General features: G+C 61.7%; 110 protein-coding genes, 2 tRNA genes and 2 pseudogenes (2 of these 114 running past the window's edge). 62 read left to right on the forward strand and 52 right to left on the reverse strand.

What is annotated here, in order from left to right; all coding sequences use genetic code 11:
* From FHS54_RS00875 to FHS54_RS00905, 7 genes are all read right to left on the reverse strand, one after another.
* Positions 1-533 carry the start of a UDP-N-acetylmuramoyl-L-alanyl-D-glutamate--2,6-diaminopimelate ligase gene (locus FHS54_RS00875; RefSeq protein WP_167301905.1) on the reverse strand. The gene continues 910 nt to the left of window position 1, outside the view, so only the first 533 of its 1,443 coding nucleotides appear in the window; its start codon is at positions 531-533; the stop codon falls past the left edge of the window.
* A complete protein-coding gene (locus FHS54_RS00880) occupies positions 533-2,239 on the reverse strand; it encodes a peptidoglycan D,D-transpeptidase FtsI family protein (RefSeq protein ID WP_167301906.1) in 1,707 nt (568 codons plus the stop codon). Before FHS54_RS00880 ends, FHS54_RS00875 begins: the two co-directional genes overlap by 1 nt.
* Positions 2,239-2,889, reverse strand: coding sequence for a colicin transporter (locus tag FHS54_RS00885; protein WP_167301907.1), 651 nt, complete (start codon positions 2,887-2,889; stop codon positions 2,239-2,241). Before FHS54_RS00885 ends, FHS54_RS00880 begins: the two co-directional genes overlap by 1 nt.
* A complete protein-coding gene (gene rsmH / locus FHS54_RS00890; RefSeq protein ID WP_425057288.1) occupies positions 2,886-3,845 on the reverse strand; it encodes a 16S rRNA (cytosine(1402)-N(4))-methyltransferase RsmH in 960 nt (319 codons plus the stop codon). The genes FHS54_RS00885 and rsmH overlap by 4 nt, the downstream gene beginning before the upstream one ends.
* Positions 3,842-4,339, reverse strand: coding sequence for a division/cell wall cluster transcriptional repressor MraZ (locus tag FHS54_RS00895; RefSeq protein ID WP_167301908.1), 498 nt, complete (start codon positions 4,337-4,339; stop codon positions 3,842-3,844). Before FHS54_RS00895 ends, rsmH begins: the two co-directional genes overlap by 4 nt.
* A gap of 448 nt (positions 4,340-4,787) precedes the next feature.
* Entirely contained in the window at positions 4,788-5,093 is a 306-nt protein-coding gene (locus FHS54_RS00900; RefSeq protein WP_167301909.1) for a hypothetical protein, read from the reverse strand.
* Positions 5,094-5,134: 41 nt separating this feature from the next.
* Positions 5,135-6,130 (reverse strand): cysteine synthase A, encoded by a 996-nt coding sequence (locus tag FHS54_RS00905; RefSeq protein WP_167302639.1) that lies wholly within the window; start codon positions 6,128-6,130, stop codon positions 5,135-5,137.
* Positions 6,131-6,152: 22 nt separating this feature from the next.
* Between FHS54_RS00905 and FHS54_RS00910 the strand changes: the two genes are divergently transcribed.
* The 3 genes from FHS54_RS00910 to FHS54_RS00920 all read left to right on the forward strand — a co-directional run bounded on the left by FHS54_RS00910 (position 6,153) and on the right by FHS54_RS00920 (position 7,765).
* Positions 6,153-6,290: a hypothetical protein gene (locus FHS54_RS00910; protein ID WP_167301910.1), complete on the forward strand. Its 138-nt coding sequence runs from the start codon at positions 6,153-6,155 to the stop codon at positions 6,288-6,290.
* Between the two features lie 47 nt (positions 6,291-6,337).
* Entirely contained in the window at positions 6,338-7,270 is a 933-nt protein-coding gene (locus FHS54_RS00915; protein ID WP_208404712.1) for a cell wall hydrolase, read from the forward strand.
* Positions 7,271-7,636: 366 nt separating this feature from the next.
* On the forward strand, positions 7,637-7,765 hold the full coding sequence (locus FHS54_RS00920) for an entericidin A/B family lipoprotein (RefSeq protein WP_167301911.1): 129 nt from the start codon (positions 7,637-7,639) through the stop codon (positions 7,763-7,765).
* A 55-nt stretch (positions 7,766-7,820) separates the two neighbouring features.
* On the opposite strand, the gene tatC is transcribed toward FHS54_RS00920, so the two are convergent.
* The 9 genes from tatC to FHS54_RS00965 all read right to left on the reverse strand — a co-directional run bounded on the left by tatC (position 7,821) and on the right by FHS54_RS00965 (position 15,036).
* Positions 7,821-8,606: a twin-arginine translocase subunit TatC gene (gene tatC / locus FHS54_RS00925; RefSeq protein WP_167301912.1), complete on the reverse strand. Its 786-nt coding sequence runs from the start codon at positions 8,604-8,606 to the stop codon at positions 7,821-7,823.
* Positions 8,603-9,019 carry a Sec-independent protein translocase protein TatB gene (gene tatB, locus FHS54_RS00930; protein ID WP_167301913.1) on the reverse strand — a complete coding sequence of 139 codons (417 nt, stop codon included), beginning with the start codon at positions 9,017-9,019 and terminating at the stop codon, positions 8,603-8,605. Before tatB ends, tatC begins: the two co-directional genes overlap by 4 nt.
* Positions 9,020-9,048: 29 nt before the next feature.
* On the reverse strand, positions 9,049-9,288 hold the full coding sequence (locus FHS54_RS00935) for a twin-arginine translocase TatA/TatE family subunit (protein WP_167301914.1): 240 nt from the start codon (positions 9,286-9,288) through the stop codon (positions 9,049-9,051).
* 28 nt (positions 9,289-9,316) lie between these two features.
* On the reverse strand, positions 9,317-9,910 hold the full coding sequence (gene scpB, locus FHS54_RS00940) for an SMC-Scp complex subunit ScpB (RefSeq protein WP_167301915.1): 594 nt from the start codon (positions 9,908-9,910) through the stop codon (positions 9,317-9,319).
* Positions 9,907-10,683 (reverse strand): segregation and condensation protein A, encoded by a 777-nt coding sequence (locus FHS54_RS00945; protein ID WP_341785934.1) that lies wholly within the window; start codon positions 10,681-10,683, stop codon positions 9,907-9,909. The genes scpB and FHS54_RS00945 overlap by 4 nt, the downstream gene beginning before the upstream one ends.
* A 29-nt stretch (positions 10,684-10,712) precedes the next feature.
* Positions 10,713-11,726 (reverse strand): beta-N-acetylhexosaminidase, encoded by a 1,014-nt coding sequence (nagZ, locus tag FHS54_RS00950; RefSeq protein WP_167301916.1) that lies wholly within the window; start codon positions 11,724-11,726, stop codon positions 10,713-10,715.
* A 122-nt stretch (positions 11,727-11,848) separates the two neighbouring features.
* Positions 11,849-12,565 carry an SPOR domain-containing protein gene (locus FHS54_RS00955; protein WP_167301917.1) on the reverse strand — a complete coding sequence of 239 codons (717 nt, stop codon included), beginning with the start codon at positions 12,563-12,565 and terminating at the stop codon, positions 11,849-11,851.
* A gap of 22 nt (positions 12,566-12,587) precedes the next feature.
* Complete coding sequence (gene argS / locus FHS54_RS00960) at positions 12,588-14,315, reverse strand: arginine--tRNA ligase (protein ID WP_167301918.1); 1,728 nt, start codon at positions 14,313-14,315, stop codon at positions 12,588-12,590.
* 112 nt (positions 14,316-14,427) lie between these two features.
* Positions 14,428-15,036, reverse strand: a complete 609-nt coding sequence (locus FHS54_RS00965; RefSeq protein WP_167302642.1) for a hypothetical protein — start codon at positions 15,034-15,036, stop codon at positions 14,428-14,430.
* A 194-nt stretch (positions 15,037-15,230) separates the two neighbouring features.
* Here FHS54_RS00965 and ispH point away from each other — a divergent pair, with 194 nt between their 5' ends.
* From ispH to rnhA, 3 genes are read left to right on the forward strand one after another with little or no spacing between them, the layout of a single operon-like run.
* A complete protein-coding gene (gene ispH, locus FHS54_RS00970; protein WP_167301919.1) occupies positions 15,231-16,193 on the forward strand; it encodes a 4-hydroxy-3-methylbut-2-enyl diphosphate reductase in 963 nt (320 codons plus the stop codon).
* 3 nt (positions 16,194-16,196) lie between these two features.
* Positions 16,197-17,174: a homoserine kinase gene (gene thrB / locus FHS54_RS00975; protein ID WP_167301920.1), complete on the forward strand. Its 978-nt coding sequence runs from the start codon at positions 16,197-16,199 to the stop codon at positions 17,172-17,174.
* Positions 17,175-17,185: 11 nt separating this feature from the next.
* Positions 17,186-17,668: a ribonuclease HI gene (gene rnhA / locus FHS54_RS00980; protein ID WP_167301921.1), complete on the forward strand. Its 483-nt coding sequence runs from the start codon at positions 17,186-17,188 to the stop codon at positions 17,666-17,668.
* Between the two features lie 4 nt (positions 17,669-17,672).
* Here the strand turns inward: rnhA and FHS54_RS00985 are convergent, their stop codons facing one another.
* Together FHS54_RS00985 and FHS54_RS00990 are read right to left on the reverse strand one after the other, a co-directional pair.
* Positions 17,673-18,776: an NAD(P)/FAD-dependent oxidoreductase gene (locus tag FHS54_RS00985; RefSeq protein WP_167301922.1), complete on the reverse strand. Its 1,104-nt coding sequence runs from the start codon at positions 18,774-18,776 to the stop codon at positions 17,673-17,675.
* Positions 18,773-19,738 carry an alpha/beta fold hydrolase gene (locus FHS54_RS00990; RefSeq protein WP_208404713.1) on the reverse strand — a complete coding sequence of 322 codons (966 nt, stop codon included), beginning with the start codon at positions 19,736-19,738 and terminating at the stop codon, positions 18,773-18,775. Before FHS54_RS00990 ends, FHS54_RS00985 begins: the two co-directional genes overlap by 4 nt.
* Before the next feature lie 42 nt (positions 19,739-19,780).
* On the opposite strand from FHS54_RS00990, the gene FHS54_RS00995 reads away from it, so the two are divergent.
* From FHS54_RS00995 to FHS54_RS01025, 7 genes are read left to right on the forward strand one after another with little or no spacing between them, the layout of a single operon-like run.
* Positions 19,781-20,254 (forward strand): A24 family peptidase, encoded by a 474-nt coding sequence (locus FHS54_RS00995; protein WP_167301924.1) that lies wholly within the window; start codon positions 19,781-19,783, stop codon positions 20,252-20,254.
* 50 nt (positions 20,255-20,304) lie between these two features.
* On the forward strand, positions 20,305-21,312 hold the full coding sequence (gene cpaB / locus FHS54_RS01000) for a Flp pilus assembly protein CpaB (RefSeq protein WP_167301925.1): 1,008 nt from the start codon (positions 20,305-20,307) through the stop codon (positions 21,310-21,312).
* Between the two features lies 1 nt (position 21,313).
* Positions 21,314-22,825, forward strand: a complete 1,512-nt coding sequence (locus FHS54_RS01005) for a type II and III secretion system protein family protein (protein WP_167301926.1) — start codon at positions 21,314-21,316, stop codon at positions 22,823-22,825.
* A gap of 23 nt (positions 22,826-22,848) precedes the next feature.
* Complete coding sequence (locus FHS54_RS01010) at positions 22,849-23,505, forward strand: CpaD family pilus assembly protein (RefSeq protein ID WP_243855546.1); 657 nt, start codon at positions 22,849-22,851, stop codon at positions 23,503-23,505.
* Between the two features lies 1 nt (position 23,506).
* On the forward strand, positions 23,507-24,790 hold the full coding sequence (locus FHS54_RS01015) for a pilus assembly protein CpaE (protein ID WP_167301927.1): 1,284 nt from the start codon (positions 23,507-23,509) through the stop codon (positions 24,788-24,790).
* A 33-nt stretch (positions 24,791-24,823) separates the two neighbouring features.
* Positions 24,824-25,822 carry a type II secretion system F family protein gene (locus FHS54_RS01020; protein ID WP_167301928.1) on the forward strand — a complete coding sequence of 333 codons (999 nt, stop codon included), beginning with the start codon at positions 24,824-24,826 and terminating at the stop codon, positions 25,820-25,822.
* A gap of 16 nt (positions 25,823-25,838) precedes the next feature.
* Complete coding sequence (locus FHS54_RS01025; RefSeq protein ID WP_167301929.1) at positions 25,839-26,831, forward strand: type II secretion system F family protein; 993 nt, start codon at positions 25,839-25,841, stop codon at positions 26,829-26,831.
* Positions 26,832-26,897: 66 nt separating this feature from the next.
* Here the strand turns inward: FHS54_RS01025 and FHS54_RS01030 are convergent, their stop codons facing one another.
* From FHS54_RS01030 to FHS54_RS01050, 5 genes are all read right to left on the reverse strand, one after another.
* A complete protein-coding gene (locus FHS54_RS01030; RefSeq protein WP_167301930.1) occupies positions 26,898-27,590 on the reverse strand; it encodes an aspartate/glutamate racemase family protein in 693 nt (230 codons plus the stop codon).
* 57 nt (positions 27,591-27,647) lie between these two features.
* Positions 27,648-28,319 (reverse strand): NAD(P)(+) transhydrogenase (Re/Si-specific) subunit beta, encoded by a 672-nt coding sequence (locus FHS54_RS01035; RefSeq protein ID WP_167301931.1) that lies wholly within the window; start codon positions 28,317-28,319, stop codon positions 27,648-27,650.
* Entirely contained in the window at positions 28,316-28,585 is a 270-nt protein-coding gene (locus FHS54_RS01040) for an NADP transhydrogenase subunit alpha (protein ID WP_167301932.1), read from the reverse strand. The genes FHS54_RS01035 and FHS54_RS01040 overlap by 4 nt, the downstream gene beginning before the upstream one ends.
* Before the next feature lie 72 nt (positions 28,586-28,657).
* Positions 28,658-29,776 carry an NAD(P) transhydrogenase subunit alpha gene (locus tag FHS54_RS01045; RefSeq protein ID WP_167301933.1) on the reverse strand — a complete coding sequence of 373 codons (1,119 nt, stop codon included), beginning with the start codon at positions 29,774-29,776 and terminating at the stop codon, positions 28,658-28,660.
* 25 nt (positions 29,777-29,801) lie between these two features.
* A complete protein-coding gene (locus FHS54_RS01050) occupies positions 29,802-29,927 on the reverse strand; it encodes an aa3-type cytochrome c oxidase subunit IV (RefSeq protein ID WP_167301934.1) in 126 nt (41 codons plus the stop codon).
* 149 nt (positions 29,928-30,076) lie between these two features.
* Here FHS54_RS01050 and FHS54_RS01055 point away from each other — a divergent pair, with 149 nt between their 5' ends.
* Together FHS54_RS01055 and FHS54_RS01060 are read left to right on the forward strand one after the other, a co-directional pair.
* Positions 30,077-31,525 carry a sigma-54-dependent transcriptional regulator gene (locus tag FHS54_RS01055; protein ID WP_167301935.1) on the forward strand — a complete coding sequence of 483 codons (1,449 nt, stop codon included), beginning with the start codon at positions 30,077-30,079 and terminating at the stop codon, positions 31,523-31,525.
* Between the two features lie 102 nt (positions 31,526-31,627).
* Positions 31,628-32,263, forward strand: coding sequence for a hypothetical protein (locus FHS54_RS01060; protein ID WP_167301936.1), 636 nt, complete (start codon positions 31,628-31,630; stop codon positions 32,261-32,263).
* Positions 32,264-32,282: 19 nt separating this feature from the next.
* Here the strand turns inward: FHS54_RS01060 and folP are convergent, their stop codons facing one another.
* Both folP and FHS54_RS01070 read right to left on the reverse strand, forming a co-directional pair.
* The gene (gene folP, locus FHS54_RS01065; RefSeq protein ID WP_167301937.1) at positions 32,283-33,404 is read right to left on the reverse strand and encodes a dihydropteroate synthase; all 1,122 of its coding nucleotides are present in this window, start codon (positions 33,402-33,404) and stop codon (positions 32,283-32,285) included.
* Positions 33,405-33,469: 65 nt separating this feature from the next.
* On the reverse strand, positions 33,470-34,594 hold the full coding sequence (locus FHS54_RS01070) for a site-specific DNA-methyltransferase (protein WP_167301938.1): 1,125 nt from the start codon (positions 34,592-34,594) through the stop codon (positions 33,470-33,472).
* Between the two features lie 287 nt (positions 34,595-34,881).
* Here FHS54_RS01070 and FHS54_RS01075 point away from each other — a divergent pair, with 287 nt between their 5' ends.
* Entirely contained in the window at positions 34,882-35,226 is a 345-nt protein-coding gene (locus tag FHS54_RS01075) for an ArsR/SmtB family transcription factor (RefSeq protein WP_167301939.1), read from the forward strand.
* On the opposite strand, the gene FHS54_RS01080 is transcribed toward FHS54_RS01075, so the two are convergent.
* Positions 35,223-35,696 carry a hypothetical protein gene (locus FHS54_RS01080; RefSeq protein WP_167301940.1) on the reverse strand — a complete coding sequence of 158 codons (474 nt, stop codon included), beginning with the start codon at positions 35,694-35,696 and terminating at the stop codon, positions 35,223-35,225. The genes FHS54_RS01075 and FHS54_RS01080 overlap by 4 nt on opposite strands.
* A 92-nt stretch (positions 35,697-35,788) precedes the next feature.
* On the opposite strand from FHS54_RS01080, the gene betI reads away from it, so the two are divergent.
* From betI to ahpF, 3 genes are all read left to right on the forward strand, one after another.
* Positions 35,789-36,448, forward strand: coding sequence for a transcriptional regulator BetI (gene betI, locus FHS54_RS01085; protein ID WP_341785916.1), 660 nt, complete (start codon positions 35,789-35,791; stop codon positions 36,446-36,448).
* 119 nt (positions 36,449-36,567) lie between these two features.
* Positions 36,568-37,131: an alkyl hydroperoxide reductase subunit C gene (gene ahpC / locus FHS54_RS01090; RefSeq protein WP_167301942.1), complete on the forward strand. Its 564-nt coding sequence runs from the start codon at positions 36,568-36,570 to the stop codon at positions 37,129-37,131.
* 231 nt (positions 37,132-37,362) lie between these two features.
* A complete protein-coding gene (ahpF, locus tag FHS54_RS01095; protein WP_167301943.1) occupies positions 37,363-38,943 on the forward strand; it encodes an alkyl hydroperoxide reductase subunit F in 1,581 nt (526 codons plus the stop codon).
* 175 nt (positions 38,944-39,118) lie between these two features.
* Here ahpF and FHS54_RS01100 read toward each other — a convergent pair whose 3' ends face one another.
* The 9 genes from FHS54_RS01100 to FHS54_RS01140 form a co-directional block, all read right to left on the reverse strand.
* A complete protein-coding gene (locus FHS54_RS01100) occupies positions 39,119-39,928 on the reverse strand; it encodes a L,D-transpeptidase family protein (protein ID WP_243855547.1) in 810 nt (269 codons plus the stop codon).
* Between the two features lie 78 nt (positions 39,929-40,006).
* The gene (locus FHS54_RS01105; protein WP_167301944.1) at positions 40,007-40,606 is read right to left on the reverse strand and encodes a ribonuclease HII; all 600 of its coding nucleotides are present in this window, start codon (positions 40,604-40,606) and stop codon (positions 40,007-40,009) included.
* Positions 40,599-41,360 carry a bifunctional hydroxymethylpyrimidine kinase/phosphomethylpyrimidine kinase gene (thiD, locus tag FHS54_RS01110; protein WP_167301945.1) on the reverse strand — a complete coding sequence of 254 codons (762 nt, stop codon included), beginning with the start codon at positions 41,358-41,360 and terminating at the stop codon, positions 40,599-40,601. Before thiD ends, FHS54_RS01105 begins: the two co-directional genes overlap by 8 nt.
* A complete protein-coding gene (locus FHS54_RS01115) occupies positions 41,357-41,581 on the reverse strand; it encodes a DUF1272 domain-containing protein (protein WP_167301946.1) in 225 nt (74 codons plus the stop codon). Before FHS54_RS01115 ends, thiD begins: the two co-directional genes overlap by 4 nt.
* Positions 41,581-42,921: a phosphoglucosamine mutase gene (gene glmM / locus FHS54_RS01120; RefSeq protein ID WP_167301947.1), complete on the reverse strand. Its 1,341-nt coding sequence runs from the start codon at positions 42,919-42,921 to the stop codon at positions 41,581-41,583. The genes FHS54_RS01115 and glmM overlap by 1 nt, the downstream gene beginning before the upstream one ends.
* Before the next feature lie 236 nt (positions 42,922-43,157).
* Positions 43,158-43,340, reverse strand: coding sequence for a CsbD family protein (locus tag FHS54_RS01125; protein WP_167301948.1), 183 nt, complete (start codon positions 43,338-43,340; stop codon positions 43,158-43,160).
* Positions 43,341-43,484: 144 nt separating this feature from the next.
* A complete protein-coding gene (rpsI, locus tag FHS54_RS01130; RefSeq protein ID WP_167301949.1) occupies positions 43,485-44,024 on the reverse strand; it encodes a 30S ribosomal protein S9 in 540 nt (179 codons plus the stop codon).
* Positions 44,024-44,503, reverse strand: a complete 480-nt coding sequence (gene rplM / locus FHS54_RS01135; protein WP_167301950.1) for a 50S ribosomal protein L13 — start codon at positions 44,501-44,503, stop codon at positions 44,024-44,026. Before rplM ends, rpsI begins: the two co-directional genes overlap by 1 nt.
* Before the next feature lie 135 nt (positions 44,504-44,638).
* Positions 44,639-45,694 carry a COX15/CtaA family protein gene (locus tag FHS54_RS01140; RefSeq protein ID WP_167301951.1) on the reverse strand — a complete coding sequence of 352 codons (1,056 nt, stop codon included), beginning with the start codon at positions 45,692-45,694 and terminating at the stop codon, positions 44,639-44,641.
* A gap of 143 nt (positions 45,695-45,837) precedes the next feature.
* Here FHS54_RS01140 and FHS54_RS01145 point away from each other — a divergent pair, with 143 nt between their 5' ends.
* Complete coding sequence (locus FHS54_RS01145; protein ID WP_167301952.1) at positions 45,838-47,874, forward strand: hybrid sensor histidine kinase/response regulator; 2,037 nt, start codon at positions 45,838-45,840, stop codon at positions 47,872-47,874.
* Between the two features lie 10 nt (positions 47,875-47,884).
* Here FHS54_RS01145 and FHS54_RS01150 read toward each other — a convergent pair whose 3' ends face one another.
* Entirely contained in the window at positions 47,885-48,520 is a 636-nt protein-coding gene (locus FHS54_RS01150) for a 2-dehydro-3-deoxy-6-phosphogalactonate aldolase (protein ID WP_167301953.1), read from the reverse strand.
* A gap of 2 nt (positions 48,521-48,522) precedes the next feature.
* Positions 48,523-49,419, reverse strand: coding sequence for a 2-dehydro-3-deoxygalactonokinase (locus FHS54_RS01155; protein WP_167301954.1), 897 nt, complete (start codon positions 49,417-49,419; stop codon positions 48,523-48,525).
* A 134-nt stretch (positions 49,420-49,553) separates the two neighbouring features.
* On the opposite strand from FHS54_RS01155, the gene FHS54_RS01160 reads away from it, so the two are divergent.
* From FHS54_RS01160 to FHS54_RS01170, 3 genes are all read left to right on the forward strand, one after another.
* Positions 49,554-51,356 (forward strand): IlvD/Edd family dehydratase, encoded by a 1,803-nt coding sequence (locus FHS54_RS01160; RefSeq protein ID WP_167301955.1) that lies wholly within the window; start codon positions 49,554-49,556, stop codon positions 51,354-51,356.
* 65 nt (positions 51,357-51,421) lie between these two features.
* Positions 51,422-52,351, forward strand: a complete 930-nt coding sequence (locus FHS54_RS01165) for a Gfo/Idh/MocA family oxidoreductase (protein ID WP_167301956.1) — start codon at positions 51,422-51,424, stop codon at positions 52,349-52,351.
* 12 nt (positions 52,352-52,363) lie between these two features.
* Positions 52,364-53,101 carry a FadR/GntR family transcriptional regulator gene (locus tag FHS54_RS01170; protein ID WP_167301957.1) on the forward strand — a complete coding sequence of 246 codons (738 nt, stop codon included), beginning with the start codon at positions 52,364-52,366 and terminating at the stop codon, positions 53,099-53,101.
* Positions 53,102-53,322: 221 nt separating this feature from the next.
* On the opposite strand, the gene FHS54_RS01175 is transcribed toward FHS54_RS01170, so the two are convergent.
* Entirely contained in the window at positions 53,323-54,180 is an 858-nt protein-coding gene (locus FHS54_RS01175; protein ID WP_167301958.1) for an SMP-30/gluconolactonase/LRE family protein, read from the reverse strand.
* Positions 54,181-54,373: 193 nt separating this feature from the next.
* On the opposite strand from FHS54_RS01175, the gene FHS54_RS01180 reads away from it, so the two are divergent.
* The gene (locus tag FHS54_RS01180) at positions 54,374-55,678 is read left to right on the forward strand and encodes a sugar MFS transporter (RefSeq protein WP_167301959.1); all 1,305 of its coding nucleotides are present in this window, start codon (positions 54,374-54,376) and stop codon (positions 55,676-55,678) included.
* A gap of 77 nt (positions 55,679-55,755) precedes the next feature.
* Here the strand turns inward: FHS54_RS01180 and FHS54_RS01185 are convergent, their stop codons facing one another.
* Entirely contained in the window at positions 55,756-56,649 is an 894-nt protein-coding gene (locus FHS54_RS01185) for an N-formylglutamate amidohydrolase (RefSeq protein ID WP_425057289.1), read from the reverse strand.
* A gap of 146 nt (positions 56,650-56,795) precedes the next feature.
* Between FHS54_RS01185 and cpdR the strand changes: the two genes are divergently transcribed.
* Positions 56,796-57,173, forward strand: a complete 378-nt coding sequence (gene cpdR, locus FHS54_RS01190; RefSeq protein ID WP_167301961.1) for a cell cycle two-component system response regulator CpdR — start codon at positions 56,796-56,798, stop codon at positions 57,171-57,173.
* Positions 57,174-57,177: 4 nt separating this feature from the next.
* Here cpdR and FHS54_RS01195 read toward each other — a convergent pair whose 3' ends face one another.
* On the reverse strand, positions 57,178-58,512 hold the full coding sequence (locus FHS54_RS01195; RefSeq protein WP_167301962.1) for a dicarboxylate/amino acid:cation symporter: 1,335 nt from the start codon (positions 58,510-58,512) through the stop codon (positions 57,178-57,180).
* 126 nt (positions 58,513-58,638) lie between these two features.
* Between FHS54_RS01195 and FHS54_RS01200 the strand changes: the two genes are divergently transcribed.
* Together FHS54_RS01200 and FHS54_RS01205 are read left to right on the forward strand one after the other, a co-directional pair.
* Positions 58,639-58,713: transfer RNA gene (locus FHS54_RS01200), tRNA-Val, on the forward strand.
* 103 nt (positions 58,714-58,816) lie between these two features.
* A complete protein-coding gene (locus FHS54_RS01205; RefSeq protein WP_167301963.1) occupies positions 58,817-59,032 on the forward strand; it encodes a hypothetical protein in 216 nt (71 codons plus the stop codon).
* Between the two features lie 52 nt (positions 59,033-59,084).
* On the opposite strand, the pseudogene FHS54_RS01210 reads toward FHS54_RS01205, so the two are convergent.
* The 5 genes and pseudogenes from FHS54_RS01210 to FHS54_RS01230 form a co-directional block, all read right to left on the reverse strand.
* Positions 59,085-59,850 (reverse strand): annotated as a pseudogene (locus tag FHS54_RS01210) (integrase core domain-containing protein).
* 157 nt (positions 59,851-60,007) lie between these two features.
* Positions 60,008-61,135: a glycosyltransferase gene (locus FHS54_RS01215; RefSeq protein WP_167301964.1), complete on the reverse strand. Its 1,128-nt coding sequence runs from the start codon at positions 61,133-61,135 to the stop codon at positions 60,008-60,010.
* Between the two features lie 74 nt (positions 61,136-61,209).
* Positions 61,210-62,673, reverse strand: coding sequence for a glycosyltransferase family protein (locus FHS54_RS01220; RefSeq protein ID WP_167301965.1), 1,464 nt, complete (start codon positions 62,671-62,673; stop codon positions 61,210-61,212).
* Complete coding sequence (locus FHS54_RS01225; protein ID WP_167301966.1) at positions 62,670-64,220, reverse strand: hypothetical protein; 1,551 nt, start codon at positions 64,218-64,220, stop codon at positions 62,670-62,672. The genes FHS54_RS01220 and FHS54_RS01225 overlap by 4 nt, the downstream gene beginning before the upstream one ends.
* A 137-nt stretch (positions 64,221-64,357) precedes the next feature.
* Positions 64,358-65,484: pseudogene (locus FHS54_RS01230) on the reverse strand (IS3 family transposase).
* A gap of 607 nt (positions 65,485-66,091) precedes the next feature.
* On the opposite strand from FHS54_RS01230, the gene FHS54_RS01235 reads away from it, so the two are divergent.
* The 6 genes from FHS54_RS01235 to FHS54_RS01260 all read left to right on the forward strand — a co-directional run bounded on the left by FHS54_RS01235 (position 66,092) and on the right by FHS54_RS01260 (position 70,131).
* Positions 66,092-66,165 (forward strand) — tRNA-Gly (locus FHS54_RS01235).
* A 105-nt stretch (positions 66,166-66,270) separates the two neighbouring features.
* Entirely contained in the window at positions 66,271-67,170 is a 900-nt protein-coding gene (locus FHS54_RS01240) for a UTP--glucose-1-phosphate uridylyltransferase (protein WP_167301967.1), read from the forward strand.
* 180 nt (positions 67,171-67,350) lie between these two features.
* On the forward strand, positions 67,351-67,719 hold the full coding sequence (tnpA, locus tag FHS54_RS01245) for an IS66-like element accessory protein TnpA (RefSeq protein WP_167301968.1): 369 nt from the start codon (positions 67,351-67,353) through the stop codon (positions 67,717-67,719).
* Between the two features lie 17 nt (positions 67,720-67,736).
* Positions 67,737-68,057 carry an IS66 family insertion sequence element accessory protein TnpB gene (gene tnpB, locus FHS54_RS16505; RefSeq protein ID WP_341785936.1) on the forward strand — a complete coding sequence of 107 codons (321 nt, stop codon included), beginning with the start codon at positions 67,737-67,739 and terminating at the stop codon, positions 68,055-68,057.
* A gap of 59 nt (positions 68,058-68,116) precedes the next feature.
* Positions 68,117-69,769 carry an IS66 family transposase gene (gene tnpC, locus FHS54_RS01255; protein WP_167301969.1) on the forward strand — a complete coding sequence of 551 codons (1,653 nt, stop codon included), beginning with the start codon at positions 68,117-68,119 and terminating at the stop codon, positions 69,767-69,769.
* Entirely contained in the window at positions 69,766-70,131 is a 366-nt protein-coding gene (locus tag FHS54_RS01260; RefSeq protein ID WP_167301970.1) for a DUF3024 domain-containing protein, read from the forward strand. Before tnpC ends, FHS54_RS01260 begins: the two co-directional genes overlap by 4 nt.
* A 156-nt stretch (positions 70,132-70,287) precedes the next feature.
* On the opposite strand, the gene FHS54_RS01265 is transcribed toward FHS54_RS01260, so the two are convergent.
* From FHS54_RS01265 to FHS54_RS01280, 4 genes are all read right to left on the reverse strand, one after another.
* Positions 70,288-70,500 carry a hypothetical protein gene (locus FHS54_RS01265; RefSeq protein WP_167301971.1) on the reverse strand — a complete coding sequence of 71 codons (213 nt, stop codon included), beginning with the start codon at positions 70,498-70,500 and terminating at the stop codon, positions 70,288-70,290.
* A gap of 424 nt (positions 70,501-70,924) precedes the next feature.
* The gene (locus FHS54_RS01270; protein WP_208404714.1) at positions 70,925-72,523 is read right to left on the reverse strand and encodes an FMN-binding glutamate synthase family protein; all 1,599 of its coding nucleotides are present in this window, start codon (positions 72,521-72,523) and stop codon (positions 70,925-70,927) included.
* A 74-nt stretch (positions 72,524-72,597) separates the two neighbouring features.
* Positions 72,598-73,544 (reverse strand): IS630 family transposase gene (locus tag FHS54_RS01275; protein WP_167301973.1). Its coding sequence is split into 2 segments (ribosomal slippage): positions 72,598-73,208 and positions 73,208-73,544, totalling 948 coding nucleotides; the frame shifts between segments, so codons are not numbered across the junction.
* Between the two features lie 418 nt (positions 73,545-73,962).
* A complete protein-coding gene (locus FHS54_RS01280; protein WP_167301974.1) occupies positions 73,963-74,442 on the reverse strand; it encodes a PRC-barrel domain containing protein in 480 nt (159 codons plus the stop codon).
* 134 nt (positions 74,443-74,576) lie between these two features.
* Between FHS54_RS01280 and FHS54_RS01285 the strand changes: the two genes are divergently transcribed.
* On the forward strand, positions 74,577-75,848 hold the full coding sequence (locus FHS54_RS01285) for an O-acetylhomoserine aminocarboxypropyltransferase/cysteine synthase family protein (protein WP_167301975.1): 1,272 nt from the start codon (positions 74,577-74,579) through the stop codon (positions 75,846-75,848).
* A gap of 40 nt (positions 75,849-75,888) precedes the next feature.
* On the opposite strand, the gene FHS54_RS01290 is transcribed toward FHS54_RS01285, so the two are convergent.
* Positions 75,889-76,452: a hypothetical protein gene (locus FHS54_RS01290; RefSeq protein ID WP_167301976.1), complete on the reverse strand. Its 564-nt coding sequence runs from the start codon at positions 76,450-76,452 to the stop codon at positions 75,889-75,891.
* Between the two features lie 780 nt (positions 76,453-77,232).
* Here FHS54_RS01290 and FHS54_RS01295 point away from each other — a divergent pair.
* From FHS54_RS01295 to FHS54_RS01395, 21 genes are all read left to right on the forward strand, one after another.
* Complete coding sequence (locus tag FHS54_RS01295; protein WP_167301977.1) at positions 77,233-77,406, forward strand: DUF465 domain-containing protein; 174 nt, start codon at positions 77,233-77,235, stop codon at positions 77,404-77,406.
* Positions 77,407-77,741: 335 nt separating this feature from the next.
* Positions 77,742-78,503: a helix-turn-helix transcriptional regulator gene (locus FHS54_RS01300; RefSeq protein WP_167301978.1), complete on the forward strand. Its 762-nt coding sequence runs from the start codon at positions 77,742-77,744 to the stop codon at positions 78,501-78,503.
* A gap of 16 nt (positions 78,504-78,519) precedes the next feature.
* A complete protein-coding gene (locus tag FHS54_RS01305; RefSeq protein ID WP_208404715.1) occupies positions 78,520-79,263 on the forward strand; it encodes a LuxR family transcriptional regulator in 744 nt (247 codons plus the stop codon).
* Positions 79,264-79,335: 72 nt separating this feature from the next.
* Entirely contained in the window at positions 79,336-79,941 is a 606-nt protein-coding gene (locus FHS54_RS01310; protein ID WP_167301980.1) for an acyl-homoserine-lactone synthase, read from the forward strand.
* A gap of 10 nt (positions 79,942-79,951) precedes the next feature.
* Entirely contained in the window at positions 79,952-80,896 is a 945-nt protein-coding gene (locus FHS54_RS01315; RefSeq protein WP_167301981.1) for a phytanoyl-CoA dioxygenase family protein, read from the forward strand.
* A gap of 50 nt (positions 80,897-80,946) precedes the next feature.
* On the forward strand, positions 80,947-81,288 hold the full coding sequence (locus tag FHS54_RS01320; protein WP_167301982.1) for a hypothetical protein: 342 nt from the start codon (positions 80,947-80,949) through the stop codon (positions 81,286-81,288).
* Positions 81,285-81,953, forward strand: a complete 669-nt coding sequence (locus FHS54_RS01325) for a lytic transglycosylase domain-containing protein (RefSeq protein ID WP_167301983.1) — start codon at positions 81,285-81,287, stop codon at positions 81,951-81,953. The genes FHS54_RS01320 and FHS54_RS01325 overlap by 4 nt, the downstream gene beginning before the upstream one ends.
* Positions 81,950-82,288 carry a TrbC/VirB2 family protein gene (locus FHS54_RS01330; protein WP_167301984.1) on the forward strand — a complete coding sequence of 113 codons (339 nt, stop codon included), beginning with the start codon at positions 81,950-81,952 and terminating at the stop codon, positions 82,286-82,288. Before FHS54_RS01325 ends, FHS54_RS01330 begins: the two co-directional genes overlap by 4 nt.
* On the forward strand, positions 82,285-82,635 hold the full coding sequence (locus FHS54_RS01335; protein ID WP_167301985.1) for a VirB3 family type IV secretion system protein: 351 nt from the start codon (positions 82,285-82,287) through the stop codon (positions 82,633-82,635). The genes FHS54_RS01330 and FHS54_RS01335 overlap by 4 nt, the downstream gene beginning before the upstream one ends.
* Positions 82,622-85,039: a VirB4 family type IV secretion/conjugal transfer ATPase gene (locus FHS54_RS01340; RefSeq protein ID WP_167301986.1), complete on the forward strand. Its 2,418-nt coding sequence runs from the start codon at positions 82,622-82,624 to the stop codon at positions 85,037-85,039. The genes FHS54_RS01335 and FHS54_RS01340 overlap by 14 nt, the downstream gene beginning before the upstream one ends.
* A gap of 3 nt (positions 85,040-85,042) precedes the next feature.
* Positions 85,043-85,759, forward strand: coding sequence for a TrbJ/VirB5 family protein (locus FHS54_RS01345; protein WP_167301987.1), 717 nt, complete (start codon positions 85,043-85,045; stop codon positions 85,757-85,759).
* Positions 85,759-85,962: an EexN family lipoprotein gene (locus FHS54_RS01350; protein ID WP_167301988.1), complete on the forward strand. Its 204-nt coding sequence runs from the start codon at positions 85,759-85,761 to the stop codon at positions 85,960-85,962. Before FHS54_RS01345 ends, FHS54_RS01350 begins: the two co-directional genes overlap by 1 nt.
* 17 nt (positions 85,963-85,979) lie before the next feature.
* Positions 85,980-86,924 carry a TrbL/VirB6 family protein gene (locus tag FHS54_RS01355; protein WP_167301989.1) on the forward strand — a complete coding sequence of 315 codons (945 nt, stop codon included), beginning with the start codon at positions 85,980-85,982 and terminating at the stop codon, positions 86,922-86,924.
* 334 nt (positions 86,925-87,258) lie between these two features.
* Positions 87,259-87,957, forward strand: a complete 699-nt coding sequence (locus FHS54_RS01360; protein ID WP_167302646.1) for a VirB8 family type IV secretion system protein — start codon at positions 87,259-87,261, stop codon at positions 87,955-87,957.
* A complete protein-coding gene (gene virB9 / locus FHS54_RS01365) occupies positions 87,954-88,811 on the forward strand; it encodes a P-type conjugative transfer protein VirB9 (protein WP_167301990.1) in 858 nt (285 codons plus the stop codon). Before FHS54_RS01360 ends, virB9 begins: the two co-directional genes overlap by 4 nt.
* A 3-nt stretch (positions 88,812-88,814) precedes the next feature.
* Positions 88,815-90,038: a type IV secretion system protein VirB10 gene (gene virB10, locus FHS54_RS01370; RefSeq protein ID WP_167301991.1), complete on the forward strand. Its 1,224-nt coding sequence runs from the start codon at positions 88,815-88,817 to the stop codon at positions 90,036-90,038.
* A 3-nt stretch (positions 90,039-90,041) separates the two neighbouring features.
* Positions 90,042-91,046, forward strand: a complete 1,005-nt coding sequence (gene virB11 / locus FHS54_RS01375; RefSeq protein ID WP_167301992.1) for a P-type DNA transfer ATPase VirB11 — start codon at positions 90,042-90,044, stop codon at positions 91,044-91,046.
* Positions 91,030-92,991 (forward strand): type IV secretory system conjugative DNA transfer family protein, encoded by a 1,962-nt coding sequence (locus FHS54_RS01380; protein ID WP_167301993.1) that lies wholly within the window; start codon positions 91,030-91,032, stop codon positions 92,989-92,991. Before virB11 ends, FHS54_RS01380 begins: the two co-directional genes overlap by 17 nt.
* Complete coding sequence (locus FHS54_RS01385) at positions 92,981-93,844, forward strand: LPD7 domain-containing protein (protein WP_167301994.1); 864 nt, start codon at positions 92,981-92,983, stop codon at positions 93,842-93,844. The genes FHS54_RS01380 and FHS54_RS01385 overlap by 11 nt, the downstream gene beginning before the upstream one ends.
* A gap of 45 nt (positions 93,845-93,889) precedes the next feature.
* Positions 93,890-94,582, forward strand: a complete 693-nt coding sequence (locus FHS54_RS01390; RefSeq protein ID WP_167301995.1) for a HEPN domain-containing protein — start codon at positions 93,890-93,892, stop codon at positions 94,580-94,582.
* Positions 94,583-94,585: 3 nt separating this feature from the next.
* On the forward strand, positions 94,586-95,419 hold the full coding sequence (locus FHS54_RS01395; protein ID WP_341785917.1) for a protein NO VEIN domain-containing protein: 834 nt from the start codon (positions 94,586-94,588) through the stop codon (positions 95,417-95,419).
* A gap of 36 nt (positions 95,420-95,455) precedes the next feature.
* Here FHS54_RS01395 and FHS54_RS01400 read toward each other — a convergent pair whose 3' ends face one another.
* The gene (locus tag FHS54_RS01400) at positions 95,456-96,439 is read right to left on the reverse strand and encodes a helix-turn-helix transcriptional regulator (protein ID WP_167301996.1); all 984 of its coding nucleotides are present in this window, start codon (positions 96,437-96,439) and stop codon (positions 95,456-95,458) included.
* A 149-nt stretch (positions 96,440-96,588) separates the two neighbouring features.
* Between FHS54_RS01400 and FHS54_RS01405 the strand changes: the two genes are divergently transcribed.
* From FHS54_RS01405 to FHS54_RS01435, 7 genes are all read left to right on the forward strand, one after another.
* Positions 96,589-99,861, forward strand: coding sequence for a TM0106 family RecB-like putative nuclease (locus FHS54_RS01405; protein ID WP_208404716.1), 3,273 nt, complete (start codon positions 96,589-96,591; stop codon positions 99,859-99,861).
* Entirely contained in the window at positions 99,858-101,111 is a 1,254-nt protein-coding gene (locus FHS54_RS01410; protein ID WP_167301997.1) for a metallophosphoesterase family protein, read from the forward strand. The genes FHS54_RS01405 and FHS54_RS01410 overlap by 4 nt, the downstream gene beginning before the upstream one ends.
* Positions 101,098-104,583, forward strand: a complete 3,486-nt coding sequence (locus FHS54_RS01415) for a YhaN family protein (RefSeq protein WP_167301998.1) — start codon at positions 101,098-101,100, stop codon at positions 104,581-104,583. Before FHS54_RS01410 ends, FHS54_RS01415 begins: the two co-directional genes overlap by 14 nt.
* Before the next feature lie 93 nt (positions 104,584-104,676).
* Positions 104,677-107,964 (forward strand): helicase-related protein, encoded by a 3,288-nt coding sequence (locus FHS54_RS01420; protein WP_167301999.1) that lies wholly within the window; start codon positions 104,677-104,679, stop codon positions 107,962-107,964.
* Entirely contained in the window at positions 107,961-108,626 is a 666-nt protein-coding gene (locus tag FHS54_RS01425) for a DUF4391 domain-containing protein (protein ID WP_167302000.1), read from the forward strand. Before FHS54_RS01420 ends, FHS54_RS01425 begins: the two co-directional genes overlap by 4 nt.
* 27 nt (positions 108,627-108,653) lie before the next feature.
* On the forward strand, positions 108,654-110,597 hold the full coding sequence (locus FHS54_RS01430; protein ID WP_167302001.1) for a site-specific DNA-methyltransferase: 1,944 nt from the start codon (positions 108,654-108,656) through the stop codon (positions 110,595-110,597).
* Between the two features lie 3 nt (positions 110,598-110,600).
* A complete protein-coding gene (locus FHS54_RS01435; RefSeq protein WP_208404717.1) occupies positions 110,601-113,708 on the forward strand; it encodes a type III restriction-modification system endonuclease in 3,108 nt (1,035 codons plus the stop codon).
* A 189-nt stretch (positions 113,709-113,897) separates the two neighbouring features.
* Here FHS54_RS01435 and FHS54_RS01440 read toward each other — a convergent pair whose 3' ends face one another.
* Positions 113,898-113,961 carry the 3' portion of a hypothetical protein gene (locus FHS54_RS01440; RefSeq protein WP_020820475.1) on the reverse strand. It continues 140 nt past the right edge of the window, so 64 of the gene's 204 nt are visible here — the last part of the coding sequence; its start codon lies off the right edge, out of view; the stop codon is at positions 113,898-113,900.

Below are 113,961 nucleotides of genomic sequence, written 5' to 3' on the forward strand. Positions count from 1 at the left end.
CTGGACGCTTCGAAGGCCGCGTGGGTGATGCCCTCGCGCTTCAGGCCCGACATGTTGGACAGAAATGTGACGATGTCCGGCGTGGTGAGACCGGTCGATACCTGATCGACGGAGGTAGTGACGCCCAACGTGCCGATGGACGCGGAATGATGGCCCAGCATCCGCCACAGCTGGCGGGCCAGTTCCACTGTCGAAGTCTTGCCGTTCGTGCCGGTGACGGCGGCGGTCACATCGGGGAAAGGCGCGAAATAACGGGCGGCGAGCAGGGCGAACAGGCGGCGGGGATTGTCATGGGCGATATGCACCGCACCCTCGACCGTCGCCTCCGGTCGCGCCACGACTGCGATGGCTCCGGCGCGGACGGCTTCGGGAATGAAATCCTCACCATTGACGCGCAGGCCCTGAAAGGCACCGAACACCGTGCCGGGCGCAACTTTCCGGTTGTCGATCGCAAAGCCCGACACTGCCGATTCCAGCGGCGCGCCGGGGGTCAGCCGTGCATCCAGCCCATCGATCAGCGAAGCCAGTCGCATCAATGATCCTCCTTGCCGAGCAAGGGCATGAGGTCGGAAATATCGACGTCGCGGCGTTCGTCGGGCAGGACGCCCAGCATCGGCCCGACCCGCTCCACCACCCGCTTCACCACCGGCGCGGCGGTCCAGGCGGCAGTGCGCAGGCCGAACGTCTGGGCGTTGCCCTTGGGCTCGTCCATCATGGTCAGCACGACGTAGCGGGGATTGTCCATGGGAAATGCGGACGCAAAAGTCGTCACCAGTGAACTCTTATTATATCGGCCTTCTTCAGGCTTCTCAGCGGAACCCGTCTTGCCGCCCACCCGGAATCCCTTGGCGTCGGCGCTGCGACCTGTACCCGCCGCGACGATCATCCGCAACAGCTGCCGCATGCGTGCGCTGGTGGCGGCGGAAAAGACGCGATGCCCCTCCGGCACTTCATTCGCGTGCAGTTTGCGCAGCGTCGCCGGACGCCAGATGCCGCCGTTGACCAGCGCGGCATAAGCCGAAGCGAGATGCAAAGGCGTCACGGCGATGCCATGGCCATAGGACACGGTCATGGTGGTGATGCGGCCCCAATTGGTCGGCCACAGGCTCTTGGCGCGTTCTTTCAGCTCAATCGGCGCGCGCTGATCGAACTGAAGGTTGCGAAACAGCTGCTGCATGGATTCAGCGCCCATTTCGTCCGCGATCCGGGCCGTGCCGATATTCGAGCTGTGCACCAGGATTTCCGGCACGTTGAGCCAGCGACCGAGCGCATGATCGTCCTTGATACGAAAACCCGCCACCGCCAGCGGCGCGGTGGCGTCGTAACGCTTGCCCATCGACGTGACGACGCCGCGATCCATGGCCGCGCCGATAGACAGCGGCTTGAAGGTCGATCCAAGTTCGTAACGCGCCTGGACCATATGGTTGCAGAGCGGCGACTGGCTACATGTCTTGCCCGCGTAATTCGCCAGCTTGTTGGGGTCGAACACCGGGATGGACGCCATGGCGATCACTTCGCCCGTATTGGCGTCCAGGATGACGCCGCCCGCGCCCTTGGCATTTTGCGCCACCATCTGCGCATAAAGCTCGCTTTCCAGCGCGCCCTGCACCCGACTGTCGATGGAAATGGCGAAGGGTTGGCCACGCAGCGCGGGGTCGGTCAGCCGGTCGTTGAACGCGGATTCGACGCCCATGCCGCCGACGCCTTCCCGATTCGGAGCAAAGCCCAGCACATGGGCGGCCAGGCTGCGCTGCGGGTAGAGGCGTTCCTTCTCGCGCGGAAACTCTATGCCGATTTCGCCCAGCGCGTTCACTGCCGCCACTTCTTCAGGCAGCGCGCGGCGGCGCAGATAGGCCCAACCCTTGCCGGTCAAAGCCTTGTAAAAAGACGCTTCCGGTTCGTCGGGGAAGATTTCGTGCAGCTTGCGCGCCAGCTCAGCCGGTTCGCCGATCAGCTTGGACGGGCGCACGGCGACCGAATAGGCATCCATGGTCCGCGCAAGGGGCACGCCATTGCGATCAACAATATCGGCGCGCGCGGGCAGCAGGCCCGACCCACCAACGCCATCCCTGCCATTCCCTGAAAAAATGCCGACCCAGGTCAGCCGCAGGATCAGCACAGCCGTGATGCACAAGAACAGGATCAACAGCAGCATCAGCCGGTTGTGCGCGACGGCGGTCAGGTCGATCCGCTGCTTGCCTGCCCGCGCACCACCCGGCTGGACGATGATCGTCGCCATCAGCGCGCCCTCTTCTTACGCTCGCGCGCGGCCTTGTCGCTGATCTCGCTGATGGTGCTGTCGTCCAGCAGCTTGGCGTCCAGCATCGCCATGCGTTCGGCGCGGCGGGCCAGCGGATTGGGTTTTGACACGTCGGCGTCCGCCTTGGCTTTGTCCGGCGCTCCACTGGCGGCGGGCTTGGCGATCTTGTCGACATTGTCCGCGGCATGCGCTTCCCGAATGACGGCAATGTCGCTGCGAATCTGGGTCGCGGCAGGGCTTGCGGGCGCGGCTTGCGGGGCGGACGGCAGGTCGGCGGGCGTCTGCACCATCGCCACCATCACCGGCGGCGCGACATAGTCGGGTCCGTTGGGCTGGACCCCGTCCAAATGCGCCAGCGCCCGCTCACCGGCCAGATATTGCTGGGCGGTCGGAGTTGCATACAGGAAGTCTTCCTGGTTCCACCGTTCCAGCTGCCGCATGTTCGCGCGCGCGCTGAATTCGGTTTCCAGATAGCGGATGTCGGATCGGGCGCGGGCGATCTGCGCCTGGACCCGCATCAGTTCGTTCCGTTCGGTCGCGACCTTCAGCGACACCAGATATGCGCCCAGCGCCCCCAGTGCGACCAACAGGATCCAGATCAGGCTCTGCAACCTTTTGACTGCGATCATGACCGGGCGCTCCGCGATGAAGCGGGCACGGGCGCGGAGGTCCGCACGGCGCTGCGCAGCGTGGCGGAGCGGGCACGGGGGTTGCGGGCGAGTTCCGCATCCCCCGGCCGCACCGCCTTTGCAGGCTTGAGGAAGGTGGGGGCCTCCCCAGCCTGCTTTTCAGGAAGGTGGCGCGAACCACTTCCTTCTCCACCGCTACGCTTGCGGAGGAATTGCTTGACGATCCGGTCTTCCAGACTGTGAAAAGTGACGACGGCGATGCGACCGCCTTCCTCCAACAGCGCTTCGGCTGCTTCCAGTCCGCGCTCCAACTGGTCCAGTTCGCCATTCACATGGATGCGGATCGCCTGGAATGTGCGGGTGGCGGGATCTTTCTTGTCATGCGGCTTATGCCCCAGCGCGCGACGGACGACGCTGGCAAGCTGAGCCGTGCGTTCGAGCGGTCGCGCATCGACGATGGCGCGGGCGACCCGGCGCGACCGAGGCTCCTCGCCATAGCGGTAGAGGACGTCGGCAATGTCCTGCTCCGGGGCGGTGTTGAGGAAATCCGCCGCGCTCATGCCCGACTGGCTCATCGTCATGGCGAGCGGACCATCAGACTGAAAGGAAAAGCCGCGCTCTGCCCGGTCGAGTTGCATCGACGACACGCCGATATCAAGCGTGACGCCCGCAACCGATGCGACGCCGCGCTCCGCCAGCAGCTGGTCCATGCTCGCAAATTCGCCCTCGATCAGCGTGATGCCATGGGCATCGGCCAGCGCCTGCCCTTCGCGAATCGCGTCGGGGTCACGGTCAAAGGCAAAGACTTTCGCGCCCCGCGCCGCCATGGCGCTGGAATAGCCGCCCGCGCCGAACGTCCCGTCGACATGCACTTCGCCGGGGTTGATGGCGAGCGCGTCCAGCACTTCATCGAGCAGGACGGGGATGTGGCGATCAGGATCGGCAGCGATGGTCACTTGCCCCCTCCCGCATCGCGCTGGTCGAGCCAGCGGCGCACCTTGTTGCGGATCAGTTCGGGCCGGTCCTTGCTGTCGACCAGCGTTTCGGGCCTCCACAGCTGCATGTAGCGGCCCACGCCGTAGAAGAAGATGGCGTCGGTGATGCCATATTCATCCTTGATATCGGGATGCATGGCAAAGCGACCACCTTCGTCGAAATTCACCTCCTCAATCGTGCCTAGGCGGCGTTCCAGTTCCAGGTCGGCATTATAATCGCGACCCTGCGCGCGCGCTTCGCGGGCCAGTTCCTCGACTTCGTTGAACAGGTGGCGACGGTGCGATTCTCCAAAGCCGGTGGCGCAGGGGTTGTCACCATGGACCGAGAGATACAGCCGATTTTCGTTGCCGCTGGACAGCTTGACCTGTCGGCGCATCTCCAGGGGCAGCACGAAGCGGCCTTTGCCGTCCGCGACGCTGAATGCGTTACCCGTAAAGAGAGTGATTTCCGACACGTTTGGACTGCCTGCCCTTCTGTTCATAAGGGCGCAGGCCGTCAGCTTCCGAACCGCATCGCAGCAGCCCGGCCCGCAGGACTAGCAAAGCCTGAAAACCCCTATGGCATTCAAATACCAAGGGGAGGCACACAAGAAAAGGGAAATTTAGGGTAAAACTGGGAAATCCTGTTTTGTTCTGGTTTTAAGGTGAATTTTGCCCGTTCCCTCCAAGAGATTGGATTGCGCACAACCCCCTCCAGTCCTGCGGGCGCGCGCTGAGAGCTTCATTCCCAAGCGGCCCATAATATCCCATGCGTTGAGCGTTAAGGCGCAACCTGTGCGCGTGCGCGTGCGCGGGCCAGCCCCGAGACTGGTGCGGGCCATCCATAGTTCGACGAGAGGGAGCCAGGATCCGTTAGGTGGTCGCATAAGGGTGGGCCCCGTCCTTGACCGTTGATGCCAATGCTCAAGGCTCCGGCGGCTGCAGGTCCTGATCCATCGGTTTTTTCAGATTGGGGTCGGGCTGAAGGTCGGGCACGACGGGGGCCTGTTCCGGCGCGGGCTGCACGCCTAGCTCGGCCAACGGTTCCTTGGGCGCGACCGCGTTCAATTCCAGTGTCGGGACGGTAGGCGGCGGCAGAGCGGAATCATCGATGCGCGCCTTGTCGATCACGATATTGGCCAGGCCAACCAGCAGCACCACGCCCGCAAGCCCGGTGAGGCCGATCTGGACACGCTGCAACCCTTCCTGACGGCGGGGTGTTTCAGCCATTTGTTGCTCTTTTTCTTCGCCGCCGCGACCTGTGTCGGCTGTCAGCGATTGTGCGCGAGCCAGGGGAACACCGTCAACCCCTTCGCTTCGAGCCATTCACGATTGTACAAAGTGGACAAATAGCGGAAACCCGTGTCGCACAGGATGGTGACGATCCGCTTGCCCGGGCCAAGCTCCTTCGCCAGCGCTACCGCGCCCGCGACGTTGATGCCCGACGAAAGGCCAAGGCACAGCCCCTCTTCCGCCAGCAGCCTGCTGACCCATAGCAGCCCTTCCTCATCGGAAATCCTGAACTGCGTGTCGATCGGCGCGCCTTCCAAATTGGCGGTGATGCGCCCCTGGCCGATGCCTTCGGCGACGGACGATCCTTCCGCCTTCAATTCGCCATGGGCGTAATAATTATAGAGCGCCGCGCCATAGGGATCGGTCAGCGCGATGGTGATATTTTCATCATGCGCCTTTAGCCCCAGCCCCACGCCCGCAATGGTGCCACCCGTCCCCGCCGCGCAGGTGAAGCCGTCGACCTGCCCGTCCAGCTGCGTCCAGATTTCCTCGGCAGTGCCGACGATATGCGCCTTGCGATTGGCGATATTGTCGAACTGGTTGGCCCAGACGGCATTTTCCGTCTCCTCCGCGATGCGGCGGGATGTGTGGACGAAATGGCCGGGGTTGGAATAGGCGGCGGCGGGTACGGTGACCAGTTCCGCCCCCAGCGCGCGCAGCGTGTCCATCTTCTCCCGGCTTTGCGTTTCCGGCATGACGATGATGGTCTTATACCCCTTGGCATTGGCGACCAGCGCCAAGCCGATGCCGGTATTGCCCGCCGTCCCTTCGACAATCGTGCCGCCGGGCTGCAACAGCCCTCTATCCTCAGCATCGTTGACGATGAACAGCGCAGCGCGATCCTTCACCGAAGCGCCGGGGTTGGCAAATTCGCATTTGGCGAAAATGTCGCAGCCCGTTTCCTTTGAAGGCCCGGCAAGGCGCACCATAGGCGTGTTGCCAATCAGGGCGAGGCTATCTTTTTGAACCAGCATCGCGATGGCATAGCGGAGTGACATGACCCTTGCCAAGCAAGGGAATGATGATCCGGTAAAAGAGCGGCTTGGCGGGCAGGCGGTAATATTTGGCAGCGGCACTGTCCCGGCGCGGGACAAGCCTGAATTTGAACAGGAAATGGCAAGTTTTTTGCTCTAAGCCTGCGTGAAAGATCGGTTTTTCGCCATTTTCAGGAACGTTACGGCTTGGCACGGGTGCACGCAGGGACAAGGCATGGGGCGATCGCCGCGCTGGCGTTGCTGGCGCTTGCCGCGCCGCGCCTGATCACCGCTGCGCCCCTGGACCTGCTGGACGATGCCGCCGCGCGGGAAAATCTGGCCGAGGAAGCGGGCGCGAACTTTCCAGGCTCCGCCTTTTTCTTCGCTCAGGGCATGTTCGACCGCCTGCCTGCGCCCCGGCCAGGCGCTAGCACTGCTGTGCTGGCTCTCGACGCGTCTCCTGCCGCACCCGCAGCGACGTTTCGCGGCGTGACCGCGCTCGACAGCTATCGCGCGCTCAACTGCCTGACATCGGCCATCTATTATGAAGCAGGCAATGAGCCGCAGGAGGGCCAGCGGGCCGTCGCCCAGGTGGTGCTGAACCGTGTGCGCAGCCCGCTTTGGCCCAACAGTGTGTGCGCGGTGGTCTATCAAGGATCGGAAAGGACGGACCTTCGCTGCCAATTCACCTTTAGCTGTGACGGGTCGATGGCCCGCGCAAGCAACCGGCAAAGCTGGGCACGGGCACGGCGCGTCGCGCAGGACGCTCTTTCGGGCAAGGCCTATGCGCCGGTGGGGCTTGCGACCTTTTATCATACGCTGGCGGTCAGGCCTTCCTGGGCACCATCGCTGCACCCGGTGGCGATCGTCGGCGCGCACATCTTTTACCGCATGCCGGGTTTCAAAGGCACTCCGGCTTCATTTCGTATCCCCTATGCCGGGCGCGAATATCAGTCCGGCCCTTCCTTCCGGCCCTCCCCGCCTGCCCCGATCATCACTGCGCCCGGATACAATCTGGCCAGGGTGAATGACGCGGTGCAACCGGCCCTGCCCATTGGTCCTGATGCAATGGATGAAGCGGGACTGCCGCAATCGACCATACGCGCCGAATATCGCAATACGGGCCGCCCGCGCATCTGAAGGACCCCAGCCGCGGCAGGCGAAAAAGATGGATTTTTTCGCCTGGGAAATTTCGGCAAAGGGCCAACATATTGATATATATCCCTAATAAAAATCGGGAAAGCCTGACATAGCGCGGAACCAAATTCGCAGATGGGGGGTTCTACATTCCGGATAGCAAATCTTTTGCCCCCCGCTCTTGCTATCCAAAAAATATGAGCCCGGAACGTTTCTCCCCCCCCCCGACGCGTTCCGGGCTCAGTTGTTTTGGGGCATTTTCTCTCTCTTCGAAGATGTTTGCGGATGCGGAACGTATTCCAACTCCACGGGTTTTGTTTCCGCTGCCGAATTGGCGTGTCCAGTCGGCCGAGTTTTAAGGAGACGAACATGACCAAGAAGATCCTTGCCGCCCTGCTGCTTTCCGGTTCGCTGATGGTAGCGGCGTGCAACACGGTCGAAGGCGCAGGCAAAGACGTGCAGAGCGCTGGCCAGGCCGTAGAAGACGCGGCTGATTAAGCAAAGCTGACGCTATATTGCGGGTTACGAAGGGCTCGCCTCGTGCGAGCCCTTTTTACATCGGCGCGTCGGATGTGTCGGCCACGTCAACCTGAACCGCTTTGCGGCGATCCGTGAACCAGATCGCGACGATCGTGATTTCGTAAAGCAGCAGCAACGGGATTGCGAGCATCAGCTGCGACACCACGTCGGGCGGTGTCAGCACGGCCGCCAGCACGAACGCGGCCACGATCATATAGCGCCGCAGCCCGATCAGCTGGGCCCGTGTCACGAAACCGGCCCGGTTGAGCAGCATCAGCAGCACGGGCATCAGGAAACTGATGCCGAACGCCAGGATGAATTGCATCACCAGCGTCAGATAGGCATCGGTGCTGGGCAGGGCCTCCACCTGAAGGCCGCCGCTGTCCCCCTGAAATTGCAGGAAGAAATGAAAGGCGGTCGGCATCACCACATAATAGGCCAGGCTGGCACCCATCAGGAACAGCACGGGCGTCATGATCAGAAATGGCAGCAGGGCCTTCTTTTCCTTGGCATAAAGACCCGGCGCCACAAACGCCCAAAGCTGGTTGGCGATGATGGGAAAAGACAAGCAGAATGCGCCGAAAATCGCGACCTTCACCTGCACGAAGAAGGCTTCGTACAGTTTTGTGTAGACCAGCCGCCCGCCGCCATCGCCAAAGGCTTCCTTCAACGGGTGAACGAGGAAGGCGAATAGCTGTTCGGAAAAATAGAAGCATACAGCGCCCGTCAGGAACAGCGCCCATACGCATTTCAAAAGCCGTCCACGCAGCTCGATCAAATGGTCGAGCAGCGGTGCCTTGCTGTCGTCAAGGTCTTTCATGCGGCGGAGTCGCCCTTGTTCGTATCGGGTTGAGCCACAAGATAGGGCGGACCATCAGCGGCCGGAGCAGGCGTAGCGGGTGCCGACTGGGCAACGAAAGGGGGCTGCGATGACAGTGGGGCCACGCCGTTGGAAGCGGCAGAGGTCGGCTCCGCGTCAGGCGCGGGTAGCGTGTCCGCCGGATGTTCTTCCATGATCCGACGGTTCTGGTCGGCCCACTTCTTTTCCAGCTCCTCCATCTCCACCTCGCGCACCATCGCATCAACGCCGGTGCGAAAATGGCGGGCCATGCCGCGCGCCTTCCCCAGAACCTGTCCCACCTTATAAAGAGCGCGAGGCAAATCCTTGGGGCCGATCACGATCACCGCGATGATCACGATCAGCAGAAGTTCGGTCGAACCGATATCGAACATGCGCGTCTACCGCCCGGCTGATGGACAGATCAGACCTTGGTCTTTTCTTCCGTGGCAGTGGGCGTGTCCTGTTCAGGCACGCGATGTCCTTCAATCCGGGTTGCCGGCTTCGCTGGCGCGACGTCGTCATCGTCGTCTGCCATGCCCTTTTTGAAGCTCTTGATGCCCTTTGCGACGTCGCCCATCAGGCCGGAAATCCGACCGCCGCCGAACAGCAGCATGACCACCAAGAGGACGATGACCCAATGCATCAGCGAAAAGGAACCCATTTGAACATACTCCTGAAACCCAGCCAGTCTAGGCGTCTTCATCGTCATTTTCCAGACCGGATTGAGCGCCCAGCCCCTCCAGTACAAGATCGACCGGATCGAGCAATCCAGCGGCGCGCAGATCGTCCAGTCCGGGAAGGTCACGGCGGCTGCTAAGCCCGAAATGTGACAGAAATTCTACCGTCGTCGCATAGATTAGCGGTCGTCCGGGCACTTCCCGCCGACCGGCGGGCCGGACCCAGCCAGCCTCCATCAGCACATCCAGCGTACCCTTTGCCACCTGAACCCCGCGAATGGCCTCTATCTCTGCCCGGCTGACGGGTTCATGATAAGCGATGATCGCCAGCGTCTCCAGCGCGGCGCGCGACAGCTTACGGCTTTCGTCCTTTTCCCGGCGCAGAATATGGGCGAGATCGGCGGCGGTCTGGAAATGCCATCGTTCGCCCCGCTCCACCAGATTGATGCCGCGTCCGGCATAATGGCCGCTCAGCGCCGCAAGTGTCGCGGACAGGTCGCCCCCATCGCCGACATGCTGGCGCAACTCCGTCAGGGACAATGGATGTTCGGCGACGAACAGCGCAGCCTCCACCGCGCGCAGGAGGTCATCGGGTTCATGCATCATGGCAAGGGCGCTCCACTGTGTTCGGGCAGCGCCGCCCGCAGGAAGATCGGTTCGAATATCCCTTCCTGCTGGATTTCCAGCCGCCCCTGCCGCGCCAATTCCAGCGCGGCAACGAAGCTGCTGGCGAGCGCGGATTTCGCCATGGCTTCATCCTGACCGGCGGGAAGAAAGGATTGCAGCGCCGTCCAGTCGATGGCCGCGCCCAATAGCGTGCCGACACGCTGGATCGCTTCATCCAGAGTCATGACCGGGCGCGCCACGACCATATGGACGACCGGCTGGGTCCGGGCGCGGATCTGCCCATAGCATTGCAGCAGGTCGAAAAGGCTGGCTGTCCACTTTGCCCGGCGGACGAGCCGCAATCCTTCGGGGCGGGGCCGCACGAACACATCGCGGCCCACACGATCCCGCGCCATCAGCCGCGCGCTGGCTTCGCGCATCGCCTGCAACCGCTGAAGGCGCAACTGGAGGCGCAGGGCCAGTTCTTCGGGTGCGGGTTCGGGCTGCGCTTCACGCGGCAGCAGCAGCGACGACTTGAGATAAGCGAGCCAGGCGGCCATCACCAGATAGTCCGCCGCCAGTTCCAGTTTCAGCTTCCGCGCGCCTTCGATATGGGCGAGATATTGTTCGACGAGAGCGAGGATCGAGATTTCGCGCAGGTCCACCTTCTGCGACCGGGCCAGCGCGAGCAGAAGGTCGAGAGGGCCTTCCCAACTGTCGAAGCTGACCGTCAGCACATCGGCGCGCGGCACTGGCGAGGGAAGCTCCCCCACCGCTGGGGAAATATCTGCCCCCGAAACGCTCACGCCGCCGCCATCGCCAGCAAGCTGTCGCGAGTGGCGAGCAGCTCTTCTAGTGGCGGATTATCCCTGTCCAGACTGGCCGATGCCATGGCGCGGTCGAGGCGGGCCTTTGATTCCATGCCGATGTCCGGCAGCAGACCGGCTATCCCCACCATGTCATCCATCCGTCCCCAGCAGTTAAGCGCCAGGTCGCACCCCGCCGCCACGGCTGCGGCGGCGAGTTCAGGGATGCTGCCGCTCAACGCCTTCATATCCAGATCGTCCGACATCAGCAGGCCGTCAAAACCGATCTTCCCGCGTATGATGGTGTCTATGACGGTCGCCGAAAGGCTGGCGGGCAGGTCAGGGTCCCAGGCGGTGTAGACGACATGGGCGGTCATGCCGATGTGTGCGTTCTTCAGCGTCTGGAACGGGGCAAGGTCGGTCAGCAGCGCATCTTCGTCGGCGGTGACGACCGGCAGGTCCAGATGGCTGTCGACCAGCGCCCGCCCATGCCCCGGCATATGTTTGACGATGCCGACGACGCCGCCCTTTGCCAGTCCTTCGATAACGGCGCGGCCCAGGGCGGCGACGCGCATCGGTTCAGCGCCGAATGTGCGGTCGCCCATGATGTCGCTGGCCCCTTCCTGCCGCACATCAAGCAGCGGGAGCGCATCTACGGTGATCCCAACTTCCGTCAGAGTGAGGGCGATGGCGTGCGCATTGGCGCGGGCGGCGGCGATGGCGCTGGACGGTGCGACATCATAAAGGCGGTCGAACAGCCCGGCGGGCGGGAAACTGGGCCAGACGGGCGCTTGCATCCGCGCGACGCGCCCGCCCTCCTGATCGATCATGATGAGCAGGTCATCGCGGCCATGCAGGGCGCGCAGATCATCGGTCAGGGCGCGAAGCTGCTGACGATCGGCGATATTGCGACGAAAGAGGATGTAGCCTGCGGGCTGCACGTCGGAAAAGAAGGCGCGCTCGTCAGGGGTAAGTGTCTCGCCTGACAGGCCGAAGATGACGGGTTTCATGACGGCGATGGTAGCGGCTGGAATGGCTGCTGTCGAAGGGGTTTGTTGGGGCGGGAAGGACGATAGCGATCTTGCCGAAACAAGCTATCGCCAGATCCCGGCCCTGCCCCATCAGACAATCGTCAGTTGACGACGATACAGCTTTCCCCTGCGACCTTGAGCTTGCCGCACAGCGTGTTGGCCTGCGCCCCGGCAGATGCACGGAGGCGATAGAGGGTGCTGCCGCCGACCTGGGTCGGTTCGACCGACATGGTGAGCGGCGCCAGATAAGCGAAGCGCTTTGACAGCCGCGCCCAGGCGTCGCGCGCGCCCGACTGGCTGCCATAAGCACCCAGCTGAATCACCGCACCGCCTGCGCCGCGTGTCGGCTGAGTTGCAGCGGGCCGAGCGTTGGTTTCATCCGCCACGCGCGCGGTGACGCTTTGCGAAGGCTTGCCCGGAACGGCGCTGCGCGCGTCACCGGCAGGAGCAGTGGCCCTGATCGGCGCTTCGGGAACCCGGCTGGGGTCGATGCGGCCATCACGGGCCACGCCCTGGCTGGCGGCAAAGCTGGCGTCCCCTTCGCCCTCGAACTTCTTGGCGTCGGCTTCCTGCGCTGGAACCTTATAGTCACCGGCAGGCGCGGCGATCCGCTTGCCCTCACCGCCCGCGTCGCCCCGATTCTGCATCAACCACACGCCCGCGACGACGACACCGATCAGCAGCAGGCCGCACAGGATGAAGCCCAGCAACTGTAGCGGCGACAGCCCATCCTCATCTTCATCCTCCATGGCAGGCTCGAGCCAGGGCAGACGCTCGTCATCGTCGAGATCGAGCCTCCCCCGCGCATAGTCGCCCATCTTACCCTTGCCTCCGCTTGGCCTACTGCATTTCCGTCAAAGCGGCCACGCCCATCAGGGCCAAGCCATTACGGATGATCTGCCCGATTCCGCGGCTCAAGAAAAGACGCGCGGATGTGGTAGCGGGATCGCCCATCTGGATAACCCGCGCGTCGGGATTGTCGTTGCCGACATTCCACCAGCCGTGGAATTCCGAAGCCAAGTCATTGAGATAAAAGGCGATACGGTGGGGTTCACGCGCCGACGCCGCGCCTTCCACCACGCGAGGGAACTGCGCCGCAAGCTTCACCAGCCCCAACTCCTGCGTCCCAAGGCGGGACAGGTCGGGTGCGGGAAGATCAAGGCCCGCCTCATCCGCCTTGCGGCCGAGCGATGAAATGCGGGCATGGGCATATTGGACGTAGAAGACCGGATTGTCCTTCGACGCTTCCACCACCTTGGCGAAATCGAAGTCCATCTGCGCATCGGCCTTGCGCGTCAGCATGGTGAAGCGGACCACATCCTTGCCCACTTCGCGCACGACATCGGCCAGCGTGACGAAATTGCCCGCGCGCTTGGACATCTTCACCGGCTCGCCATCGCGCAGCAGGCGGACCATCTGGATGAGCTTGACGTCGAAGCGCGCCTTGCCTTCCGTCAGCGCGGCGACGGCGGCCTGGATACGCTTCACCGTCCCGGCATGGTCGGCGCCCCAGATGTCGATCAGCTGGTCGGCGGTCTGCGCCTTCTGGAAATGATAGGCCATGTCCGCGCCGAAATAGGTCCAGCTGCCGTTCGACTTCTTGATCGGGCGGTCCTGATCGTCGCCGAACCGGGTCGAGCGGAACAGGGGAAGCTCGACCGGCTCCCAATCTTCGGGGGTGTCGCCCTTGGGTGCTTCAAGCACGCCATCATAGACGAAGTCATGGTCGCGCAGCCATTTTTCGGCGGCTTCGGGCTTTCCGGCGGCCTGCAATTCAGCCTCGGACGAAAAGACATCGTGACGGATGCCCAGCAGTCCAAGGTCGCTGCGGATCATGTCCATCATCGCGGCGACGGCGCGCGTGCGGAACAGGACGAGCCATTCATCCTCCGGCGCGGCCACATATTTATTGCCAAAGTCGGCGGCGAGCGCCTGGCCCACCGGGACCAGATAATCGCCGGGATAAAGACCCTCGGGGATCGCGCCGACGTCTTCGCCCAGCGCCTCACGGTAACGGACATGGGCCGAACGGGCGAGCACATCGACCTGGCCGCCCGCATCGTTGATATAATATTCGCGGATCACCTTATGCCCGACATATTCAAGCAAGGTGGCGAGCGCATCGCCCACCACCGCGCCACGGCAATGGCCCATATGCATGGGTCCAGTCGGGTTGGCCGAAACATATTCGACGTTGACGGTGACGCCGTCGCCTATCTGCGAACGGCCATAGTCAGCGCCTTCGGCATGAATGGCGGCCAGTTCCGCCCGCCAGGTGGGGTCGGTCAGCGTCAGGTTGATGAAGCCGGGTCCCGCGATGGTGGCGCTTTCCACCTCTTCCAGCAGCTGCAGGCCAGCGACGATCTTTTCCGCCAGCGTCCGGGGATTGGTGCCTGCGGGCTTTGCCAGCACCATCGCCGCGTTGGTGGCCAGATCGCCATGGCTTGGGTCGCGGGGCGGCTCCACCGTCACCGGCTTGCGGTTGAGCCCGGCGGGCAATGTGCCGTCAGCTTCCAGCGCGTCGAGCACGGCGTTCAGATGGGCGGTGAAACGGATATAGAGGGACAAGGGACGAACTTTCTCACAACGCCCGTTCGTCCTGAAGCCTGTCGAAGGCTGCTCTTCTCTTCACAAGTAGAGGGCTTCGACACGCTCAGCCCGAACGGGTGAATGGCTGGCTTTAACGGGTCGCGTTATATCGGAGTTGGTCCTGGTTCAGGTTGAAACCCACGAGCAATTCAAAACTGGTGCGTTGCAGCGCCGCGCGGACGTCGGGCTGGGAAAACGGGTCGATCGCCGCATCTTCATCGCCCGCCTTGCGCTTCTGCGTGATTTTGCGCTGGATGTCCTCAGGCAAGGTAGCGGCCGCGCGGTCCACATGGGAACCGGCCTTGGCCGTCGTGCTGGCGCGATACTGGCCAGCGGGGAAATCCAGCACCACCTGACCAACGCGCTTGGCCACAACGGCGTTGCCGCCACGGACCACGGCGGAAAAATAGGGCAGCGTGACCTGACGAGCGACACTGGCGTCGCTGCGGCGGGCGTTTACGGTGAACGTCGCCTCGCTGTAAAATTGCGCGCCTTCCGAACAGGTCGACCGCAGATCGGTAATGTTCGCCACTACGTCGATTGCCGCCGCGTCGGTGCGTCCAGCCGGATTGAACAGCGTGATGTCGCCGGTCTGGGCAGGAATCGCCGCCGCCGGGCAGGCCGAACGCACCGCCACGATGCCGCCAGTGGAATCAATCTCTCCCCGTTGCGAACAGGCTCCAAGAGCCAGGGCCAGCATTCCGGTCAGCGCAATTCGAGAAAAGGTCACGAGATAATCCTTGGGGAAAAGGCGTGGGGCTTCTTATCCGCAGCCCGCCCGGTGCGCAACCGAAAGGAATACGCAGCCCAAAGTGCGCGACCGAAAGAAGTGCACAGCCCCTTGCTGCCCCTCCCCCCCTTTCTTCCAGCGCGACATTGGCCTAAGCGGCAGACATGACCGCCCCTTCGAAGTCCGGCCGCCCGCACCTGAAGCTGCTCATCGCCGCGCCGCGCGGCTTTTGCGCAGGCGTCGACCGCGCCATCGTCATCGTCGAACGGGCGATCGAAAAATATGGCGCGCCCGTCTATGTCCGGCATGAAATCGTCCACAATAAATATGTCGTCGACAATCTGCGGGCAAAGGGTGCGATCTTTGTCGAAGAACTGGACCAGGTGCCCGACGGCGTGCCGGTGGTCTTTTCTGCCCACGGCGTGCCAAAGGCGGTTCCGGCCAAGGCGGAAGAGCGCGGCCTCGATTATCTGGACGCCACATGCCCATTGGTCAGCAAAGTGCATCGCCAGGCGGAGCGGCAGGTGGAAGCAGGCCGCCACATCCTGTTCATCGGGCATCGGGGCCACCCGGAGGTGATCGGAACCTTCGGCCAGGTGGACGCCGGCCACATGACGCTGATCGAAACGGTCGAGGATGCCGAGCGCTTCACCCCCGCCGATCCCGACAATCTGGCGTTCCTGACGCAGACGACGCTTTCGGTGGACGATACGGCGGCAATCGTCGCGACCCTGCAACGTCGATTCCCCGCCGTTCACGCGCCCAAGGGCGAAGATATTTGCTACGCAACGTCCAATCGCCAATCGGCGGTCAAGGCAATCGCGTCAGCCTGCGAAGCGGTCTATGTGATCGGCGCGCCCAACAGTTCCAACTCTGTCCGGCTGGTCGAAGTCGCCGAGCGGGAGGGCACGCCAGCGCGCCTGATCCAGCGCGCCGACGAAATCGATTTCGACTGGCTGCGCGATGTCAGGACATTGGGGCTGACCGCAGGCGCGTCGGCCCCGGAAATACTGGTGCGCGAGGTGATCGACCAGTTGCGCACACAATTTGAGGTGGATGAGGAAGAAGTGGAAACCGCGCGCGAAAATATCGCCTTCAAGCTGCCGCGCGGACTGGAGCCTGCCTAGACCATGGCCGTTTATACGCATGTTCCGGCAGAGGATATCGACGCCTTCCTCACCCGCTATGACGCCGGTCGGCTGGTATCGGCCAAGGGCATCGCCGAAGGGGTGGAAAACAGCAATTATCTGCTGGAAACCACTGGTGCCGATGGCCACGGTCATCGCTACATATTGACGCTTTACGAAAAGCGCGTGGATGAGGCCGATCTGCCCTTCTTCATGGACCTGCTCGACCATCTGGGGGAGCGGGGCTGCCTGGTGCCGCGCTTTATCGCCGACCGCGACGGCAAGCGCCTGCAGCAGCTGAGTGGTCGCCCGGCCTGCCTAATCGAGTTTCTGACCGGCATTTCCGTGACTGAGCCGACCGCCGGGCAAGCGCGCGCGGCAGGCGCGGCGCTAGGACAGTTGCACAAGGCTGCGGAAGGTTTTGCGGGCGAACGCCGCAACGCGCTGGACCTGCCGGGCTGGCACGACCTGGCCGACAAGTGCGGTGAGCATTTCGACGATATCGCGCCCGGCCTTCATCGGCGCGTCGCTGATGAGCTCGCCTTCCTCGACGCCCACTGGCCGACCGACCTTCCCCGCGCGGTCATTCATGCCGACCTTTTCCCGGACAATGTGCTGATGCTGGGCGATGAGGTCACGGGCCTGATCGACTTCTATTTCAGCTGCACCGACATCCGCGCCTATGATCTGGCGGTGACGCACAGCGCCTGGTGTTTCAGCAATGACGGCGCGACATGGTTCGGCGATCGGTCGCGCGCGATGATCGCGGGCTATGAAGCGGCGCACGGACTGTCGGCTGCCGAGCGGACAGCCTTTCCCATTCTGTGCCGGGGCGCGGCGCTGCGTTTCCTGCTGACCCGCGCCTATGACTGGATCAACACGCCGCCCGACGCGCTGGTGACGCGCAAGGACCCGCTCGCCTATCTGCGGCGTCTGGACTTCTACGCGAAGGCGACTCCGGCGGAATTGCTGGACATATGATGGCGGACGAGATGCCCGCCCCCCCACCTTCGCAAGAGAGCGCGGCGAGCACCCCTTCCAAAGTCGAAATCTTCACCGACGGTGCGTGCAAGGGCAACCCTGGCCCCGGCGGCTGGGGCGCGGTGTTGCGCTCTGGCTCCACCGAGAAGGAAATTTCCGGCGGCGAAGGTCAGACCACCAATAACCGCATGGAAATGATGGCGGTGATCGAGGCGCTGAACGCGCTCAAGCGGCCGTGCACCGTGACGGTCTATACCGACAGCAAATATGTGCTGGACGGCATCACGAAATGGGTTTTCGGCTGGCAAAAAAATGGCTGGCGCACCGCCGACCGCAAGCCGGTCAAGAATGGCGATCTATGGCAGGCGCTGGTCGCCGCACAGGCGCGTCACAAGGTTGCGTGGCAGTGGGTTAAGGGCCATGCCGGACACCCGGAAAATGAACGGGCCGATCAACTCGCTTGCGCCGCTGCCGAACATTTCCGCGCCGCCTGAAATTTCAGCGCAGCCGGGCCGGATCATACAGGGCCGGGTCCAGAGCAGCGATGGATGAAGGCTGCGAATCGCCCGTCACCAGGCTGGCTGCCAGCAACGCTGCGGCAGGCGCGGTCTGGATGCCGAAGCCGCCCTGTCCCGCGAACCAGAAGAAATTCGGGCGGGCGGGGTCGAAGCCATAGACCGGCGCGCGGTCGGGCGCGAAGCTGCGTAGCCCGGCCCATCTGCGCTCGACCGCTTCGATCGGCCAGTCCACCACCTGCTGGAAACGGGCAATCGCCTGCGCCACCGCCAGTTCTTCGGGCGCGGCGTCGCAGGGCGGCGACGGTTCTTCGTCATGCGGGGTCAGCCAGATGCGGTCCCGCCCTTCTGGTCGGAAGTAGAATTGCGATTGCAGGTCCATGACCAGAGGCAATGCTGGCGACGGAAGCGACGGCACGCGCAGTTGCACCACCGTGCGTCGAAGCGGCGTGATGCCGATGGGCGCGACGCCACTCAATTGCGCGACATGGTCGGCCCAGGCCCCCGCCGCGTTGACCAGCAGGCCGCAATGGACATCGCCCTGCCCGGTGCTGATCCGCCAACCTGCCCCGTCGCTGACAGCGCTTTCAAGGCGGCATGCCGTGCGTAGTTCACCGCCCAATCCACGAAAGCGGTGCAGATAGGCCTGATGCAACGCCGCGACATCGATGTCGCACACGTCCGGTTCCAGCACGCCGATGGTCCATTCAGGCCGCAGTCCGGGCACCAGAGCGGCGGGATCGACCCGGCGCAAGACGACGCGGTCGACAAATTCGTCCTCCAACTGGTCGCGCGCACGCGTGCCGGACGCGCGACCGATATGGAGGGTCTGGCGCGGTGACAGGAAGGACCCGTCGGCGAAATCCGGGTCGGGAAAGCGCAGCATCGGTCCCGAGGCCGTCGTCAGCGGCTGGACGAGGCGACCGCCATAGGTCTCCTCCCAAAACGCCACTGAACGGCCAGTGGCGTGGTAGCCCGCGCTCGGCTCCTGCTCCAGGATCAGGACGGAGCCGTGTTCCGCCAGCTGCGCGCCCAGGCTAGCCCCGGCAATGCCGCCGCCGGCAATGACGATGTCGAATCGGCTCATGCGGGAGCGGCCTCGTCAAAAAAGGCGTCGATCCGTTGTAGCGCGTCCATTCGCACATGATCGCGCTCCCGCAATATCTCATGCGCCGCGTCGCGCCCATAGACATGCAGGCGCGCGCCCGGAATGCGCCGGGCTACGCGCTGGATCGCCGGCGTGGAAACCAGGCGGTCGTGGCGCGCGGCAAGGATCAGCAACGGCACGGCGATCCGGTCGAGCGCATCGCCCCGCTCCAGCGACCGGGTCGATTCCAGTGCCTGCGCAACCCACCGCCAGCTGGGCGGTCCCAGCGCGATGTCGCGGCTATGATCGCGCCACCACAGTTCATCGGCATAGCGATCGGGGTCATGGGTCAGCCGCTTTTGCCGGGCGGCGCGTTGCCAGCTGGATTCTTCCTTCTGGGTCCAGGCCTGCCGCGCCTCAAAGCCCAGCGCGCACATCGTCCTGGCGATGAATCGCGCCAGCCAGGGCGGTAACAGGCCCGCATGAACGCCCATCATCGGTGCCACAGTGACGGCGGCGTCAGGCGCTGGCATCCCTTCGGCCAGCGCGCGCAGCAGCAAATGGCCGCCCATGCTATGCGCGACGACCACGGCGGGACCATCGCCTTCGGCGCGCCAGTCCGTGGCGAAGCTGCGAAGATCGCCGATCCATTGGCCGAAATCTTTGATATGGCCGCAAAGTGGGTCGCCGGTCAGCCGACCCGATCCGCCCTGCCCACGCCAATCGAAGGCCGTGACCGCCCACCCCTGTTCCGCCCAATGGTGGATCACTTCGAGATATTTCTCGATCATGTCGCCGCGTCCGCCCAGCACGAGCATCCGTCCGCGCTCCCCGTCCCCCAAACGATAGCGCCGCAACGGCCAGCCGTCGGGCGCGTGCCAGAAATCCAGCCGCCCGTTCATCGGCCAGGCGCGACGGTCAAAGGCCGGGGGAGCGAATAGGGGCGAATCCATGGAGCGCATGGTTACGGTTTGGTAAGCCATCCGGTCTAGAAGATTAGAGTCATGACGGGGGAATATTTCAAGCTGGCGCTGCTGTGCGCCCTGGCGCTGCTGCTGATCGCTGCATCCATAACGGATCTGCGCTCGCGGATTATCTCCAATAGGCTGAACCTTTTCATCGCGGTGATGGCACCTCTGTGGTGGCTTGCCAATGACCTGCCGCTCTGGCCCGGCATGACCGTGCAGCTCATCCTGGCGCTGTCGGTATTCGCGATCTTCGCTGTCCTGTTCGCCTTTGGGTGCATGGGCGGGGGTGACGTAAAGATGCTGGGGGCGCTCGCACTCTGGTTCCCGTGGCAGCCCCTGTTGTCGATGCTGATGGTCATGGCGATCCTGGGCGGCGTGGTCACGATCGTCACGGTCGTCCACCATCGCGTAACCCGGCGGCTGGGCCAACCACAAATACCTTATGGCGTCGCAATATCTGTGGCGGCTTTGTGGCTGATTGGCGAACGATATCTTAACCAATTTGCGTAATCATGACGGTTCAGGCGGAACTCGCCTGATTGAGGGAGATGAATTTCATCATGGACGCCAAGAAAATCGTTCTGCTGGTCGGAGCGCTTATCATAGCGGTCACGACGGCCCTTCTAGCGCGCAACATGCTGAGTTCGTCGGGTGCGCCCCAGGCGGGTGCATCAGCGATGCCCGTGGAAGCAAACCAGCCCCATGTGCTGGTCGCCACCAGGGCGCTGCCGGTAGGCTCGATCCTGAATGCGGAAAGCTTCCGCTTTCAGCCCTGGCCCAAGGATTTGGTCGAACAGGCCTATTATATCCGTGGGGAAGCTGATCCGGCCAAGCTGATCGGCAGCGTCATTCGCACCGCCATTTCCGCAGGCCAGCCGATGACACTGGGTTCGGTGATCAAGCCGGGCGAGCGCGGCTTTCTGGCCGCGGCTCTTGGGCCGGGCATGCGCGCCGTGACGGTGCCGGTGTCCGCGCAGAATTCCGTCGCCGGATTTGTCTTCCCAGGCGATCGCATCGACCTGGTGCTGACGCAGAGCGTCAGCGGCGGGGGCGAAGGCGATCCGCTCAAGGTTTCCGAAACGATCCTGCGCAACCTGCGCGTGCTGGCCACCGATCAGCGCATGGACGCCATGGGCGACGACGGCAAGCCGGTCGTCCAGACCTATTCCAACGTCACGCTGGAAGTAACGCCCAAGATCGCCGAAAAGATCGCGGTTGCGCAGACCATCGGTTCGCTGTCGCTGTCGCTGCGTTCGCTGGCGGATAATCCGTCGGAGTTGGACGCCGCCATAGCCGGTGCCGACGTCGACTTGCCCGACGGTGCCAGCCAGCAAGCCGAAAAGACGATCATCGCCAAATTGGCGGCGCGTCCCATCGACCGGGGCGGCACCTTTTCCACCGGCGCCGACGTGTCGCGCTATCAGCGCAGCAACGTCCCCGCCAAGCCGTTGCAAGGGTCAGCCGTACCCGCCGGGGGATCGGGGACCGGCACAGTCGCCCTGAACGGCCCTGTCATCCGCATCGCTCGCGGCACCAATGTGACCGAAGTTCCGGTCGGGGGGAAGTAAGATGAAGCGTTTCCACCTTCACGCGGGCAAGGCGGCGGTCAAACCGCTCGTCGGCCCCGCCATCGCGCTGGGCCTGGCGGTCGCCATGGCCGCCACGCCGACCGCCGCACTCAACGCCGCTCCCGCTGCGATGCAGGACAATGCGATCCTGATGTCGGTGGGTGGCAGCCGGGTAGTCAACCTGTCGGCGAAAATGTCCGACGTGGTGATCGCCGACCCCGAAGTCGTGGACGTCCATGTCCGCGCCCAGAACCAGCTTTACCTGATCGCCAAGAAGCCGGGTGAAACAACCGTCTTCGTGACGGCGACCAATGGCAAGGTGCTGTTTTCCGGCACGGTGCGGGTGGGCAACAACCTGACCAGCATCGACGACATGCTGGACTTGGCCATGCCCAATGCGAACATCGCGGTGAACAAGATGAACGGCATGGTCCTGTTGACCGGCACGATCGCCGCGCCTGAAGACGCGGCAGAAGCCGAGCGCCTGACACAGGCCTTCGTCGGCAAGGATGTGACCGTGGTCAGTCGCCTGCGCACCGCCACGCCGCTGCAGGTCAACCTGCAGGTGAAGATCGCCGAAGTCAGCCGCGATGTCGGCCACAAGATCGGCACGAACTTCGCTTCGCGCGATCCCGGCATCGGCAAGTTCGTAGGTAATATCGGCGGCGGTACGCGCAATGCGGTCACCTTCGACGCAGGCGGGGGGGGGACGTTTATCAACCCTGTCGACGGTAGCTACACCCTAGGCGGCGTCGCCAGCATCCTGGGCATGGACGTTGCCGCAGTGCTCGACCTGGCCGAATCAGCGGGCCTGTCCACAACGCTGGCTCAGCCAAACCTGACCTCGCTTTCGGGCGAAACCGCGAGCTTCCTGGCCGGTGGCGAATTCCCTTACACCGTCACCAACGGCACACAAGGCAACAGCCTGGAATGGAAGCAATATGGCGTGCAGCTTGCCTTCACGCCGACGGTTCTGGCGGACGGCCGCATTTCCCTGCGCGTGCGCCCGACAGTGTCGAGCCTCGACTTCTCGGTCGACCTCAATGTTCCGGCCTTGAAGACGCGCACCGCGGAAACGACGGTAGAACTCGGCTCCGGTCAGGCCTTCATGATCGCAGGCTTGCTCAGCAACGACACGGGCAATTCGGTCAACAAGGTTCCGGGCCTGGGCAACATCCCCATCCTGGGTAGCCTGTTCAAGTCGCGCTCGTTTCAGCGTAACGAGACGGAACTGGTCATCGTCGTCACGCCTTACCTCGTAAAGCCGATCAACGCGTCCGACGTGCGCCTGCCGACCGATGGCTTCCGCAACGCCAACCAGGGACAGGGCCTGTTCCTTCAGCAGGGTCACGACGGCGTCAGCGGCGCCCGCGCGCCCATGCCCAGCCGTGGCCCCGCCGAGCAGATCCCACCGCCCGGCCCGCAAGCGTCATCGTCGATGCCCGCCGTGGCCGCGCGAAACGACGGTAAGCGGCAGGCCAAGTCGAACGCCGCTCCCGGCTTCAGCTTCTGATCCGAAGGACGAAGGACATGATCATGATGTCATCCACTATCTCTGCGTCCCGGACGATGCTGCGCATCAGCGCGCTTGCGCTGCTGGCCCTGCCGCTCGCCGCCTGCCAGCATGACAATCGCGGCCTCGAATCGGTTCACCAGCCGGTCGTCAGCCACACCGCCTTTACCTATGACGTGCAGGCGGGTCCCGATGGCGGCCTTACGACGAGCGAAGCCGTCCGCCTGCAGGGCTGGCTCGCGTCAATCGGCCTTGGCTATGGCGACAAGGTCGCACTGGTCACCGACGGTGCCTATTACAGCCCGTCCCTGCGCGAAGGCATTGCCGATGTCCTGGGACGCCGGGGCATGTTGATCGGCGAAGACAGCTCTGCCGCGGCTGGCCAGGCCCCGGACGGCAGCGTCCGCCTGATCGTGCGCCGCGCAAGTGCGAGCGTGCCCGGCTGTCCCGACTGGTCGGACAAGGCCGAAAGCAGCATGCAAATGGGCACGTCGGCCAATTTCGGGTGCGGCGTGAACGGCAACCTGGCCGCGATGATCGCTGACCCCGAAGATCTGGTTCGTGGCCAGAGCACAGACAGCGACCTGCGCACGGCGACGTCGAACCGTGCGATTTCCACCTATCGCGACAAGGCCCCGACCGGATCGGGCGACCTTAAATCCCAATATGGAGGCAATTGAGATGAACGCGCCTTGGAAACCCGGAATGACCGGCCAGCGTGATCCCTTCCACGCCTTCGTATGCGACGATCACAGCCACGACCTGCTATCGGTCATCGTCTCCGAAATGGGATGGGCCCCTGAAAAGGTGAACAAGGGCGGCATGCGCAATGCAGTGCAGAGCCTGTCCGTCACCGCGAGTCCGCAAATCCTGTTCGTCGACATGTCCGAAAGCGGCGACCCGCTCAACGACATCAACAGCCTTGCCGAAGTCTGTGAACCCGGAACGGTGGTGATCGCCGCCGGCCAGGTCAACGACGTGCGCCTTTACCGCGATCTGCTGGCCAGCGGCATACAGGATTATCTGTTGAAGCCATTTGGCGCGGACCAGCTGCGTGACGCGCTGGCGCAGGCGCAGGCGGTGTTCTTTGCACCGCGCGATGCCGCACCCGAACATAGTCACATCACCACCGCCGTCATAGGCACGCGGGGTGGCGTAGGTGCTTCCAGCATCGCGACCTCGCTCGCCTGGCTGCTCAGCACCAAGCATCAGCGTCCGACCGCCCTGCTGGACCTGGACGTTCATTTCGGCACCGCGGCGCTCGCCATGGACCTGGAACCGGGTCGCGGCCTGACCGACGCGATCGAAAATCCCAGCCGTATCGACGGCCTGTTCATCGAACGCGCCATGGTCCGCGCCAGCGAAACGCTCGCGATCCTGTCGGCCGAAGCACCGATCAATCAGCCGATGATGACGGACGGCGGCGCTTTCTACCAGCTGCTGGAAGAATTCCGTTCCGCTTTCGAATGCACCGTCATCGACTTGCCGCGCAATATGCTGATCCAGCACCCGCACCTTATGGGCGACGCCAATATCACGGTGGTCGTCACCGAGTTGACGCTGGCAGCGGCACGCGATTCGATCCGCGTCCTTTCATGGCTCAAGAGCAACGCTCCACAGTCGCGGGTGCTGGTCGTCGCCAACCGCGTCCACCCCGGCGTACCGGAAATCAGCCGCAAGGATTTCGAGGCGTCGATCGAACGCAAGATCGACATCCTGATCCCGTTCGATCTGCGCATCGCCGCCCAATCTGCCAAGCTGGGCAAGACGCTGGCGGAAACCGCAAAGGGCAACAAGGTAGGCGCCGCCTGCTTCAGCCTGCTGGAAGCGGTCATCGGCGCGGCCGAAGAGGATGAAGGCGACGGCAAGGCGACAAAGAAGGGCGACTCCCTGCTTGGCAAGATTGCGAGCCTCAAATCCCGCATCCCTGCCCGTCGCAAGGATAAGGCGGCGGCGCGGAACTAAGCAGCACTCCCCCCTCACGGAACGGGCGATCACATGGACGGCAATTTCTTCCTGCTCTTGATGCTGCTGACAGCCCTTTTCGGGATGGTCGCCATGGCCATTTCCGGGCCGTCGGCCAACCAGGCGAGCAGGCGTCGCGTCGACCTTATCCGGGCCCGGCACAGCGGCTCACACGACGCGATCCTGGAAACGCGCATGCGCAAGGCGATTTCCAACCGCCAGACCGGTGCCGAAATGAAGATGCTGACGTCGCTCGTCCCGAACCCGGAAAACCTGACCAAGCGTTTGAAGGCGACGGGCAAGAAGTGGACGCTCAACAACTATATGACCACCTGCGCCATCATTGCGCTGGTGCTTTGCGCGCTGATGCTGCTGCGTGGCTACCCGCCCCTTCTGGCGGTGATGCTCAGTCTGGCGGCAGGGCTTGGCTTGCCGCATATTTGGGTCGGTCGCCTGATCACCAAGCGGGTGCTTCGTTTCACCAGCAAATTCCCCGACGCGCTTGAGCTTATGACGCGCGGTCTGCGTTCCGGCCTGCCGATCTCCGAAACGCTGAGCGTCGTCGCATCCGAAGTTCCAGGCCCGGTGGGCGAGGAATTCAAGCTGATCACCGAACGCATCAAGATCGGCAAGACGATGGATCAGGCAATGCAGGAAACCGCCGACCGCCTGGACACGCCGGAGTTTCAGTTTTTCGTCATCAGCCTTACCATCCAGCGGGAAACCGGCGGCAACCTGGCGGAAACGCTCGCCAACCTGGCGACGGTGCTGCGCCAACGTTCGCAGATGAAGCTCAAGATCCGCGCCATGTCGTCGGAATCCAAGGCTTCTGCCTACATCATCGGAGCGCTGCCGTTCCTGGTGTTCGGCATGATCTGCTACATCAACTACGGCTATATGTCGCCGTTCTTCACGCCGGACCCGGCGGGCTTGTTCGGCCTGTCGCTGATGCAGGTCATCGGCATCGGCGGCATGTGCTGGATGGCCATTGGCGCCTTCATCATGGCGCAAATGATCAGCTTCGAAATTTGATGGGAAGGACATAATCATGGAATCCGCTCCCGTCCCCGGCGGCACGTTGTTCGGCATGACCGCTACCGATTTCGGCACGCTGCTCGCCGCGCTCGCCACCCTTGCCACCCTGTTCGCGCTCTATGCAGTGACGACGGTGCGCGATCCGATGGCGAAACGGGTCAAGGCGCTCAACGAACGGCGTGAACAGTTGAAGGCCGGCATCACCGCGTCGACCGCCCGCCGCCGCGCGAAACTGGTCAAGAAGAACCATACGACCGACCAGATGCGGTCATTCCTGTCCAGCCTCAAGGTGCTGCAGGACGACCAGTTGAAGGACGCGCAAATCCGCCTGGCACAGGCCGGCATTCGATCCAAGGACTGGGCCGTTGCCATCATCTTCGGCCGGATGGTGCTGCCCATCGTCATCGGCGGAACCGCCGCGCTGATGATCTATGGCTTCGAGGCTTTCCCGGATTGGGGTGGTGGAAAACGGTTCATGGCCTTCGCCGTGGCGCTGCTGTTGTCCTACAAGGCCCCTGATCTTTTCATCGACAACAAGATCCAGAAACGCGCAGCGGCCATCCGCAAGGGGATTCCCGACGCGCTCGACCTGCTGGTGATCTGCGCGGAAGCGGGCCTGACCGTGGACGCTGCCTTTAGCCGCGTGGCGCGGGAATTGGGCAAGGCTTATCCAGAGCTGGGCGATGAGTTCCAGCTGACCGCCATCGAACTGTCCTTCCTGACCGAACGGCGCATGGCGTTTGAAAATCTGGCCACGCGCGTGAAGGTGGAAGCGATCAAGGGCGTGGTGACCACCATGATCCAGACCGAAAAATACGGCACCCCGCTCGCTTCGGCGCTGCGCGTGCTATCGGCGGAATTCCGTCACGAACGGATGATGCGTGCCGAAGAAAAGGCAGCGCGCCTGCCCGCAATCATGACCGTGCCGCTGATCCTGTTCATCCTGCCGACCTTGTTCGTCGTTATCCTGGGACCGGCGGCCTGTTCGATCAGCACTGCCTTCTAAAAGCAGAATAACAGGAGAGGACGGAAGGGGGCGCTTGCGAGCGGCCCCTTCACCGCGTTCAACGCTTCAATCGGCCAGGATGAAGTCGACGCCCGCCCGCGCATGAATGGCCGTGCCATCGTAGATCGGCAGGACATTGGCACGGACATCGACGATCATTTCCAATTCGGTGCAGGCTAGGATGGCCGCCTGCACATCTTCCTTCGCGATGTCGGTCAGTTCCGATTTCATATAGCGTTCGGAATTGCGGCTCACCTTGCCCAGGGTCAGTTCCTCATAGACAATGCGGTCGATCCGCTCCGCCAGCTCCAGATCGGGCGGCAAGAGCGAAATGCCGTGCGACACCAGCCGCTTGCGATAAAAGCCTTCGGTCATGACGTTGCGCGTCCCGATCAGCGCCGCTTTCCTGATCCCGTCGGCTTTCATCTGGCGACCGACCACGTCGGCAATGTTGATGATGGGAATATCGACGCCCGCTTGCACCTCGTCATAGACGCGATGCATGCTGTTGGCGCAGATCAGCAGACCAGCAGCGCCTGCCTGTTCCAGCCGCCGCGCGGAGGCCGTGAGAACATCGCCCGCATGGGCCCATTCCTCGTCCGTGGTCGACCGGCCTATATCGGCGAAATCCAGGCTTTCGATCAGCAAGGGCGCGCCATGCTGCCCGCCCTTGGCGCGATTTACGGCCTGATTGATGATCTGGTAATAGCGCGCGGTGGACGTCCAGCTAAGACCGCCGATCAGACCCAGTTTTTTCATGTAACGCCTTACCCCAAAGCATCGACCGGAAGCTTCCCCTCCGCCGCCGCTCAAGCGTTAGGCACGCCGCCGCGCTGGGGCAAGTCCCTTCCCGCCCGCACCCCAACGAAGGCGCGCCCAAAGCACCAGCCCTGACGTACCAGCGAGTCCCCCGGCCACGACCAGCCCCGCATGCTGGAGCAGAAAGGCCAGAGCCGTCACCGAACAGCCAGCCAGGCCGCCAGCCATCGCCAGCAGCCTGATCCGCCTCGCCTGATCGCCCGGCCCGCCCCGGCCCGCGAACATGGCGACCATGGCCACTACCCACGCCAGCGCGCCGGTCGCCGCCGTAACGCCGACCAGCAGCAGCGCTCCCCCTGTAACGCCATCGCCCCGCGCGGGCATGATGCCAAAGGCATTGGGGTTGAGATAGGCGGCAAGCGCCGCGCAGAGCATGGACAAGCCGATGGCTCCGCAAAACGCCGTCAGCAACGTCGGCAGCGCCTGCGGTCGCCATCCACGCGCCAGCACCAGCCCCAGCGATGCACCGATGAGCAAAGTGCCCGCGATTTCCGGCAGGTTGACGATATCCGCACTGTAGATCCCAGCCGCGGCAAGCAGCAGCACGCCGACACCAGCGGCATGCAATCGCCGTTGGCTGGCCTCTGCTTCATATTTCCACAGGGACAGGACGAACAGCAGGGACGACAGCGCCCATGCGACAAGGACGGCGTCCACCCCGCCGCTCACGGCCGCCCCCCTCTACCGCAGCGGCGAATGGCAATGATCGCGCCCGGCAGCACCGCGCTGGCAAACAGCACCGCGATCAGGCCGAGGTAGCGCGCAGCGACGCTCCCCGCTTCGGCCGCAACGATGAGCGCCCCGGCAAGGCCGCCAGAACACAGGATCAGGATGATTGCGGCGAGCGCGAACCCATCTTTGCGCTGGATGCGGATTGCCGCGAACCCGCCGACAATGCAGGCCAGGGCGAATGGAATGACCAGGAAAGCGTTCATCCGTCCCCGGCCTCCAGATCACCTGTGCCCGTCGGCTCTCCCTCCCCCACTGAGAGAGAGCCTGACAAGGGATTAAAGCAGCCGTTCGCTGACGACCTTGCCGCCCTGGGTGATACGGACGGCATTGCCGATCTCTTCATCCAGCACGGGCGCATTCTGGTCCTTGTTCCAGAAGGCGGACAGGAAGTTGTAGAGATTGCGCGCAAACAGGGCCGACGCGTCGGCGGCGAGGCGCGAGGGCACATTTTTGTGACCCACGATCTTGACCCCATGACGCTCCACTACCTGGCCCAGAACCGCGCCTTCGACATTGCCGCCCTGCTCGACGGCGAGGTCGACGATGACGCTGCCCGGCTTCATCGACGCAATCTGCGCATCGGTGATGAGGCGCGGAGCGGGTTTGCCGGGGATCAGAGCCGTGGTGATGACGATGTCCTGCTTGGCTATGTGGCTGGACACCAGATCGGCCTGCGCCTTTTGATACTCCTCGGACATTTCGGTGGCATAGCCGCCCTTGCCCTCGCCCTCTATCCCCGCAACGCTTTCGACGAAGATCGCCTTCGCGCCCAGGCTTTCAATCTGTTCCTTGGTCGCGGAGCGGACGTCGGTGGCCGACACCTGCGCGCCGAGCCGCTTGGCCGTGGCAATCGCCTGAAGGCCCGCAACGCCCACGCCCATGATGAAAGCGCGCGCGGGCGAGATGGTGCCCGCCGCCGTCATCATCATCGGAAAGGCGCGGCCATATTCCGCCGCCGCGTCCAACACCGCCTTATATCCGGCCAGGTTCGACTGGGATGAAAGTATGTCCATCGATTGCGCACGGGTGATGCGTGGCATGAACTCCATCGCCAACGCTTCATAGCCCGCTGCCGCATAGGCATCGACGCGCGCGCGCTCGACAAAGGGATTGAGACCGGCGACGATCCACGCACCCGGCTTGGCACCTGTGATGCTGGCCACGTCAGGACCCTGGACGCCCAGGATGATATCCGCGCCCGCTACCGTGGCGGCGCGATCGCCCAGGGCCGCGCCCATGGCGGCATAATCCGCGTCGGCGACATCGGCGGTCAGGCCAGCCCCTGCTTCGACCGCGACATCGGCTCCCAGCGCCTTGAACTTCTTCACCGTTTCCGGTGTGCCCGCAACGCGACGCTCGCCCTGCGCGAGTTCCCTGATAATGGCTATTTTCATTGGCATCCCCCTGTCGGCGCGTGCCTTAGCCGGATATCAGTAGAACGACGATGGCGGTCAGGATCACCGTCGCAATCGTACCCCATTTCACCAAGGACACGAACCCCGAATAGGTCTGGTTCGCGCTGTCCATATTTCCTTCCGACGCCATGTCAGTCCCCTTGTCAGCTTTTTTCGAGCGCCCTCTTATCGCCAAGCCTGCCCCCCCTCAAGCCGCAAACGTCGGAAAATAGGTTCCGGTTAAGCCGACCTTTACTCCCAGCGACTAGGCTTTGCCCTGAATTCAACAAGAGGGGCAAAATGGCTCGCGACGGCGTTCCCATGCTGATGCTGATAGATGACGAGCCTGCGCAACGCAGGCTGGTGTCGGCATTGGCCGCGCGCGCGGGATGGCGCACGATCTTCGCCAATGATGGCGACACGGCCATCGCGATGCTGGGCACGCAGGACGGCATGCGGCTGGACGCCGTGCTGCTGGACCAGTGGAGCCCGAGCTACGAGCCCGCGGGCCTTGTCCGCGAACTGCGCAGCCGCCGCCCCGCGCTGCCGATCCTGATCCTGACCGCGCACAACAGCGTCGCCGTTGCCGTGGAAGCCATGCGCGCGGGGGCGACCGACTATCTGTCAAAACCCGTTGCGCCGGAACGGCTGCTCGCCGCCCTAAACGCCACCTTGTCGAGCGAACATGGCAAGGGCGAACTGCGCCCCCTGACCGAGAAAATCTCTGCCGCCCTGTCGTTCGAGGATGTTGTCGGAGCCGCACCCCAGTTCCGCGCCGCTCTTGCCATCGCGGCCAAGGCGGCGCGCGCGCGCGTCCCGGTGCTGATCGAAGGGGAAAGCGGCGTCGGCAAGGATGTCATCGCCCGCGCGATCCACGCGGCATCGCCCCGTCACAAGCAGGCGATGATCACCGTGAACTGCGGCGCGATTCCCGCCAACCTGGTCGAATCCGACCTGTTCGGCCATGAGCGGGGGGCGTTCACGGGCGCATTCGATCGCCATATCGGCAAATTCGTGAGCGCCGACACCGGAACGATCTTCCTTGATGAAGTCAGCGAAATGCCGCTGGATGCGCAGGTGAAACTGCTGCGGGTGCTGCAGGATGGCGAAGTGCAGCCCATCGGCGCGCGTCGGCCTTTCCACGTCGATGTCCGCGTAATCGCAGCCACCAACAAGCGGCTGGTCGATGAGATAGAGGCAGGCCGCTTCCGCGAAGACCTTTATTATCGCCTGAATGTCGTTCAACTCACCGTGCCGCCGCTGCGGGACCGGTTGGGAGACGTGCCCGCGCTGTGTCGGCACTTGCTGGCACGGATCGCGACTCAGCCAGGGTTGCGCAGCCTTGGCCTGACTGACGACGCGCTTGCCCTGCTGATGCAGCATGACTGGCCGGGCAATGTCCGCCAGTTGCAAAACGCCCTCTTCCGCGCGGCTGTATTGTGCGAAGGCGATGCCCTGACCCCGCAGGACTTCCCCCAGATTGCGAGCCACATCCGGTCGCGGGCGCTCGGCGAAACCACGCATCCCCGCCTGCGCGCCGTTCCGCAAAGCCATCGCGAGGCCGCCGGCATCACCCTGTTCGAAGGCGACGGCCATGTGCGGCAGCTGGCCGAGATCGAAGCGGACGTCATTCGCCTGGCCATCGGCCATTATCGCGGGCGCATGACCGAAGTCGCCCGGCGGCTGGGCATCGGCCGTTCCACCCTTTACCGCAAGCTGGCGGAACTGGGCATCGATAGCGCCGCCTGAACGCGCCCATCCCGAAGTTCCAGCCCGGACTTATCGTCACCTCATCGCTCGATGGGTCGTTGCGGCGTTGAAATGTCGGGACGGCTATGCTTTGGAAGGGAGATGAAAATCTTGCCCCTTACCGCCTGCCTTCCCCTGTTGCTGCTGGTCGCCTGTGGTCGCGCCGAACCGGTCGAGGACATGCCGACGCAAGAGGAACTGGCCGCTGCCGCCAATGCCGCGGCTGCCAGCGCCCTGGCCACCGCAAAGGCGGACGACGTGGAAAGCCGCAACTATGTCAATATGAAGCGCGGCTTTTCGGTGACCTTCCCCGAAGGGTGGCAAAAGGACGCATCGGCCAGCACTGACGATGGAGCGGTTTTCGAAGATCCCGGTGCCGGGGCCAATGTGCGGGTGTTCTGGCAGGCCAGTCGCAACGACCAGACACTGCAGCAGATTGTCGAGAAGGTCAGCAGCGGGGCCGAGGGGGTCGATGGCGACTTTATCGGCGACAATGAATATCGCGGCACGGCCAATGACAATGACGGCAATAATGTCGCCATCCGGGTGCTGCGCCAGCCGGAGGGCGGAACTGTCATCGCGACATTCGCCTATCCCGAAATGTTGAGCGAACAATATCAGGCCATCGCCGCGCGGGCGCTCGACAGTCTGGAAATCTTCGCGCCACAGGGCGGCGCGGCGCAAAAAGTCGCCTCGCCAGATGGGGCGGACAACGCGACGACCGCAGAAGCTGAATAATGATGGTGGTGACTACTGCCTAAACCGCGCTCAATCCCGCATCCGCCAGCCCGCGCCACAGGCGGAGCGCCTGCACGCTTTCAGGCACATCATGCACCCGCACCATCTGCGCGCCCAGTTGCGCCGCGCGGAAGGCCAGCGCTATCGATCCGCCTAGACGATGCGATGCCGGTGCTTCGTTGGACAAAGCGCCGATCAATCGCTTTCGGCTTCCCGCGAACAGCACGGGGACGCCCAGCCCCTGAAAAATGGCCAGGTCGTTCACCAGTGCCAGATTGTCCGCCAGCGACTTCCCGAAACCCAGGCCCGGATCGATCATGATCCTGCCCCGCGCGATACCGGCGGCCATGCAGGCGTCGATGCGCGATTCCAGCATGTCGAAAACGTCCGTAACCACATCGGCATAGCCTGCCACATTGTCGTGGGGATCATCGCCTGCGGATGGCGCGTGCATCAGGATGACGGGACAGTCCGCCTTCACTGCCACCTCCATGGCGCGCGCATCGTGGAGCAGAGCGCTGACGTCGTTGATCACCTTCGCCCCGGCTGCAAGGGCAGCTTCCATCACCGCAGCCTTGCGTGTGTCGATGGACACCGCAACGCCCGCCGCCGCCAGGCGTTCGATCACCGGCACGACGCGGGCAATCTCATCCCCTTCCCATATTGTGGCCGCGCGGGGTCGCGTCGATTCGCCGCCAACATCGACCAGCGCCGCGCCTGCCGCCGCCATGGCAAAGCCAGCGTCAGCAGCGGCCTGCGGATCATCGGCATGTTTGCCGCCGTCCGAAAAACTGTCCGGCGTGACGTTCAGGATCGCCATAAGCTGTGGCGCGTCGAAGCGGATCGTCCGATCGCCAAGGGTCAGCGGGGCGCGCGGGGCGGAAATATTCGCGGCGATCTGCTGCGCCCTGCGCGCCAGCGGCTCCGGCAATCCGGCAATCATATCCGCCAGTTCCGCGACCGGCACCGTCACCCGCGCCAGCCTGTCGCGGCCCTTCCGCACTGTCAGCTCATAGGCCTGAAACCAGATCAGCCCATTGCCCATCCGTGCCGCCGTCCCGTCGGGCAGGCCCATGGGCGACGGCACAAACCATGTCGGCTTCAGGTAAAGCCGCGCGTCCGCAGGCATCTGGGAAAGCATCTACCGTCCTTCCAAAGGGCCAGGCCGACCTTTGCTCCCCAGCCAGCCGTTCACGCTCGCGCCCTTTAAGGCTCGTTGGCCAGCAAATATGTCTGCCTCAGCGCATCGATGGGTTTCAGTCCACCATCTGCTTCATAATGCCAGAAAGTCCAGCCGTTGCAGCTTGGCGCGCCCTGCAGCGTCGCGCCAAGCTTATGGATCGACCCGCTATCGCTGCCGACATTCAGCGATCCGTCCGCCCGCACCACCGCTTGCCAGCGGCGCTTGCTGTCCATCAGCACCGCGCCGGGTTGCAAATAGCCCGTTTCAACCAGCGTGCCGAACGCCACCTTGGGCTGCGCCCTGGCGCTCTGCATGATGGTCAGCGCCGATTCGTCGAGCGGCAGCGCGGCCTCAATCCGCTCCAGCGCGACTTCGATATAGCTGTCCTCGCGCTCGATGCCGATCCACTTGCGGCCCAGGCGCTTGGCCACCGCGCCCGTGGTGCCGGTGCCGAAAAAGGGGTCTAGCACCACGTCGCCCGGCTTGGTGCAGGCCAGCAGCACGCGATAGAGCAGCGCTTCGGGCTTTTGCGTCGGATGCGCCTTCGTCCCGTTACGCTTCAACCGCTCCTGCCCGCCGCAGATGGGAAGCACCCAGTCCGACCGCATTTGCAGTTCGTCGTTCAGCGTCTTCATCGCCTTGTAGTTGAACGTATATTTGGCGTCCTCACCCTGGCTGGCCCAGATCAGCGTTTCATGCGCATTGGTGAACCGCGTACCCTTGAAATTGGGCATCGGGTTCGCCTTGCGCCAGATGACGTCGTTCAGAATCCAGAAGCCCTCATCCTGCAACGCCGTGCCGACGCGGAAGATGTTGTGATAGCTACCGATCACCCAGATGCTACCATTAGGCTTCAGAATGCGACGCGCTTCCCGCAGCCATGCCTTGGTAAAGCGGTCATAGGCGCCCAGCGTGTCGAACTTGTCCCAATCATTATCGACAGCGTCCACCCGGCCACCTTCGGGCCGGAACAGATCGCCGCCCAGCTGCAGGTTATAGGGCGGGTCGGCAAAGATCATGTCGATGCAGCCGTCAGGCAGCTTTGCCATTTCAGAGATGCAGTCACCGCGCAGCAGACGATCCGCCTCAATCTCAACCGGCGCGACCGCCCTTTTACGCCGCGTCGCGACGCGCTCCATCACACCCATTGCCGGACCCCCATTCGTTACGGGACCAGCGTTGAGTCCTATGGAGTCCGCCGTCAAGATCAGCGTCTTAGCGTTTATTGCTAACAATCCGTCGGCACCGGAAAGAACGAATGGAGTAGCCACGACATATTGAGTCCCTTGGTCTGCCCAAGACTCTATATAAGGTGGTGTGGCACAAAAGACTCAGCCTTTGGCGTGGCGGAAGTTTTTTTGGTTAACGCGTCTGCTCCGATAAAATCAGGGGTTCACCTTGATCAATTCATAACTTTATGGTTATGGATTTGCCCATGGATAGCCACCCTTCTCATGGCGACCGCAGCGCCGCTTGCGACGAATTATTCAAGGCTCTGTCCGACGGGACCAGGCGGGCACTGCTGGAATATCTGGTCAGGCAGGGCGAACAAAGCGTCCACGCGCTGACCGCCATATCCGCCGTGTCGCAGCCCATGGTCTCCCGCCATCTGGCCAAGCTGAAACGCGCGCGCCTCGTGACTGCTCGCCGAGCGGGGCGGGAAACCTATTATAGTGCGCGGGTGAAGGGGCTGGCCCCGGTAGTGCAATGGATGGCGATCTACGGCGCGCTATGGTCGCAGCGGTTCACTGCGCTCGAAGAATTGGCGGACCCCGCTTAGCGGCAATATCCCTCCCGACCAGGGATGAGGATCAGGCAATCGCTCTTGTCCGCCAGATATTTGAAGCCTGTCTCCGCGCCCGTCCCTGGCCTGATGGTGACATCCCTACCGTCACGCACAAAGCGGATCGTCGCGCCTTCGCTTACACCGGAATATTCCGCCTGTCGGTCCAATGTATCGCGATTGGTGATGGAAACATGGTCGGGTCGTCCATCAGAAGACGGCTGGATGTCCAGAAACAGCCCTTCCGGCCCGGCCCATCGCCCTACCCATGCATCCGTCGGCCTTTCGACGGTCACGTTCATGTCGTCAGCGCGCGGCGTATCGGGATCGTCAATCACCTCTATCGCCGGGGCCTGCGACGCATTGTTTGAGGCGGCCTGATTGTCGACCGCCTTGGAACAACCGCCAAGTAATGCCAGCGCCAACATCATGGGCAGACCAGGGCTGAAGGTCAGGTTCGACTTCATACATCTTTCCCCTTGCATTCCTTTGCTCAAACGGGTGAACGCTCATGTTCGATCCATGGCAGTTGAACATCCATGGTGGCAGGAAAAGAGACGTGGAGAAGATCGCGAAAAGCCCCCGCACCGGACAGACACGGGCACGGTTCGTCCGGGAATCGGCGGACGTCAGGCGGCAGGCGCTGATCGACGCGACCGCGCAATGCCTTGCTGAAAAAGGCGTGGGGGGAACGTCGGTACGCGCCATCTGCGCCCGCGCAGGCGTGTCCGCTGGATTGCTCACCCATTATTTCGACGGGGTCGAAGCACTGATCTTGGCCACCTATCGCGATGTCGGCGAAAAAGTAGCGGCTGCCATGGAGCAGGCCGTAGCGCAGGCAGGTCCCGATCCCCGCGCGCGCCTTTGGGCCTATCTGCACGCCAATTTGCAGCCGCCGGTGCTGGACCCCAATTTGCTGGCCACCTGGATTTCCTTCTGGAGCCTGGTGAAGACCAATCCCGAAATCGCGGCAACCCATGCCGAAACCTATGGCGGGTCGCGTGAACGGCTGGAAGTGCTGCTAAGGGAAGCCGCACCACAAATCCCCCGCCCCGCCGCGCGGGTCGCCGCCATTGCACTGACGGCGATGCTGGACGGGCTGTGGCTGGAACTATGCCTCGATTCTTCCACATTCTCGACAGACGAGGCCCTGGCCATGGTCGAGGAAGCGATGACCTATATCGTTGAGAAGCCCAGAACCGATCCTGTCGATCAATAAAGCGGGCAGTGATCGTTTTTCTCAATATGACCGGGTGAGAAAACCAATTTCCCCCGACTCGCCTCCGTCCCTACATAGGCCGGGCAACAGAAACCCCCTTAGAAGGAACTGGAAAGCCGATGGCGCTTATCAACACTACCATCAAGCCGTTCAAAGCCACCGCATTCAAGGAAGGCAAGTTCGTCGACGTCACTGACGCGGACGTGAAGGGCAAGTGGGCGATCTTCTTCTTTTACCCCGCTGACTTCACCTTCGTCTGTCCGACGGAACTGGAAGATCTGGCAGGCATCTACCCCACGCTTCAGTCGCTGAATGTCGAAGTCTATTCGGTTTCGACCGACACGCATTTCAGCCACAAGGCCTGGCACGACACCTCGCCCGCCATCGGCAAGATCAACTATTACATGCTGGGCGACCAGTCGGGCCAGATCACGAACAATTTCGACGTGATGCGCCCGGGCGTCGGCCTGGCCGACCGCGCGACCTTCCTGGTCGATCCCGAAGGCGTGATCCAGTTCATGGAAATCACTTCGGAAGGCGTAGGCCGCAACGCGACCGAACTGCTGCGCAAGGTCAAGGCCGCACAATATGTCGCCGCTCACCCCGGCGAAGTGTGCCCGGCCAAGTGGGAAGAGGGTGAAGAAACCCTGGCTCCCTCGCTCGACCTTGTCGGCAAGATCTAACTCTGCCTGACATCTCACCGGGCCGGGTTGAGCAATTCCCTGGCCCGGTGGGGCTTACTGACATGCTCTTGCAAAGGCAGGAGCCAGTCCCGCTGCCTCAGTTTGGCTCCTGCCTTTGCAAGAGCGCAGCGTTACAGAGAGACCTAAATGACGATGCCCGGATCAAGAGATCCGGCAACCGGACCCGCGCGCCCCGTTTACGGCGCACCAATTCAATGGAGCTACGACACGATGTTGGACGCAAATCTGAAAGGCCAGCTGAAGGCCTATATGGCGAACATCACGCAGCCGATCGAGCTGGTGGCATCGCTGGACGACGGAGCGAAATCGCGCGAGTTGGAAACGCTGCTGAACGAAATCGGCGAACTGTCGGACAAGGTGACCGTCACCTCCGGCAACGACCGGCGCAGGCCCAGCTTCATGATCCGCCGTGCGGGGACGGACATTGGCGTGACCTTCGCGGGCATTCCGATGGGGCACGAATTCACCTCGCTGGTGCTCGCCCTGCTGCAGGTTGGCGGCCATCCGTCGAAGGCCGCGCAGGATTTAATGGAGCAGATCAAGGATCTGGACGGCGATTTCAGCTTCGAAACCTATTTCTCTCTATCCTGCCAGAACTGCCCCGACGTGGTGCAGGCGCTGAACCTGATGAGCGTGCTCAATCCCCGGATCAAGCACGTTGCCATTGACGGCGCACTGTTCAAGGAAGAGGTCGATGCGCGTCAGGTCATGGCCGTGCCCACCGTATTCCTCAACGGCGAGCCCTTCGCTTCGGGCCGCATGGAATTGGAGCAGATCGTCGCCAAGATCGACAGCGGCGCGGCGGACAGGGCCGCTGCAAAGATCCGCAGCCAGGACCCGTTCGAGGTGCTGATCGTCGGCGGCGGGCCCGCAGGAGCGGCGGCGGCCATCTATGCCGCGCGCAAGGGCATTCGCACCGGCATCGCCGCAGAGCGTTTCGGCGGCCAGGTGCTCGACACCATGGCGATCGAAAATTTCATCTCGGTATCCCACACCGAGGGGCCAAAGCTCGCCGCGCAATTGGAACAGCATGTGAAGGATTATGATGTCGACATCATGAACCTGCAAAAGGCGGCCAAGCTGATCCCGGCCAGCGTGGAGGGCGGATACCATGAAGTCGTGCTGGAAAATGGCGCGTCGTTGAAGGGCCGCACGGTAATCCTGTCCACCGGCGCGCGGTGGCGGCAGATGGGCGTGCCGGGCGAGGATGAATATCGCAACAAGGGCGTTGCCTACTGCCCCCATTGCGACGGTCCGCTGTTCAAAGGCAAGCGCGTGGCCGTGATTGGCGGCGGCAATAGTGGCGTCGAAGCGGCGATCGATCTGGCCGGTATTGTCGCCCATGTGACGCTGATCGAATTTGACAGCCAGCTGCGCGCCGACGCCGTGCTCCAGCGCAAACTCGCCAGCCTGCCCAATGTCCGCATCATCACCTCCGCTCTTACGACCAAGGTAGAAGGTGACGGAGCCAGGGTGACGAGCCTCAGCTACAAGGACCGGAACCAGGGCACCGAACATGATGTCGAACTGGAAGGCATTTTCGTCCAGATCGGCCTCGTCCCCAATACGGAATGGCTCAAGGACGCTGTCGCCCTCTCACCGCGTGGGGAGATTGAGATTGACGCACGCGGCGAAACCAGCCAGCCGGGCATATTCGCTGCCGGTGACTGCACGACGGTGCCCTACAAGCAGATCGTGATCGCTTGCGGAGCCGGTTCGACGGCAGCCCTGTCGGCGTTCGACTATCTGATCCGACTGCCCGCCGCGGTGGAAGAGGCGGAAGCAGCCTGAAGAGACAACTCCCCGAGCGGGGGGTTGGGAAGCGGTCGGCCCCAGGCCCGGTGCCGGCCGCTTCTTTAATTCAGCGCGCGTCCGACAAGAGCGGACCCCGCTGCCACTATTTGCAAAGTTAAATCCTTCCTACGCCGCAGGATGGGCGAGGTCTGCTCCCCACCCAAACCAACCATCACCGCCGCAATCGCGGTCGGAAAATGTCGGGGTCAACCGCCAGCATCGGCATGTCCCGAACAGCCAGCTCCACTGCGGCTTGCTGCCTGGGCGCAGCCTGTGTCGCCGCCGCAGTCCGTTTTTCCACCGCGACCTCTTTTGCCAATACAGCCTGCTGCACCGGCGCGGGCTGCGCGCCTGGCGTGAAGGTCACGATCGCTGACCCCGGATCATAGAGCACTAGCTTGTCGAGCATCAGCGCCGGTCTTACCTCGTCGGCATTTACCCGCACCAGCGTCCCGATCCGCGTCATGGCGAACAGCTTGCGCGCAAAGCCGGTGGGCAGGCGTATGCAACCATGACTCGCCGGATAACCCGGATTATGCCCCGCGTGCAGTGCAATCCCGTCCCAGGTCAGCCGCTGCATGAACGGCATGGGCGCGTTGCTGTAAAGGTTCGACCGATGCCATTCGCGTTTTTGCAGGATGGGAAATTCACCCGTCGGCGTCCGATGACCGCTGGCCCCCGTCGACACACTGGCCAGACCGACGAGCCGGTCGCCGTCATAAACATGGATCGCCTGCCGTTCGATGCTGATGATCAGGTAAAGCGGCCCTTCAAATGGCCCCTCCTCCAGCCAGCGATATCCGCCGACGGTCAGCTGTTCGACATCCGTGGACTGCGCCCACGCGACTTGCGTATGGGGCGCAAAGGCAAGGGCGACCAGCCCCGAAAGAATCTGCACAAGGCGCATACAGGCTTTTTTAACCATAAGGCCCAGCGTCGTCAGCCCCAAAGACGCGCGGGCATCCGCTTTCGATCCCGTCATGGGACAGGCAGAGTTTGCTGTCCTACCAAGCTGCCCGCATGACGGGGCCAGACGGGCTGCACCCTTGTCACCCTGATCCTACAGCAGCACCAACTGCGCGACAGGGGAAAAGCTGCGGCGGTGGAGCGGTGTCGGCCCATGTTCGCGCAGCGCTGCCAGATGCTTGGGGCTGCCATAGCCCTTGTTGCTTTCCCAGCCATAATGGGGGTGGATGACAGCCGCTTGCACCATCATCCGGTCCCGCGCTTCTTTCGCCAGGATCGACGCCGCCGCGATGGACAGGCATTTGGCGTCCCCCTCCACTACCGGCGTCGATGCCCATCGCCATTGGGGGCAGCGATTGCCATCCACCAGCACATGCGCGCAGTCCCGGTCCAACGCTTCCATGGCGCGCGTCATCGCCAGCATGGTCGCCCAGAGGATGTTGATGCTGTCGATTTCCTCCACCGACGCGATGCCGATCCCCCAGCAGAGCGCCCGCGCCTTGATCTCCACTTCCAGCGCAGCGCGCCGGGCTGCGGTCAGCTGCTTGCTATCGTTCAGACCGTCGGGACAATCCTCCTGCCGCAATATGACCGCCGCCGCGACCACCGGCCCGGCGAGCGGCCCCCTGCCCGCTTCATCGACCCCGGCGACCAAGCCAGGATGGTGGCGCAGTTCATGCGTGAAATCAGGCATGGGCGTGAAATCCGAACGGCGAGCCCATCGGGCCGCGCCCCTGCCCAAGGCCGGGAGCAAGGCGTAACGCTTCGCGCACATATTTGCGGGCGCGCTCAATGGATTCGACCAGATCCCAACCCTGTCCCAGGCCGGTTGCTATCGCGCTGGCCAAAGTGCAGCCGGTGCCATGACTATGCTGCGTGTCGATCCGGGCGTTGCTCCATGCCTTCAGCACGCCATGCGGACCAATCAGCCGGTCGGTCAACATCGGTCCCGCGGCATGCCCGCCCTTCGCGAGGACATGCGTGCCGAAACGGATGGCGATTTCCTCCCCGCCCAGCGCCGCCAGTTCAGGAATATTGGGGGTGATCAGCGTAGCGATTGCCATCAGCCGCTCGAACGATGCAATCGTGGCGTCATCAGCCAACGCGGAACCGCTGGTGGCGACCATGACGGGATCGAAGACGATGGGCACATTTTCCAGCACGGCCAGCCTGTCAGCGACTGCGGCGGCGGTCTCAGCCGAACCGATCATGCCGATCTTGACCGCGTCCACCCCGATATCGCTGATGACGCTTTCCATCTGCTGCAGCACCATATCGACTGGGACGGCGTGCACGCCCTGAACGCCCATCGTATTTTGCGCAGTAATCGCCGTAATGGCGGTCATGGCATGGCCGCCCAGCAAGGTGACGGTGCGAATGTCCGCCTGAATGCCAGCGCCGCCGCCGCTATCCGACCCGGCGATAACGAGAATACGCGGGACGGTCATACCTTATGATAGCGTTGCGTAGTTGCGGGATGACGGACGAGGGCTTCACCCGCACGGGCAGGCCGGTCCATCAATTCCCCACGGCAATTGGGGCAGCGATCATCCAGCGCCTCGGCGCATGGCGCGCAGAAAGTGCATTCGAACGAACAGATGAAGGCACCCGGCTCATCCGCAGGCAAGTCCACGCCGCACCGCTCACAATCGGGACGCATTTCCAGCATCAGGCCGCGACCCGGGCCACGGCATCGCAGATGCGATCGACAATATCCCTGACCTGTTCTTCCCGGTCCCCTTCGGCCATGACGCGAATGACAGGCTCCGTCCCCGAAGGACGGATGACCAGACGGCCACAGCCATTCAGCTCCGTCTCCGCCTGGGCGATTACCCGTTTCACGTCATCATGCTCCAACGGCTTGCCCCCTGAAAAACGGACATTTTTCAGCAGTTGCGGAACAGGATCGAACTGATGGAGCAATTCGCTGGCGGGTTTGCCGGAACGAACCAGCGCGGCCAACACCTGCAAGGCTGCGACCGTGCCGTCGCCCGTTGTCCCATAGTCGCTCAGGATCATGTGGCCGGACTGTTCGCCGCCGACATTGAACCCGCCCTCACGCATCCGCTCCAGCACATAACGGTCGCCAACCTTGGTACGCTCAAGACCGATGCCCTGCCCGACGAGATGGCGCTCCAGTCCCAGGTTGGACATGACCGTCGCCACCAGGCCGCCGCCGCGCAATGCTCCGTCCCGCGCGAAATTGCCCGCAATCAGCGCCATAATCTGGTCGCCATCGACGATCTGGCCCTTTTCATCGACGATGATCAGCCGGTCGGCGTCGCCGTCCAGCGCGATACCGATGTCTGCCCCTGACGAAATAACGGTTTCCCGGCAAAGCTGGGGTGACGTCGATCCGCACTGGTCGTTGATATTGACGCCGTTCGGCGACACCCCGACAGCGACGACTTCGGCGCCCAGTTCCCACAGCGCCGATGGTGCGACTTGGTAGGCGGCACCATTGGCGCAATCGACGACGATCTTGAGCCCGTCGAGCCGAAGATCAGCGGGGAAGCTCGACTTGACGGCGTGGATGTAGCGTCCGCGAGCATCTTCGACGCGGCGCGCACGGCCAATCTCAGCCGATGGCGCGAGCGGAATGTCCTGCTCCAGCATCGCTTCGATCTTCAGTTCGTCTTCGTCCGAAAGCTTATAGCCATCCGGGCCGAACAGCTTGATGCCGTTGTCGGCATAGGGATTGTGGCTGGCGGAAATCATGACGCCCAGATCGGCGCGCATCGAATGGGCGAGCAGGGCAACGGCGGGGGTCGGGATCGGTCCGAACTGGACGACGTCCATGCCAACGGCGGTAAAGCCAGCGACCAGCGCATTTTCCACCATATAACCAGACAGCCGCGTATCCTTGCCGATCACGACCCGATGGCGATGGCTGCCACGTTGAAAATGCTTTCCGGCGGCCATGCCGACCTTCATCGCCAGTTCCGCCGTCATAGGCCATTTGTTAGTGCGCCCCCTGATGCCGTCGGTGCCGAAATAACGCCTGCCCATGATTCCCAGTCCTGATCTTACCTCCCTGTATCCATAACGGTCTTTGTCCGATTTTCCACTGGAGAGCGCAGGCTGTGGTTTATTGGGCGGTGCTTTCCACACCGCAGCAGAGTTCGGTTCTCATGGAATGAGGATTTGGTGAGGCGGGACTTGGCGGCAGTTACATTACGCCGCACGTCAAGCTGATCAATATAAAGGCCCCATCTGAGATGGGGCCTTATGTCAGTAGGTTTGGCTCAGATGTCGTCGCCCAATGCGCCCTTGATCGAACCCTTGACGTTCTGAGCCGTGCCTTTTGCCTTCTGTGCACGACCTTCTGCTTCGAGGGCCGGGTCACGCTGGTGGCGGCCCACTGCTTCCTTAGCCGCGCCCGCTGCCTTGTTGCCCGCAGCTTTCAATTTGTCGGTCAGTTCGCCCATCGAATATCTCCTGTCGGTTGAAGTTACTGAACCAACTGTCGGAGCAGGAGGAAGTTGCCTTCGATTCGGAAACGGAACGGACGATGGGCATAAGAAAAGGGCCGACAAATGCCGGCCCTTTCCGATAGTTGGTTGAAGAAACGCTTAGCGCTTCGAGAACTGGAAGCTGCGGCGAGCCTTGGCGCGGCCATATTTCTTACGTTCGACGGTGCGGCTGTCGCGGGTCAGGAAGCCTTCGGCCTTGACCGCGCTGCGCAGCGCCGGTTCGTACTTCGTCAGCGCCTGGGCGATGCCGTGCTTGACCGCACCGGCTTGACCGGACAGGCCACCGCCCTTGACGGTGGCGATCACGTCATACTGACCTGTACGGTCGGTTACGCCGAACGGCTGGTTGATGACCAGACGCAGGGTCGGGCGGGCGAAATAGATTTCCTGATCGCGGCCATTGACCGTGATCTTGCCGGTGCCGGGCTTTACCCAAACACGCGCGACGGCGTCCTTACGGCGGCCGGTGGCGTAAGCGCGGCCAAGGCTGTCGATTTCCTGGTCACGCAGCGGGGCGGAAGGCTGAACCGGGGCGATGGGCGCGTCAACGGCAGCGGATTCGGCCTGATCGGCGACAGGAGCCGGAGCGTTGGCGGTCAGCGACGCGAGGTCGGACAGGGACTGGCGGTTATCGGACATTATGCACCCACCTTGTTCTTGCGGTTGCGCGACGCGAAATCGAGCACTTCGGGGTTCTGCGCTTCGTGCGGATGCTCCGCGCCGGAGAAGACGCGCAGGTTGCGCATCTGCTGACGGCCGAGCGGACCGCGGGGGATCATGCGCTCAATGGCTTTTTCCAGAACGCGCTCAGGGAAGCGGCCTTCCAGGATCTTGGCAGGCGTGGTTTCCTTGATGCCGCCAGCGTAGCCGGTGTGCTTGTAATAGACCTTGTCGGTCAGTTTGCGGCCGGTGAACTTCACCTTGCCAGCGTTGATGATGATGACATTGTCACCACAATCGACGTGGGGGGTGAAGGACGTCTTGTGCTTGCCGCGGAGGATATTCGCGACGGTCGAAGCGAGGCGGCCGACGACGAGACCTTCCGCGTCGATCAGGATCCACTTCTTTTCGACCGTTGCCGGGGTTGCCGGCTTGGTGGTCTTCATCAGCGCCTTCATGGTGCCAATCTCCAGAATGAAATAGTGAACTGAAAACGTTTTGGGCTTTCAGAAGATGGGCGCTAATGACGGGCGGGGGGCCGAAAGTCAAGAGATTCGGCGGCTTTCCTGACGGGTAAAATAATACCCGTCATTTCAGCGCTTGCCGATTGCATGCGCGCCCCAGGCAGCGGCGGCCACGACGAGAGCGCCTATGGCCTGGTGCAACACGGCCAGCGGGAGGGCGATGCCACTGACCACCGTTGCGATGCCGAGCGCGACCTGCGTCCCGACCGTGGCGTTGATGGCGATGGAAGCGCCCCGCTGCCCTGCCCGCTTTGCGCCGCGCGCCAGGAGGATGAGGGCGATGGCAGCGGCCCAGGCCCACCAGCGATGGATGAAATGGACGAGATAGGGATCGCTGGACAAGGTCGCCCACAGCGACCCCAGCCATATAATGCCGTCCGGCACGAGGTGATCATTCATCAACGGCCATGTGTTGGAGACATAGCCAGCATCCAGCCCCGCCGTGAACGCCCCGAACATCAGCTGGACCAGCAGGATGAGCAGGACGACGAACGCAAAGGGCCGCAGCGCCGACGGATGGGAAGCAGGATCGCGGCCCAGCGCCAGCAGGTCGAGCGCGGTCCAGACCAGCCCGCCGATGATGAACAGGGCGGTGAGCAGATGCACCGCCAGCCGGTAATGGCTGACATCGGTGCGCACCGACAGGCCGGACGTCACCATCCACCAACCGATAGCACCCTGAAGCCCGCCCAGCGCCAGCAGCGCGACGAGCCGTAGGCCGTAGCCCGCCGGAATGGCACGTGCCCACGCAAACCAGATGAGCGGCAGCGCGAAGGCCAGCCCGATCAACCGCCCCAGCAGCCGGTGCACCCATTCCCAGAAGAAGATGAACTGAAAATCGGACAGGGTCATGCCCCGGTTGATTTCCTGATATTCCGGGATCTGTTGATATAGCCGGAATGCGTCCATCCATTGGTCGTGGGTAAGCGGCGGAATGGCCCCGGTGATGGGTTTCCATTCGGTGATCGAAAGGCCAGATTCGGTGAGACGCGTAATGCCCCCGACCACGACCATCAGAAAGACGAGCGCCGCGACGGCCAGCAGCCACCGGGCGATCGGAACCGGTCGGGGCGCGGGCATGGCGGGCCGACGAAGGGCGGAGCGGCGAAGGGTGGGCGCGGTCATGGTGGCGGTTCATGCCCCCACGACCGGGCCGTGGCAAGAGGGTGGAAAGCGGGCGGAAAAGCGAATGCGCCAAGCGGGATAGCGGATACATTCGCGCAGCCGGGCGTATCCCGAATGATGAAGCGATTAATCGAATATAATCAATGAGCGCCCCGGCGCAGGACTTCGCCGGGATGATCGCGGCGCAAGGACCGTTGGGCGAGTTGACCGCGCACATCGATACGCGTTCGCCTTTGGGGCCGGTGGATCGATGGTCCCCCGCGCTGCTGTCGGCGGTCCGCCTGATGCTGTCGTCCAAAGCGGAGATCGTACTGTTCTGGGGCCCGGACCTGTGCGCCCTGTATAATGAAGCCTATGCGCCCACGATCGGCGACAAGCATCCCCGCGCTTTGGGCCGTCCGGCGCGCGAAGGCTGGGCGGAATTGTGGCACGACCTGGAACCGCTGCTGCTGTCGGTGGTGAAAGACGGCGAGACAGTCCATGCGAAGGATCGCCCCTTTTATATCGAACGCGCAGGCGGGCGCGGCGAGCAGGTCTATTTCGACATCAGCTATTCGCCGGTGTTTGAAATGGACGGGTCCATCGGCGGCGTGCTGTGCATCGTCAATGAAACCACGCGGCGGGTTGAGTGGGAACGGCAGATGCAAGCCGAGCGCAACCGCCTGTGGACATTGGCGCGCGACCCGTTTCTGATTGCGGACGAAGCCGGGGTCTGGCTGTCCGCCAGTCCCGCCTGGACCGACATATTGGGGTGGAGCGAAGACGAGCTGGTGGGCCGCACGTCCCAATGGATGGAGCATCCCGACGATTTTGGCAAAACCCGCTATGAGGTCGAAAACCTGCGTGACGGCATTGCCACGCAGCGATTTGAAAACCGGTTCAGGGCAAAGGATGGCAGCTATCGCAACTTCAGCTGGACGGCAGTGCCGGACAATGGGTTGATCTATTGCGTGGCCCGCGACGTGACGGAACAGCGGATGCATGCGCAGGCGCTGGCAGAGACAGAAGCGGCACTGCGGCAGGCGCAGAAGATGGAGACGCTGGGCCAGCTGACCGGGGGTGTTGCCCATGACTTCAACAACTTGTTGCAAGTGGTGACGGGTAATCTGGAACTGTTGCAGCGCAGGCTGGACGGCAATGACAAGCTGAGACGAGCGGTCGACAATGCCATGGCGGGCGCGGAGCGCGCCGCGATGCTGACGCAGCGCTTGCTGGCATTTTCCCGCCGCCAGCCATTGGCCCCCGAACGGGCAGACCCCAACCATCTGGTAGGACAAACTACCGAATTGTTGAGCCGGACGCTGGGCGCCACCATCGAACTGGAAACGATACAGGCGGCTGGCGCATGGCCGATTGAAATCGACGTCTACCAAATGGAAAATGTACTGTTGAACCTGGCGGTCAATGCGCGCGACGCGATGCCCGATGGCGGGAAGCTGACCATCGAGGTCGCGAACACCCACATCGATGCCCTTTATGCCGCGCAGGAGGAGGATATCAGCCCCGGCCAATATGTACTGATATGCCTGTCAGACACGGGACATGGCATGGATGCAGACACGCTGAGACGGGCAATCGAGCCATTCTTTACAACCAAGGAAGTAGGGCGCGGAACGGGCCTTGGCCTGTCCATGGTCTATGGCTTCATCAAACAGTCTGGCGGCCATCTGCGCGTTTATTCCGAACCCGGACAGGGAACGACGGTCAAGCTGTACCTGCCCCGCAGTTACGGCGAGATCGCCGCGAACGACCAACTGGCCGCGCCGTCCCAGACGCCCAAGGGCCGCGATGGCGAGACGATATTGGTGTGCGAGGATGACGAAAAGGTGCGCGCCTATTCGGTCGAGGTGCTGACCGAACTGGGTTACCAGGTCGTAGAGGCGGAGGATGGGCAGACCGCGCTCGCCCGGCTGGACGAGGCTTCACCGCCGATCGACATGCTGTTCACCGATGTCATCCTGCCCGGCGGCATGACCGGAGCGGATATTGCGGGAGAGGCGCTGGCGCGCCACCCCGGACTGAAGATATTGTTCGCCACCGGATATGCGCGCAACGCCATTTTTCACCATGGTCGGTTGGACCCCGGCGTGGAATTGCTGACCAAGCCCTTCACCTATGCCGACTTAGCGGGGAAGGTGCGGGAGATATTGGACCGGGACAAGGCGCAGGGCGCGACCTGATTGCGCAGGGTTAGCCGCCTTTGGCCGCCTTCCATGCGGTGACGAGCTCGCGCGCCTTTTCACCGACCTGCGCGGCGCCGTCGCCGGGGCGGTAGAGCGCGCCGCCCACGCCAATGCCTTCGCATCCGGCGGCGAGCCATTCGCCAATCGTGGCGGCGTCGGTGCCGCCGACGGCCCAGACGCCGACATTGCGGGGCAGCACGTCCTTGACCGCCTTTACATAGGATGTGCCCAGCCGGGCGGCGGGGAATAATTTGATGCGACGCGCGCCCGCATTGATCGCGGCGAAGGCTTCGCTGGGCGTCATGAATCCGGGCATGACTTCAAGCCCCAGCTGAACCCCCTTGGCGATGACCTGGGGATCGGTGTTGGGCGTCACCATGATGCGACCGCCGACGCCGTGCAGCCCTTCGGCAGCTTCGACCGAGAGCACGGTCCCGGCACCGATCAGCGCGGTGCCGCCAAATTCGGATTGAAGCGCGGCGATGCTGTCCAGCGGGTCGGGCGAGTTCAGCGGCACTTCGATGACGCGAATGCCCGCATCCACCAGGGCAGCGCCCACGGCGGGCGCTTCATGAGGCTGGAGGCCGCGCAAAATGGCGACGACGGGGGGCACGCCTTCGGCGAGCAGGTCATCAAGGGTCATGGTCAATTCTCCATAAGGCCAAGGCCAGCGAGTGCGCAGGCTTCGCCATCAAGCAATCGGGAGCCGACGCCCTGCGCATCGAGCGCCATGGCGTAGCGGGCGGACAGGCGCTGGTCGCCGATCAGGACGACATCGCCGCTGTGCGACAGGGTGGCGCGGATTTCCGCGATTTCGCAGCCAATGAGCAGGCCGGACAGATAGCCCAGCGCCCAGTCGGCGGATTTGCCGCTGCGCAAGCGCATCGACCGTGCGGCGAACAGGCTGGTGAGCAGGCGACCGTCCCCGGCGCGGTCGAGTCCTTCGGCAAAACCCGCCGCTTCCTGATCCGCATCGCCGGTTGCGTCCTTTGGCCCCAAAGTCGACCGGTCGCGCAGCAGGGCGAACATTTCCCCCGTGGGGACGGTGCGGAAAGCGGCGACCCGGCCATTTTCGACCAGCGTCCATTTATTATGCGTGCCGGGCAGGACGATGAGGTGGCGTCCCTGCGCCAGTTCGGGATGAGCGGCGCAGGCCCCGAATATCTGCGTTTCTTCCCCCCGCATGACGTCGGGGACGCCATCTGCCCCGGTGCAGGTCAACCCGGCCATGATGCTGAGCGGGGTTCCGCGCCAGTCGAAGCGGATGGCGGCGGCGCGCCATGCCTGCGCATCGGCAGGGCATAGCGCATAGGGTGCTTCGACCCAGCCGTCGCGCGCACCGGCCATGCCGCAAAGGCGAATTTCGACAGGCGGGCCGTCGTCGAGCCAGGGTGCAATCGCCCTTTCAAAGGCGGATTCGGCCTGGCGTCCGACTTCGCCGATGCCTGGACCTTCACGATGCGCGGTGATGCGGCCTTCCTGAACCCGGAACAGGCGCAGATTGCTGGTGCCCCAGTCGCCCAGAACCTTATAACTGCTCACAAAGATGTCCCCACAAAGCGGCGGGGTGAAGTTGGCGCGTCCATGTGAAGTCCTTGAAACGGGATTTGTATGAGTATATGCGGGGAGCAAATGCGTCAATGCGCTCCTTATTCTTCATCGTCAGGGTCCCCGTCATGAGCGATACCGTCAAGCCCGCCCCGAAGCTGCGCAGCCGCGCCTGGTTCGACAATCCTGACAATATCGACATGACCGCCCTGTATCTGGAGCGATACCTGAATTTCGGGTTGAGCCAGGAGGAATTGCGCAGCGGCAGGCCGATCATCGGCATCGCCCAGACCGGCAGCGACCTGTCGCCATGCAATCGCCACCATCTGGTGCTGGCCGAGCGTATGCGGGACGGCATCCGTGAAATGGGCGGCATCGCGCTGGAATTTCCGGTGCATCCGATCCAGGAAACGGGCAAGCGGCCCACGGCGGGGCTGGACCGCAACCTGGCCTATCTGGGGCTGGTCGAGGCGCTATATGGCTACCCGCTTGACGGGGTGGTGCTGACCACGGGATGCGACAAGACGACGCCGGCGCTGCTGATGGCGGCGGCGACGGTCAATATTCCGGCGATTGCTCTGTCGGTCGGGCCGATGCTGAACGGTTGGCACAAGGGTGAGCGCACCGGGTCGGGCACCATCGTGTGGCATGCGCGGCAGCTGCTGGCGGCGGGCAAGATCGACGATGATGGCTTTATCAAGCTGGTGGCGTCGTCGGCGCCTTCGACCGGATATTGCAACACGATGGGCACGGCGACGACGATGAATAGCCTGGCCGAAGCGCTGGGCATGATGTTGCCGGGATCGGCGGCGATCCCCGCCCCCTATCGCGATCGGCAGGAAGCCGCCTACCGCACCGGCAAGCGCATCGTCGAGATGGTGCATGAGGATCTGAAACCGTCCGACATCCTGACGCTGGATGCGTTTCACAATGCGATCCTGGTCAATTCAGCAATCGGCGGATCGACCAATGCGCCCATCCACCTGGCCGCGATTGCGCGCCATGTCGGCGTCGACCTGCCGCTCAAGGATTGGGAGACGGTGGGGCACAAGGTGCCGTTGCTGGTGAACCTGCAACCTGCGGGCGAATATCTGGGCGAGGATTATTATCATGCGGGCGGCGTGCCTGCGGTGGTGGGCCAGTTGATCGCGCAAGGGCTGATCCGCGAGGGCGCGATGACGGTCAATGGCAAGACCATGGGCGAAAATTGCCGGGACGTGGAGATTGAGGACGAACGCGTCATCCGCCCCTTCGCTCAACCGATCAAGGAAGATGCGGGCTTTCTGGTGCTGTCGGGCAATCTGTTCGACGCGGCGGTGATGAAGACCAGCGTCATCAGCGAGGAGTTTCGCGGGCGTTATCTGTCGAACCCCAGCGATCCCAACGCCTTTGAAGGTCCGGCGGTCGTGTTCGACGGGCCGGAGGATTATCATGCGCGGATCGACGATCCGGCGACGGGCATCACAGCGGACACGCTGTTGTTCATGCGCGGCGCGGGGCCGATCGGCTATCCGGGCGCGGCGGAGGTGGTTAACATGCGACCGCCCGCCTATCTGATCACCGAGGGTGTGAGCGCCCTGCCCTGCATCGGCGACGGGCGGCAATCGGGAACGAGCGGCAGCCCGTCGATCCTGAACGCTTCGCCCGAAGCGGCGGCGATGGGTGGGCTGGCGCTGATCGAGACCGGTGATCGGGTGCGGATGGACCTGAACAAGGGGACGGTGGACGTGCTGGTGTCCGACGAGGAAATGGCGGCGCGGCGCGCGCGGCTGGCGGCGGCGGGCGGCTACCGCTATCCGGCATCGCAGACGCCATGGCAGGAAATCCAGCGCAATCTGGTCGGGCAGCTGAACGACGGCGCGATCCTGGAGGGGGCGGAGAAATATCAGCGCATCGCCCAGACCATGGGCCTGCCGCGCGACAATCATTGAGGCATCGGACAGCAGGAGAAAGCTATGGGCTACGGAGCCATATTCGTCAGGCTGGAGCGCGCGCTGTGAGCCATGTCATCAAGGCGGGCCTGGTGGGGCTGGGCAAGATCGCGCGCGACCAGCATCTGCCCGCGATGGCAAAGGTGGACGGGATCGAACTGGCAGCGGTCGCCAGCCGCAACGCGCAGGCGCAAGGGGTCAATAATTATCCCGACCTGGGCGCGATGCTGGCGGGCGAGCCTGCACTGGACGCGGTCATCCTGTGCCAGCCGCCCCAGGTCCGGTATGAATCCGCGCGACAGGCGCTGCTGGCGGGCAAGCATGTCTTTCTGGAAAAGCCGCCGGGCGCGACCGTGTCGGAAGTAGAGGCGCTGGTCGCGCTGGCCGAGCGGCAGGGCGTGAGCCTTTATGCGAGCTGGCACAGCCGCTACGCCGCCGCAGTGGCGCAGGCGACGCAATGGCTGGCGACCCGCACGATCAGGCATATCTCGATCCAGTGGCGCGAAGATGTGCGGCATTGGCATCCGGGCCAGCCGTGGATCTGGGAAGCGGGCGGATTTGGCGTGTTCGATCCCGGCATCAACGCGCTGTCGATCCTGACCGAAATCGTGGCCGAACCGCTGGCGATGCTGTCCGCGCGGCTGGAGATTCCGGCGAACAAGCAGACGCCGATCGGCGCGCAGTTGCAAATGGCGACCGCTTCGGGCGCATCTGTCGAAGCGGTGTTCGATTGGCGGCAGACGGGCCATCAGACCTGGGATATCGCGGTCGATACCGACGACGGCCAGTTGCTGCTGTCCGAAGGCGGCAACATGCTGCGGCTGGACGGCGAGGTGCAGGTGAAGGCCCCGGATGACGAATATCCCGCCATGTACCGGCGCTTCGTCGCGCTGGTGGCGAACCACGCCATCGACGCCGACATCGCGCCTCTGCGGCTGGTGGCCGACGCCTTCCTTTGCGGCGAACATTGCCCTACGACGGCGTTCGAGGATTAGGAGGGGCCAAGATTGACGCGCGCGCACAGGCTGGGAACCGACGACGGCGGGCTGCGCATCCATCAGGCCATTGCCCGCAACCTGGGCACGGCGATCTTGACGGGCAAGCACCGGCCCGGCGACCTGTTCGAAGGCGAGATCGAGGCAGCCGAGAAGCTGGGCGTGTCGCGCACCGCCTATCGGGAAGCGGTTCGCATTCTGGTGTCCAAGGGCATGTTGGAAAGCCGCCCCAAGGCAGGAACCCGCGTCCTGCCCCGCAGCCGCTGGAACGTGCTGGACCCGGAAATGCTGGCCTGGATGTTCGCAGGCGAGCCTGAATCAGCCTTTGTCCGCGACCTGTTCGAACTGCGCAGCGTGATCGAACCGGCAGCGGCGGAACTGGCGGCACGGCGGCGGACCGAGGAGCAGCTGGCGGCGATGACGCAAGCGCTGGAGGAAATGGAGCGCAACGGCCTGGCGAGCCCGGCGGGCCGGTTGGCGGACCAGCAATTCCACAATGCCATATTGGCCGCGACCCATAATGACGCACTGGCCGCACTGGCGAGTTCGGTGGGGGCGGCGGTCGGATGGACGACATTGTTCAAACAGCGCAAGCGAATGGCCCCCCGCGACCCCCTGCCCGACCATCAGGCAGTGTGCCGCGCGATCGCGGCGCGCGACACTGCGGCGGCGCGCGACGCGATGATGGAATTGCTGCGGCTGGCGCTGGCGGACATGGACCTGGCGCTGACGGAGCCTGTGCAGGGTTAGAGCATTTTCGAAGCAGATGGGCTCATCTGCTGATTCGGAAAATGCGGAAAATCAAAGAAAAATGGGGCAAGCAGCGCGAATGTGAATCGCGCGACTTGCCCTTTCCTTCTGATGTTTGGCACCTGAAGAAGTAGACCCTTCGACAGGCTCAGGGCGAACGGGGAAGGGGATTTCGACTTAACGCTCGTTGATCGAAGGCACGCCTTCAACGTTGAGGCTGATCAGCCTGCGAACAGGGGCGTCGGGAGGCCGGTCACCCCTGCATCGACTTCAAACAAAGCGCCGTCATATTCGCTTTCGGGCAGGCCGAACGCGGCTGACGTCACGAACATGCGGTCCAGATTCGCGCCTGCGAAGGTGATGTTCGTCACCTGCCGGGCGGGGAGAGGAATGGCGCGGTCCAGCCGTCCGTCAGGCGTGAAACGACTGATGCGCGACCCGCCCCAATGCGCGATCCACAGATGCCCCTGCGCATCGACGGTCATGCCGTCGGGATAGCCATCCTCTTCCGTAAAAAGAATGAAGGGCGCGCGGTCGGCCAGGCCGCCGCCATCGGTACGGGCAAAGCGATAGACGGTGCGCCGCGCCGAATCGGTGTGGTAGAGCCAACGACCGCAGGGCGAGAAGGCAGGCCCGTTGGGCACGGCGTAGCCGGTGTCGATCGTGGTCCAGCGGCCATCGGAATCCAGCCGGTAGAGGGAACCGCTATCCTGTTCTTCCGCCATGTCCATCGTGCCGCACCAGATGCGCCCGTCGCCGTCCGCCTTGCCATCATTCATCCGGTTGCCGGGCAAATGCGGTTCAGGATCGCCGATCGATTCGATGGCCAGCGGGTCGAGCGTCATCCGGGCAAAGCCGCTTTGAAAGCCAGCGACAAATCCGCCGCCCCGACGTTCCGCCACCCAGCCGAGCGGTTCGGGCATCGCCCAGCGCTGAACGCTGCCGTCGGTCAGCGACAGGCGGTTGAGCGCGGGTCCGCGAATGTCCACCCAATAGACCGCATTGTCGCGCGCCGACCACAAGGTCCCCTCGCCCAGCGTATCGCGCACGTCGCGATCGACCCGTTTCCATTCGCTCACTATTTACATCCCTTTTTGAGAAGCGGTGGATCATCCCATGGTGCCAAGGCTGCTATCCATCGACGCGCGCAGCGAAAAGGTGCTGTCTGTCCATGCGATGCCAATATTGACGCCCCGATCGAACGAATATACTCGGACAAATCGAAACGACGCAACCTGTTCGGTTGCGCCTTTACACTCTGGAGAGAGATGAATGGCAGGTCCTGTATCATCGACCGCAGCCGTTGCCGCGGACCATCACCCCGGCACCCGTTACGGGCCGGCCCTGACGCTTCTGGCCAGCCTCTTTTTCATGTGGGGCTTCATAACCGTCATCAACAACACCCTGCTGCCGCACCTGCGCAGCGTGTTCGACCTTAACTACACCGAGACCACGCTGATCGAATCCGTGTGGTTCATCGCCTATTTCGTGGCGTCGATTCCGTCGGCCAAGCTGATTGAACGGGTCGGCTACCAGAAATCGCTGGTCGTCGGCCTGTTGGTCATGGCTGTCGGGTCGCTGGGCATGATGCTGGCCGCCAGCCTGCCTTCCTATGGCGTGACACTGACCATGCTGTTCATCATCGCCAGCGGCATCACGCTGTTGCAGGTGGCGGCGAACCCCTATGTGGCGGTCGTCGGCAAGCCCGAAACCGCGTCTTCGCGCCTGAACCTGGTGCAGGCGATGAATTCGGCAGGCACGATGCTGGCCCCGTTATTCGGTGCCTATCTGATCCTGGGCCGGTCGAAGGGCGGCACGTCCAGCGCAGACACGATCCTGACCGAAGCGGAACGACTGGCCGATGCGCAGTCGGTGATCCTGCCCTATGGCCTGGTCGCGTTGGTGCTGATTGTGCTGGCCATCGTCATCGCCCGTTTTCCCCTGCCCGCCATGGGTTCGGCGACGAGGCGGCTGGCGCGGGAAGAGCGCAAGCGTCATTCGCTGTGGGCGCACCGCAACCTGGTCTTCGGCATTCCGGCGATCTTCATCTACCTGATCGCGGAAATCGGCGTCGCCAACCTGTTCGTGAACTTCGTCAGCCAGCCAGACATCGCCAACCTGACCCATGAGCAGGGCGGTCGTTACCTGACCTTCCTGTGGGGCGGCATGATGATCGGGCGCTTCGTCGGATCGGCGATCATGCAAAAGGTCGATGCGGGCAAGGTGCTGGCGGCGTTTTCGGTCGGTGCGTTCATCGTCATGATGGTCACCGTGTTCACGCATGGGCAGGTCGCGATGTGGTCGCTGATCCTGGTCGGCCTGTTCCATTCCATCATGTTCCCGACCATCTTCACCCTGGGCATCAAGGGGCTGGGCCCGTTGACCGAAGAAGGTTCCGGCCTCCTGATCATGGCGATCGCTGGCGGATCGCTGGTGGTGGTGCAGGGTTGGCTGGCGGACAATTACGGTCTGCAGACATCCTTCCTGCTGACCGCCGCCTGCGAGCTTTATATCCTGTTCTACGCATTGTGGGGTTCGCGCCCCACCCATGCCCTGCCGGATCAGCAAATCAGCTGAAGGCGCGGGAACGCTATCGCTGAAAAGGCCGGAATGGGGCGTCCATTCCGGCCTTTTTCTTTGCGCGCCGGGCGGTCCTATTCGGCGGCTAGCGGATAGGCAGCGCGCGGGGCTTCACTGGCAAGCGCGGTGACGAGGGCCTTGAGCGTTTCCTGCAAAGGGGCAAGGCCCGGCCCCGGCCCATCCAGCGCGGCGTCGAGATAGAGCGTGCGATCCACCTCTACCTGCAGGGCGTAAAGATCCTGCGCGGGCTGGCCGTGCCGGTCGATCATGTGATCGCCCGCATAGGGGTGATTTTGCGCCACGGTCATGCCGCGCCCGGCCAGCACATCGGCGGCCAGCGTCATCAGGCGCGCCGATGCCGCGCGGCCAAAGCGGTCGCCCAGCACCATATTGGGCGCGCCCTGCCCGGCGGCGACCGGGGGCAGCGGCGGCATGGAATGAAGGTCGATGAGGATGGCGTGGCCGTGCGTTTCCCTGGCCTCCCGCATCAGCGCGGCGAGGGCGGCGTGATAGGGCCGGTGAACCAGTTCGATGCGTCGTTGCACCTCTGTCCAGGGGATGGGCCGCCGCCATAGCTCATAGGCACCGGGCAGCCGCCGGGGAATGAGGCCCAGCCCACCCCGTAATTTTGCGCTGGCGTGAAGCGGCACTTCGCGGGGCAGCGCGGCGACCATCGCGGGATCAATCTCTCGCTCATGCCGGTTAAGGTCGATCAGGGCGCGGGGGGCGCGGGCGATAATCACGGCATGGTCCCGACCGATCAGGGGATGGGCAAGAAGATCGGCCCAGCGATCTTCGAGCCGCCGCAGCACATGCGGTTCGACCCGTGCGGAGGCCAGCAGCGCATCGTCATAGTCGCGCCCGGCATGAGGGACAGAGATCACCACCGGCGCAATCAGGCGATCAGACCGGTAAAGGTCATAGGCAATGGTGGATCGGGCCGGGGCGCGCGTCGCGATATGGGTCAAATCAGCTCCCTTCATCCGCGCGGCAAAAATGGTTACCCGGCTGGATAATATTTGCGTCTTGTCGCATATAGAAACTGCAAGCGCCATCCGCGAAGGGTGGGACATGGGGCAGGCCGTGAGCGGCCAGAGGCGAGACTGACGCAGCGATGGTTCGAATTCTGCTGGCCGAAGACGATGATAGCATGCGCGCCTACCTCGCCCGTGCGCTGGAGCGGTCGGGCTATGAGGTCGTGGCCGTCGCGAACGGCGCGGACGCCGTACCGTTGATCAGCAGCGATCAGTTCGACCTGCTGCTGACCGACATCGTCATGCCGGAAATGGACGGGATCGAACTGGCGCAGCATGCAGCCACCGTCGCGCCGGGCATGCGAATCATGTTCATCACCGGCTTTGCCGCAGTGACGTTGAAGGCGGGCAAGGCAGTGCCGCAGGCCAAGGTGCTGTCCAAGCCGTTCCACCTGCGCGACCTGGTGCTGGAAATCGAACGCATATTCGGCAGCGCGACAATGAGCGAGCTGAGCTGAACGATCAGTCGGGAACGACTTCCTCCATATCCGGCGTGGGTTCCAGCGGCAGGCCCGCCATGGCGGCGGTGAACCGGTCCCTGTCCAGCCCCTTTTCCCACACCGACACCACCACCGTCGCCACCGCATTGCCGATGAAATTGGTTAGGCTGCGGCATTCGCTCATGAAACGGTCGACGCCCAATATCAGCGTCATGCCCGCGACCGGCACCGTCGGCACGATCGACAAGGTGGCGGCCAGGGTGATGAAGCCCGCCCCGGTCACGCCCGCCGCCCCCTTGCTGGACAGCATCGCCACCAGCAGCAACAGCAGCTGATCGCCAAGGCCAAGGTCGACATTGGTGGCCTGCGCGATGAACAGGGCGGCCAGCGTCATGTAGATGTTGGTGCCGTCCAGGTTGAAGCTGTAGCCGGTGGGCACGACCAGCCCGACCACCGACTTGCGGCAGCCCGCGCGCTCCATTTTCTCAATCAGGCTGGGCAGCGCGGCTTCGGACGATGACGTGCCCAGCACCAGCAGCAGCTCCGCCTTCAGATAGCGGATGAGGTGGAGGATGTTGAAGCCCGCCACCCGTGCGACCAGGCCCAGCACGACAAGCACGAACAGGAGCGAGGTGAGGTAGAAGGTCGCGACCAGCCCGGCGAGGTTGGCGAGCGCGCCGATGCCATATTTGCCGATGGTGAAGGCCATCGCGCCCAATGCGCCGATGGGGGCGACCTTCATGAGGATGAAGACCAGTTTGAAGATGGCGTGGCTGGCCGAATCGAGCACCCGCATCAGGGGGTCGGCCTTTTCCCCGATCAGCAGCAGCGCGATGCCGAACAGGATCGCGACGAACAGCACCTGCAGGATGTTGTGCCCATCCGCGACCGCCGAAATCAGCGTGCCGGGGATGATGTCCATCAGGAAGCCGGTCAGTGTGCGGGCATGGGCCTGTTGCTGATATTCCGCGATCTTGCCCGCGTCGAGCGTGGCGGGATCTATGTTGAGGCCAGCGCCCGGCTGCACGATATTGGCAACCAGCAGCCCGACGATCAGCGCTAATGTCGAGAAGGTAAGGAAATAGGCGAAGGCCTTTGCCGCGACCCGGCCGACCGCGCCGACTTCCTTCATGCCCGCTATGCCGGTGACGATGGTCAGGAAAATGACCGGCGCGATGATCATCTTCACCAGTTTGATGAAGGCGTCACCCAGCGGCTGGAGCGCGACGCCGACATGGGGAAAGAAATGGCCGATGAGTACGCCGAGCGTGATCGCAACCAGCACCTGGACATAAAGCTGGCGGTGGAAAGGCAGGCGCGGCGTCGTCTGAATCGGTGCCGTGGTCGATGGCATCATGGCTGCGCGGGTCCCCTTTTTCGCGCAGCATATGGGCCGGAGATGAGCTGTCCAGAAGATTAGCGTCAGGCACGCAATTTCAGGCTTGCGCCACCCCCCGCCCCCCGCTATTGGCCCAACTCCCGTGGGCGTGTAGCTCAGTGGTAGAGCACTGTGTTGACATCGCAGGGGTCGCAAGTTCAATCCTTGCCACGCCCACCATGATAAGGCCTTGGAGATCTTCGGATTTCTGAGGCCTTATTTGTTTTGGGCCAACAGCGCCGTTTCGCCGCTCCTGACACAATTTCAACACAGGAGCTGCCACATGGCGACCATTACAAAACGTAAGTCGGGTTGGTCCGTTCAGATTCGCCGCAAGGGATACCAGCCAGAATACCGCACCCTCCCTACCAAAGCTGCTGCGGAAAATGGAGATCACTCCGACCAAGAAAAGCGCCACAGCGAAGAGCTGCGGATGATCAAGATGCTTCCCGCGCCGATGTGCGAGCTATCCCTGTTGGAGCTTTCGTCCGCACCATAGCTGCTGACGTGCTCTCCTGATTGTTACCAGTCAGAGGTAGAGCCCGGCTCCTTCATGATGGTTGGTTGAGGTGATGGCAACCTGTCTGGGGGCGTGCCCCAGACAGGTTCCCCGGCCTTCTCGGCGGGGGTTGGTGCGGCCTGACGTGGTTGTAGTCGTGCCGCCAGGCATCGAGCACGAACCGGGGGTGCGGCAGCGACGTGAACAGCGTCTCGTTGAGGCATTCGTCGCGCAAGCGCCCGTTGAAGCCCTCGACAAAGCCGTTCTGCATCGGCTTGCCCGGGGCGATGCAATGCCACTCGACGCGCCGCTCCTGCGACCAGCACAGGATGGCCGACGAGGCCACATTGTCGCTGACTACTGTATGCGGCTTGCCGCGCACGCCGATCAGCCGCGTCAGCTCCCGCGCGAACCGCACACCCGATAGCGACGTGTCCGCCGCCAGCCTCAACCATGCGCGCGTGTAGTCGTCGACCACGCACAGGATGCGGAACCGCCGGCAGCGGACCATCGTCCGGCCGCGATGATCGATACCGGATCACCCGCCAGATCACGCTGACCAAGGTTGCACGCCCGGCGCTCGCTCCCGTGGTGTTCACGAGCATGAACGACGGCTTCCCGCTTAGCGCCGGGCGTTACCATTTTTTTGATACCAGATCCTTCAGCTTCGCGTTCTCGTCCTCGAGCGCGCGCAGTCGCCGTGCCTCGGACGCCTCCAGGCTGCCATACTTCGATTTCCACTTGTAGAACGTCGCCGAGTTGATCCCGTGGCGGCGGCACACGTCCGCCGTCGGCCGGCCCACCTCCTGCTCCTTCATGATCTGCTCCGCTTCATATCCGTCCGACTCCTTCGCGTCGGACTCTACTCAAAATCGGACATCCTGGGCATCGGTCAATACGAAACGCTCCATCCAAAATATGAATCACATCTTGGGACAAATGGGAATCCTAAATCCCCACAACCCCTAGAGCGCACTATGTTCTAGACTTACGCCAAGTGAATAAGCTGCCCATCACATAGTTCCATATTGATCCCACCGCTGCTCCAGCCAATCCCGCGAACCACCAGCCATAATTGGATCCAAACAGCATTTTGCCTACCCCGACGTTGGCGATCGCCCCTAAGCCGCAAATCGCATAGAAACTGAGGAGTCCCGTCAGCATTCGCCATCCTGTCAGTCGCTGATCGCGATAAGTGAAGCTGTTGTTTAATAGGAAGTTGAATGTCATAGCGGATAATACTGCTATTGTTTGAGCGGTACCGAATGCGAATCGTGATATGAGAGTGAACAATACCATCATATGCACTCCCAATCCAAGGGCACCTACACAACTAAACTTTATAAATTTGATCGGCACTAAATGACCAATCTTCTTCTCTATAAGCATCTCTAAATATTGCACAACAACTATACTATCGAGCTTACTCTCACCATTCTGACGGACACGAAAGGTATAAGGAAATTCTGCAACTTTTAAGGGCCGTGATGCGGAAGCCATAATGTCGAGCAAGATTTTATAGCCGATCCCCGACAAGCGGGGCGCCAATTCCGCTAACGTGTCGCGCTTGACGGCAAAGAAACCACTCATCGGATCACTCAGCGGTGTTCGGGCAATCATTTCAGCCAACTTTGTTGCGAATGCGCTGATCCGCGCGCGCCGTTGATCCCATTTGCCGATCGAGCCTTCGCCCGAGTAACGGGTTCCTACGGCTACGTCCTTCCGATCCTCTGCGATGGCTCGATAGAGTTTTGGCAACAGCGTCTCGTCGTGCTGCAGATCGCCATCAATCACGGCGACAACCGGAGCTGTAGACGCCATCATACCTTCGATCACAGCAGACGACAGCCCGCGTCGGTTGAACCGCCGGATGAGACGAACGCGCCGATCAATGGCGGCTAGCTGACTGACGAGTTCCGGGGTGCCGTCACTAGAACCATCGTCGACAAACATGATCTCCCATTCGATTGTACCTAATGCGTTGGCAACGCGGTCGATCAGTTCAGTGATATTGGGGCGTTCATTGAGTACCGGCACGACGACGCACAATTCGAGCGGACGCAAGGCAATGCTGATGTCGGGTCGTTGTAAAGCGTGCTGCATGAAATCCCCCCGGATGTCGCTGCCTCACCGATATACCGCATCGGTTAATGAAAAGAAAAGCAAAGGTCGCGAACTCATTGGTCGTGTCTCAAGAGAACATTCTGAACCGCCCAATTCTTCGCTGCGCGCGGCTCGCATCCGCCGAGTCGGACGTACAGGCAGAGACGAGCGTCTGCCATGTTCTCTCCTGCTTCCGAACCGGCGCACTCCGAGCGACGAAAACCGAGGCCATTTGGTATCGCGCCTTGAGGAGCAATAACCGCGTTAAACGCGCCCGCTGCATTTCTGAAATCGCGCAGGCTCATACGATCATTATCACTCCAGCCGGTAAGATAAGTAGGAACGTCGCGATGGAGATAACTGTATCCACCAGTCTGCCAGAAATTGATTCGATGCAGTGCGAGCCCACAACTTCTGGGAGAGGCGCCATATCTCCTGGCAAGTTCCATGCCCGATCCAAAGGCTGTCCAGCGCGACAACATCGGTTCGGCCAAAGCCAAGCTGACTGAACTACCAAGGAAAGAAAGAAGAAGCGCGAGCTTAACGAGTTTTCGGTCGACTGCGTATCGCGCAGCCAACTCCGCGGTGCCCATAGCAGCTAGAATGACAAGGATGGTAACACTCAAAAATATGAATCGGTATTCCTTGTGCCCTATAGCCATGTGAATTAAGATATTGATGAGAGCAGTATAAAAGATCGCCCTATTTTTCTCGATGGCCGGAAGCATCAATAAAAATATTGGTACTGCAGCCCATCTCCAATATTGCCAAATCATACTGAAATAAGCTGCTGGAGGATCAACGCCGTAGTTATCTGATCGATTAAAGACTAGATTTTGCTGAATGTTCTCTATGATCCAACTAAAGGGCACCTCCCCCATCGTTAAATCCACTCCCATTGAGAGGATCAGGGCGGTCAGGCCACCGGCGGCGATAGGCATCCAGCAGCGCCGGACGTACCCGACGCTGCTTATTAGAAGCAAAAGTGCGATTGCGGGAGCATACTGAAAGCGCAATATGAACGCTAATCCGAGAAGAAATCCAGCCAACAGCCATTGCCGGCGCGACACATCCCTATCCGTCAGGAGAACGGCAGCTGGCAAAATGCACCCGGTTGCCAAGACCTCAGTTAACAGATGGACGGAGAAGAATATCTGCTCAAACCAAATTGCGGCTACAAATCCCGCGATCAGCCCTTGAAGAGGACCCATGCGTCGGCCGAAAGCCCACGCTGCCCATGTGATGGACAAGCCCGATGCTATGGGGAGAAGCGCGGGCAACTTCGCGTACAAGATCGTCGATGGAGCAAGAAAATAACCCAGCGCCATCAGCGGCGAGGCGAGTAAAGGAATTAGCCAGCTTCGCATCCCATATCTGTATTCCCAAGGCACTGTTCCGTACTCAAATATTAGACGATGAGACTGTTCAAGGTACTGAAATATCTCATCCGGATGATGCATTGAAAAAGGCAGGAGTGCCGCGACGCGGACCGAAAAAGCCAGAAGCAGCAAAAGCCAAATCTGCGTGCGGCTGGTCATTTCAGGTCGCTCCTGGCATATATGATTTGCTGCCTACCCGAAAATACGTCCGGCACGCGAGCGATCTCGTGATAATGTCTTCTGATGGTTCTTTCGACCAAGCCAGCAGTGGTTCGATTGCGGGGATGATCCAATTCCTTGTCCGCAAGCAGAATAGCTGCCGGAAGCGTCCGCAGCAGCTTTCTCATCTGTGAAGGTGCATTGACCGCTGCATTTTCGCCAGCATTGTTCAGATGCTCAGGAAATATATATGGTGTAGGCAGACATGAAGAAGTGAGCAGGTAAAGAACGGTTGGACCGTCGTTTACATAGATACAACCATGCGCGGCGTAAGGGCGCAGAGCCGCTACCATCGCCTCTACACGGTGCCGACGCTCGGTCGTTGTGCCCAAAATAGCAAGTCCGAACAAGACTACGTACCACACGCTGCCAGACACAAGGCCGACAGCCGCACCTCCTCGCTTGAATAGAGTGCCACTGAGGATGCTCAACGGCATGAGCGCCGGCAATGCATAGTGCGGATAATTGTTGCCCACTGAGAAAAATCCGACGGCCGCGGCTATCGTCCAGGATATGAGGTAAATGTTTTTGCTGTGAAACGGTCGATACGCTAGCGGAACGGCGGCGATCAAGCCCATGAGTAGCAATGGCAGGATCAAATATGTCGTACCGACCAGAAATTGTAGTCTCTGACCACTTTGCGGCAAAACTACCCTAGTGAGCGAAAGGAAGTTGGCATCAAAAAATTGTGCGAAATAACCGATTGATGCATAGAACAGGCCGACGGCCACCGTCGGCACTAGCGCGATAGAAATTAAGATGAGCCCATGTCGGGTAACAGCAGCTGCTGAAGCACTCTCACGCCACTCTCTCCACAAAAGCCATAGCCCGAAAGTCACTCCTTCGAAGACAACAGTATACTTAATCTGTATGGCAATGCCGCAAAGCGCCATTGCCATATAGGAACGGACGCGTATCCACCTCCTGCAGGAAGAATCCAGCGTTTGGATAACAAGTGATGCGGAGCCACCCATTAAAATATTATAGAAAACAGGAGCTTGGCCGCCCACCCCTCCAAGAAGAGGTAAAAAGAGCAAATACAAAACACCACTTAAGGTTGCGCAGATACTATCGCAGAAGTGCAGACACATTCGCCGGACGATTAATGCCGTCAGGAAAGCACATATCAAGGCCCCAAGTTGATAAGCGACCACCCCATTGGGGCTAAGCGGGCGCAGCAAAGCGTAAATCAGAAACAGTCCGATAGGTTTGCGATCCCATATATCAACATAGGGTAGAGCCCCTTGCCAAATACGATCGGCGACGAGCAGATAGAATTCTTCATCCATATGGACCGCCGGATCACCGACGCATGCTGCACGGGTGACCACAGCCACTATGAAAAGGATAGCTGCAGAAGGCAGCCATCCTTCCAACAAGAAATTCTTCCCCTTGGTCTTAGAAACGTGACCTGTGCAATGCCCCAGCCTTACCGCCAATCCTCGTTTGGCATCAGAATGCTTTTCAATAATTTCTCGGTCACCCATTGCTTTGCATTACTTTATGATTGCAAGTTACAAAAGGACGCTTTCCCCGAATGCGAAAATTTCAGGAAAAGCGAGCCCAACAGGTAGCATCCGGGCGGTCTGGACTTGTAACGGTTTTGTGCCGGTCACCTATCTCATCATGCCACCTTGGCTTCGAAGGCGAGCGGGCTGATGCCACCCAGATATGAATGGCGGCGACGGATATTGTAGAACCCGTTGATGTACTGGAAGATGGCGGCTTCAGCCTGTCGTCGCGTCGCCCATCTCTGACGCCAGATCAGTTCCCCCTTCAGCGATTTGAAGAACGTCTCGACGGACGCATTGTCGTAGCAATTTCCTTTGCCGCTCATCGATGGACGCAAGCCATAGGCCTGCAACTTCTGATAATCGTAAGATCAATATTGGCTGCCGCGATCAGAATGGAAAAGGCAGCCCTCTGGGGGCTGGCGCAGGCGCGCCGCCATATCCAGCGCCCTGATCGCCAGATCCTTCTTCATCCTGTCGCTGACCGCCCAGCCAACGACGCGGCGACTATGCAGGTAGAAGATGACAGCAAGGTAGAGCCAGCCTTCTGACGTCCAGACATAGGTGATATCTCCAGCCCATTTGCGGTTGGGTGCATCGGCCACGAAATCGCCATCGAGCCAGTTCGCCGCAACACCCAGGCGATGATGGCTGTCCGTCGTGACCTTGTGCCTGCGCGTGCGGACAGGCTTGATCCCGTTGATCTTCATCAACCGACCAACCCGGCGCTCGCCTACGTCGAGACCGGCTTCCTTGAGTTCCATCGTCATCCTGGAACGACCATAGCTGCCAAGGCTCAGGCGGTACTGCTCCCGGATGTGGGCCAATACCTTCATGTCCGTGCGATCCTGGCGACTGATCGGCCGCGAGCGCCACGAACGATAGCCGCGCTCAGTGACAAGCATGACGCGGCAGAGCAGATCAACAGGCCAACAGTGCCGCCAGCTATGCACGAACGCGAACCTCACGGCTTTTGGCTCGCGAAGAGCTGCGTGGCCTTTTTTAGCACTTCCCTCTCCTCCTCCCGCAGCACACGGTTCTCAAGGCGAAGGCGCTCATTCTCACGTGCCAGATCTGCCTGCGGCGCTGAACCCAAATCACTGTGCCGATACTGCGACACCCACTTGCCCAGCGTCGACTTCCCTATCCCCAAATCCGATGCGACCCGGTCCCGGGGTAACCCGCTGGTCAGCGCGATCCGCACCGCCTCCTGCTTGAACTCTTCGGTATGCTTGATCATCTTGTCGGTCTCCTGTTGCGAGCTCTAAACGCTCAGGTGACCGGCGCAAAACCGTTACAAGTCCAGCCTTCCTAGGCGGCGCGCTGGGACTGCGTGGCTCGGCTGATGCGCGGACCAGCCCCTAGCTCTCCGCTGGAGTGCTGCTTCAACTGAACGGCTGGCGCGCCTTCGCTACCGCCGCCTGCGCGGGCGTGGCTGACGGTCCGACCGTTGCAGGCGAAGCGGCAGTGAGACTCTCACTCTGGTCGGTGCAGGTGAGCCCAAAGATATCGCTAGCTGCGGCACTCTTCTTCGGCACTAACAACGAGCTTGGTACCGGGAACAGCGCCCAGAACTGGACCGTAGGCTCCAGATTCACCTCTGAAGCCCATAATGGGATGGCTACAAACTATTTCTTGTGTCAAGGACAATCAACATGCTCGCCATCCACCCGATAGCACAGCCGGAGGTCGTCAACGATTTCGTCGGATGTTAGGGTGTGCTATGGAGCATGGCTGGCATGCATTAAGCGGTTTCCCTGCGTAATTTCCAGACCTGAGCGCATGGGGAAAACTCCGTTTTGTGTTGACGGATGCCTCGTTATAATGGCAGGGCGCTGTGCCTGCGGGCGGGTATAGCTCAATGGTAGAGCACTAGCCTTCCAAGCTTGTGATGCGGGTTCGATCCCCGCTACCCGCTCCAGCCCCAAACCCCCGAATATCTGCTCAAGCTCAATTTAGCCGCTATGCTTGACTTTGAAGCGCGGGCAGCGAAGTCCGCCCGTCTACTTAGCGAGAATGGAGCGCCATGCCTTACAAGCCAATACGCAAAGCTGTCTTTCCGGTCGCGGGACTGGGAACGCGGTTCCTACCGGCCACTAAATCGGTGCCGAAGGAACTCTTGCCGGTGGTCGATCGCCCGTTGATCCAATATGCGGTGGACGAAGCCCGCGAGGCGGGGATCGAGCAGATGATCTTCGTCACCGGACGCGGTAAGGGCGCGATCGAGGATTATTTCGACATGGCTTTCGAAGCCGAAGCGACCCAGCGTGAACGCGGCAAGGACCTATCGGCGCTGGAAGGTACGCGGCTCGCTCCCGGCAATGCGGTGTTCCTGCGCCAGCAGGAGCCTCTTGGCCTGGGCCACGCCATCTGGTGCGCACGCGACATTGTCGGTGACGAACCCTTCGCGATCTTGCTGCCCGACGAATTCATGAAGGGCGCGTTGGGCCGGGGCTGCCTCAAGCAGATGGTCGACGCCTATCATCAGGTCGGCGGCAACCTCGTCTGCGCGCTTGAAGTGCCGATAGCTGAGACGCCCAGCTACGGCGTCATTGATCCGGGCGCGCGCAACGGCGCGCTCACCGAAGTGAAGGGTCTCGTCGAAAAGCCCGCACCCGGCACCGCACCCTCCAACCTCATTCTGCCCGGTCGTTACATCCTGCAGCCTGACGTCATGAAGGTCCTTGAGACGCAGGAAAAGGGTGCGGGTGGCGAAGTCCAGCTGACGGACGCGATGGCGTCCATGATTGGGGAGCAGCCCTTCCACGGCGTCACCTTCGACGGTCGCCGTTTCGATTGCGGCTCGAAAGCCGGTTATATCGAGGCTAACCTGGCTCTGGCACTGGGCCGCGAGGACCTGGGCGAGCATATCCGCCAGTTCGCGATAGCGGAATTGGCAGCGATGCAAATCATGGCGGCTGCGTGAGATTTCCATAAAGAGGAGGCGGTCCTGTAGCGATGCGGGAAAAGAGTCCAGTATGTCCCGATGCAAAGAGCCTGCGCTTCCGGATGAGCTAGTCGGTATCCCTCCGGCGGGTCCCGCCTTGTCCGGTCGGTGAGCGAGCGGTCTTAAGCGTGCACTTGAGAGTGCGCTTAGGAGCGGTCGATGGGGCAGATCACGGTGTTCGCGGGGCCAGAACGGCGCCGACGGTGGAGCGATGAAGAACGGCTGCGGATTCTGACGGAGGCGTTTTCACCGGGTGCCTGCGTGGCGGAGGTCTGCCGGCGGCACGATATCTCGACGGCGCTGATCTACACCTGGCGGCGCAAGTTCCGCCAAGCACCCGTCGAACCGGCGCCGCAGGGTCTGTCAGAGCCGCGGTTTGCCGAGGCCGTGGTTGCCGAGGACGCGAGGTCGGGCGGTTCTGGCACCTGTCCTGCGATGATCATCGATCTGGCGCGCGGCAAGCGGGTGAGCATCTTCGCGTCGGCATTGCCGTTGCAGGTGGCCGCGGCATTGAAGGCACTGCGGTGATCCCTGCGGGCGCGCGGGTGTGGATCGCGATGGGTCATACCGATATGAGGAAGGGCATGCAGGGCCTGGCGCTGATGGTCCAGCAGGGGCTGAAGCGCGATCCGCACGGCGGTGACCTGTTCGTGTTCCGAGGCCGCGCTGGCTCACTGGTGAAGATCATCTGGCACGACGGGATCGGCATGTCGCTTTATGCTAAGCGGCTCGAGAAGGGCCGGTTCGTGTGGCCCTCTGCCAAGGAAGGGGCGGTCTCTCTGACGAGCTCCCAACTGGCCTGCCTGCTCGACGGGATCGACTGGCGTAACCCGCAGTATTCCTGGCGTCCGGCCAGCGCCGGATAATCGCAGTCGGAGTCCATTTTGATCTTGCGGCGCCAGGTGGATGCTGATTCACTCGATCCATGGAAGCCGCCGTTTCGCCCTTCCCGGACGACGTTGAAGCGCTCAAGGCGCTGCTGGCTTGCGCGCTCCACAAGGCCGATGAGGCCGAGGCCCAGCTCGCCAACGCCCGCGCCCGGGAGAGCGCAACCGAGGCGGTGATCGCGCACCTCAAGCTGCAGATCGCCAAGCTCAAGCGCGAGCAGTACGGCGCCAGCGCCGAACGCACCCGGCGGCTCCTCGAGCAGATGGAGCTTCAGCTGGAAGACCTCGAAGGTGATGCAGCCGAAGACGACCTGCTTGCCGAAGCCGCCACGACGAAGATAGCGACCGTCACTGCGTTCGAGCGCAAGCGGCCGGCGAGGAAGCCGTTTCCCGAGCACCTGCCGCGGACACGCGTCGTCGTGCCCGCGCCATGTTCATGCCCCGCCTGTGGCGGCAGCCGCCTGTCGAAGCTCGGCGAGGATGTGACCGAGACGCTCGAGGTGATCCCCCGGGCCTGGAAGGTCATTCAGACCGTACGCGAGAAGTTCTCCTGCCGGGACTGCGAGGCTATCACCCAGCCGCCGGCGCCGTTCCATGTCGTCCCGCGCGGCTGGGCGGGGCCGAGCTTCCTCGCCATGCTGCTGTTCGAGAAGTTCGGCCAGCATCAACCGCTGAACCGCCAGGCCGAGCGCTACGCCCGCGAAGGCGTGCCGCTGAGCACCTCGACACTCGCCGACCAGGTCGGCGCGGCGGCATTCGCGCTGATGCCGCTCTATCGGCGCCTCGAGACCCATGTGCTGGCGGCCGAGCGATTGCATGGCGACGACACCACCGTGCCGGTGCTCGCCAAGGGCAAGACCGATACCGGCCGATTGTGGGTCTATGCTCGTGACGACCGGCCCTTTGCCGGACCCGCGCCGCCGGCCGCCCTGTTCCACTACTCGCGCGACCGGCGCGGCGAGCATCCGCGGGCGCATCTCGCTTCCTGGTTCGGCATTCTCCAAGCCGATGCCTATGGCGGCTATGGCGAGCTCTATGCTGCGAGCCGCAAGCCGGGGCCGGTTCTGGAAGCCGGCTGCTTCGCTCACGCCCGGCGCAAGTTCTTCGAGCTCGCCAACGTCGAGGGCGCCGCGCGCAAGAAGAGCCGGGGTGAACGCACCGGGCTGATCTATCCGATCGCGCTCGAAGCGGTGCAGCGGCTCGACAAGCTTTTCGACATCGAGCGCGGGATCAACGGACTGCCTGCCGAGGAGCGCCTCGTGTGCCGGAAGGAACGCAGCGCGCCGCTGATGAGCGAGCTCCATGCCTGGCTGACCGAGCAGCTCAGAAAGCTCTCGCGCAACCACGACCTCGCCAAGGCCATCAACTACATGCTGCGCCGCTGGGACGCGTTCACCCGCTTCCTCGGTGATGGCAGGATCTGTATCACCAACAACGCCGCCGAGCGCGCGCTGCGCGGCATCGCCCTCGGCCGCAAGTCATGGCTGTTCTGCGGCTCGGATCGCGGCGGCCAGCGCGCAGCTGTCATGTACAGCCTGATCGGCACCGCCAAGCTCAACGACGTCGATCCACAGGCGTGGCTCGCGGACGTCCTCGCCCGCATCGCCGATCACCCAGCCAGTCGTCTCGACGAGTTGCTGCCGTGGAACTGGCGCGGCTGCCGCCCGACGGTGCCGGTCGCGGCTCAATGAGCGGGCTCGAAGCGCCTGAGAAGGCGCACATCACCACCACCTGTGAACGGTTCATCACCAACGTGCTGAAGCCGCGGTTCTTGCCGGTCCTGCGCCCCACCGAATTCAACTACCCGGTCGATATCCAAGGCAAGTGGCACGGAACCCGCTACCGCTTTCTTCAGCGGTACCGCTCTGGCTTCGCCGATAACCGCGGGGAAGAGTTCGACGCGCCGTTCGTCCGCCTGGACTGGATCGCTCCGGATCGCTTTAACATCCAATGGCATCGCCATACCGGCGCCTGGTTCTGCATCCACCGCGGCAAGACCCTCGCTCAAGCCTTGAAGCTGATCGAGACAGACGGAATCCTCCACCCAAACTAAACGGACGTCGCCGCGGCCTTCGCCGGATGCTTACTTTCATTTGAATTGGTTTTCCGTTGATGCGCGCGGACAAAGCAGTCCGCAGGCGCGCGTCGCCGATCGGCGACGTCGCGAAGGGCAATTTAGCTGACGGCCGCGTCATGGCGGCCCACGCCCTCAGGACGGAGGGGATCCCGCGCGGTTGGCACGCCGCACCAATCTCGATGTGATGGTCCGAACTGCGCCCGCGAGGGCGCGGGCGCGCGGGAAAATCCTGCCTTCCAATGCGCGATATTGCGGATTGGAATAAACGAAGCGAAAGCCGCCGGGCACGCGCATGGCTACGCCGACTGCTGCATGGTCGGCTTCAACGACGAAATGCTGAGACATAGACGCCTCCATAACGCCGCATCAGCGATCAAGACGATGATCGACAGAAGCGAAAATGATGGAAGACTGCAGGTGGGTGGCAAATGCAGTCTGGTCGAACATACCCTAAACGGACCGCGAAAACGCGAACTGCTTAGGGGCAGAGGCGTGAGGTGCTGCTGCCCGGATGAATCTCTGCGCGGATGACCAAAAGTGACATAACGCTCGCAGCATGGCCTTGTCCCGTTGGAAAGTCAAATATGCCTCGGTCATCAAAAAGCAGGACGGTAGATGAAGCCTGCATGGGCAGCGCCGAGCTACAGTCTACCTAAAACACATGACAGTTCTTCTTTGCACCTAGGTTACACAGTCAAAGCATGGATTTTCGGGCGCTAATACATGTAATGCATTCGATGTAACATTGAATGGTCGCAGGGAGAACATATCACTGTCCAATTTCAAAGCTGTCGGGCCGCGCGAGGCGCCAGGCTGCGCCATAGAAGTCATCACGCGGACGTGTTCCGAGCAGGTCACCCTCCTCGAGATAGGTATGAAGCTGTGAAAACAGTCTAACCTCGGTGGGGCTGACGCGCCGCATGAGATGGTGGGGACTGATGAGACTGGGATGCTCGAGCCCTGCTGCCGCCACCATTTCTGCGAGTGCGGCCAGCGTGTTGCGATGGAAGTTAAAAACGCGCTCGGCCTTATCCGGAACGACCAGCGCTCGTTGACGCATAGGATCCTGGGTCGCGACGCCAACAGGACATCGATTGGTATGGCAGGTCAGCGACTGGATGCAGCCCAGCGCGAACATGAAGCCTCGGCCTGCATTGGTCCAGTCAGCGCCCAGCGCCAGTGTGGCAGCTATGTCGAAGGCAGTTACGATTTTGCCGGCCGCTCCGACCTTGATCTGGCTGCGAAGGCCCGCACCCACCAATGTGTTGTGAACGAACAACAGCCCTTCGCGCATGGGCATGCCCAGATGATCGATGAATTCGAGCGGTGCGGCACCCGTCCCCCCTTCGGCTCCGTCGACCACGATGAAATCCGGAAGAATGCCGGTTTCCCGCATGGCTTTAACCATGCCCATGAGCTCCCAGGGTTGGCCGACACAAAGCTTAAATCCGATCGGCTTACCCTCGGACAAGCGTCGCAAATCGCCGATGAATTGCATCATCTCTAGTGGCGAGGAAAAGGCGCGGTGGCGTGCGGGAGAAACACAATCCTCACCCGTTGGCACGCCGCGGGTCTTCGAGATTTCCGCCGTCACTTTCTCCGCCGGAAGAATGCCGCCATGCCCCGGCTTGGCGCCTTGGCTCAGCTTGATCTCGATCATCTTGACCTGCGGATTGCGCGCCTGTCGGGAGAATTGGGTCGGGTCGAAATGCCCATCGGCTGTACGGCTACCAAAATATCCGCTGCCGATTTCCCATATGAGATCGCCACCGAATTCGAGATGATAAGGGCTGATGCTGCCTTCGCCGGTATCGTGCGCAAAGCCTCCCATCGCCGCGCCTTTGTTGAGCGCCCGGATCGCGTTGGCGCTGAGCGAACCGAAACTCATCGCCGAGATATTGAACAGGCTGGACTTGTAGGGCTGGCGACAGGCCTGCCCCCCGATGTTAATCTTGAAAGTCGCCGGGTCCGCCGGCTTCGCCGGACGGGTGGAATGGGCGATGAATTCATGTCCATCTTGATATACGTCAAGCAAGGTGCCAAAGGCCCGTTCGCTGCCTTCATCCTTCGCACGGGCATAGATCAGCGAGCGCTGGATGCGGGAAAAGGGGACTTTCTCCTGATCGCCCTCGATCATGTATTGCCGGATCTCCGGGCGAATATCCTCGAAGAACCAGCGCAGGTGGCCGATGATGGGATAGTTTCGGCGCACTGAGTGTACGGGTTGGGCCAAATCGTAGAGTCCCAGGGCGGCGAGGGCTACGCTGACTGCGAAGAGTGGAATGGCCCAGACGGCGGGCAGGTAATTGCCCGCGACAATGGCTGATATGATGGCGATGCCAAGCGCCGTGAAACGTGTCAGAAACAAGGATCTCTCCTGGACGGCATCAGCGATGCTCATGCCCAAACAGCGAGGCGGACAGGAGCTAGAGCGGTTTCCGGTCATTCCGGTTCGTATCCGCATGAACTGAAGTAGTTGGCGCATTCGGCAGGTTTGAAGATATCGACCAGCCTGCCGATGAGGCCCCACAGGCCAGAGACGGTTCGCTCGCCGGCTTTGCGTAGCATGGCCTTGAGGCGGGCGAAGGCTTTCTCGATCGGGTTGAAGTCGGGGCTGTAGGGCGGGAGGAAGCGCAGGGTTGCGCCTGCGGCCTCGATGAGCGCCTGAACCGATGCGCGCTTGTGGCTCGACAGGTTGTCCATGATGACGATGTCGCCAGGCCGCAGTTCCGGCACGAGAACCTGGGTGACGTAGGCTTCGAACCAGTCGCCGTTGATCGGCCCGTCGAGCACCATGGGCGCGACCATGCCGGTCATGCGCAGGCCGGCGACCAGGGTGGTGGTCTTGCGGTGGCCGTGCGGGAAGCCCATCCGCAGCCGTTCGCCTTTCGGGCAGCGGCCGTGGCTGCGGGTCATGTTGGTGGCGGTCCATGTTTCGTCGATGAACACCAGGCGTTCCGGGTCCAGATCGAGCTGGTCGTTGAACCAATGCCGGCGTTGCCTCAGGACGTCGGGGCGGTCTTGCTCGATCGCGTGCCCGGTCTTTTTTTCCGCGTGATCGCGTGGCGCAGGAAGAAGCGATGCAACGTGCCGATCCCGACCGACACGCCCCGCTCGACGAGCCGTGCCTGGATCTCAACCAAGGTCATGTCGCCCTGCTCGGCAACCAACTCCCGGATGAAGCCGCCATGCGCCTCGATCCTGCCGGAATGCCGGTCTCCGCCGCGCGGCTTTGCGACGGCCTGGCCATGCTGAAGTGCAAGTTGCCGCCAGCGGATCGCGCTCGACGCGCTGACACCAAAGCGATCGGCCGCCGCGCGGCAACTCAACCCACCATCAATCGCCGCAATGACCCTGTCCCGAAGGTCCTGTGAAAGCGTTCGCGCCATCCATGCTGGCCTCCTCCAACCAGCAGAAAGCGTGAATCACATCAGCACTGGCAAGGAAACCCCCACCGATTCAGTTCGTGTGGAAACCGCTCTAGCGCTCCAGATGCGAAGCGCGCCCTGGCAAGACTATGCTCAGCCTTCAGCCAGGGCCAGCTATCGCGGAGTGCTGCTACCAGGATGGAGGAGGGAGGAGCGCTGGGCGGTCATGATGGGTAATGTGGCGCTTCGATGGCCAAAAACAAAGGCTCAAGGCATTCATCTGTGAGGTGGCGGTATCCCCGTCATGGCTGGATTGCTTTGCTCAGACGGCACGCCATCAGGAGCAAGCGCCCCCGTCGATCAGGCTAGGGGAGCGGTGAGCCGCAAAAATTTTTATCCGCACTTACCGCTCCTGCATGAACGACTTCGCTCGCTACAGCTATTTCGCGGCGTTCAAATCCACTGCAGGCAGCGCCGCCAGTTGCTGCTTCGTCATTTTGATTACGACGTCCGTGTCCGTGCCGCGCCGGACCGTCGTGAGGCCAGCGATCGGAACATGGACGAATTTATCGGGATGGCTGTCCTCGATCTCAATTAGAAGTCTATCGACCTTGCCATTCCCGTCTCGAGCCAGTGCCTGAACATCGCCCAGTTCTATATTGTTGGCATCGACGAGGTCAGCATCCAGAAGCTGTGCTTCGCTCAGTCCGAGTGCGACCGGTGCCGGGCCCGCTGCAGCAGCGCTGGCCTCTGCCGCGTGTTCGACGCGATCCTTAGCCTTGTCCTGAGCGTTGCCGCAGCCAGAAAGCAGAACGGCGGTTGCCCCAAACAGCGCGAGCTTTATGTGCATTGATCTGACCTCCGGCAATGAATGATGAATGGCAAACGGGTCATTTGACGCACAGTTCCAGATGATCACGCCGGCGCGCGCGCCAGCGCGCTGTCTGAATTGCTGAGTTTCAGAGGGCTTCCGATCTGGAAGACCTGAAATTTTCGGTGGGAAGGTTGACCCGGTCGCGACGCATCGGTTGATTGACCCTGAAGGAGCCCGACATGAAGCTGGAATCGGTAGCGCTGCACCATGGGTATGACACAGATCCGACGACCCGGTCAGCGGCAGTCCCCATCTATCAGACCACCTCCTACACGTTCGATGATACCCAGCATGGCGCCGACCTTTTCGACCTCAAGGTGCAGGGTAAGATCTATACCCGCATCATGAACCCGACGACCGCCGTGCTTGAAGCGCGGCTTTCCGAGATGGAGGGCGGTATTGCAGGGCTTGGGCTGGCATCGGGGATGGCAGCCATAACCTATGCAATTCAGACGATTGCTGGCGCTGGCGACAACATCGTATCGATTTCCCAGCTATACGGCGGCACATATAATCTCTTCATGCACAGCTTCCCGCGGCAAGGAATTGAAGCGCGCCTGGTCGACGGCGAGGATTACGCCGCAATGGACGCCGCCATCGATAGCGGGACAAAGGCGGTATTTTTGGAGTCGATTGGCAACCCTGCCGGCAATATCGTTGACATGGAGCGGGTCTCCGAAATTGCCCATCGCCATGGTGTGCCGGTGATCGTCGATAATACCGTGGCAACCCCGTTCCTGTGCAGGCCTATTGAGTTCGGCGCGGACATCGTGATTCATTCAATGACCAAATATGTCGGCGGACATGGCACGACGATTGGCGGAATGATCATTGACAGTGGCCGCTTTGACTGGACGGCGGATCGCAAGCGTTTTGCGATCCTCAATGAACCGGATCCATCCTACCATGGGGTCGTGTACACCGAAGCGCTCGGCGCCGCCGCCTTCATTGGGCGAGCACGGGTGGCACCGCTGCGCAATACGGGCGCCGCGCTGGCGCCGCATAGTGCCTTCCTACTGCTCCAGGGCCTCGAAACGCTTGGTTTGCGAATGGAGAGGCACTGCGAAAATGCGGAGAAGGTCGCTCGTTATCTTCAGGACCATCCCAAGGTGTCATGGGTTAACTATGCCGGGCTGACCAGTAGCAAATATTATGCGCTGGCGCAGCGACTGACGCGGGGCAAAGGATCAGGCATTCTAAGTTTCGGGATAGAAGGTGGGCAACAGGCTGGCGGGGCGTTTATCGACCGGCTCAAGATGATCCTCAGGCTGGTGAATATTGGGGATGCGAAGTCACTCGCCTGCCATCCAGCGTCCACCACCCACCGGCAGCTAAGCGCGGCCGAATTGGCGAGAGCCGGTGTGAGCGAGGATCTGGTGCGGATTTCCGTCGGCATCGAGCATATTGATGACATTCTAGCGGACATCGATCAGGCGCTGGCCGCTGTTTAACCCCGGCGATTGAGGTGACGACCGGAGCTGCGCCGCCTATTTACCCAAAGTGGAGCTCCTGCTGGGCTTCGCTTGTTTGGATCCGTGTCGCGGCAGTCAGGCCGCGTGCGCGGCCGATCAGCGTGTAGACCGCGTGGCGCTGCCCGCCTCTGTTGCAGTGATCGATGCGGTAACCCTGATAGTGACGACGAAGCAGACCGGCTTTTACGAGCTCGGAGACGGCTCGACTGAGGTTGGATTTTCCGGCCGTGCGAATGCGCACCCGCATTTCCGCGGCCACCGCCTGCTGTGCTGCCTCGGCCTCGCGCGGGAGCGCGCCATTTTTGTCGAGGTCCTTGAGAACCCGTTCGGCCAGCGCCGCGTGGCGTGGTCCACGCTGCGCCATGGGCGTAAGCGCATCGCATAGCCAGTCGCGCAAAGACACAAGCTCATTGTCTCGCTTGATCCAAGGACCCGCGCTTCCATCGGCCCGCGCGACCTGCGCGATCAGGTTAAGCAACATGAAGGCATAGCGGGGGCGGCTCGAAACATGTGCCAATTGCTCGAGAACAGCTGCGATATCGCAGCTGCGCGACGGTTCGTAGGCCTTCGCTGACTGAAACATAACACGAGCGAATCAAGCACAAAGCAGGATCGATGTGAATCCGCTTTTCGCATCAAACTGCATTTTGTCACCTATGACACTCTGCCCCGGGGTAAAATGTCATAGCTGATCCACCAAACGTCAGCAGAGGGAATCCCTGAACCATCGATAGGCGCCAACGAACTCAGACCAGGGAGGCGCTTGACCTACGCCGGATATCTGACATCGCACATCCGTCATGAAAAATTATTCCTCCGTGCAAGCGCTACCGCCTAGAAAGAAGCCAATCATCGGCATCTGAGCCCTATTCGACGTTTAGTCGGCTAGGGCGTTTGCACGATTTACTGAAGCCAAGAGTTTAAAAACTTAGGCTTTAGCTAATTCGCTTCTGTTAGAAGCGAGACGTTTTTTCACGATAGCATCCTCACTCTGCGTAGAGCGGCGCCAATTGTTTGGACTGTGCCGATTGCTAAGTCGTAGTGAGGCAGGACTTATCATGACGTTTACCCCCTATCTCAGGCCACCCCCCCGAACCCCTTCCTTGTTCCTGATCGGATGCCGCTGTCCGATCAGGCGCGCGACATGAAATCACATCACCACTTGGTGATCATGCAAGGAAATATAGTCGTGGGTAAGAAGAAAATGGCTGGTAATCGAGAACCTCGTAAGCCGAAGAAAGAGAAGCTTCCGAATTCTCCCCCGAATACTGTTAGTAACCTTCTGAATAGAGAAAAGTCGTCCGCAAAATCGGACAAGTAGATAACTTGTCTCGCATGTTTCAAACCAGGAAAGGAAGAGCATATGTCTGCTCGGCTCATTGGACGCTTGAAAGCCGCCCATGAGAGAATCAGCAAGCAGATCGAGCTTGAGAGCAACCTTCTCCAGCCCGATGAAGCGCGCTTGAGCAAGCTGAAGAAGACCAAACTCTCGCTGAAGGATCGCATGGCGCGCATCTCGGCGAGCTTGTCCGCCTAACGAAGACGAGGTCTGGCGACTTTTTCGCCGGACCTCGATAAAAAAGGAAGGGCTTGTCGCCAGACGATGCTCAGCGCGCCCATCGATGAGTGCGCGCAGTCCGCACACTCGCCATCCGAGAGATGTTACCACGACGAATGGACATTCCAGCAAGACCAACACGATCACCCGAGTTTTTCGGCTTTGAACACCAGAACTAAGCCGCTGCCATCGGATCATGGGCTCTTTGGTCTGCGAAGCATCTTGCGAATCATTCTCAACTCGCCGTAATAATCGTCGCGCTGACCGCTTAGCGCTGGACGGGTAGTCGTGCTGGCGGCGAGCTTCGACCGTCTATGGCGAACAGGATAAAAGATTGCGGCCGTCTGGATGACCTCACGCGTTTCGCAGAGGAATGTGCGCGTGCTGAAAACCTCGGCGATTTGCAAGGCACGATCGATGCGGCCGTGCGCGAACTCGGCTTCCGCTGGTTCACGCTGCTCCACAATGTCGATCTTCGGCACGGAGGCGGGCAGCGCCTGTTCCTCACCACCTATCCGCCGGCCTGGCTCGAGGAGGTGCTCGAGGAGCGCCACTATATCGAGGACCCCATCCACGCGGCCTGCGCCCGCACGCCATCGGGGCTCGCCTGGGATCGGGTGGGCGACGTGCTTGAGCTTTCGTCGCGCCAGCGAAGCATCCTGAAACGCGCCAGGGATCATGACCTTGCAGCGGGCTATAGCTTGCCGATCAGGACGCCGGGCGAGCCTGAGGCGATTTTCACCGTCGCCCGACCGCGTGATGAACCGCTGGATGCGGCGGAAATTCTCACCGCCCGGTTGCTGGGTTCGGTCGCTTATGACCGGGCGCGCGAACTGCTCGGCGAAGAGATGAGGACCTTGGCGTTTGTTTCCCTCAGTCCGCGTCAGGTCGAATGCATCGCGCTTGTGGCCCAGGGGAAGAGCGATTGGGAGATTGCCCAGATCCTCGGGCTTAGCCGCGACACCGTGCACGAATATGTGGAATCTGCGCGTCGGCGCTACGGCGTTCGGCGCCGAACGCAGCTGGTACTGCGCGCGGTTCGCGACGGTCATCTCAACATGGACGCGCTCCTCTGATCTCGCTTGGGCCGTGATGATCGGGCTTGGCCAAGTTCAGGAATTCTGCGCGGTTGCCGCGACAATCAGGGACAGTCGAGCACTCGCCGGCCTGATGGCCGAGATCACGCGTGAGATGGGTTTTCGGTACTATGCCCTGGTCCACCATATCGACCTCAAGCCAGCGGTGAGCTCAGTCCATATCGTCGATTATCCGCCGGACTGGGTGGAGTGCTTCCAGGCGCGTCGCCTCTATGCCAGTGACCCGATCCACCGTGCCAGCCACCGCACGAACGTCGGCTTTGCCTGGTCGGCGGTTCAATCCCTGATCACGCTCAGCGCTGCTGATCGGTCGATCCTGGCGGAGGCGCACGACGCCGGGCTGGGCGATGGTTTCACGGTTCCTGCCCACATTCCTGGTGAGGTGAATGGGTCCTGCTCATTCGCCATGGGGTCAGGCGACGTGCTCGATCAACGACAGCTCCCGCTCGTCCAACTCATTGGCAGCTTCGCATTCGAAGCTGCGCGCAGACTGTCCCGGCAAACCCAAGCTCGATGCGAAGGCCCCAGCCTGACTGAGCGGCAGGCTGAATGTGTGGCGCTGGTCGCCCGCGGGAAGACCGACTGGGAGATCAGCCAGATCCTCGGCATTGGGCAGGAAACGGTGATCCAGCATGTCAAGGATGCGCGCGACCGCTACGGTGTCACGAAGCGCACGCTTCTGGCGATCCGCGCCTTGTTCGATGGACAGATCAGCTTCGCAGATGTTTTCGGCCGATGATCTCCCCAGGACTGGGGATAACCGAAAGGACGCGGGCCTGATCGACTGACCGCCTCACCAAAGGAGGCTGTCATGCATATTGAAACCGGCGCTGCCCGCGCCATGGAAACCCGCCTGTTCCGTTCGATGTTCGAGGAACGCAAACGGGTATTCGTCGATCTTCTGCACTGGGACGTGCCGGTCCTCGCCGGCCGCTATGAAATTGACCAGTTCGACAATGACTCTGCCGTCTACATCGTGATAGCCGACGCCGAAGGCGAGCATCTTGCCTCGGCGCGGCTGCTTCCCACGACCGGTGACCATATTCTCGGCACCATTTTCCCCGAGCTATGTGAACAAGCGCCTCCCCGGGGTGGTGCGATCCTCGAGATCACGCGCTTTTGCCTTGCACGACGATTGCGGGCACGAGAGCGCCTGGAGGTGCGCAACCGGTTGGTGTCCGCGCTCGTCGAATATGCGCTGCGCAATCGAATCCAAAGCTACACCGGCGTCGCTGAGTGGCCCTGGTTCCAGCAGATCCTGAGCTTTGGCTGGGCCTGCCGCCCCCTCGGCCTGCCCGGTTCGACAAGCTGCCTTGTCGCCTTGCAGATCGACATCGATGGCCGCACGCGTGAGCAGTTGCAGGCCAGCGGCATCTGGCGCCCGGTCGCCCTCGCCGAATTTGCCAAGGCTGCTTGAGGAGGGCGCCGTGACGAATCTCTCCCCCTATGGCCAAGCTGTTGACCCTACGGTCGATGACGATCTGGAGCGGCACGGCTTCTGCGTGTTGCGGGACATCGCATCCAAGACAGAGATCGCGGAGATTGATCACGCCCTCGATCCACGTTTTGCCGCCACACCCTTTTGTCAGGGCGGCTTCTACGGTCCGCGCACCAAGCGCTTCGGCGGCCTTTTGAAACGCATACCTGCTGTCGAGCGGCTCGTGCGCCATCCCGCGATCATGCGCTTGGTGCGTTTGGTCCTCGACCCCTGGTGCGATACGATCCAGCTCAACCTGACGCAGGCGCTCGAACTGCATCCAGGAGCCACGGCGCAGTTTCCTCACAGGGATCAGGATATGTGGCGCGGCCCGACCGGCGAGATCGAATATCTTGTCAATGTGATGTGGCCGATTTCTCCGTTCAAGGCTGAAAACGGCGCCACGTTGATCTGGCCCGGGAGCCATAATGCCGGCTCCACGCAGGACGCACAGCCCGTGGCGGTTGAGGCAGAGCCGGGCTCGGCGATCTTCTTCCTCGGTTCTACGCTGCATGGCGCCGGCGCGAACATGACCGGCGCGATCCGGCGTGGCATCATCGTCAGTTATTGCCTGGGCTGGCTGAAGCCCTACGAGAATCAATGGCTGACCTATCCGCCCGATGCGGCCCGTGCGTTCGATCCAGAGCTTGCCGCGCTGGTCGGCTACCAGCAGCACCGCCCCAATCTCGGCAATTATGATGGCCAATGCCCGTCCATCCTGCTCGAGGGCAATCCACCAGAATATTTGGCGGCGATCGATGCGTTGCGCCCCGATCAGGAAGGTGCGCTGGCCGAATTCCTGGACCAGCAAAGAGCAGGCCAACTCCCCCCGGCTGGGGGGATTGCCGAAATCGGAGCCGGGCGGAACAAAAGAGAGGTGAAATCCAACGGATAGCCGACGCCAATTCCCAACGCGGGAGGTGTCTCTCGCGGGGGAATGACCCGATGCAACATGTGATTCTCAGCCTGGCGGTGCTCGCCATGGGCACCGCCCTTCAACCGACTCCCGCGCGAGCGAATGACTTGGGCTGCCAGGTTCTCCTGTGCCTTTCCAATCCCGGTGGCGCGACGCAATATGCCCAGTGCGTCGCGCCCATGACCAAGCTGTGGCAGCGCTTGGCCACCGGCGGCTCCTTTCCCGGCTGTAGCGGCGGCGGTGTCGCTCGTACCAAGGTCTACGATCGCGATTCCGCAACGCGGCGCCGGGTTGTCATGACCTTCAGCGATGGACGCCGCGAGACCTACTCGCTGGCCCATATCGAGCGGCTGCAGGACGGCGTTCGATGATCCTCGACCTCGCCAGTCTTCTCGCCCTTGCAGGCTCATGCGCGCCAAGCGTGGCGCCTGAGACGCTGATCTCGATCGTTCACACGGAAAGCCGGTTCAACACGCTGGCGATCGGGGTCAACAGTCCGGGTGCGCGCAAGCCGGTGCCGGCGACGAGGGCACAGGCGATTGCCGCCGCGCGTCGCCTCATTCGCCAAGGCTACAACATCGACTTGGGCTTGGGGCAGATCAACAGTGCCAACCTCGGATGGTTGGGTCTGTCGGTGGAGGATGCCTTCGAACCGTGCCGCAACCTTGCCGCCGCCGCGCGGGTGTTGACGACCAACTATCAGTCGGTGGCGCACTCCGCCCAGAGTTCGGACCATGCGATCGCAACAGCGCTCTCGCTCTACAATACCGGCGATCGGCGGCGCGGCTTTCGCAATGGTTATGTCGCCCGCGTCTATGCCAGCGCGTCGACCGTCATCCCCCTGATCCGCGGCAGCCGCCCAGCGCCGGTGATGCCGACGCCTGTCCGGCTTGCCGCCGCGGCGAGCGTCGATCCGCAGCCCTCCGCCCGCGCGGCGACGCCGGCGGCCGGCTGGACCATCGCCGCCGATGCCCGGCAGGCCTCGCTCATGGTCTTCGGCGACGAGGTCACTTCTCAGAAAGGACAGCATCCATGACAGCGATCACCGCTCGCCTGGGCTCCCAGCCCCAATGGGCGCGTCTTTTGCTGCGCATCGCCGCCATCGTCGGCTTGGCGGTGCTTCTCTCGCTGCTTCTGAGCGATCCCGCGCATGCGCAAGGCGCGGACGGCATCACCTCGATGGCCGAGAACATCAAGACGTGGCTGACGGGAACCTTTGCCAAGACGATTGCGGTCATCGCCGTCGTCATCGTCGGTTTCATGTTCTTCACCGGACGGGCGAGCCTCGGCCTGTTGGTGACGGTCATCGTCGGCATTTTCATCGTCTTCAGCGCGCAGTGGATCGTCGATACCATTACGGGTGGCGCGTGAACGAGGCGGCGGCCTCGAACGAGCGGCTGCGCGAGGAAACGCTTTTCCTTGCGGTGACGCGGCCGACGATGTGGCTGGGCGTGCCGCTCGAAGCGTCCTTGCCGATTGCGCTTGCTGCCTGTCTTACCCTGATCGTCAGCGGCAATCCACTTTACGCGGCGGCCATCGGCGGCGCGTGCCTTGCGGTGGCGCGCCTCATCGTGCGCCACGACGCCAATGCCTTTCGCCTGCTATGGTTGTGGACCTTGACCAAGGCGCGCTGCCGGAACCGCAGCTGGTGGGGCGGTAGTTCCTATTCGCCGCTGCCGGTCGCGGGGATGCAGCGCAAGGGCTTTGCGCGTGGCTAGCGCCGCCGCCCAGCTGTCGCCACGCAAGACCCCCTGGCGGGTTCTGGCCCGAGAGGCGGAGCCCGGGCGCTATCTGCCCTATGCCCGCCATGTGACGCCCGATGTGATTGCGCTCGATAGCGGCGATCTCATGATGATGTTCCGTCTCGAAGGGCTGGCTTTCGAGACGGCTGATCCGATCCAGCTCAACGATTGGCACGAGAAGCTCAACGGCACCTGGCGCAACATCGCCGACGATCGGCTTGCGATTTGGACCCACATCGTCCGCTCAGCCGTAGGGGACTATCCCGAAGGGCAGTTCCGCTCAAAGTTCGCCGCCGAGCTCGACGGTAAATATCGGGCGCGCGTCACCGCCAAGCGGATGTTCGTCAATGAGCATTATCTGACGCTGCTCATGCGTCCGGCCGTCGGATCGGCCGACCGGACCGGGCTGCTGCTCAAGCGGATCGCGAAAGCTAAGGTCGCAGAGGAGGAGGTCGATCCCGATGAACTGGCGCGCTTCGAGGAGAAGGCGCGCGACATCGAGAAGCTGCTCCGCCGCTGCAGACCGGCGCGCCTGGCTCTCTACGAGCATAATGGTCTGATCTTCTCCGCCCCGCTTGAGGTGCTCGAGCAAGTGATGATGGGTGCGCGATCCAGGGTTCCGCTCGTCCGCGGTCATCTGGGATCCGCGCTTTACGGCGAGCGCGTGATTTTCGGACGTGAGACGGTCGAGATCCGTGCCCATGACACGAGCCGCTGGCAGGGCATCTTCGGCATCAGGGAATATCCCGCGCTGACGCGCCCGGGACAGATGAATGCCTTGCTCGGCCAGGATTTCGCCTTCGTCGTCTCGCAATCCTTCACCTTCATGGGCAAGGCGCGGGCGGCGGAACGGCTGCGCCGCCGGCAAAACCAGATGGCCTCGACCGAGGATGCCGCCGCGAGCCAGGCGCTCGATCTCGCCGATGCCGCCGACGATCTGCAAAGCAATCGGTTCGTGCTCGGGGAGCATCATTTCTCGCTGGCGGTCTTCGCCGAGAGCCAGAGGCAGCTTGCCGACAATCTCTCGGCCGCGCGCGCGGCACTGGCCGATGCCGGTTTGGTGGCGGCGCGCGAAGGACCAGCCCTTGAAGCGGCGTTCTGGGCGCAGCTGCCTGGAAATTTCGCATGGCGGTCGCGGCCGGCGGCGATCACCTCGCGCAATTTTGCTGCCTTGGCACCGTTCCATACCTATCCCGCCGGCCGGGCCAAGGGCAACCATTGGGGGCCTGCGATCGCCATGATGAAAACGGCCGCGCAATCGCCCTATTATTTCAACTTCCATGTCGGCGATTTGGGCCACACACTGATCATCGGTCCGTCTGGCGCGGGTAAGACCGTCGTCCAGAATTTTCTGATGGCGCAGCTCGAGAAGACGGGCGCCCAGCAGATCTTCATCGACAAGGACCGCGGCGCGGAGATCTATGTCCGGTCCGCGGGCGGGATCTATCTGACGCTGAAGAATGGCGAGCCTACAGGTTTCGCACCTCTGCGGGCCCTCGACTATGGTCCGCGCAATCTTGTCTTCCTGGGGCGCCTGATCCGGCAGCTGGTGACGCCGGGCGGAGGTCAGCTCGGCGTCACGCAGGAACGCATGATCGACGAGGGGCTGGCCTCGCTCGGGCGCCTCGCGCCGGAGGATCGCTCCATTCTGGCGCTTCGCCAGCTGCTCGGCCAGCGTGACCCTGAAGGCATTGGTGCCCGGCTGGAGAAATGGGCGCGGGGCGGTTCGCTCGGCTGGGTGTTCGACAATGAGATCGACGCCCTATCGCTCGAAGCGGCGTTTGTCGGCTTCGACATGACGGATTTTCTCGATAACCCCGAAGTCCGCACGCCGCTCATGATGTACATGTTCCACCGGATCGACGGTCTCCTCGACGGTCGGCGGCTTGTGATCGACATCGACGAATTCTGGAAAGCCTTGGGTGACGACGTCTTCCGCGCCTTCGCGCAGGACGGCCTCAAGACCTACCGCAAGCAGAATGCCTTTCTTGTCTTCGGCACGCAAAGCCCTGCGGATGCGCTGCGCTCGGACATTTCGCACAGCATTTTGGAACAGGTCGCGACCAAGATCTTGCTTCCCAACCCCTACGGTCGCGAAACGGACTATGTCGATGGGCTCGGCCTGACCCAGGCGGAATTCAAACTCATCCGCCATGATTTGAATCCGGAATCCCGCCGGTTCCTGGTCAAGCAAGGCCATGACTCGATCGTCGTTGAACTCGATCTTGGCGGTCTCTCGGACGAACTCGCCGTGCTCTCGGGCACCACGGAAACGGTGACGCTGCTCGACGCTATCCGCGCCGAGGTCGGCGACGATCCCGAAAACTGGCTGCCTCTCTTTCACCAGCAGCGTCGGTCTCCATCGAGCAGGAAAGGATGAGCTATGCGTAAAGGCAAAATCGCAGCGATCGGTGCGATTATCCTGGGAACGGCGGGTCCGGCCGCCGCCCAGGGTATACCGGTCTATGACAGCTCCGGCTATTTGCAGGCGCTCGCCACGGTCAAGAACACCCTGTCGATGATCGAGCAGGGCAAGGAGCAGATCGCGGAGGCCAAGCAGCTCTACGGCAGCTTCAATCAGGTCACCGACGTCAATGGCATTGCCCCGTCGCTTTCCACCGACACGATGCGCCATCTGCTGCCGCGCGAGGCCCGCGACCTCGGCAGGTTGATGTCGTCGGACAATGCCAGCCTGGGATCGCTTGGCAGTGCCGCGACCCGGATTCGCGATGCCAACCGCATTGCGCTGCCGGACCTGCGGCCAGGCGCCTCAGCCTATGAGCGCGCGTCGCGCGACACTCTGTTGCGAAATGGCGATCTAGCCGCCCGCGATGCCGCGATCGCGGAATCGGCCTATGGCGTCTCGGCCCAACGCACAACGGGCTTGGAAGAACTGCGCACCTCGCTCGATACGGCTTCGGACGCGAAACAGGTCATGGACATCCAGGCAAGGGTAGGGGTCGAAAACGCCCACATCCAGAATGATGCCCTGCAGTTGCAGGCGCTGCGGATGCGGCAGGAGTCAGAACGTCGTCTTCAGATGCAGCGCGACGATGAACAGGATTTAGCCGACCTGTCGGCAAGTTTGGGAGGCTCGTAATGCTCCGGGCCATTGTCGTAAGCGTTACTTTGGTTGGCTTGCTCGGCTGCAAACCGCCGACCGGAAAAGATGAGTATCGCAGTAACTCCGATCTGCGAAATCAAACGCTCAGGGACTGTGCGAACGGGACCCATCCAAGTTCCCGTGAGTGCATCAATGCTCAGGACGTTAAAGATCTCGATGACCTGAAGCGATCGCTTTGACAGCGAGCTGACACGCCATGGCCTCTACACTGTTCAACGATTTCTATCTGCAGGTCGACAATCATTTGGACCTGTTCCTCAACGAACGTCTTCAAAACGTAGTTGAGGTTGTTCGCGGGCCACTCGCCGTCGGGCTTGTCATTTATATCGCTTTGTTCGGCTACATGGTGATGCGCGGCATCATTAGCGAGCCCTGGGGCGAACTATTCTACCGGATGGTCAAGCTCTGCCTGCTGTATATTGCCGCAACGACGGTCGCCTATTCCGAGTGGATCACCACACCTCTTTTTCATGGGATGCCCGACGCACTCTCGCAGGCACTCTCCGGGCGGACCATCACCAGCGTGGGCGCGGCATTTGATGACTACTTCAATCAAGCCGACAGCATAGTTCTCCTAATTCGCGCCAAAGCTGCGACGTATATTGAAATTAATCCGATGCGCTTGGTGCTGATCGCACTAGCCGTTTGCATCTACGCGCTGGCAGGATTGTCCGCCGCGATCGGGTTTGCAATTACTATTTTTGCCAAAATAGCGCTGGCCATCATTATCGCCCTAGGGCCAATTTTCATTGCACTTGCATTGTTTGAACCGACGCGCCGCTTCTTTCATGGATGGCTCGGGCAGGTCTTCAACTACATAGTTCTCATGGGAGTGATCATCGCGATCACGACGCTCATTTCTGATTTGGGCAGCATCGCAATCGCAGCTGCAGAATCGAAAGCTGATGTGACAATCGGTGCGGTTCTTTTCGCGGTCTATCTCTTTCTCGGGACCATCTTCTTCTTCCAGGCTCCGGCCATCGCCACCGGAATTGCCGGCGGTGCCGCTGCGGGGGTTGGTGTCTTCGCCGGGACCGCCTGGGGGACGATGGCATCTCCCTTCCGACAACGCCGCATTGCGCGCAACAGCCGCAATCTGGAGCGCGCCGCTCGTCGGGGCGGCTCCATCGAAACGGCATAGCGAGACATCACCATGACCTTGCCCTGTCCTCAAAAATCGACGTTCACCATCCGCCAGGTTACTTTCTGCCTGATCGGCAGTCTTCCATTGCTTGGCCTCGCGGCATGCGCTTCCGGACCCAAGAAGTTGGCCGTTTGTAACGGGCACCATCTGCGTGACGTGAATATCTATGGGAGCGTTCTGCCCGGATCGCCGGTGCCGGCGACTACAGCGCCGCGCCCTGCGCCGCCCATTCCTCCCTTGTCTCGTCCGCAGGTGGGCGATCCACCGCCTCCGCCCGCAGTTCCAGCGCCTCCGGACGACAAGGTTTCCTTTGCGCCAAGGGACATTCGTTATGCGAGTTGCTGACAATGGCGCGGAGGCGGTGCCTGGTTCCGGGCTCAAACGCTATTTCCAGGAAGCGCGAAGCTGGGACCAGGACAGGGTTCGATCGGCATTGCGATCGACACGTATCGCTTGGACCGTGGCGGCGCTAACCTCGGTGCTTGCGGCCGCATCTATTTTTGCTGTCGCCGCGCTGGCCCCGCTCAAGACTGTCGTGCCCTATGTCATTCGGGTCAATCAGACGACGGGCGCGGTGGATGTCCAGACGGCGCTGACCCAGCGGCCGATGCGCTATGATGAGGCGGTCACAAAATACTTTCTCGCGCAATATGTCCGGACGCGTGAAAGCTGGATACCGGCGGCGGCCGAGGAGAATTTCCGCTTCGTGACGATCCTGTCGCAGCCTGCGGAGCAGCAGCGCTGGGCGCGCTTCTTCAGCAACAACAATGCCACTAGTCCGCAGAACGCCTGGGGGAAGAACGTCGTTGTGCAAGCACGAGTGCGCAACATCGCCTTCATCAATGACCGGGTCGCGAACGTGCGCTTTACGCGGGAGATCCAGACCGAGACGGATACACAGAGCAGCGATTGGATCGCCACGGTCACATTCGCTTATGCCAATGCCCCAATGGCCGAGGGCGACCGCTATCGGAACCCGCTCGGCTTCCAGGTCGAGAATTACCGCTCCGATCCGGAGGTGGTCCGATGAAAACATTGGTCGCTGCGGTTTTCATTGCGTTTGCGTCCGCCTCTGCTGCCCATGCGGTCGAGGTCCCGCGTGGCGCTGCGTCTGACCCACGCGTCAAGTTCGTCAATTATGAGGAAGCGCAGGTCTATCGCATCGTCGGGACCTTCCGGACAGCAACCCAAATAGTCCTGAGCGAGGACGAGACGATTCAGCACGTCGCGCTGGGCGACACCGTCTCCTGGGAGGTGGCCGTGGCTGGCCACATCCTGTTCCTTAAGCCGCGCGAACGCGCTGGACCGACCAACCTTATCGTCACCACGTCTCGCGGCGGAACCTTAAGAAGCTATGCCTTTGAACTCACTGCTCGCAGTGGTCCGATCACCGGCCACAACGGCCAGGCCTATTTCCAGGTGCGCTTCCGCTATCCGCGGGACGAGGCGGCGCGGGCCGAACGCCTGAGAGCAGCACAGATCGCGATGCAAGCGGCGGCGCTGGAGGCCCAGGCTGTTCGCGGTGCCCTCGATCATGCGGTGATCGAGGGGCCGCGCAACATGAATTACAAGGTCCAGGGCTCGAGCGATTTGCAGCCGTCAGAGGTCTCCGACAATGGTCAATTCACGGTGTTGCGGTTTCCGGCGAACCGGGAAGTTCCTGCCATTTATCTGGTGAGGCCAGACGGGTCCGAAACGCTGGTCTCCTTCGACGTTCGCGACGAATTCGTTGTCGTTCATTTAGTGGCGCGCCAACTGCGCCTGCGCCGGGGCGGGGAGGTGCTATGCATCTACAACCAGGCGCCCGAACCTTATGGCGTCGATCACGGGACGAATACCGGATCGCCCCATGTCGAGCGCACCATCACCCATCCGCAGGAATGAGCCATGGCCGATGAACCATCCCCTGTCGTGCGCCCGCTGCCCGGTGCCGATCCAACGCCCGAAAGGGACGAAATCCTTCATGAGCGGGGAATCGAACCGATTGGCGGCATGACGTCCGCGCGGCGCAACACCGCGCTGATCTTCGCCGGCACGGCAATGGTCCTAGGCATTCTCTGGGTGAATTCCGGCACGGGCCAGCAATCCTCGTCTCGTGACCTCACCGCGCCGGCAGGCGCAGCCCGCGAACGACCCGATATCGTCGCTCGGGAAACCGTCGATTATTCCGCGGTCGCGCCTCAACGCCGGTCGCTCGGGTCAGCCGGCGCAGCCCCCAACGCGCCTGTGCTCAATCCTGCAGCTGGCGTTCCCGGCCCTGACGGTCAAATTGTGCCCGCCATGCAGCCGGGCGCAGCACCGAGCGGGGCCAGTGCCCCCCGGCCAACGCTTGCCGAGCAGGCACGGCGGTCCACGCTGATTGCCTATGGAGGTCGCGATCTTGGCCGCGAGGCTGGCGCCCCCACAGCTGCAGGGGCCGTGGGCGAAGCGCCCGGCAACGCTGCCGGAGCGCCAGAGAGCGGCGAGGGAAGGACGCCCAACGCGCTCGATCTCTTGCGGCAAAGTTCGTCGATTGGGGAAGCGCGGGCATCGATGCTGCCGAACCGCAACTTCCTGATTACAGCGGGCACGTTGATCCCCTGTATCCTACAAACCGCGATCAATTCCGCGCAGCCCGGTTACACGTCCTGCCTGATCCCGCGGGACGTCTATTCCGAGAATGGCCGGGTCGTACTCATGGAAAAGGGCACGCGGGTTCTCGGCGAATATCGCGGCGGCATCCAGCAAGGGCAAAATCGCCTGTTCGTCCTCTGGACGCGGGCGGTCACGCCCCAAGGCGTGCGGATCGATCTTGCCTCGCCTGGCTCCGATGCGCTCGGCCGAGCGGGGCTTGCCGGCGCGGTCGACAGCTTTTTCTGGGCGCGCTTTGGCGGCGCCCTGCTCCTCTCGCTCGTCGATGATGCCGCTTATATCGCCGGGCAAGCCGCCTCTAGCGGCAATGGCAATTTCAACAATGTGATCCGGGCGCCGAGCGAAGGCGCGGCGATCGCCTTGCAGAACAATATCAATATCCGGCCGGTGCTGAAGAAGAACCAAGGCGAGGAGGTCGGCATCTTCGTCGCCAAGGATTTCAACTTCGCCGACGTCTACAAACTGGAACTGCAGCGGTAAGCCATGCGCGATACCGCCGTCCTCCGTCACTATCTCGCGCCGCTCCTGCCGCTCCTGGAGCCGGATGATGTCACGGAGCTGGTGGTCAATCGACCGGGGGAAGCGGGAATCGAGGATCGCCAAGGGTGGCGCTGGCAGCAGATGCCGGAGCTGGACAGCGACTGGCTGGGGACGCTCGCCGTTGCTGCGGCGAGCTTCACGCACCAGGACATCGATGGACAGTCCCCGATCTGTTCGACGGTCCTGCCAGGTGGAGAGCGCTGCCAGATCGTCATACCGTCGGTCACCCCAAGCGGTTGTCCTTCCTTTACGATCCGCAAGCCATCGACTGTGACCCTGCCGATCGATCAACTGGCTGGGGCTGGGCTGTTTCGCGCGACGCGCGCCAGCGCCAAGGGTCTCACCGATGTCGATGCGCGGTTAGTCGCGCTGCGCGACGCCGGCGACTGGCCGGAATTCTTCAAGGTCGCCGTTCCTGCCCGCAAGAACATTCTGGTCAGTGGCGCCACGGGTTCGGGAAAGACGACCCTCGCGAAAGCCCTCATCCAGCTTATCCCTCCGGAGGAGCGGTTGCTCACCATCGAGGACACCCGAGAACTCGTCGTGCCTCATCGCAATGTCGTCCATATGGTCTATTCGAGCGAAGGGCAGGGCTTGGCCAAGGTTGGCGCCAAGCAGCTGCTCGAGAGCGCGCTGCGCATGCGGCCCGACCGCATCCTGCTGCAGGAGCTGCGTGATGGCACGGCCTTCTTCTATCTGAGGAACGTCAATTCCGGGCATCCCGGATCGATCACGACTGTCCACGCCGGTTCACCCGCCGGCGCGTTTGAACAGCTAACGCTGCTTGTCAAGGAATCGGAAGGCGGACGCGATCTCGCCCGCGACGATATTCGCGGGCTCCTTCGCATGCTTGTCGACGTCGTTGTGCAGACACGCCGTCACAGCGGGCGGTTTGAGGTCGAAGAGATCTATTTCGAGCCGAGGATGGGCGATGCTGGCGCAGCGTAATCCGTGGGCGATCGGCTTATGCGCGATCGGCGCGATCCTGCTTTGGGCGGTCATCACCCTGTTCGTTGCCCTGTTCGGGCTCGGGCAGATTGGACCGAATATCGATCTGGGCACTCTGCCGGCCTGGCTCTGGTATTATCGCGGCGATCCGCTGCTCGCTGACTGGATCAGGCGGGGCGCGATGGCCGGCGCAGCCGTAGTCGCGCTTCTTGTCCTCACGATCCTGCGGCAAGGCCCAGCCTTGCATGGCAGGGCGCGGTTTGCGCGCGAGGGCGAAATCCGACGCGAGGGGCTGCGCGCGCCATCTGGCATTGTCGTTGGACGCAAAGCAGGACGTTTCCTCATTTTCGGCGGGAACGAGCATGTCCTGCTCGAAGCGCCTACGCGCGCGGGCAAGGGTGTAGGTGTTGTCATCCCCAATCTGCTGACCTGGCCGGATTCAGTCGTCGTGCTTGATGTGAAGCGGGAGAATTGGAGTATCAGCGCCGGTTATCGCCAACGTGCCGGCCAATCCGTTTACCTCTTCGATCCGTTGGACCCAGATGGCCGGACGGCACGGTACAATCCCCTGGGCCATATCCGGCGAGCCGATGACACCGAAGTCGTCAACGAGCTTCAGAAAATCGCGGTCATGCTCTTCCCTGCGCCGGAACGATCGGACCCGTTCTGGGCCGAGGCGGCGCGGGCGGCCTTCATCGGCGTCGGTGCGCTCGTTGCTGCCAATCCTGGCATGCCCTTCACGATTGGCGAGATCTATCGACGGCTCACCACGGGGGATCCCAAGAGCGATCTTCCCAAGGCCCTGGAAGAGGCGAGGGGGGCGGGACAGCGCCTAAGTCAGGCATGCGTCTCGGCAATCCAGGATTTCGCCTCGGCTTCGGACAATACCTTTTCGGGGATCAAGCAGACGATCACGACGCGGCTCAATCTCTGGCTCAACCCTGTGGTCGATGCCGCGACCTCACAGAGCGATTTCGATCTGCGCGAAGTCCGGTCGCGGCGCATGTCGATCTATCTCGGGGTCTCGCCCGACAATATCGACCGGATCGCGCCAATTTACAGTCTTTTCCTGCAACAGCTGGTGGATCTCAACACGCGCGATTTGCCCGATGCTGCCAGCAATGTCCCAGTCCTGATCCTGCTCGATGAATTCGCAAGGCTCGGGAAGGCCTCGGTCATCGCGGGCGGTTTTTCCTATGTCGCGGGATATGGCTTGCGTCTGCTACCGGTAATCCAGAGCCGGGCGCAGCTGCGGGCCATTTACGGTCCCGATGTTACCGACGAAATTATCGCCAATTGCGGCCTTGAGGTGGTTTTTACGCCCAAGGAACTGAAGGTCGCGAACGAACTTTCCGAGCGGCTCGGCTTCTTCACCATGAATGTGAAATCGCGCAGCCGAACGATCCATGGGCTGCTGGCCAATCGCAGCATATCGGAATCCGATCAGCGCCGTGCGCTGCTGCTGCCCCAGGAGCTGATGCAAATGCCCAAGACCGAGCTCTTGTTGCTGCGCGGCGGCATCGCGCCGGTTCGTGGCAGGAAGATCGCCTTTTACCGAATGCCGCGCTTCACAAGGCGCGTTTTGTCGCCGCCTATTCTGCCGTCGCGGCCTATCTCCGCTGCGCAGTCTCCAACTGTTCTGCCGACAGACAAGCATCAGGTGGTGTCCCCTAGCAATGACGCGGAGGGACCAACGGCGAAGAGCACGGGCGGGGCCTTGCTGGAGGAGACCAAGATGCGGGAAATGACCGACGGTGAACGGACGCGCGCGGCCGAGATTACCGATGACATGCTGGTCCTAGGCGACCTGACCGACCTGCCGCCGCCCGGCGATGAAGCAGCGGCCATCGCTTTCGTGTCGGCGATGATCGAGCGGGCGCTGGTGCAGCCGGCAGAGCCGTCATCTTCACCCCTCATCCAGGAAAGAGCAGATCATGGCCGATGAAAAACCTGTGGCGCCACGTAGTGCGAGCAAGCGTAGCAATACAATCGGGCAGGTCACGGGAGCCAGGCCGAGGACTGCGGCGCAACCGTCGCCCGAAGCAACCAAGAAGGTGAAGTCGATTGATCCGTCCGTCCTCCAAGCGGCGTCGCCCGGTGACATTCCCGATGCCTTGCGAAAGCGCTATTTCTCCACGACGAGCAAATGGTCGGGCGAGCCCGCATATTTCACGACGGCACAGGCAAAGGAACCGGCGTTCCGCGACCAGGGCAGACGGCTCATCACCTCCAGCGAGAGCGACGAGGTTGTGCGCGATCTCGTTGCCATCGCTCGCCATCGCGGGTGGTCGCACGTCCATGTTACCGGCAGTGAGACGTTCCGAAGGGCGGCTTGGCTCGAAGCCAGTCGCCAAGGTTTGGAAGTGCGGGGATATCGGCCGAGCGAACGGGATTTGCAGGAGCTGGACCGAGTCCGGCGCGATGCTAGTCGCAACAGCATTGCCCCTGCCGTCACGGCGCCGGCGTCGCGCGAACCTAGGCGGGATCGACGCCAGCCCGATGAGGCGTCTAGACAAACACCGTCCGAACAAAGCCGGGAGAAGAATGCGCGGGCGGCCCAGAGCCAGCTTCGCGTGATCGAGACAGTGGTGCGCGCGGCATTATTCGACAATCCCGATGCCGTTGCCAGGGTGATGAAGGTGGCAAATGATAAGGTGCAAACGCATTTGCAGGCGGGCCGGCAGTTTCAGGCAGCAAAGGTGCGGGACACCTCGGTCCGGGCCGTTGAGCCGTCAGGCCGGAACCGGCGGGAACCCGGCAAGGAACGAGCGCCGCTGCAACGATCTCGAGGCCGTTGATCGAGAGGGATTGAGCCTGACCAGCAAGGCTTTACCATATCGGTCATGGCCTATCGCTATCCGCCCGGCAGCCCGCTGCACCATGAGAATTTGAAGGCCAAGCAGCGCGAGCTGCGTGGCGATTTTCCGGAGCCGCTGACGCTCAGGGTGCATCGCGCGCTGTCGTGGCTGCGCCGTGCCGAGGCCGAGCAGACCGATGAGGATGTGCGCTTCATCCTGCTCTGGATCGGCTTCAACGCTGCCTATGCCGGCGATGTCGAAGCTTCGCGCGCTTTAAGCGCCGCTGAGGGCGAGCGGGGCTTATTCCAGACCTTCTTCACGACGCTGGTGAGCTTTGATGGCAAACATCGCATCTACGATATGGTCTGGCAGCGCTTCCCTCAGGAAATCCGGGTGCTGCTCGCAAACCGCTATGTCTTCCATCCCTTTTGGCAGCATCACAATGGTGCGCCCGGCTATGCCGACTGGGCTGACAGGCTCGAGCGGTCGCGGATAGCTATAGGCGCCGCACTGCGCGATCATGACACGGCGAAGATACTCTCGATCCTGTTCGACCGGCTTTATGTACTGCGCAACCAACTGGTGCATGGTGGCTCGACATGGAACAGCGATGTCAATCGCGCCCAGGTTAGGGATGGCGCCGCGCTGCTCGGCTGCTTGCTGCCGATCTTCATCGATCTCATGATGGACAATGCCGGGCATGAATGGCCAATGCCGAACTACCCGGTGGTGGAATAGGGCGTGGCGGAAATCTGGTCCGATCAGGAAATTGATCACATCGTCGCCGACTATTTCGCCATGCTCACCGACGAGCTGACCGGCCAGCCCATCAACAAGGCGGCTCGGAACCGCGCCCTCCAAGCGGTGATCGACCGCAGCAAAGGCTCGATCGAGTTCAAGCATCAGAATATCAGCGCAGTCTTGCTCGGCCTCGGCCAGCCCTGGATCGAGGGCTACAAGCCGGCCGCCAATTTCCAAAATGCACTGGTCGATGGCGTCCTGCGGTGGTTGGAGGCGCGGCCCGAATGGCTGGCTCCCGACAGGCTCTCACGAGCTGCCCTGAACGTACCGGAAGCGCAAGGATCACTGCGGATCGGGCCGCCGCCCACGGTGCGCAACGAACCGTCGCCGATCGATCCAGCGTTCATGGCCGCGATCGGCCGCAAATATGATGTCGCCGAGCGCGACGCGCGCAACCGGGCGCTTGGCAAGGCGGGTGAAGAATGTGTGCTGCATCACCAGCGCCGTCATTTATCTGCCGCGGGCCGCGACGATCTCGCGGACAAAGTCCGCTGGACATCTGTGCAGGATGGCGATGGTTTTGGCTTCGATATCCGGAGCTTCGAAACGGACGGGCGCGAGAAGCTGATCGAGGTCAAGACCACCAACGGATGGGAGCGCACGCCTTTTCATATCTCTCGCAATGAGCTGGCCGTCGCCGATATGAGGCGCGAGGAATGGTGTCTCATGCGGCTGTGGAATTTCGCCCGTGCGCCAAGCGCCTTCACGCTGCGCTCGCCCTTGAGCGATCACGCGCAATTGACGGCGACCAGCTTCCTCGCCGAGCTTCACTGAAAACGGCCGCCACCAAGGGCGATACAAATTGGTCAATCAGGGCAGGGCCGGGAAGTCGGGACGCGCATGGCCTTCGACCAGCGCCCGCAGTCCTGCCGGTTCCAGCACCTCGACCTTGTCGCCCCATTGATAGAGGTGCCAGGCCATTTCGAGCCAGCCGGCGGCCTTGAACCGGACAATCAGGCTGCCATCGTCCCGATACTCGGCCGACTGGTTGGGGTGGAATTGGAACTCCGCCGCGCGCGACGCTACCTCGGGAAGAAACCGCCAGACGATCTCACCATATTGGGCGGGGTCCTGATAAGCGCCGAAGGCCTGCGCCGCATGATCGTTCAAGGAAAACCCGGACTGGATGGGAAAACTCTCATCGAGACATTCGGCGCTGTGAATGCGATCGAGACGAAAATGGCGGAGATTTTCACCTCGATCCGCCTGGCGCGCCACGAGATAGCTGCGCAATCCCAGTAGGAGCCCATGCGGCTCGACCGTTCGGGTTTCCGCGTCGGTCTCGCCATAGACAATGCGCATCTTGAACGGTCCGCGCAGCGCCTCGATCAGAACGTCGGTGACCTCAGGCTTCATCGCGACCTTTGGACCTGGCCGCGCCACTTGGCCCAAAGCCGATAGCACCGCCTCCGCATCGGCTTCGGAGCGCAGCGCATCTCGCGGGGAGAGGCACGTGATCAGGCTGTCTCTGAGATCTTCCAGGGCGCGGGCATTGCGGAGCCGGTTCTCATCGCGGGCCGCGCGGGCGGCGATTTCCAAAGCCTCGATGGTGTTTTCCTGGCGCGGTTGCAGTCGCTCGGGGATGGGACTTTGGATGCGCCAGCGCCGGCGGCGATCGTCATCTTCTACGACAACGACATTCGCGAAATTATCCTCCAGCGCACTTGTCATGCGCTGCGCTGTGCGGTGCGAAATGCCGAATTCCTGAGAGATTTCCTCAAGACTGATTCCCAAACGCCGCGAGGCGGCGAGCTGGGCGAGGCGCAGAAGATCGTTGGCCTTGGCGAAAGTCATTATACGTCCATGTCAGAGATTGACACCCTTGCATGCTAAGGAACAGGGTAGCGCCTGTCGAGGTGATTCCCTCGTGGGCGGCGTTGGGCAATCAAGGGGGCCAAGTGAGGACGATCGGGAACACCATCCTGTTTTCAGCGACGGACCTGATGCGGTTCGTTGGCTGCGCGCATGCGACAGCGCTCGACCTTGCCTATATGCGCGGCGAGCCGCTCACCCCCCGGGAAGATACAGAGGATGCCGCGCTGCTTCAGAAACAGGGTGATGCCCATGAGGCCGCCCATTTGGCGACGCTGAAGGACGCAAGCAACGGGGTAGTGGAGATTGCGCGCGGCGACCTTGCGCAGAACGCGGACGAGACGCGAGCGGCCCTGGCACAAGGCTCGCAGATCATCTTTCAAGGGGCTTTTCTCGCCGAGCGCTGGGGGGGCTGGTCCGATTTTCTCGAGCGGGTCGAGCGACCATCGTTGCTGGGGCCATTCAGCTACGAAGTGACCGACACCAAGCTCAAGCGCAAAGCCCATCCCAAGCATGTGCTGCAGCTCGTGCTCTATTCCGACCTTTTGGCGGAGATCCAGGGCGTGATGCCGGTCCACGCACACGTGCAGCTAGGCGACGGGACGCGCGCGACGCTGCGCTTGGCCGACTATGCCCACTATGCACGCGGTGCGCGGGCGAAGCTCGAGGCCTTTGTCGCTTCGCCCGGGCCGACGCGGCCGATCCCTTGCGCGGATTGTTCGCTGTGTCGGTGGGCCGATCATTGCGACGCTATCCTCACCAGCCAGGACAGCCTGTTCCAGGTGGCCAATATCACCCGCGGCCAAGTGAAGAAGCTCGAGGCGTCGGGTATCGAAACCATGGCCGGGCTTGCTCGGCTTGACGGCCCGGTACGCGGCGTTGCGAGTGCGACGGCGGAGAAACTTGTCGGCCAGGCAAGATTGCAGCACGCGCGCAAAACCGGCGAACCCGCCTTCGAGTTGCGTCCGGCACAGCCTGGCAAAGGCTTTGACCTGCTCCCTCGGCCGCAGGCGGGCGATCTCTTCTACGACATCGAGGGCGACCCCCATTATGAGGAAGGCCTTGAATATCTGCACGGCGTTTGGGCCGATGGTGGTTTCCATGCCTTCTGGGCTCATGACCATGCTGCCGAAGCGCAAGCGCTCGAACGGCTGCTTGCCTTTTTTCGCGATCGCCTCACGGCTTATCCGGAGGCCCGCATCTATCATTATGCGCCCTATGAGATCACCGCGCTGCGGCGTCTCACCACGCGCTATGGTATTGGCGAGGCCTTTCTCGACCGGCTCATGCGCGAACGCCGCTTTGTCGACCTCTACGCGGTCGTGCGCGGCGCGCTGATTGCTTCCGAACCGAGCTACTCCATCAAGGCGCTGGAGGCCTTTTATGGGTTGAAGCGCGAGGGCGAGGTCAAGACGGCGGGCGGGTCGGTCGTTGCTTATGAAAATTGGCGCGAGACGGGCGATCAACAAATCCTCGACGAAATCGAGAACTATAATCGAATAGACTGCCAATCGACCGAGCTTCTGCGCGATTGGCTAGTGGGCATCCGGCCCGATGGTCCCTGGCCCGTGCTTGCACAAGACGCGGCCGAGCAGGAGGTGGTCGAGGATGAGGAAACGACGGCGCTGCGCGGTCGCTTGGCCGCATCCTCTCTGGCACCAGCGCGTCAGGAATTGCTGTTCAACCTCGGGCTGTTCCACAAGCGTGAAGCCAAGCCTGCTCAATGGACGGTTTTCGACAGCGCGGCGCGCGATGAGGAAGAGCTTGTCGACGATCTCGATGCCCTGGCGGGACTCGAGGCGATATCCGGGATCGAACCCATCAAGCGCTCGGTGATGCGCACCTATCGTTTTCCCCCTCAGGAAACCAAATTGCGCGAAGGTGGCAAGGCTACTGTGCCCGGGATTGATGGGCCGCCGTCAACCGTTGCGATTGAGGCGCTGGATCGCGATGCGTGCACGATCACCTTGAAGGTCGGCGTGGCAAGGGCTGAACTCCTCACCGATCGGCTGACCCTGCATCCGGATTGGCCGCTCGATACCAAGGTGCTGGCCGCGGCGGTGCGCGACGTCATCGAGGATCAATGCGGGCCGCGGCGCTATCGTGCCGTCGATGATCTGCTGTCGGGCGCCGCCCCGCGCCTGAACGGCATAGCCGGCGACATTCTCGGCGGCGGAGAACCGGTGGCGGGCGCCATCGCCGCGGCGCAAGCCATGGACCAGACATTGCTTCCGATCCAGGGGCCGCCGGGAACGGGAAAGACGCACGTCACGGCCCGGGTGATCCTGGCGCTGGTCAGAGCGGGACATCGGGTCGCGGTCGCCTCGAACAGCCATGAAGCGATCCGCAATGTCCTGCTCGGCTGCCTGCGTGCTAGCGAGGAAGAAGGTAGCACCTTTACCGTGTCGTTTGCCCACAAGGTTTCCGGAGGCGATGATGGCTATGCCAGCGATTGTCCCGTTCACCGCGCCGCGGCCAATGATGACCTGATCCTCGCCCGCGCCAATGTGGTCGGCGGCACGGCCTTCTTCTTCGCGCGAGATGAGAATGTGCAGGGCTTCGATTGGTTGTTTGTCGATGAGGCGGGGCAAGTGGGCCTCGCCAACATGGTCGCCATGGGTCGTGCCGCGCGCAATATCGTGCTGGTCGGCGATCCGCGTCAGCTGCCTCAGGTCATCCAGGGCGCGCATCCTGCGCCTGCCAATCTGTCATGCCTGGAATGGATGCTGGGAGAGCATGCCACCGTCCCTCCCGATCGGGGCATATTCCTTGCCCAGACCCGGCGGATGCATCCCGCGGTTTGTGATTTCATTTCAGACCAGGTCTATGAGGGGCGGCTAGCCAGCCATAGCGATACCGAGCGCCAGAGCGTTACCGGAACAGCTTGGCCCACGGCCGGCGCATATTGGGTTTCGGTTGCTCATGATGGTAATGCCCAGATCGCCGCTGAGGAAGTTGCGGCGATCGGCGCGGCAATCGAGAATCTCCTGCAAGGGAGCTGGACCGATATGAACGGCGCCACGCGCCCTATCGGCCCCGGCGACATCATCGTCGTCGCCCCCTATAATGCACAGGTCAACGCGCTGCGGGCAGGGCTGCCGAGCAGCATTCGCGTCGGCACGGTCGACAAGTTCCAGGGCCAGGAAGCCCCTATATGCCTGGTCTCCATGACGGCTTCCTCGGCCGACGAGACCGCCCGCGGCATGGAGTTTCTCTTCTCGCTCAACCGCATCAATGTCGCGGTTTCACGGGCCAAAGCGCTCGCCCTCGTGTTTGGCAACGATAGGCTGCGCGAGGCAAACTGCAGCAACATCGAGCAGATGAGACTCGTCAACACGCTCTGCGCCCTTCCGCCGGTTTACCGTTCGTGCCATGCTGTACAGGGCAGGGGGGTAATAGATTGACCGAGTTCACTTTTCTACATGCCGCCGACCTTCACCTCGACAGCCCGTTACTTGGGCTAGCGGGTAAATCTGCAGAATATGCCGCACGCGTCGAGGCGGCGTCTCGCGAAGCTTTCGATAATCTGGTTGCCCTCGCGATCGAGGAAGGCTGCCGGTTCATGCTGCTGGCCGGTGACATTTTCGATGGCGATCTACGCAATTTCCAGACCGGGCTCTACTTCATGGAGGGCATGCGCCGATTGGACGATGCGGGGATCTCTGTTTTCATGGTGCTGGGGAACCATGATTCCGCCAACCGCTTCGCTGACAAGCTCGCCCTGTCGGGCAATGTCTATGTCTTTCCCAAGGCCCGCGCCGCAACGCACGTCCTCGACGATGTGAGGGTCGCGATTCACGGTCGCAGCTTTCCGCGCCCGGATGTTTCGGAAGATCTGGCACACGAGTACCCGGCAGCGACCCGGGCGCTGTTCAATATCGGTGTTCTCCACACGGCATGTGCGGGCAGTGAAGGACATCATGCCCGTTATGCCCCCTGTACACCCGAACAGCTCACCAATCATGGGTATGACTATTGGGCGCTGGGCCACGTCCACGCCCACGCCGTGCTCGGCGAGCACCCGTACATCGTTTATCCCGGCAATCTTCAGGGGCGACATCCGCGTGAGACAGGCCCCAAGGGGGCCGTCCTAGTCAAAGTCAATGACGGCAGGGTTACCAGTCTCGAGCATCGCGCGCTGGATGTGGTGCGCTGGGCATCGATCACAGTTGATGTGTCGGGAACGAGCGAATACCCGGAATTGCTGGATTTCATTCGCGGCCATATCGCCCAAGGCGCTGAGCAGGCCGATGGACGACCCATTGCCCTGCGCTTGACGGTGACTGGAACGACACCGCTTCATTCCAGATTGATTCTTGAGCGTGCCTCCTTCCGGGAAGACGTGGAAACATTGCTGGCAACGCTTTCGGATGATGTGTGGCTGGAAAAGCTGAAGCTGGAAACTGAACATCCGGCAGTTCCTGACACAGTCGACCCTACGGTTGCTGGAAAGCTGGATCAGGAGGTGACCCGCCTCAGCCAGGACAGCGCGATTGCACAAGTGCTAGAAGCGCGACTTGCCGAGATCCGGACGAAACTGCCCGCTGGCGCGCATGCCGATGCCTTCATCGAGCAGATGCGCGCCGAAATACCCGAACGCGCGGCAGCCCTTGCCCGCAGTCTAGTCAGCGAGGCTGGCTATGCGCCTGACTGAACTTAGCCTCGAGAAATATGGCGGCTGCGCCAGGCGCGAGCTCACCATCCCGGACGCGGCAGGACTGACGGTCGTGTTTGGTGCCAATGAGGCTGGCAAAAGCACTTGCCTCGAGGCGATCAGCGACTTTCTGTTCTCGATCCCCAAGAATACGCAGCGCGGCAGCTTGTTCGGATATGATGGCATGCGCCTCGGGGCGTCGATGCTGATGGCTGATGGCAGCACGCTGACGCTCAAACGCCGCAAGGGCAACGGCAAGACACTGGCTGACCTGTCTGGCACGGCACTCGATGACACTGTCCTTGCGCCGGTGCTGGGGGCCATCACACGAGAGCGGTTCGAAACGCTCTTCGGTCTGAACCACGAGACCTTGCGCAACGGCGGGGAACGATTGCTTCACGCAGATGGCGACATCGGGCGTCTGATCGTCGAAGCAGGCGGCGGCTTGCGCACGCTGGTATCTCGCCTCGAAGGCATTGACGCCGAAGCGGACAAGCTCTTCGATACGAGGCGGTCGGTGAACCGTGTCTTTTACCAGCAGCTGACGGCATTCGAGGCAGCTGAAAAAACTGCACGCGGCGCGCAACTGACCCGGGAAATCTATGAGCAGACGCGCAAGGCATTGCTCGCAGCCGAGGAAAAGCTCGAGGCCCTACGCACCGAGAGGCGCAGCCTTGGTGCATCGACGTCCCGGCTGGAGCGCGTCCTCCGCGTCGCGCCACACTTGCGTCAGCTAGCCAACTTTACACTGGATCTGGTCGGCTACGACGATGTCGCGTCCTTCCCGGATGATTTCGCGGCGAATATGCGGACTGCTCTGGACCAGCGCAACGGGGCTGAAAAACGGCTCGAGGACGCTACAGAGCGGCGGAACCGCCTGAAGGCACGGCTTGATGCGCTGGTGGTGAACCCGGGTCTCAAAGCCTCCGAACAGCGGGTGCGTGACCTGGCCGAACGCGCCATTCACGTCAGCAAGGCCCGGTCAGATCGTGCCAATCGGCAGCGCGAGATTGACGACGGCGAGACTCAGCTGGCGGCGCTGCGCCGGATGCTTGGCCTGCCAGCCGATGCGGATCTTGCGCCACTGATCCCGGACCAGTCTGCCCTCAATCTTGTGCGCTCGCTTGCGGATGAGATGGTGGAGCGCCGTCCAAGTCTTGCCTCTGCCAGAACGCGCCTTGGCGAACTGGCGGCTTCACTTGCGGCGATTGACGATCGTTTGGAGGCGGCGCGCCTGGCAGGGCATGATGCTCCTCCCGAGGCGTCGTCATCGGCCTTTGCCAGCCTTGCGGCGCAGAAGTCGGCGCACCAGGCACGTCAGCAGGCACTGGATACTGACAGCGCAACATTGACCGGACGGCTCAAGGCGCTTGGCTTCGATACTGTCGATGCGCTTGCCACTCTGCCATGCCCCAGCATCGACGATATTCGCAGTGAGCAGGCCGCGCGCGAGACATTGACCTCGCAGATCGAGGATCAGGCCAAGCTGAAACGACAGGCCGAGCGCGAGATTTCAGCCGGTGAGGCTGATATTGGCGCGCTTCAGGCATCCGGGACCATTGCGAGTGATGCGTCACTTGCCGAAGCGCGCACCCAGCGCGCCGATGCCTGGAGGCCGATAAAGACGGCCTATGTCGCGGGACAGCTACCCGATGACGGCGCTGCTCGCCTTGCCGTTGCTGACGGTCTGGAAACGGCAATCATGTCTGCAGACGAACTTGCCGATCGCCGCGCCGCAGAGGCAGAACGGGCTGCATCGCTCGCACTCGCGTTGCGGCGCGTCGCAGAGGCAAGGGACGCGATCAAGGCGGCAGAAGCCGAGACGACTGCGCTTGTCGCGCAGTCGGAAGTGAAAATCGCGCAATGGGAGAACAGTTTTCCGCGAGTGTTGGCCCAACATCCTGAACTCGCATCGCTCCTCCAATTTGGCCAAGCCCGGCAGCTGGTGCTGGACGAATCCGAACGGCTGCGCGCTTCATCGAATGCACTGGCTTTGGAGGAGGCCCAGCTTGCGCCGGCCGTTGAGTTGCTCGAACGGATCGAACAAAGCCGCAAGCTCGATTCCAAACTGTCGTTCGCGGCCCGGGTCAGCGCGGTGCAAAATGCCATCTCCCGGCACGAACAAGCACATGCCGAATATACAAGGGACACGCGCGACCGCCTGGACATCGAACGGCAACACAAGCTGGTCGAGGCGGAAGTGCAACAATTGTCGGACGCACAGGGTGCCTGGGACGCGGCATGGCCTGCTGCAACAGGTGCGCTGGGGCTCAAACCCGACATTTCGCCGACAGATGCCAACAGTGCAGTGACCGAATGGGTCGGCGCACGCGGTGTGCTTTCGGCAATAGGGCAGTCCCGCCAGCGGCTAAAGCGCATGGACGAAGACGAAGCGAGCCTTACGACGGATGTCCGCAGCCTCGCGGCCGTACTCACCATCGAGATTGGCGAAGACTGTGTGGTTGCAGCGCAGATGCTGCTGGCCCGGTTCAGCGACAACGCCACGACGCAGACCCAATATGATGGGGTACTGCCCGACTTTGAGGAGGCGAAGGTCGAAGCCGACCAGGCGCAAGAGGCCCTCGGCACCGCGCGGGAGGAGCTGGCTACACTCGCGGCTTCGGCAAAACTCGATGTCGGCGATGATGGGGCCCTTATGGACGCAGCATCACGGTGTGAAGCACGCATGCGTTTGTGCGATGAGATCGCTCTGGCGGAACGCACCGCAACGGACGTGGGCGACAAGCTTGATCTCACTGTATTGCGGGCGGAATGGGATGAACGCGACCTTGACGATGTGCGCGCGGAACTGAACGAGCAGAAATCGCGTGACGCCGAGATCGAGACAGAAATCGAGGCAGCCATTCTCGCCGAGAGGGCGGCAAAGGACGACCTTGTTGCCTATCTGAGCCAGAGCGAGGTCAATCACGCCGTTGCCGAACGCGAAGCGGCGGCCGCGCAAATGCAACTCGCCCTCGAACGCTATCTCGAGCTATCAGTTGCGCGCGAATTGGTGACGTCGGCAATGGCAACGATCCGCGCAGAACAGCAAGATCCGCTCATTGCGCGGGCAGGCGAACTGTTCACGGCAACGACACTCGGTGAATTCGCCGGAATCGAGACTGATATCGATGACAAAGGCCATCCGGTCGTGGTTGGACGGCGAGCCGATGGCGGTGTTGCTGCGGTCGCTACCATGAGCGACGGCACACGCGACCAGCTTTTCCTCGCCTTCCGGCTGGCTAGCCTTGAGAATTACGCCGGTGCGACGGAGCCGCTGCCCTTCATCGCGGACGATATTCTGGTGCATTTCGATGATGAGCGCAGCCGTTCCACGCTCGACCTGCTCGCCGAGTTTGGCAAGACCAACCAGGTCCTGCTTTTCACTCACCATCGCAGCGTCCGGACGCTTGCTGAACCATTGGCGCAACAAGGCCTTGCCAACATCATCGATCTGGATCGTGCGGCATGAGGTCTGTGCGAACGGAGGCATGGGTGGTTGCGCATTTCGCCAAACCATTGGTCGCATTACGGCCCTCTTCAGTCTTTGCGAATCTGGTGACCTTTGCAGATAATCGATAACATCAATGTCCTCCTCGGGGATGAGCTGAAGAAGGACCTCAAGCGAGGGCAACGCCTTCGAATTGCTGCGTCCAGCTTTTCAATCTTCGCGTTCGAGGCTCTCCGCAAGGAGTTGCAGCTGATCGACGAACTGCAATTCCTGTTTACCGAGCAGACGTTCACTGCCGAACGCGCAACCGATGGAAAAGCCCGGGAGCGTCGCGAATTTTTTATACCGAAAGCCAAGCGCGTCGCCGGGCTGACAGGGTCTGAGTTTGAAATCCAGTTGCGCAATCAACTGACGCAGCGCGCTGTCGCACGTGAGTGTGCAGAGTGGATCCGCAAAAAGGCTCGTTTCAAGTCGAATGCATCGACCTCGCCTATGCAGCAATTCCTTTCGGCAGACGGCTCGGCAGGCGCGGTTGCCTATATGCCTCTATCGGGCTTCACGGCTGTCGACCTTGGCTTCGCTCGCGGGAATGCCGTTTCGAACTTCGTGAATCGGTTCGATGAGGCGTCTCACACGCAGAGCTACATTCAGCTGTTCGACACAATCTGGTCGGACCCGACCCGCGTCGAAGATGTAACCGATGCGATCTGCGATCACATTGCCTCGGTATACCAGGAGAACTCCCCCGAACGCGTCTACTTCATCATGCTCTACAATATCTTCCATGCGTTTCTGGAAGACATTGACGAGGACGTCCTGCCGAACGACCGCACCGGCTATCAGGAGAGCCTGGTCTGGCAAAAGCTGTTCAACTACCAGCGCGACGCGGCCACCGGCATCATCAACAAGCTGGAAACCTATAATGGCTGCATTCTCGCAGACAGCGTAGGCCTTGGTAAAACCTTCACCGCGCTGGCGGTGATCAAATATTACGAGCTGCGCAATCGCTCGGTTCTCGTGCTTTGCCCGAAGAAGCTGACGGACAACTGGCTCAACTACAACACTAACCTCAAAACTAACCCCTTTGCGCGGGACCGATTCAACTATGACGTCCTGTGCCATACCGACTTGTCGCGGATATCGGGCACCTCCAACGGGATCCCGCTCAACCGGGTAAATTGGGGCAATTACGACCTTGTCGTCATCGATGAATCCCACAATTTCAGGAACAACGACGCCTTCAAGGAGAAGGAAACCCGCTACCAGAAGCTGATGAACCAGGTCATCCGGGCCGGGGTCAAAACCAAAGTTCTCATGCTGTCGGCGACACCGGTCAACAACCGCTTCAATGACCTGCGCAACCAGTTGGCCCTCGCCTACGAAGGCCAATCCGACATGCTTTCCGAGAAGCTGAACACCACATCCAGCGTCGAGGAAATTTTCCGCAGAGCGCAAGCCGCGTTCAACCGCTGGTCAAAATTGCCTCCGGAACAACGGACTGCCGAAACAATCCTGACCGAGCTCGATTTCGACTTCTTCGAATTGCTCGACAGCGTCACGATCGCCCGGTCGCGCAAGCACATCACAACCTTCTACGACATGACGGACATCGGGCACTTCCCAGAGCGCCGCAAGCCGCTGTCATTTCGTCCGCCGCTGACAGAGCTGTCTGGCACGATGGATCTCAACACCATCGTTGCGCAGCTGACATTGCTGAAACTATCTGTTTACGCCCCGACCAGCTACATTCTGCCAAGCCGTCTCGCCAAATATGAGGATCTCTACGACACTGACGTGTCGAGCGGCGGCGGCAAGCTGCGGCAGGCCGACCGTGACAAGAGTTTGCAGGCGTTGATGACCGTCAACCTCCTCAAACGCCTTGAAAGCTCCATCCACGCGTTCCGTCTCACGCTTGGTTCGCTGGCTCAAAACATCCGCAAGACATTGGACGTGGTCGACAGCTACCGCTCGGGCGCAGGCACTGGCGCCGTCGTTGATTATGCCGACAATATTGACGCGCTAGAGGCGGAAGATGACGAACTCGAAGGGCTCGGAGCTTTCCGCGTCGGCGGCAAGATCCGGATCGACCTGAGTGATATGGACGTTCCCGGCTTTGCCCACGATCTGCAAGCAGACCTTGCTCTGATCGAGGCGTTGCAGGCAGATATGGCGCGGATCACGCCCGAGCATGATGCCAAGCTCCAGCATTTGAAGGCGCTCATTGCGCAAAAGCTGGCGGAACCGATCAACCCCGGAAACCGCAAGTTGATCATCTTCACGGCATTCGCTGATACCGCCTATTATCTCTACGATCAGATTGCGGCTGAGGCTTTGTCCCAGCAGAACATCCATACTGGCCGTGTCACGGGATCGGATGCTCCTAAATCGACACTGGGTAAGGGCCATGATTTCCAGACCCTTCTCACGCTGTTCTCGCCACGATCCAAGGAGAAGGCCGCGATCATGCCCGATGAGCCGGGCGAGATTGATATCCTGATCGCCACAGACTGCATCTCGGAAGGCCAAAACCTTCAGGACTGCGATTTTCTGGTGAACTACGACATTCACTGGAACCCGGTGCGGATCATCCAGCGATTTGGACGGATCGACCGCATCGGCTCGCCCAACGCGCAGATACAGCTCGCAAACTACTGGCCTGACATCACCCTCGATGACTATATCAAGCTCAAAGAGCGCGTCGAAAACCGCATGATCATTGCCGATGTTACCGCAACCGGTGACGACAATGTGCTGACGGCCAAGGCCAGCGACACGGCCTATCGACGCGAACAGCTGCGGCGCCTGCAGGATGAGGTCATCGAGCTGGAGGATGTGCGTACCGGCATCTCCATCACCGACCTTGGCCTCAACGATTTCCGTATGGATCTGCTCAACTATGTGAAGGAACATGGCGATCTGGCAGCAGCACCCAAAGGGCTGCATGCTGTCGTACCCGCCGATCCCGGCAAGGGGCTCGAGCCCGGCATTATCTTTGCACTGAAGGCCGTCGGCGGAGATGCTTCGGCCAACCGGCAGAACCGTCTGCATCCATACTATCTCATTTACATGGCTGACGATGGCAGCGTCGTTGCCGATCAGACCCAGGTGAAACGCCTCCTGGATCTAGTGCGGACGGCTGCCAAGGGGGTTACGGCTCCGGTCGCGCCCGCTTTCCGGCCCTTCAATGCCCGCACGCTCGATGGCCAGAATATGTCCGGGCCTTCGCAACTGCTCAATGGGGCCATCGGCGCCATGATCGATGCCAAGGAAGAGCGTGACCTCGACAGCTTGTTTTCCACCGGCACCACAACTGCGCTGTCGCATACCATTCGCGGTCTGGAGGATTTCGAGCTGATTGCCTTCGTTGTGGTGGAGTCAGCACAGGCAGGAGCTGCGGCGTGACGCTTTATGCGTGGCCGGCGCGAACCGTGTTCGGCCGCGCAATCCCGAAGAGCCGTATATACAGCGCCGCGCAGCTTTCCCGCGCCATGCAGGCCAAATTCGTTGATCAGGTCGAACGCATGGAGTGGACCCATGTGCTGCGCGCCGACCGCCTGAACCTGCAAACCTCGGCGGAGATCGAGGAAATAGCCGTCATCGCAATCGACCTGCATACGCCGGACGTTGAACCAGCGGTGCTGCAGGCCATCGAAAAGGCGATCCCCCGGCCACTCATCTTGGAGCTTCGCCATGGCGGGCGGGCTCGCCTGGCTATGGCGTGGAAGCGCCCCAGCCAGGCGAAGGCTGGCAAATGGGTGACCGCACCTCACGCTTTCACGGCATGGCAAGCGGGCGACACACCGCGTGAGGCGCTGCCTACCGCGCTGGATATGGCTACGCTTTATGCCCGGTTGCTCGAACCCATGTTGCCGCCAAGGCAGAGCCCCGACGAGCCTATTGCGGCCCGCGTCGCCCGGTCTGAGGAGGCGGCCCAGCTGGAGCGCGAGATCGCGCGAATGGAGGCTGGCGTAAGGCGGGAGAAACAGTTTAACAGGAAGGTCGAGCTCAATGCCGAATTGCGCACCGCCAAGTCGCGCTACACGGCTCTCACGAGCAAGGCCTGAACAGATAGAAGTGTGAATAGATTACGCATGGATAAGTTGAAGATGCACAGTCCTGACCTTAGCCAGGACAATATCGCAAAAATTCGTGCATTGTTCCCCGATTGCGTGACCGAAGCCGCTGACGATCAGGGCATAGTCCGGCTCGCCGTCGATTTCGACCAGCTTCGCCAGACGCTGTCCGATCACATCGTTGAAGGCCCGCAGGAGCGTTACCGGCTCGATTGGCCGGGCAAGCGCGAAGCGCTGCTCACCGCAAACGCCCCCATCGCCAAGACGCTGCGTCCTTGCCGGGATGAAAGCGTGAACTTCGACACCACGCAGAACCTGTTCATCGAAGGCGACAACCTAGATGCCCTCAAACTCCTGCAAGAGAGCTATCTCGGCAAGGTCAAGCTGATCTACATTGATCCGCCTTATAACACCGGAAAAGATTTCATATACGAAGATGATTTCGCTGAAACGTCGAGTGAATATCTAGCCCGCAGCAACCAATCTTCCGTTGAAGGCAGCCGTCTCGTCGCCAACACTGACGTCAACGGTCGCTTCCATTCAGATTGGCTGACTATGATTTATTCTCGCCTTCGCTTTGCGAGAAATATGCTTTCAGAAGACGGCGTGATTTTTTGTTCAATAAACCATAAAGAAATATCCCAATTAAAAATTGTAATGGACGAGATTTTTGGTGGGAATAATTTACTATGCATCTTTGCATGGCGAACCGATGGGAACTTCGACAATCAAGCGAAATTTAAATTCTGCCATGAGTATATTTTGGCGTACGCTAAGAACGAAGGTGAATTCCCACATCCTAAGGTGATTGATCCAAATGTCCCTGAAGGAAGTAAAATATTCAAGCCTGAAATACGCAATACGATTGTAAAAAATGGACCGAAAAACCCGGCTAGTAAGGTCATACTTCCGAGCGGCTTTCCTGCGGCGTTCGACGAAGGGAAAATCGAGGCACGCAATAATTCATGGCCACATTATGATGCATCGGCCATCGTCCATGATGGCAAGCTGTCAGAAACCGTCGGTGTGTTTAGTGGGTGGAGCTCGCGTGAGCTGCTTGAGGAATTTATTGCAAATAAATTTGCACCAATCGTGGATGCAAAAGGGCAAGAGACTACGTTCGAAATATCACGCTCGGGGGCGATAGAGGCTGTAAAGGTCCGTGGAGAACCAAGTCACGTGATCTCGTGGCTTACGGGCTTCGGAGGGTCACAAAAAGCCACAGTAGAGCTGGCTGAGATGGATGTCATATTTGACGATTACCCAAAGCCCACAAAGTTGATAAAGTATTTTGTACAGATGTCTGCTGAACAAAGCGGCATATTTATGGATTTCTTTTCGGGGTCTGCGACCACTGCACATGCAGTTTTAACTCAAAACTCAATTGATGGTCAAAATCGTAAATACATAATGGTCCAACTACCTGAAAAAGTCGATCCATCATCAAGCGCATATAAGGCAGGGTTCAAAAATATTTCGGAAATCTCTAAGGAACGTCTTCGCCGCGCAGGGGAAAAAGTACTCGAAGGCGATTGCCACGAAGACTGGAACCGCGACGTCGGTTTCCGTGTGCTCAAGGTCGACAGCTCGAACATGACGGACGTGTTCTATCGCCCCGATGAGGTCAAGCAGGACGAATTGTTCGGTCAAGTCGATAGCGTGAAGCCGGACCGCACTGGTGAGGACTTGCTGTTCCAGGTGCTGATCGACTGGGGCGTGGAACTGACCCTGCCGATCAACCGTGAAACCATGCATGGCAAGACCGTCTTCTCGATCGATGGCAATGCGCTGATCGCCTGTTTCGAACCTGGTGTTACCGATGCTCTGGTGAAGGACATCGCTGCTCGCGCTCCGCTGCGTGCCGTTTTCCGCGACACCAGCTTCGCCCGCGATGCCGACCGCATCAACGCCGAACAGCTTTTCCGCCAGCTCTCCCCCGGCACCGAGCTGAAGGCCATCTGATCCATGGCTATGAAGCTCAAATTCAAGGTTCAGCCTTACCAGACGCTGGCCGTCGATGCCGTGGTGGATTGCTTCGCGGGCCAGCCCTTTGCCAGTGGCCCGACCTATCGGATCGATCCGGGCAAGCGCAATCAGGCGGAAGCGTTCGACGACGAGGGGTTTCGCAATACCGATTTTGCGCTGACCGAAGCGCAGCTGCTCGACAACATTAAAGCCGTGCAGCGACGCCAGAATCTTCCGCAGTCTGCTTCGTTACACAGCTTCGTCACCCGTGACACCAAAGGCAAGGCTGTGCCTGCACCTGCAACCTATCTCAAGAATATGGCTGCAGCCGCGCCGCTGCATCTCGATGTTGAGATGGAGACCGGCACCGGCAAAACCTATTGCTACATCAAGTCGATGTTCGAGCTGAACCGCCGCTATGGCTGGTCGAAGTTCATTATCATCGTGCCCAGCATCGCCATCCGGGAAGGCGTCGCCAAATCGTTGGCGATCACAGCGGAGCATTTCACCGAGAGCTACGGCAAGAAGGCGCGCTTCTTCATCTACAATTCGAAGCGGTTGCACGAGCTGGAGAGCTTTTCATCCGATGCCGGGCTGAACGTGATGGTGATGAACATCCAGGCGTTCAATGCCAGCGGCAAGGACAACCGCCGCATCTACGACGCGCTGGATGATTTCCAGTCGCGCAAGCCGATCGATGTGATCGCGGCCAACCGGCCGATCCTCATCCTCGACGAGCCGCAGAAGATGGAGGGCAAGGCCACGGTCGAGGCGTTGGCCAAGTTCCGCCCGCTGTTCGTGCTGCGCTATTCCGCAACGCACCGAACCGAACATACCAAGGTCCATCGGCTCGATGCGCTGGATGCTTATAACCAGAAGCTGGTGAAGAAGATTCAGGTGCGCGGCATCGCGCTCAAGGGCCTGACTGGCACGACGGCGTATCTCTACCTTGAAGGCATCGAGACGGTCGGCCGCGGCAAGGGCGGCCCCTTTGCCCGGTTCGAGATGGAGATCAAGGACACCACCGGCACGATCAAGCGCCGGATGAAGCGTCTGAAGTTTCGCGATGACCTCTATCACCTTTCCGGTGGTTTGGATCAGTATCGCGATTTCGTCGTGTCACAGATCGACGCCACCGCTGACACGGTGGAGTTTACCAATGGCATCATCACCAAGGCCGGCGAGGCTTATGGTGACCTGTCCGAACGTGACATCCGCCGCATCCAGATCCGTGAAACGATCCGCGCTCATCTCGAGAAGGAGAGGCAGCTTTTTGCCCAAGGGGTGAAGGTGCTGTCGCTGTTCTTCATCGATGAGGTGGCCAAATACCGGGACTACAGCCGCGACGATCAGAACGGCGAGTACGCCCGGATGTTCGAGGAGGAATACGCCGAGGCCGTCGCCGACGTGCTGGCCGAACTCCCGCTTGAAGAAGCGGCCTGGCGGAGGCATCTCGAGGCGATCCCGGTTGCCAAGACGCACGACGGCTATTTCTCGATCGACAAGAAGACCAGGCGACTGAAGGATCCGGAGGTCGGCGCTCGTTCGACCGATTCCGACGATAGCGACGCCTACGACCTCATCCTTAAGGACAAGGAGCGGCTACTCTCGTTCGAAGAGCCTGTCCGATTCCTGTTTTCCCACTCCGCGCTCCGGGAAGGTTGGGATAACCCGAACGTGTTCGTCATGTGTATGCTCAAGCAAAGCCTCAACATGATTTCACGGCGGCAGGAAGTTGGCCGTGGCCTGCGCCTGGCAGTTGACCGGTTTGGCGATCGGCTCGACCACCCGGCTACCGTCCACGACATCAACATTCTCTCGGTTATCGCAAGCGAGAGCTACACCGACTTCGTTGGCGGGTTGCAGAAGGAGATTGCTGAGAGTCTGTCGGCACGGCCCCGCAAGGCCAGCCAGGCGTACTTTGCGGGCAAGCAATTGCAGACGCCTGAAGGGCCGATCACGGTCACCGATCAAATGGCGACGCAGATCCACAGGTATCTGATCAAGAACGACTATATCGACGATTCCGACCAGATCACCGATGTCTACTACGCAGCCAAGGCCGATGGGACATTGGCCCCGCTGCATGAAGATTTGGTGCCATATCAGGCTGAGGTCTTTGGCCTGATCGACAGCGTCTACAGCGATGCGGCGCTCCCGAAATTCGAAGATGGACGTAAGCCCAAGCGGAACCCGCTCAATGACAATTTCCACAAGGGTGCCTTTCAGGAGCTTTGGGGCAGGATTAACCGCAAGGCTGTTTACCGCGTCGAATTCGACACTGCAGAGCTCATCCACAAATGCATCGGCGCGTTGAACCGCGAACTGCGAGTGACCAAGCTACAATATTCCGTGCAGACTGGGATTCAGACGGACCAGGTAACCGATGAGCAGCTCAGGGAGGGCACCGGTTTCAGCATCACGCGGAATGAAACTGTCAAAGCGGCGTCGGCCCGTTCGTCGGTGAAGTATGACCTTCTGGGGAAAGTCTCAGAGGCAACTGACCTCTTGCGTCAGACGGTGGCCGAGATTTTAGCTGGCATTGAGCCGGCAATCTTCGACCAATATCGTGCAAACCCTGAGCATTTCATTTCTGAAGCGGCCCGGCTGATCAAGGAACAGAAGGCGGGTCACCTGATCGAGCAGCTGGTCTACAATCCGATCGACGAGCGCTATGACGCCGACATCTTTACGGCGGCCGAGATTGGCCAGGATTTTGCGCGCGCCACCGAGAGGCTCAAGAACCACGTTTTCGACTACTGCATCACCGATTCCAGTGTAGAACGCGATTTTGTGGGCGAGCTGGATACGAGCGCAGAGGTTGACGTCTATGCGAAATTGCCAAGGGGCTTTCTGATCCCAACGCCGGTAGGGGACTATAACCCTGACTGGGCCATCGTGTTCCGCGCAGGCTCAGTGAAACACATCTATTTCGTCGCCGAAACTAAGGGATCGATGTCTTCGCTTGCTTTACGCGATCTCGAACGCGCGAAGATTGATTGCGCCAAGAAATTTTTCGTCAAGCTGGCGGAATCGAACCCGACACCCAATGTGCGCTATGGGGTGGCTGACAATTACAACAAGCTGATGGAGATCGTGACGACCTGATCCTGTTGCTATGGCGGCTTTCGGGCCTCGGCGCGAGTGGATGCGGCGAGGCCCGCAGAGTCTATACGACGGGTTCTGAGTGCAGCTGTGGATCCCGGTACAAGCCTGTAACAGAGTGATTTAACATAAGATATATTATCGATCTTTTATCGTTTTATATCAATCATTTATCATCTGAAAGAGCAAGGGTCATTTCGGTGAATTGATATCCGCCCAATAGGTGATCTCCTCGAAAAGGTGCATTCCTTCCGGA

This window comes from Sphingobium vermicomposti, from assembly GCF_011762025.1.
Lineage (GTDB): Bacteria > Pseudomonadota > Alphaproteobacteria > Sphingomonadales > Sphingomonadaceae > Sphingobium > Sphingobium vermicomposti.

What these genes read in the sequence shown, in the direction of transcription:
- FHS54_RS00880 (WP_167301906.1), bottom strand. Translation starts at nt 2,239, where the DNA reads ATGGCGACGATCATCGTCCAGCCGGGTGGTGCGCGGGCAGGCAAGCAG.
- FHS54_RS00885 (WP_167301907.1), bottom strand. Translation starts at nt 2,889, where the DNA reads ATGATCGCAGTCAAAAGGTTGCAGAGCCTGATCTGGATCCTGTTGGTC.
- FHS54_RS00900 (WP_167301909.1), bottom strand. Translation starts at nt 5,093, where the DNA reads ATGGCTGAAACACCCCGCCGTCAGGAAGGGTTGCAGCGTGTCCAGATC.
- FHS54_RS00905 (WP_167302639.1), bottom strand. Translation starts at nt 6,130, where the DNA reads ATGCTGGTTCAAAAAGATAGCCTCGCCCTGATTGGCAACACGCCTATG.
- FHS54_RS00910 (WP_167301910.1), top strand. Translation starts at nt 6,153, where the DNA reads ATGACCCTTGCCAAGCAAGGGAATGATGATCCGGTAAAAGAGCGGCTT.
- FHS54_RS00920 (WP_167301911.1), top strand. Translation starts at nt 7,637, where the DNA reads ATGACCAAGAAGATCCTTGCCGCCCTGCTGCTTTCCGGTTCGCTGATG.
- tatC (WP_167301912.1), bottom strand. Translation starts at nt 8,606, where the DNA reads ATGAAAGACCTTGACGACAGCAAGGCACCGCTGCTCGACCATTTGATC.
- tatB (WP_167301913.1), bottom strand. Translation starts at nt 9,019, where the DNA reads ATGTTCGATATCGGTTCGACCGAACTTCTGCTGATCGTGATCATCGCG.
- FHS54_RS00935 (WP_167301914.1), bottom strand. Translation starts at nt 9,288, where the DNA reads ATGGGTTCCTTTTCGCTGATGCATTGGGTCATCGTCCTCTTGGTGGTC.
- scpB (WP_167301915.1), bottom strand. Translation starts at nt 9,910, where the DNA reads ATGATGCATGAACCCGATGACCTCCTGCGCGCGGTGGAGGCTGCGCTG.
- nagZ (WP_167301916.1), bottom strand. Translation starts at nt 11,726, where the DNA reads ATGAAACCCGTCATCTTCGGCCTGTCAGGCGAGACACTTACCCCTGAC.
- FHS54_RS00955 (WP_167301917.1), bottom strand. Translation starts at nt 12,565, where the DNA reads ATGGGCGACTATGCGCGGGGGAGGCTCGATCTCGACGATGACGAGCGT.
- FHS54_RS00965 (WP_167302642.1), bottom strand. Translation starts at nt 15,036, where the DNA reads ATGCTGGCCCTGGCTCTTGGAGCCTGTTCGCAACGGGGAGAGATTGAT.
- ispH (WP_167301919.1), top strand. Translation starts at nt 15,231, where the DNA reads ATGACCGCCCCTTCGAAGTCCGGCCGCCCGCACCTGAAGCTGCTCATC.
- thrB (WP_167301920.1), top strand. Translation starts at nt 16,197, where the DNA reads ATGGCCGTTTATACGCATGTTCCGGCAGAGGATATCGACGCCTTCCTC.
- rnhA (WP_167301921.1), top strand. Translation starts at nt 17,186, where the DNA reads ATGCCCGCCCCCCCACCTTCGCAAGAGAGCGCGGCGAGCACCCCTTCC.
- FHS54_RS00985 (WP_167301922.1), bottom strand. Translation starts at nt 18,776, where the DNA reads ATGAGCCGATTCGACATCGTCATTGCCGGCGGCGGCATTGCCGGGGCT.
- FHS54_RS00990 (WP_208404713.1), bottom strand. Translation starts at nt 19,738, where the DNA reads ATGCGCTCCATGGATTCGCCCCTATTCGCTCCCCCGGCCTTTGACCGT.
- FHS54_RS00995 (WP_167301924.1), top strand. Translation starts at nt 19,781, where the DNA reads ATGACGGGGGAATATTTCAAGCTGGCGCTGCTGTGCGCCCTGGCGCTG.
- cpaB (WP_167301925.1), top strand. Translation starts at nt 20,305, where the DNA reads ATGGACGCCAAGAAAATCGTTCTGCTGGTCGGAGCGCTTATCATAGCG.
- FHS54_RS01005 (WP_167301926.1), top strand. Translation starts at nt 21,314, where the DNA reads ATGAAGCGTTTCCACCTTCACGCGGGCAAGGCGGCGGTCAAACCGCTC.
- FHS54_RS01010 (WP_243855546.1), top strand. Translation starts at nt 22,849, where the DNA reads ATGATGTCATCCACTATCTCTGCGTCCCGGACGATGCTGCGCATCAGC.
- FHS54_RS01015 (WP_167301927.1), top strand. Translation starts at nt 23,507, where the DNA reads ATGAACGCGCCTTGGAAACCCGGAATGACCGGCCAGCGTGATCCCTTC.
- FHS54_RS01020 (WP_167301928.1), top strand. Translation starts at nt 24,824, where the DNA reads ATGGACGGCAATTTCTTCCTGCTCTTGATGCTGCTGACAGCCCTTTTC.
- FHS54_RS01025 (WP_167301929.1), top strand. Translation starts at nt 25,839, where the DNA reads ATGGAATCCGCTCCCGTCCCCGGCGGCACGTTGTTCGGCATGACCGCT.
- FHS54_RS01030 (WP_167301930.1), bottom strand. Translation starts at nt 27,590, where the DNA reads ATGAAAAAACTGGGTCTGATCGGCGGTCTTAGCTGGACGTCCACCGCG.
- FHS54_RS01040 (WP_167301932.1), bottom strand. Translation starts at nt 28,585, where the DNA reads ATGAACGCTTTCCTGGTCATTCCATTCGCCCTGGCCTGCATTGTCGGC.
- FHS54_RS01045 (WP_167301933.1), bottom strand. Translation starts at nt 29,776, where the DNA reads ATGAAAATAGCCATTATCAGGGAACTCGCGCAGGGCGAGCGTCGCGTT.
- FHS54_RS01050 (WP_167301934.1), bottom strand. Translation starts at nt 29,927, where the DNA reads ATGGCGTCGGAAGGAAATATGGACAGCGCGAACCAGACCTATTCGGGG.
- FHS54_RS01055 (WP_167301935.1), top strand. Translation starts at nt 30,077, where the DNA reads ATGGCTCGCGACGGCGTTCCCATGCTGATGCTGATAGATGACGAGCCT.
- FHS54_RS01060 (WP_167301936.1), top strand. Translation starts at nt 31,628, where the DNA reads ATGAAAATCTTGCCCCTTACCGCCTGCCTTCCCCTGTTGCTGCTGGTC.
- folP (WP_167301937.1), bottom strand. Translation starts at nt 33,404, where the DNA reads ATGCTTTCCCAGATGCCTGCGGACGCGCGGCTTTACCTGAAGCCGACA.
- FHS54_RS01070 (WP_167301938.1), bottom strand. Translation starts at nt 34,594, where the DNA reads ATGGGTGTGATGGAGCGCGTCGCGACGCGGCGTAAAAGGGCGGTCGCG.
- FHS54_RS01075 (WP_167301939.1), top strand. Translation starts at nt 34,882, where the DNA reads ATGGATAGCCACCCTTCTCATGGCGACCGCAGCGCCGCTTGCGACGAA.
- FHS54_RS01080 (WP_167301940.1), bottom strand. Translation starts at nt 35,696, where the DNA reads ATGAAGTCGAACCTGACCTTCAGCCCTGGTCTGCCCATGATGTTGGCG.
- ahpC (WP_167301942.1), top strand. Translation starts at nt 36,568, where the DNA reads ATGGCGCTTATCAACACTACCATCAAGCCGTTCAAAGCCACCGCATTC.
- ahpF (WP_167301943.1), top strand. Translation starts at nt 37,363, where the DNA reads ATGTTGGACGCAAATCTGAAAGGCCAGCTGAAGGCCTATATGGCGAAC.
- FHS54_RS01100 (WP_243855547.1), bottom strand. Translation starts at nt 39,928, where the DNA reads ATGACGGGATCGAAAGCGGATGCCCGCGCGTCTTTGGGGCTGACGACG.
- FHS54_RS01105 (WP_167301944.1), bottom strand. Translation starts at nt 40,606, where the DNA reads ATGCCTGATTTCACGCATGAACTGCGCCACCATCCTGGCTTGGTCGCC.
- thiD (WP_167301945.1), bottom strand. Translation starts at nt 41,360, where the DNA reads ATGACCGTCCCGCGTATTCTCGTTATCGCCGGGTCGGATAGCGGCGGC.
- FHS54_RS01115 (WP_167301946.1), bottom strand. Translation starts at nt 41,581, where the DNA reads ATGCTGGAAATGCGTCCCGATTGTGAGCGGTGCGGCGTGGACTTGCCT.
- glmM (WP_167301947.1), bottom strand. Translation starts at nt 42,921, where the DNA reads ATGGGCAGGCGTTATTTCGGCACCGACGGCATCAGGGGGCGCACTAAC.
- FHS54_RS01125 (WP_167301948.1), bottom strand. Translation starts at nt 43,340, where the DNA reads ATGGGCGAACTGACCGACAAATTGAAAGCTGCGGGCAACAAGGCAGCG.
- rpsI (WP_167301949.1), bottom strand. Translation starts at nt 44,024, where the DNA reads ATGTCCGATAACCGCCAGTCCCTGTCCGACCTCGCGTCGCTGACCGCC.
- rplM (WP_167301950.1), bottom strand. Translation starts at nt 44,503, where the DNA reads ATGAAGGCGCTGATGAAGACCACCAAGCCGGCAACCCCGGCAACGGTC.
- FHS54_RS01140 (WP_167301951.1), bottom strand. Translation starts at nt 45,694, where the DNA reads ATGACCGCGCCCACCCTTCGCCGCTCCGCCCTTCGTCGGCCCGCCATG.
- FHS54_RS01145 (WP_167301952.1), top strand. Translation starts at nt 45,838, where the DNA reads ATGAGCGCCCCGGCGCAGGACTTCGCCGGGATGATCGCGGCGCAAGGA.
- FHS54_RS01150 (WP_167301953.1), bottom strand. Translation starts at nt 48,520, where the DNA reads ATGACCCTTGATGACCTGCTCGCCGAAGGCGTGCCCCCCGTCGTCGCC.
- FHS54_RS01160 (WP_167301955.1), top strand. Translation starts at nt 49,554, where the DNA reads ATGAGCGATACCGTCAAGCCCGCCCCGAAGCTGCGCAGCCGCGCCTGG.
- FHS54_RS01180 (WP_167301959.1), top strand. Translation starts at nt 54,374, where the DNA reads ATGGCAGGTCCTGTATCATCGACCGCAGCCGTTGCCGCGGACCATCAC.
- cpdR (WP_167301961.1), top strand. Translation starts at nt 56,796, where the DNA reads ATGGTTCGAATTCTGCTGGCCGAAGACGATGATAGCATGCGCGCCTAC.
- FHS54_RS01195 (WP_167301962.1), bottom strand. Translation starts at nt 58,512, where the DNA reads ATGATGCCATCGACCACGGCACCGATTCAGACGACGCCGCGCCTGCCT.
- FHS54_RS01205 (WP_167301963.1), top strand. Translation starts at nt 58,817, where the DNA reads ATGGCGACCATTACAAAACGTAAGTCGGGTTGGTCCGTTCAGATTCGC.
- FHS54_RS01215 (WP_167301964.1), bottom strand. Translation starts at nt 61,135, where the DNA reads ATGCAGCACGCTTTACAACGACCCGACATCAGCATTGCCTTGCGTCCG.
- FHS54_RS01220 (WP_167301965.1), bottom strand. Translation starts at nt 62,673, where the DNA reads ATGACCAGCCGCACGCAGATTTGGCTTTTGCTGCTTCTGGCTTTTTCG.
- FHS54_RS01225 (WP_167301966.1), bottom strand. Translation starts at nt 64,220, where the DNA reads ATGGGTGACCGAGAAATTATTGAAAAGCATTCTGATGCCAAACGAGGA.
- FHS54_RS01240 (WP_167301967.1), top strand. Translation starts at nt 66,271, where the DNA reads ATGCCTTACAAGCCAATACGCAAAGCTGTCTTTCCGGTCGCGGGACTG.
- tnpA (WP_167301968.1), top strand. Translation starts at nt 67,351, where the DNA reads ATGGGGCAGATCACGGTGTTCGCGGGGCCAGAACGGCGCCGACGGTGG.
- tnpC (WP_167301969.1), top strand. Translation starts at nt 68,117, where the DNA reads ATGGAAGCCGCCGTTTCGCCCTTCCCGGACGACGTTGAAGCGCTCAAG.
- FHS54_RS01260 (WP_167301970.1), top strand. Translation starts at nt 69,766, where the DNA reads ATGAGCGGGCTCGAAGCGCCTGAGAAGGCGCACATCACCACCACCTGT.
- FHS54_RS01265 (WP_167301971.1), bottom strand. Translation starts at nt 70,500, where the DNA reads ATGTCTCAGCATTTCGTCGTTGAAGCCGACCATGCAGCAGTCGGCGTA.
- FHS54_RS01285 (WP_167301975.1), top strand. Translation starts at nt 74,577, where the DNA reads ATGAAGCTGGAATCGGTAGCGCTGCACCATGGGTATGACACAGATCCG.
- FHS54_RS01290 (WP_167301976.1), bottom strand. Translation starts at nt 76,452, where the DNA reads ATGTTTCAGTCAGCGAAGGCCTACGAACCGTCGCGCAGCTGCGATATC.
- FHS54_RS01295 (WP_167301977.1), top strand. Translation starts at nt 77,233, where the DNA reads ATGTCTGCTCGGCTCATTGGACGCTTGAAAGCCGCCCATGAGAGAATC.
- FHS54_RS01300 (WP_167301978.1), top strand. Translation starts at nt 77,742, where the DNA reads ATGGCGAACAGGATAAAAGATTGCGGCCGTCTGGATGACCTCACGCGT.
- FHS54_RS01305 (WP_208404715.1), top strand. Translation starts at nt 78,520, where the DNA reads ATGATCGGGCTTGGCCAAGTTCAGGAATTCTGCGCGGTTGCCGCGACA.
- FHS54_RS01310 (WP_167301980.1), top strand. Translation starts at nt 79,336, where the DNA reads ATGCATATTGAAACCGGCGCTGCCCGCGCCATGGAAACCCGCCTGTTC.
- FHS54_RS01320 (WP_167301982.1), top strand. Translation starts at nt 80,947, where the DNA reads ATGCAACATGTGATTCTCAGCCTGGCGGTGCTCGCCATGGGCACCGCC.
- FHS54_RS01325 (WP_167301983.1), top strand. Translation starts at nt 81,285, where the DNA reads ATGATCCTCGACCTCGCCAGTCTTCTCGCCCTTGCAGGCTCATGCGCG.
- FHS54_RS01330 (WP_167301984.1), top strand. Translation starts at nt 81,950, where the DNA reads ATGACAGCGATCACCGCTCGCCTGGGCTCCCAGCCCCAATGGGCGCGT.
- FHS54_RS01345 (WP_167301987.1), top strand. Translation starts at nt 85,043, where the DNA reads ATGCGTAAAGGCAAAATCGCAGCGATCGGTGCGATTATCCTGGGAACG.
- FHS54_RS01350 (WP_167301988.1), top strand. Translation starts at nt 85,759, where the DNA reads ATGCTCCGGGCCATTGTCGTAAGCGTTACTTTGGTTGGCTTGCTCGGC.
- FHS54_RS01355 (WP_167301989.1), top strand. Translation starts at nt 85,980, where the DNA reads ATGGCCTCTACACTGTTCAACGATTTCTATCTGCAGGTCGACAATCAT.
- FHS54_RS01360 (WP_167302646.1), top strand. Translation starts at nt 87,259, where the DNA reads ATGCGAGTTGCTGACAATGGCGCGGAGGCGGTGCCTGGTTCCGGGCTC.
- virB9 (WP_167301990.1), top strand. Translation starts at nt 87,954, where the DNA reads ATGAAAACATTGGTCGCTGCGGTTTTCATTGCGTTTGCGTCCGCCTCT.
- virB10 (WP_167301991.1), top strand. Translation starts at nt 88,815, where the DNA reads ATGGCCGATGAACCATCCCCTGTCGTGCGCCCGCTGCCCGGTGCCGAT.
- virB11 (WP_167301992.1), top strand. Translation starts at nt 90,042, where the DNA reads ATGCGCGATACCGCCGTCCTCCGTCACTATCTCGCGCCGCTCCTGCCG.
- FHS54_RS01380 (WP_167301993.1), top strand. Translation starts at nt 91,030, where the DNA reads ATGCTGGCGCAGCGTAATCCGTGGGCGATCGGCTTATGCGCGATCGGC.
- FHS54_RS01385 (WP_167301994.1), top strand. Translation starts at nt 92,981, where the DNA reads ATGGCCGATGAAAAACCTGTGGCGCCACGTAGTGCGAGCAAGCGTAGC.
- FHS54_RS01390 (WP_167301995.1), top strand. Translation starts at nt 93,890, where the DNA reads ATGGCCTATCGCTATCCGCCCGGCAGCCCGCTGCACCATGAGAATTTG.
- FHS54_RS01400 (WP_167301996.1), bottom strand. Translation starts at nt 96,439, where the DNA reads ATGACTTTCGCCAAGGCCAACGATCTTCTGCGCCTCGCCCAGCTCGCC.
- FHS54_RS01405 (WP_208404716.1), top strand. Translation starts at nt 96,589, where the DNA reads ATGCGGTTCGTTGGCTGCGCGCATGCGACAGCGCTCGACCTTGCCTAT.
- FHS54_RS01415 (WP_167301998.1), top strand. Translation starts at nt 101,098, where the DNA reads ATGCGCCTGACTGAACTTAGCCTCGAGAAATATGGCGGCTGCGCCAGG.
- FHS54_RS01430 (WP_167302001.1), top strand. Translation starts at nt 108,654, where the DNA reads ATGGATAAGTTGAAGATGCACAGTCCTGACCTTAGCCAGGACAATATC.
- FHS54_RS01435 (WP_208404717.1), top strand. Translation starts at nt 110,601, where the DNA reads ATGGCTATGAAGCTCAAATTCAAGGTTCAGCCTTACCAGACGCTGGCC.